Annotated in this window: 109 protein-coding genes and 6 pseudogenes; 30 read left to right on the forward strand and 85 right to left on the reverse strand. The window is 34.1% G+C overall.

The genetic code is table 11. The annotated features are described in order from the left end of the window. The first annotated feature begins 36 nt into the window (after positions 1 to 36). Positions 37 to 507: an OsmC family protein gene (locus J3D55_RS16675; RefSeq protein ID WP_259132620.1), complete on the forward strand. Its 471-nt coding sequence runs from the start codon at positions 37 to 39 to the stop codon at positions 505 to 507. Between the two features lie 85 nt (positions 508 to 592). Here J3D55_RS16675 and msrB read toward each other — a convergent pair whose 3' ends face one another. From msrB to J3D55_RS16765, 18 genes and pseudogenes are all read right to left on the reverse strand, one after another. Next, positions 593 to 1,039 (reverse strand): peptide-methionine (R)-S-oxide reductase MsrB, encoded by a 447-nt coding sequence (gene msrB, locus J3D55_RS16680; RefSeq protein WP_259132621.1) that lies wholly within the window; start codon positions 1,037 to 1,039, stop codon positions 593 to 595. Positions 1,040 to 1,078: 39 nt separating this feature from the next. Next, on the reverse strand, positions 1,079 to 2,125 hold the full coding sequence (locus tag J3D55_RS16685) for a bifunctional alpha/beta hydrolase/OsmC family protein (RefSeq protein WP_310467182.1): 1,047 nt from the start codon (positions 2,123 to 2,125) through the stop codon (positions 1,079 to 1,081). After that, entirely contained in the window at positions 2,085 to 2,300 is a 216-nt protein-coding gene (locus tag J3D55_RS22370; RefSeq protein ID WP_310467184.1) for an alpha/beta hydrolase family protein, read from the reverse strand. Before J3D55_RS22370 ends, J3D55_RS16685 begins: the two co-directional genes overlap by 41 nt. Next, positions 2,297 to 2,809, reverse strand: a complete 513-nt coding sequence (locus J3D55_RS16690; RefSeq protein WP_259132622.1) for a peptide-methionine (S)-S-oxide reductase — start codon at positions 2,807 to 2,809, stop codon at positions 2,297 to 2,299. Before J3D55_RS16690 ends, J3D55_RS22370 begins: the two co-directional genes overlap by 4 nt. Positions 2,810 to 3,048: 239 nt before the next feature. After that, positions 3,049 to 3,753 (reverse strand): YqjF family protein, encoded by a 705-nt coding sequence (locus tag J3D55_RS16695; protein WP_259132623.1) that lies wholly within the window; start codon positions 3,751 to 3,753, stop codon positions 3,049 to 3,051. Between the two features lie 133 nt (positions 3,754 to 3,886). Then, positions 3,887 to 4,348: an SRPBCC family protein gene (locus tag J3D55_RS16700; protein WP_259132624.1), complete on the reverse strand. Its 462-nt coding sequence runs from the start codon at positions 4,346 to 4,348 to the stop codon at positions 3,887 to 3,889. A gap of 76 nt (positions 4,349 to 4,424) precedes the next feature. Continuing rightward, the gene (locus J3D55_RS16705) at positions 4,425 to 5,207 is read right to left on the reverse strand and encodes a fatty acid desaturase (protein WP_259132625.1); all 783 of its coding nucleotides are present in this window, start codon (positions 5,205 to 5,207) and stop codon (positions 4,425 to 4,427) included. A 12-nt stretch (positions 5,208 to 5,219) separates the two neighbouring features. Next, complete coding sequence (locus J3D55_RS16710; RefSeq protein ID WP_259132626.1) at positions 5,220 to 6,032, reverse strand: DCC1-like thiol-disulfide oxidoreductase family protein; 813 nt, start codon at positions 6,030 to 6,032, stop codon at positions 5,220 to 5,222. Positions 6,033 to 6,038: 6 nt separating this feature from the next. Next, entirely contained in the window at positions 6,039 to 6,407 is a 369-nt protein-coding gene (locus tag J3D55_RS16715) for a hypothetical protein (RefSeq protein ID WP_259132627.1), read from the reverse strand. Between the two features lie 78 nt (positions 6,408 to 6,485). Further along, on the reverse strand, positions 6,486 to 6,887 hold the full coding sequence (locus J3D55_RS16720; protein ID WP_259132628.1) for a hypothetical protein: 402 nt from the start codon (positions 6,885 to 6,887) through the stop codon (positions 6,486 to 6,488). Between the two features lie 7 nt (positions 6,888 to 6,894). Next, a complete protein-coding gene (locus J3D55_RS16725; RefSeq protein WP_259132629.1) occupies positions 6,895 to 7,239 on the reverse strand; it encodes a hypothetical protein in 345 nt (114 codons plus the stop codon). Positions 7,240 to 7,309: 70 nt separating this feature from the next. Then, positions 7,310 to 7,813 (reverse strand): GbsR/MarR family transcriptional regulator, encoded by a 504-nt coding sequence (locus tag J3D55_RS16730; protein WP_072410050.1) that lies wholly within the window; start codon positions 7,811 to 7,813, stop codon positions 7,310 to 7,312. Between the two features lie 115 nt (positions 7,814 to 7,928). Beyond that, positions 7,929 to 9,990, reverse strand: a pseudogene (locus J3D55_RS22690) (YfbK domain-containing protein). A 114-nt stretch (positions 9,991 to 10,104) separates the two neighbouring features. Then, the gene (locus J3D55_RS16745) at positions 10,105 to 14,628 is read right to left on the reverse strand and encodes a TonB-dependent receptor plug domain-containing protein (RefSeq protein ID WP_259132630.1); all 4,524 of its coding nucleotides are present in this window, start codon (positions 14,626 to 14,628) and stop codon (positions 10,105 to 10,107) included. 3 nt (positions 14,629 to 14,631) lie between these two features. After that, positions 14,632 to 15,687 carry a hypothetical protein gene (locus J3D55_RS16750; protein ID WP_259132631.1) on the reverse strand — a complete coding sequence of 352 codons (1,056 nt, stop codon included), beginning with the start codon at positions 15,685 to 15,687 and terminating at the stop codon, positions 14,632 to 14,634. A gap of 34 nt (positions 15,688 to 15,721) precedes the next feature. Next, positions 15,722 to 17,401: a hypothetical protein gene (locus J3D55_RS16755; protein ID WP_259132632.1), complete on the reverse strand. Its 1,680-nt coding sequence runs from the start codon at positions 17,399 to 17,401 to the stop codon at positions 15,722 to 15,724. Between the two features lie 100 nt (positions 17,402 to 17,501). Continuing rightward, on the reverse strand, positions 17,502 to 18,617 hold the full coding sequence (locus J3D55_RS16760; RefSeq protein WP_259132633.1) for a TonB-dependent receptor: 1,116 nt from the start codon (positions 18,615 to 18,617) through the stop codon (positions 17,502 to 17,504). 12 nt (positions 18,618 to 18,629) lie between these two features. Next, the gene (locus tag J3D55_RS16765; RefSeq protein WP_259132634.1) at positions 18,630 to 19,148 is read right to left on the reverse strand and encodes an RNA polymerase sigma factor; all 519 of its coding nucleotides are present in this window, start codon (positions 19,146 to 19,148) and stop codon (positions 18,630 to 18,632) included. 327 nt (positions 19,149 to 19,475) lie between these two features. Between J3D55_RS16765 and J3D55_RS16770 the strand changes: the two genes are divergently transcribed. Next, positions 19,476 to 20,678: a C1 family peptidase gene (locus J3D55_RS16770; protein ID WP_259132635.1), complete on the forward strand. Its 1,203-nt coding sequence runs from the start codon at positions 19,476 to 19,478 to the stop codon at positions 20,676 to 20,678. Between the two features lie 443 nt (positions 20,679 to 21,121). Here J3D55_RS16770 and J3D55_RS16775 read toward each other — a convergent pair. Continuing rightward, positions 21,122 to 22,184: pseudogene (locus J3D55_RS16775) on the reverse strand (NADH:flavin oxidoreductase). Positions 22,185 to 22,305: 121 nt separating this feature from the next. On the opposite strand from J3D55_RS16775, the gene J3D55_RS16780 reads away from it, so the two are divergent. Then, a complete protein-coding gene (locus J3D55_RS16780; protein WP_259132637.1) occupies positions 22,306 to 22,698 on the forward strand; it encodes a winged helix-turn-helix transcriptional regulator in 393 nt (130 codons plus the stop codon). A 16-nt stretch (positions 22,699 to 22,714) separates the two neighbouring features. On the opposite strand, the gene J3D55_RS16785 is transcribed toward J3D55_RS16780, so the two are convergent. From J3D55_RS16785 to J3D55_RS16795, 3 genes are all read right to left on the reverse strand, one after another. After that, positions 22,715 to 23,419 (reverse strand): CBS domain-containing protein, encoded by a 705-nt coding sequence (locus tag J3D55_RS16785; RefSeq protein ID WP_259132638.1) that lies wholly within the window; start codon positions 23,417 to 23,419, stop codon positions 22,715 to 22,717. A gap of 123 nt (positions 23,420 to 23,542) precedes the next feature. After that, positions 23,543 to 24,277 carry a methyltransferase domain-containing protein gene (locus tag J3D55_RS16790; protein ID WP_259132639.1) on the reverse strand — a complete coding sequence of 245 codons (735 nt, stop codon included), beginning with the start codon at positions 24,275 to 24,277 and terminating at the stop codon, positions 23,543 to 23,545. Between the two features lie 109 nt (positions 24,278 to 24,386). Further along, on the reverse strand, positions 24,387 to 26,819 hold the full coding sequence (locus tag J3D55_RS16795; protein WP_259132640.1) for an alpha-ketoacid dehydrogenase subunit alpha/beta: 2,433 nt from the start codon (positions 26,817 to 26,819) through the stop codon (positions 24,387 to 24,389). Positions 26,820 to 26,957: 138 nt separating this feature from the next. Between J3D55_RS16795 and J3D55_RS16800 the strand changes: the two genes are divergently transcribed. Beyond that, positions 26,958 to 27,251, forward strand: coding sequence for a hypothetical protein (locus tag J3D55_RS16800; RefSeq protein WP_259132641.1), 294 nt, complete (start codon positions 26,958 to 26,960; stop codon positions 27,249 to 27,251). Between the two features lie 3 nt (positions 27,252 to 27,254). Here J3D55_RS16800 and J3D55_RS16805 read toward each other — a convergent pair. From J3D55_RS16805 to queA, 7 genes and pseudogenes are all read right to left on the reverse strand, one after another. Then, positions 27,255 to 28,233 (reverse strand): annotated as a pseudogene (locus J3D55_RS16805) (polyprenyl synthetase family protein). A gap of 70 nt (positions 28,234 to 28,303) precedes the next feature. After that, on the reverse strand, positions 28,304 to 29,182 hold the full coding sequence (locus tag J3D55_RS16810; RefSeq protein WP_259132642.1) for a YjiK family protein: 879 nt from the start codon (positions 29,180 to 29,182) through the stop codon (positions 28,304 to 28,306). Between the two features lie 210 nt (positions 29,183 to 29,392). Next, complete coding sequence (locus J3D55_RS22375) at positions 29,393 to 29,692, reverse strand: hypothetical protein (RefSeq protein ID WP_310467190.1); 300 nt, start codon at positions 29,690 to 29,692, stop codon at positions 29,393 to 29,395. Continuing rightward, the gene (locus J3D55_RS22380; RefSeq protein WP_310467509.1) at positions 29,629 to 30,057 is read right to left on the reverse strand and encodes a sterol desaturase family protein; all 429 of its coding nucleotides are present in this window, start codon (positions 30,055 to 30,057) and stop codon (positions 29,629 to 29,631) included. The genes J3D55_RS22375 and J3D55_RS22380 overlap by 64 nt, the downstream gene beginning before the upstream one ends. A 6-nt stretch (positions 30,058 to 30,063) precedes the next feature. Then, a complete protein-coding gene (locus J3D55_RS22385) occupies positions 30,064 to 30,324 on the reverse strand; it encodes a hypothetical protein (protein WP_310467193.1) in 261 nt (86 codons plus the stop codon). A 74-nt stretch (positions 30,325 to 30,398) separates the two neighbouring features. Beyond that, on the reverse strand, positions 30,399 to 31,433 hold the full coding sequence (gene rlmN / locus J3D55_RS16820; RefSeq protein WP_259135126.1) for a dual-specificity RNA methyltransferase RlmN: 1,035 nt from the start codon (positions 31,431 to 31,433) through the stop codon (positions 30,399 to 30,401). A gap of 78 nt (positions 31,434 to 31,511) precedes the next feature. Further along, a complete protein-coding gene (gene queA / locus J3D55_RS16825; RefSeq protein WP_259132643.1) occupies positions 31,512 to 32,561 on the reverse strand; it encodes a tRNA preQ1(34) S-adenosylmethionine ribosyltransferase-isomerase QueA in 1,050 nt (349 codons plus the stop codon). A 201-nt stretch (positions 32,562 to 32,762) separates the two neighbouring features. Between queA and J3D55_RS16830 the strand changes: the two genes are divergently transcribed. Next, a complete protein-coding gene (locus tag J3D55_RS16830; RefSeq protein WP_259132644.1) occupies positions 32,763 to 33,455 on the forward strand; it encodes an AIM24 family protein in 693 nt (230 codons plus the stop codon). Positions 33,456 to 33,482: 27 nt separating this feature from the next. Here the strand turns inward: J3D55_RS16830 and J3D55_RS16835 are convergent, their stop codons facing one another. From J3D55_RS16835 to J3D55_RS16845, 3 genes are all read right to left on the reverse strand, one after another. Beyond that, positions 33,483 to 34,157: a hypothetical protein gene (locus J3D55_RS16835; RefSeq protein ID WP_259132645.1), complete on the reverse strand. Its 675-nt coding sequence runs from the start codon at positions 34,155 to 34,157 to the stop codon at positions 33,483 to 33,485. Beyond that, a complete protein-coding gene (locus tag J3D55_RS16840) occupies positions 34,154 to 34,642 on the reverse strand; it encodes a DNA-deoxyinosine glycosylase (protein ID WP_259132646.1) in 489 nt (162 codons plus the stop codon). Before J3D55_RS16840 ends, J3D55_RS16835 begins: the two co-directional genes overlap by 4 nt. A gap of 111 nt (positions 34,643 to 34,753) precedes the next feature. Beyond that, a complete protein-coding gene (locus J3D55_RS16845; RefSeq protein ID WP_259132647.1) occupies positions 34,754 to 36,748 on the reverse strand; it encodes a S9 family peptidase in 1,995 nt (664 codons plus the stop codon). A 114-nt stretch (positions 36,749 to 36,862) separates the two neighbouring features. Between J3D55_RS16845 and J3D55_RS16850 the strand changes: the two genes are divergently transcribed. Then, the gene (locus J3D55_RS16850) at positions 36,863 to 37,726 is read left to right on the forward strand and encodes a T9SS type A sorting domain-containing protein (RefSeq protein WP_259132648.1); all 864 of its coding nucleotides are present in this window, start codon (positions 36,863 to 36,865) and stop codon (positions 37,724 to 37,726) included. Positions 37,727 to 37,792: 66 nt separating this feature from the next. On the opposite strand, the gene J3D55_RS16855 is transcribed toward J3D55_RS16850, so the two are convergent. Both J3D55_RS16855 and J3D55_RS16860 read right to left on the reverse strand, forming a co-directional pair. Continuing rightward, positions 37,793 to 38,137 carry a phage holin family protein gene (locus J3D55_RS16855; protein ID WP_259132649.1) on the reverse strand — a complete coding sequence of 115 codons (345 nt, stop codon included), beginning with the start codon at positions 38,135 to 38,137 and terminating at the stop codon, positions 37,793 to 37,795. A gap of 297 nt (positions 38,138 to 38,434) precedes the next feature. Further along, the gene (locus J3D55_RS16860; RefSeq protein ID WP_259132650.1) at positions 38,435 to 39,445 is read right to left on the reverse strand and encodes a LacI family DNA-binding transcriptional regulator; all 1,011 of its coding nucleotides are present in this window, start codon (positions 39,443 to 39,445) and stop codon (positions 38,435 to 38,437) included. 181 nt (positions 39,446 to 39,626) lie between these two features. Here J3D55_RS16860 and J3D55_RS16865 point away from each other — a divergent pair, with 181 nt between their 5' ends. The 4 genes from J3D55_RS16865 to J3D55_RS16880 all read left to right on the forward strand — a co-directional run bounded on the left by J3D55_RS16865 (position 39,627) and on the right by J3D55_RS16880 (position 43,244). After that, positions 39,627 to 41,060: a mannitol dehydrogenase family protein gene (locus tag J3D55_RS16865; protein ID WP_259132651.1), complete on the forward strand. Its 1,434-nt coding sequence runs from the start codon at positions 39,627 to 39,629 to the stop codon at positions 41,058 to 41,060. A gap of 9 nt (positions 41,061 to 41,069) precedes the next feature. Next, positions 41,070 to 41,678, forward strand: coding sequence for an MFS transporter (locus J3D55_RS16870; protein ID WP_259132652.1), 609 nt, complete (start codon positions 41,070 to 41,072; stop codon positions 41,676 to 41,678). After that, the gene (locus J3D55_RS16875; protein WP_259132653.1) at positions 41,647 to 42,417 is read left to right on the forward strand and encodes an MFS transporter; all 771 of its coding nucleotides are present in this window, start codon (positions 41,647 to 41,649) and stop codon (positions 42,415 to 42,417) included. Before J3D55_RS16870 ends, J3D55_RS16875 begins: the two co-directional genes overlap by 32 nt. A gap of 89 nt (positions 42,418 to 42,506) precedes the next feature. Then, a complete protein-coding gene (locus tag J3D55_RS16880; RefSeq protein ID WP_259132654.1) occupies positions 42,507 to 43,244 on the forward strand; it encodes a hypothetical protein in 738 nt (245 codons plus the stop codon). Positions 43,245 to 43,354: 110 nt separating this feature from the next. Here the strand turns inward: J3D55_RS16880 and J3D55_RS16885 are convergent, their stop codons facing one another. The 18 genes and pseudogenes from J3D55_RS16885 to J3D55_RS16970 all read right to left on the reverse strand — a co-directional run bounded on the left by J3D55_RS16885 (position 43,355) and on the right by J3D55_RS16970 (position 58,416). Further along, positions 43,355 to 43,777 carry a PaaI family thioesterase gene (locus tag J3D55_RS16885; protein ID WP_259132655.1) on the reverse strand — a complete coding sequence of 141 codons (423 nt, stop codon included), beginning with the start codon at positions 43,775 to 43,777 and terminating at the stop codon, positions 43,355 to 43,357. Positions 43,778 to 44,135: 358 nt separating this feature from the next. Continuing rightward, a pseudogene (locus J3D55_RS16890) lies at positions 44,136 to 46,260 on the reverse strand (type IA DNA topoisomerase). An 850-nt stretch (positions 46,261 to 47,110) separates the two neighbouring features. Next, positions 47,111 to 47,767 (reverse strand): hypothetical protein, encoded by a 657-nt coding sequence (locus J3D55_RS16895; RefSeq protein ID WP_259132656.1) that lies wholly within the window; start codon positions 47,765 to 47,767, stop codon positions 47,111 to 47,113. Positions 47,768 to 47,819: 52 nt separating this feature from the next. Next, positions 47,820 to 48,386 carry a DUF6705 family protein gene (locus J3D55_RS16900; protein ID WP_259132657.1) on the reverse strand — a complete coding sequence of 189 codons (567 nt, stop codon included), beginning with the start codon at positions 48,384 to 48,386 and terminating at the stop codon, positions 47,820 to 47,822. 2 nt (positions 48,387 to 48,388) lie between these two features. After that, a complete protein-coding gene (locus J3D55_RS16905; RefSeq protein WP_310467198.1) occupies positions 48,389 to 48,958 on the reverse strand; it encodes a DUF6705 family protein in 570 nt (189 codons plus the stop codon). A gap of 10 nt (positions 48,959 to 48,968) precedes the next feature. After that, positions 48,969 to 49,925 (reverse strand): hypothetical protein, encoded by a 957-nt coding sequence (locus J3D55_RS16910; protein WP_259132659.1) that lies wholly within the window; start codon positions 49,923 to 49,925, stop codon positions 48,969 to 48,971. Beyond that, positions 49,885 to 50,439, reverse strand: coding sequence for a hypothetical protein (locus J3D55_RS16915; protein ID WP_259132660.1), 555 nt, complete (start codon positions 50,437 to 50,439; stop codon positions 49,885 to 49,887). Before J3D55_RS16915 ends, J3D55_RS16910 begins: the two co-directional genes overlap by 41 nt. A 200-nt stretch (positions 50,440 to 50,639) precedes the next feature. Next, on the reverse strand, positions 50,640 to 51,347 hold the full coding sequence (locus J3D55_RS16920) for a pirin family protein (RefSeq protein WP_259132661.1): 708 nt from the start codon (positions 51,345 to 51,347) through the stop codon (positions 50,640 to 50,642). 22 nt (positions 51,348 to 51,369) lie between these two features. Further along, entirely contained in the window at positions 51,370 to 51,516 is a 147-nt protein-coding gene (locus J3D55_RS16925; RefSeq protein WP_259132662.1) for a hypothetical protein, read from the reverse strand. Positions 51,517 to 51,914: 398 nt separating this feature from the next. Continuing rightward, on the reverse strand, positions 51,915 to 52,499 hold the full coding sequence (locus J3D55_RS16930; RefSeq protein ID WP_259132663.1) for a Crp/Fnr family transcriptional regulator: 585 nt from the start codon (positions 52,497 to 52,499) through the stop codon (positions 51,915 to 51,917). A 10-nt stretch (positions 52,500 to 52,509) separates the two neighbouring features. Continuing rightward, the gene (locus J3D55_RS16935; RefSeq protein ID WP_259132664.1) at positions 52,510 to 52,821 is read right to left on the reverse strand and encodes a hypothetical protein; all 312 of its coding nucleotides are present in this window, start codon (positions 52,819 to 52,821) and stop codon (positions 52,510 to 52,512) included. 160 nt (positions 52,822 to 52,981) lie between these two features. Next, a complete protein-coding gene (locus J3D55_RS16940; RefSeq protein ID WP_259132665.1) occupies positions 52,982 to 54,592 on the reverse strand; it encodes a Na+/H+ antiporter in 1,611 nt (536 codons plus the stop codon). Positions 54,593 to 54,664: 72 nt separating this feature from the next. Next, complete coding sequence (locus tag J3D55_RS16945; protein WP_259132666.1) at positions 54,665 to 55,012, reverse strand: cupin domain-containing protein; 348 nt, start codon at positions 55,010 to 55,012, stop codon at positions 54,665 to 54,667. A gap of 128 nt (positions 55,013 to 55,140) precedes the next feature. Next, entirely contained in the window at positions 55,141 to 55,761 is a 621-nt protein-coding gene (locus J3D55_RS16950) for an alpha/beta hydrolase (protein WP_259132667.1), read from the reverse strand. A 4-nt stretch (positions 55,762 to 55,765) separates the two neighbouring features. Next, complete coding sequence (locus J3D55_RS16955; RefSeq protein WP_259132668.1) at positions 55,766 to 56,719, reverse strand: VOC family protein; 954 nt, start codon at positions 56,717 to 56,719, stop codon at positions 55,766 to 55,768. Positions 56,720 to 56,924: 205 nt separating this feature from the next. After that, entirely contained in the window at positions 56,925 to 57,224 is a 300-nt protein-coding gene (locus J3D55_RS16960) for a GNAT family N-acetyltransferase (RefSeq protein ID WP_259132669.1), read from the reverse strand. A gap of 62 nt (positions 57,225 to 57,286) precedes the next feature. Next, positions 57,287 to 58,219: a ring-cleaving dioxygenase gene (locus tag J3D55_RS16965; protein ID WP_259132670.1), complete on the reverse strand. Its 933-nt coding sequence runs from the start codon at positions 58,217 to 58,219 to the stop codon at positions 57,287 to 57,289. A 62-nt stretch (positions 58,220 to 58,281) separates the two neighbouring features. Then, positions 58,282 to 58,416: a hypothetical protein gene (locus tag J3D55_RS16970; RefSeq protein WP_259132671.1), complete on the reverse strand. Its 135-nt coding sequence runs from the start codon at positions 58,414 to 58,416 to the stop codon at positions 58,282 to 58,284. Positions 58,417 to 59,035: 619 nt separating this feature from the next. Between J3D55_RS16970 and J3D55_RS16975 the strand changes: the two genes are divergently transcribed. The 5 genes from J3D55_RS16975 (at position 59,036) to J3D55_RS16995 (ending at position 65,365) form a co-directional block, all read left to right on the forward strand. Then, positions 59,036 to 60,037: an EamA family transporter gene (locus tag J3D55_RS16975; protein WP_259132672.1), complete on the forward strand. Its 1,002-nt coding sequence runs from the start codon at positions 59,036 to 59,038 to the stop codon at positions 60,035 to 60,037. Between the two features lie 13 nt (positions 60,038 to 60,050). Continuing rightward, the gene (locus tag J3D55_RS16980) at positions 60,051 to 61,079 is read left to right on the forward strand and encodes a methionine ABC transporter ATP-binding protein (protein ID WP_259132673.1); all 1,029 of its coding nucleotides are present in this window, start codon (positions 60,051 to 60,053) and stop codon (positions 61,077 to 61,079) included. Then, complete coding sequence (gene metI, locus J3D55_RS16985; protein WP_259132674.1) at positions 61,072 to 61,728, forward strand: methionine ABC transporter permease MetI; 657 nt, start codon at positions 61,072 to 61,074, stop codon at positions 61,726 to 61,728. The genes J3D55_RS16980 and metI overlap by 8 nt, the downstream gene beginning before the upstream one ends. A gap of 225 nt (positions 61,729 to 61,953) precedes the next feature. Beyond that, positions 61,954 to 62,763, forward strand: a complete 810-nt coding sequence (gene metQ, locus J3D55_RS16990) for a methionine ABC transporter substrate-binding lipoprotein MetQ (protein ID WP_259132675.1) — start codon at positions 61,954 to 61,956, stop codon at positions 62,761 to 62,763. A 340-nt stretch (positions 62,764 to 63,103) separates the two neighbouring features. Beyond that, complete coding sequence (locus tag J3D55_RS16995; RefSeq protein ID WP_259132676.1) at positions 63,104 to 65,365, forward strand: glycoside hydrolase family 3 C-terminal domain-containing protein; 2,262 nt, start codon at positions 63,104 to 63,106, stop codon at positions 65,363 to 65,365. 61 nt (positions 65,366 to 65,426) lie between these two features. On the opposite strand, the pseudogene J3D55_RS17000 reads toward J3D55_RS16995, so the two are convergent. From J3D55_RS17000 to J3D55_RS17015, 4 genes and pseudogenes are all read right to left on the reverse strand, one after another. Then, a pseudogene (locus tag J3D55_RS17000) lies at positions 65,427 to 66,387 on the reverse strand (Fic family protein). Between the two features lie 101 nt (positions 66,388 to 66,488). Beyond that, a complete protein-coding gene (locus J3D55_RS17005; protein ID WP_259132677.1) occupies positions 66,489 to 67,049 on the reverse strand; it encodes a DUF2652 domain-containing protein in 561 nt (186 codons plus the stop codon). A 78-nt stretch (positions 67,050 to 67,127) separates the two neighbouring features. Continuing rightward, complete coding sequence (locus J3D55_RS17010; RefSeq protein WP_259132678.1) at positions 67,128 to 67,874, reverse strand: metallophosphoesterase; 747 nt, start codon at positions 67,872 to 67,874, stop codon at positions 67,128 to 67,130. Between the two features lie 419 nt (positions 67,875 to 68,293). Next, complete coding sequence (locus J3D55_RS17015; protein WP_259132679.1) at positions 68,294 to 69,676, reverse strand: MFS transporter; 1,383 nt, start codon at positions 69,674 to 69,676, stop codon at positions 68,294 to 68,296. Positions 69,677 to 69,819: 143 nt separating this feature from the next. Between J3D55_RS17015 and J3D55_RS17020 the strand changes: the two genes are divergently transcribed. Together J3D55_RS17020 and J3D55_RS17025 are read left to right on the forward strand one after the other, a co-directional pair. After that, positions 69,820 to 70,290, forward strand: a complete 471-nt coding sequence (locus J3D55_RS17020) for an Lrp/AsnC family transcriptional regulator (RefSeq protein ID WP_259132680.1) — start codon at positions 69,820 to 69,822, stop codon at positions 70,288 to 70,290. Between the two features lie 331 nt (positions 70,291 to 70,621). Then, on the forward strand, positions 70,622 to 71,389 hold the full coding sequence (locus J3D55_RS17025) for a methyltransferase domain-containing protein (protein ID WP_259132681.1): 768 nt from the start codon (positions 70,622 to 70,624) through the stop codon (positions 71,387 to 71,389). Between the two features lie 130 nt (positions 71,390 to 71,519). Here J3D55_RS17025 and J3D55_RS22585 read toward each other — a convergent pair whose 3' ends face one another. Together J3D55_RS22585 and J3D55_RS17030 are read right to left on the reverse strand one after the other, a co-directional pair. Beyond that, positions 71,520 to 72,413, reverse strand: a complete 894-nt coding sequence (locus J3D55_RS22585; RefSeq protein ID WP_374759506.1) for a lysylphosphatidylglycerol synthase transmembrane domain-containing protein — start codon at positions 72,411 to 72,413, stop codon at positions 71,520 to 71,522. After that, on the reverse strand, positions 72,331 to 73,299 hold the full coding sequence (locus tag J3D55_RS17030) for a glycosyltransferase family 2 protein (protein ID WP_259132682.1): 969 nt from the start codon (positions 73,297 to 73,299) through the stop codon (positions 72,331 to 72,333). The genes J3D55_RS22585 and J3D55_RS17030 overlap by 83 nt, the downstream gene beginning before the upstream one ends. A gap of 71 nt (positions 73,300 to 73,370) precedes the next feature. Between J3D55_RS17030 and J3D55_RS17035 the strand changes: the two genes are divergently transcribed. Continuing rightward, on the forward strand, positions 73,371 to 74,999 hold the full coding sequence (locus J3D55_RS17035; RefSeq protein ID WP_259132683.1) for an ArnT family glycosyltransferase: 1,629 nt from the start codon (positions 73,371 to 73,373) through the stop codon (positions 74,997 to 74,999). Between the two features lie 72 nt (positions 75,000 to 75,071). On the opposite strand, the gene J3D55_RS17040 is transcribed toward J3D55_RS17035, so the two are convergent. From J3D55_RS17040 to J3D55_RS17165, 26 genes and pseudogenes are all read right to left on the reverse strand, one after another. After that, positions 75,072 to 75,464 carry a hypothetical protein gene (locus tag J3D55_RS17040; protein ID WP_259132684.1) on the reverse strand — a complete coding sequence of 131 codons (393 nt, stop codon included), beginning with the start codon at positions 75,462 to 75,464 and terminating at the stop codon, positions 75,072 to 75,074. Positions 75,465 to 75,557: 93 nt separating this feature from the next. Then, positions 75,558 to 76,160: a hypothetical protein gene (locus J3D55_RS17045; RefSeq protein WP_259132685.1), complete on the reverse strand. Its 603-nt coding sequence runs from the start codon at positions 76,158 to 76,160 to the stop codon at positions 75,558 to 75,560. Next, on the reverse strand, positions 76,157 to 78,607 hold the full coding sequence (locus J3D55_RS17050; RefSeq protein ID WP_259132686.1) for a peptidoglycan DD-metalloendopeptidase family protein: 2,451 nt from the start codon (positions 78,605 to 78,607) through the stop codon (positions 76,157 to 76,159). The genes J3D55_RS17045 and J3D55_RS17050 overlap by 4 nt, the downstream gene beginning before the upstream one ends. 97 nt (positions 78,608 to 78,704) lie before the next feature. Next, positions 78,705 to 79,526, reverse strand: coding sequence for a DUF4280 and LysM peptidoglycan-binding domain-containing protein (locus J3D55_RS17055; RefSeq protein ID WP_259132687.1), 822 nt, complete (start codon positions 79,524 to 79,526; stop codon positions 78,705 to 78,707). A 50-nt stretch (positions 79,527 to 79,576) separates the two neighbouring features. After that, positions 79,577 to 80,614: a hypothetical protein gene (locus J3D55_RS17060; RefSeq protein WP_259132688.1), complete on the reverse strand. Its 1,038-nt coding sequence runs from the start codon at positions 80,612 to 80,614 to the stop codon at positions 79,577 to 79,579. 138 nt (positions 80,615 to 80,752) lie between these two features. Then, positions 80,753 to 81,301: a hypothetical protein gene (locus J3D55_RS17065; RefSeq protein WP_259132689.1), complete on the reverse strand. Its 549-nt coding sequence runs from the start codon at positions 81,299 to 81,301 to the stop codon at positions 80,753 to 80,755. Further along, a complete protein-coding gene (locus J3D55_RS17070; RefSeq protein WP_259132690.1) occupies positions 81,301 to 82,404 on the reverse strand; it encodes a hypothetical protein in 1,104 nt (367 codons plus the stop codon). The genes J3D55_RS17065 and J3D55_RS17070 overlap by 1 nt, the downstream gene beginning before the upstream one ends. Before the next feature lie 31 nt (positions 82,405 to 82,435). Next, on the reverse strand, positions 82,436 to 82,738 hold the full coding sequence (locus tag J3D55_RS17075) for a hypothetical protein (protein ID WP_259132691.1): 303 nt from the start codon (positions 82,736 to 82,738) through the stop codon (positions 82,436 to 82,438). 10 nt (positions 82,739 to 82,748) lie between these two features. Then, entirely contained in the window at positions 82,749 to 84,635 is a 1,887-nt protein-coding gene (locus tag J3D55_RS17080; protein WP_259132692.1) for a type VI secretion system Vgr family protein, read from the reverse strand. A 76-nt stretch (positions 84,636 to 84,711) separates the two neighbouring features. Continuing rightward, positions 84,712 to 85,101, reverse strand: a complete 390-nt coding sequence (gene tssD / locus J3D55_RS17085; RefSeq protein ID WP_259132693.1) for a type VI secretion system tube protein TssD — start codon at positions 85,099 to 85,101, stop codon at positions 84,712 to 84,714. Positions 85,102 to 85,213: 112 nt separating this feature from the next. Further along, entirely contained in the window at positions 85,214 to 85,600 is a 387-nt protein-coding gene (tssD, locus tag J3D55_RS17090; protein ID WP_259132694.1) for a type VI secretion system tube protein TssD, read from the reverse strand. Between the two features lie 195 nt (positions 85,601 to 85,795). After that, on the reverse strand, positions 85,796 to 86,182 hold the full coding sequence (gene tssD, locus J3D55_RS17095) for a type VI secretion system tube protein TssD (RefSeq protein ID WP_259132695.1): 387 nt from the start codon (positions 86,180 to 86,182) through the stop codon (positions 85,796 to 85,798). A 254-nt stretch (positions 86,183 to 86,436) separates the two neighbouring features. Then, entirely contained in the window at positions 86,437 to 87,822 is a 1,386-nt protein-coding gene (locus tag J3D55_RS17100) for a DUF5458 family protein (protein WP_259132696.1), read from the reverse strand. A gap of 20 nt (positions 87,823 to 87,842) precedes the next feature. After that, positions 87,843 to 88,293: pseudogene (locus J3D55_RS17105) on the reverse strand (hypothetical protein). Positions 88,294 to 88,458: 165 nt separating this feature from the next. Further along, positions 88,459 to 90,285, reverse strand: a complete 1,827-nt coding sequence (locus tag J3D55_RS17110) for a type VI secretion system baseplate subunit TssF (RefSeq protein ID WP_259132697.1) — start codon at positions 90,283 to 90,285, stop codon at positions 88,459 to 88,461. Positions 90,286 to 90,294: 9 nt separating this feature from the next. After that, on the reverse strand, positions 90,295 to 90,573 hold the full coding sequence (locus tag J3D55_RS17115) for a GPW/gp25 family protein (protein WP_259132698.1): 279 nt from the start codon (positions 90,571 to 90,573) through the stop codon (positions 90,295 to 90,297). Continuing rightward, complete coding sequence (locus J3D55_RS17120; protein WP_259132699.1) at positions 90,563 to 90,721, reverse strand: hypothetical protein; 159 nt, start codon at positions 90,719 to 90,721, stop codon at positions 90,563 to 90,565. The genes J3D55_RS17115 and J3D55_RS17120 overlap by 11 nt, the downstream gene beginning before the upstream one ends. Positions 90,722 to 90,771: 50 nt before the next feature. Then, entirely contained in the window at positions 90,772 to 91,470 is a 699-nt protein-coding gene (locus J3D55_RS17125; RefSeq protein WP_259132700.1) for a hypothetical protein, read from the reverse strand. A 36-nt stretch (positions 91,471 to 91,506) separates the two neighbouring features. Continuing rightward, positions 91,507 to 92,064, reverse strand: a complete 558-nt coding sequence (locus tag J3D55_RS17130; RefSeq protein WP_259132701.1) for a hypothetical protein — start codon at positions 92,062 to 92,064, stop codon at positions 91,507 to 91,509. A 26-nt stretch (positions 92,065 to 92,090) separates the two neighbouring features. Continuing rightward, the gene (gene tssO, locus J3D55_RS17135; protein ID WP_259132702.1) at positions 92,091 to 92,603 is read right to left on the reverse strand and encodes a type VI secretion system TssO; all 513 of its coding nucleotides are present in this window, start codon (positions 92,601 to 92,603) and stop codon (positions 92,091 to 92,093) included. Between the two features lie 60 nt (positions 92,604 to 92,663). Beyond that, positions 92,664 to 93,599: a hypothetical protein gene (locus tag J3D55_RS17140; protein ID WP_259132703.1), complete on the reverse strand. Its 936-nt coding sequence runs from the start codon at positions 93,597 to 93,599 to the stop codon at positions 92,664 to 92,666. After that, entirely contained in the window at positions 93,556 to 93,825 is a 270-nt protein-coding gene (locus tag J3D55_RS17145) for a hypothetical protein (RefSeq protein ID WP_259132704.1), read from the reverse strand. The genes J3D55_RS17140 and J3D55_RS17145 overlap by 44 nt, the downstream gene beginning before the upstream one ends. Before the next feature lie 12 nt (positions 93,826 to 93,837). Further along, positions 93,838 to 94,800 (reverse strand): TssN family type VI secretion system protein, encoded by a 963-nt coding sequence (locus tag J3D55_RS17150; protein ID WP_259132705.1) that lies wholly within the window; start codon positions 94,798 to 94,800, stop codon positions 93,838 to 93,840. Then, positions 94,797 to 95,735 (reverse strand): type VI secretion system baseplate subunit TssG, encoded by a 939-nt coding sequence (locus J3D55_RS17155; protein WP_259132706.1) that lies wholly within the window; start codon positions 95,733 to 95,735, stop codon positions 94,797 to 94,799. Before J3D55_RS17155 ends, J3D55_RS17150 begins: the two co-directional genes overlap by 4 nt. Positions 95,736 to 95,738: 3 nt before the next feature. Beyond that, a complete protein-coding gene (locus J3D55_RS17160) occupies positions 95,739 to 96,386 on the reverse strand; it encodes a C40 family peptidase (protein ID WP_259132707.1) in 648 nt (215 codons plus the stop codon). Between the two features lie 454 nt (positions 96,387 to 96,840). Further along, positions 96,841 to 97,905: a PKD domain-containing protein gene (locus J3D55_RS17165; RefSeq protein ID WP_259132708.1), complete on the reverse strand. Its 1,065-nt coding sequence runs from the start codon at positions 97,903 to 97,905 to the stop codon at positions 96,841 to 96,843. 437 nt (positions 97,906 to 98,342) lie between these two features. Here J3D55_RS17165 and J3D55_RS17170 point away from each other — a divergent pair, with 437 nt between their 5' ends. From J3D55_RS17170 to J3D55_RS17225, 12 genes are all read left to right on the forward strand, one after another. Then, positions 98,343 to 99,254, forward strand: a complete 912-nt coding sequence (locus J3D55_RS17170; RefSeq protein WP_259132709.1) for an aldo/keto reductase — start codon at positions 98,343 to 98,345, stop codon at positions 99,252 to 99,254. Between the two features lie 369 nt (positions 99,255 to 99,623). Beyond that, positions 99,624 to 100,166, forward strand: a complete 543-nt coding sequence (locus tag J3D55_RS17175; protein ID WP_259132710.1) for a peptidoglycan-binding protein LysM — start codon at positions 99,624 to 99,626, stop codon at positions 100,164 to 100,166. 201 nt (positions 100,167 to 100,367) lie between these two features. Next, positions 100,368 to 100,913, forward strand: a complete 546-nt coding sequence (locus tag J3D55_RS17180; protein ID WP_259132711.1) for a peptidoglycan-binding protein LysM — start codon at positions 100,368 to 100,370, stop codon at positions 100,911 to 100,913. Positions 100,914 to 101,050: 137 nt separating this feature from the next. Beyond that, the gene (locus J3D55_RS17185) at positions 101,051 to 101,359 is read left to right on the forward strand and encodes a hypothetical protein (protein ID WP_259132712.1); all 309 of its coding nucleotides are present in this window, start codon (positions 101,051 to 101,053) and stop codon (positions 101,357 to 101,359) included. Between the two features lie 203 nt (positions 101,360 to 101,562). Next, positions 101,563 to 102,108, forward strand: coding sequence for a peptidoglycan-binding protein LysM (locus tag J3D55_RS17190; protein WP_259132713.1), 546 nt, complete (start codon positions 101,563 to 101,565; stop codon positions 102,106 to 102,108). 82 nt (positions 102,109 to 102,190) lie between these two features. After that, on the forward strand, positions 102,191 to 102,991 hold the full coding sequence (locus J3D55_RS17195; protein WP_259132714.1) for a fimbrial biogenesis chaperone: 801 nt from the start codon (positions 102,191 to 102,193) through the stop codon (positions 102,989 to 102,991). A gap of 10 nt (positions 102,992 to 103,001) precedes the next feature. Beyond that, complete coding sequence (locus J3D55_RS17200) at positions 103,002 to 105,803, forward strand: collagen binding domain-containing protein (protein ID WP_259132715.1); 2,802 nt, start codon at positions 103,002 to 103,004, stop codon at positions 105,801 to 105,803. 10 nt (positions 105,804 to 105,813) lie between these two features. Continuing rightward, positions 105,814 to 106,902: a hypothetical protein gene (locus J3D55_RS17205; RefSeq protein ID WP_259132716.1), complete on the forward strand. Its 1,089-nt coding sequence runs from the start codon at positions 105,814 to 105,816 to the stop codon at positions 106,900 to 106,902. A gap of 34 nt (positions 106,903 to 106,936) precedes the next feature. After that, positions 106,937 to 107,251: a hypothetical protein gene (locus tag J3D55_RS17210; RefSeq protein WP_259132717.1), complete on the forward strand. Its 315-nt coding sequence runs from the start codon at positions 106,937 to 106,939 to the stop codon at positions 107,249 to 107,251. 27 nt (positions 107,252 to 107,278) lie between these two features. Next, complete coding sequence (locus tag J3D55_RS17215; RefSeq protein WP_259132718.1) at positions 107,279 to 109,327, forward strand: response regulator; 2,049 nt, start codon at positions 107,279 to 107,281, stop codon at positions 109,325 to 109,327. Positions 109,328 to 109,358: 31 nt separating this feature from the next. Continuing rightward, positions 109,359 to 110,087, forward strand: coding sequence for a sensor histidine kinase (locus J3D55_RS17220; RefSeq protein WP_259132719.1), 729 nt, complete (start codon positions 109,359 to 109,361; stop codon positions 110,085 to 110,087). 3 nt (positions 110,088 to 110,090) lie between these two features. Further along, complete coding sequence (locus J3D55_RS17225; protein ID WP_259132720.1) at positions 110,091 to 110,738, forward strand: response regulator; 648 nt, start codon at positions 110,091 to 110,093, stop codon at positions 110,736 to 110,738. 376 nt (positions 110,739 to 111,114) lie between these two features. On the opposite strand, the gene J3D55_RS17230 is transcribed toward J3D55_RS17225, so the two are convergent. After that, positions 111,115 to 114,897, reverse strand: a complete 3,783-nt coding sequence (locus J3D55_RS17230) for a response regulator (protein ID WP_259132721.1) — start codon at positions 114,895 to 114,897, stop codon at positions 111,115 to 111,117. Between the last annotated feature and the right edge of the window lie 446 nt (positions 114,898 to 115,343).

Consider the following 115,343-nt stretch of genomic DNA (forward strand, 5'->3'; position numbering starts at 1 on the left):
AATTACCCCCGAAGTTAAATTTTAAATATAATAAAAATGACATTTAAACATTTATTTAAAGCAGCGGCACAGTGGACTTCAATTCAAAATGAAGAAATACCAAAGTCTAAAATTTACAGCAAAAGTCATCAAGTTTTTATAGAAGGTAAACCTGTTTTAAATGTTTCGGCTGCAAAAAGTTTCAAAGGTGATCCAGCGTTATTTAATCCTGAAGATTTGCTTTTAAGTAGCTTAGTATCGTGTCATTTGATGTCGTATTTATATGTTTGTTCACAAAAAGGAATAGAAATTCTCTCTTATTCGGATCATGCTGAAGCCACTCTGGAGTTTCTTCAAGATGGAAGCGGTCGTTTTATTGAAGTTCAATTAAATCCTAGAGTAATAATTGCCAATGCTGATCAAATTAAAGAGGCAACGGACTTACATAAAAAAGCAAATCAATTGTGTTTTATTGCGAATTCGTGCAATTTCCCGGTTTTGCATCATGCAATTTGTGAAACTTTATAAGAAATTAATGCCTAAAATATCAACTATACATCGCCCAAAAAGTATATGCCAGAATTTTCAGGCAATGTATAATTGTTAGACTAAATTATTCTTTTATTTTAGAAAGAGAAACCGCGTTGATACAATAGCGCAACCCACTCGGTTCAGGTCCGTCTGGAAAGACATGCCCTAAATGGGAGTCACAAGTATTGCAAACTACTTCTACACGCACCATTCCGAATGTTTTATCTGCATGATAGGCGATTGCATTTTCTTTTAATGGCTGTGTAAAAGAAGGCCAACCAGTTCCTGATTCAAATTTTTCGCTGGCATCAAATAGCAAAGTACTGCAACATTTGCACTCATAAATTCCTGGTTCAAACAAACTGCATAACTCAGAACTAAACGATCTTTCGGTACCTTTCAGTCTCGTTACCTGATATTCTTCTGGGGTTAAGATTTGCTTCCATTCTTCTTCCGTTTTTTCAACTCTCTTGTCCGGAATTGGGTTTCCTTGGTTTGTAAACTGAATTACGTCTGCCCATTTAATCATAATATATAATTTTGAATTTTAAAAATAGTTTTGGGGATACTAATTAATTGTCGAAGTTTCTATAATAACATTTTCTTTTAAAGTTTTGTGTACAGGACACCTCGAAGCAATTTCCTCCAGACGTTTCTTTTGCTCATGCGTAAGGTTTCCTTTAAATTCTAATTTTTTAGAAATATGGCTAAGGAATTTCCCCTTTCCACTTTGATCCTGAATATCTTCCATATGTTTTTTAGAATGCGTGATATAAACATAAATTTCATCGAGCTCCCAGTTTTTTCGATCAGCATACAATTTTAAAGTCATTGTTGTACAAGCAGCAAGTGCTGCACTAAGATAATCATAAGGACTCGGACCCAAATCATCTCCGCCAATATCCTCCGGTTCATCAGAAATAAATGTATGCTTTTTAGTTTGAATATACGTTGAAAACTTATCCTCCTGCAAATTTAAATAAGCCACTAATTGTTCGTCATTGGTTTCCAGCATTTTGTTTTCTACAGGAGTAAAATAACGTTTTACCCAAGTTCCTATCATATCTCCTACATAATGTCCATCAGCTGAAGCTGATAATAAATGATCTGCCTGATCCAACGAAATAAAACTTTTGGGATGATGTGCATTCTCGTATAAGTCTTGTGCATTTTGAATTCCAACAATGGTATCGACCGGAGAATGCATAATCAATAAAGGTTTTCTTAATTTGTTTACAATATCAAGAAGATTTAATTTTTCAAAATCATCTAAAAAATCTTTATTAATTAAAAAAGGTCTTCCACCGATATTAACCTGAAGTTCGCTTTTATCTTTAATTAAAGATTCAGCTTCACTGAAATGTTTTTTTATATGATTTATATGCGAAGGAGCTCCAATCGTGGTTATGGCTTTTATATTGTCTAATTTGGAAGAAGCCACAAGAACTGCTGCACCTCCCAAAGAGTGTCCGACCATTAACGACGGTGCTTTATAATTTTCGGTGATATAATTATTAACATCAATTAAATCCTGAACGTTTCCTGAAAAATGACTTTCAGAAAATGACCCTTCACTAGAAACCAAGTCCTGTAAAATCAAAACGAACAACTCCAAAACCGTGGTTGGTGAGTGCTTTACTGATGTGTCGAACAGCATTAAAATTGCTATTGCAAGTGAAACAATGGGCAAAAATGGCAAAATAATAGGGTTTTTTATTGGGTGGCAAATCCAAAACGGCATTTAATGTGATTCCTTTCGAATTTTTAATAATCATTTTAGTCTGTTTCATTCGTTTATTTTTAAGTGTTGAAGTTTTTCTGTATCAACCTGATCAGAAAATTGTTTCAGAATATAGTTTAGTTTCGGATTGATAAAGGTTTCACAAAAAGGTTTTTCAGGATTTTTATAATAGTAGTTTAATTGGTCTTCAATATTTAATTTGAAAGCTTCAAAAGGCAAAACCTGTGTGATGATTTCTTCTTCAAAATCTGTTTGCAAAGCTTTTAAAATAGCTTTAGAATCTTGAAAATCTTCTTCATTAAAAATATAAACTGCCGAGCGATATTTTTCTCTCATACTATGTTTTTTTGTGCAACTGTGTGTATGAAGATGAATCTCGATTAAAGTTTTCAACTCAATTAAATTAGGATCAAAAGTTACAATAATTCCTTCAGAAAAAGTAGAATGTGACCCGTTGGAAGCCAGCCAACCCTGCTCGACTTTTTGAACTCCTTTTAGAGAATTAAAAATAGCTTCGGTACACCAATGACAGCCTCCTCCTAATCCTATTTTTCTCATATGATTTAATTTTTTTTATTGAACTCATGCATGTTTTTTTAATTGGTTACCCAATGGTTTTAATGATTCCAAATTTTAGCTTCAATCAAAAAAGTTCAAATAAATTATTTTAATAAATTAAGATATAGAGTGTTTAAAATCTGAAAAACCTAAATTTAAAAAATAATAATGGGTAAAACTCATAAAAAAATCATAAAAGAAACATTATAATATTTTTAAAGGTCGAATAAGAGCTTTTATTAGGCTAAATATTTTTTTGTTTTCACTTCAATTTCAGAACCTTCTGCAAGCATTACGGAGATTGGTTTTTGCCGATTTAGACATTCAAAAATTTTTCCGTAAATCGTTTTAAAATCAATTTCCAGTTGGTGATTTTTAACTAAATAATAATCCCATTTTGGATGGCATACTTTGTATTCTGAAGTTTTATTTTCTTTTTTAGTGAAACCATAATAATGCTCGGTGATAAATTCAAATTCGGAATTCACCTCCATTTTTAATGGTTCGTTTTCTGCTGTGATTTCGATAGAATGCCAATTTTTATCTTTCCAGGAATATTTTATTAATAATTCTTTATCTTTTTCACGAATACTATTTTTCATCGGCATTGTTGTATAATTTTCTTTATAAATTGAATTTGCCACAAAGCTCAACGCCGGTTTCGGAACAATTTCTTTAATGAAAACCACTCCCCGTTTCCAGTCGTTTCCTTCTTTTTTCTTTACATAAAATCTTAAATTAACTTCTTCAAAATTTCTATGAAAAGGAATCGGAAGTCCTAATAATCTGGTATTTAAAAACATAAATCCGACTAAGCTTACGTAACATTTTCCATTGTAAAAATCGAGTTCTGTACCTTCGGGAAGATATTTAATTAAGATTTGGGGATCTATTTCGTAATTGATGATGGCTAATTTTCGCCATTCTGCTTTTAGGAAGTTCATTGTGGTGTTTTTTGTTGTTGGTTTATAGTTGATGGTTGATGGTTTTGAACGTTGAGGTCCTTCGACTTCGCTCAGGATGACATCGCGAATACTATCTGTTTTGACGCTCGCTTCGCTCGCGCTTTATACCATTTTAATTTATTTTATTATTTTCCGCGGTGGTTTTGATTAATTTATTTCGTTCCAGTAGAAAATTGGTAAGATAATTTTTAAGGAAAAATCGGTTGAAAAGTTTTCCGATGATTCCTAATGGAGATTCGAATTCGAAAATATCGGTCATGATTGTGTTTTTACCTTCTTGTTTAAAAATATGTTGATGCCTTACAGATTTAAAGGTTCCTTTCAACATAATATCTGTGAATTGATGAGGTTTTTCCATGCTGACAATTTTTGAAGTGTGTGTTTGATAAACTCCCAAATGTTTTGCCCGCCAAGTAACCGTTTCGCCTTCTTCGATTAATCCTGAAGTTCGTCCTGCAATTGCCTTTTCTCCGGTTTTGAAAGTTGATTTTTGATGTAAACCGATGTCTCTTGCTAAATCAAAAACCGTTTGAACATTGGCTTTGATGATTGTTTTTAAATAGATTGTTGACATTTTTTATAATTTTTATCGTTGATAGGATTTTCATCCTATCCTGTTTTAAGTCGTCACTTTATGAATCCGAATTCTGTTAAAAAGTTTGTTTTTTATTCAATTCAGGTAAGACTTGATCTATTCTTTCTGCGAGTTTGGGTAATTTTATCGTTGGAACTGCGGGAAAAAGATGGTGTTCCATATGGTAAAACATACTGAATGTGAGTTTATTTTTCCAGAATCCGCGTTGAGTTCTTGCAATGTTTGGGTTTTCGTGCGTGTCGTGATGAACAGTCCAGACTGCGAAAAATGCCATTAAAAACTCGCCCAAAAACATGATTAAAATGTGATATATCAAAAAATTAATTTTAAAATAAAAAGCAGCAAATACGAAAACTGAAATCGATAGTAATTCAAATATCATATTCTTTTTATAATTTTTATTGGCTTTTTTAAATGTGATCCAATGAATTAAAAACATATGTTTTGGACCGTATAAAATCGCTTCGTACCATTTCATTGAGGCAGATTTTCCTTCATAATCTTCTTCTGAAAGACAGAATTTATGATGTCTGAGATGATTAAATTTTACTGCGTGAATGGATGTCATCATTAGCACACTATTGAGATACATTGAAAGCCAAGTGAGAAATTTTCCTGTTCCCAGTGAGTTATGAAATCCGTTGTGAACCTGTCTTAGCGCCGTCAAAAAATAGAATCCTGAAAACGGAAGAGCCATCCAATAATATTCTTTGTAAGCCAAAAACAAGGAAATAAAAAACCAAGGCAAACTGATGTTATTTTCGATCAACATTTCTTTGACAGAAAGCTTTTTGAGGTCTTTCCATTCTACTTTTTTTGTGAGTTCGAGGTGGTTCATTTTTTTAGTTTTTTAAAGATTTAACCAAACAATTATTGCCAAAGCTGTCATTCTGAAAAGCGTCCAGGAAATGGTCGGAAGATAATTCAATTTTAATATTTTACATCTTCTTACATGTTCCAGAAACATGATTAATACTATAATTCCGAAATAAATAAGTGAAAAAATTGAGCTTAGATTTAAAAATAAAGCAGGAATTAAAAGCAATGTTCCGATTAAAGAAACCGTCATCATATTTCCCAGATAATTCCAAAATTTTTCTTTTAAATAAACTTTTAAAAATATAGTCTGCCAAGCAATTTGCCCCAAACAAACGATGAACTCTCTTAAAAAATGATGTCCTGCATTTAACCCTAATTTTGCTGTAAACAAACTCAAAATATAAGATGAGAAAAATACGACGAACGTAATGTATGTGATTCTGTATTTTAAGTTAAAATCCGGAATACAAGATTGGTCTGTATCATCTTTTTTTGACGGAATAATTTGTTTTCGATTGTAAGAAACAAAAGAATACAGTTTTTTGAAAAACCAATACAAAGGCTGTATTCTCGCAATTTTTTCTAATAACGGAAAGGAATTTCCGATTATCAAGAGCAAACTGTCTAAACCATAAATAACTTTATTTTTAGTGTGATCGACCAAAGCGATTTCGTTTTTTGCACGGTTGAAATCTATCAGATTTTTATTTTTCAACGACAATTCTGTAAAAGCTTCTCTCCCGTTTTCATCAAGCATTCCTGCTTTCATAAAACCTTTTGAATAGATATTGCACATGGGACATTCGTTGTCATAGATGAGGGTGTGGTTTTGTAGGGTTTTCATTGTGTTTTATTTTTGAAATTTGTAAAGTTTATAACAGTCGTAAACATATACAATTGCTAAAACTGGACTATAAAAAACTGAAGCGATTAAAATGTATCCGATAAAATTAGTAACATCATTATTGTTATTGAAACCTAAAACAGCCAACCAAGAAACCCAAACAGGCATTATAAAAAAGCCATAAATAATATACGTTAATGATTTTTCTGTTTCTTGAAATGCTTTAATTAAAAAGCTTATTAACTGTGGTATTCCTACTACAAAATAAAATAGGAAAATTCCATAACCAAGTCCAATTCCTATAATTATCGAAACTAATCCCGCAATAAATACATAAAATTGAATATAAAAGTCATTTTTAGCAAAAGTTTTCATGGCTATGAATTTTAAAGGTTCAAAAAATCTCCTCTTGTTCGTTTGTTCTGTATTTTGAATGTGAAATACATCCAGATTTTAAATAGTAACGTCTTCATTTTCTACTAATTTTTCTTTGTTCGTGGCGTGTTTGCGACCTTTCAAGAAAAGTAATAAGTTGAGAAGCATCATTACGCCAAGATAAATTGAGAATCCTCCGATTTTCTGACTTAATGCGACGACTAATCTTTCTACGCTTTCGATTTGGAAAAACTCAATGATACAAAGGGCAAAACCGATATTTAAAAGATAAAAACCAATTTTAAACAGTGAATTTGTTGCCATTGCAATGTCTTCTTTCTGATGAAAAATATCAATCATAAAAGTCTTTGAATTTTTAAACAAAAACTGAGAAACCAACACTGTAAGCGTGATTACAATTGGTAAGTAGATCATGTACGCCTGGAAATTGTACGTTTGGGTAAGGATAGTTGCAGTCATGATAATTTTATTTTATTGTTAATTTTTTTCTTAAAATATAAAGGGTAAGAATATTCGTAAAATGTAAAAAGCAAAGAATCAGAATAATATATCCGATACGGGTAAAAACCGTTGTTAAAACTTCTTCCATGTTGGTTATCTTTCCCCAAGAACTCAAGCTGATCGCGATATAACCGAGGTTGACCAAATAATAACTCCCTAAAAGTATTCTGTTGACCGTTAAACAAAAATCTTTGTCTTTGATTAAATATTCCAAATACACTTTTCCGGAATTAAAACATCTTCTGCCCACATCGATCGTGATGTACGAACTGATGGAAAGAAAAAGCAGGTATGAAATTATATTGAACATTTTATAAATATTATAGTTTCAATAATTTTTGAAAGTTTATTTGAAATAAAAAAGGATATTGAAATCCTTTCTATTTTAATAAATTAGTGATCTTTCCGACCAGCCAATGATCGTCACTTTTTATCGCGAGATCCATAATATTGTTGATTTTTCCTGTCACAGAGCTGAAATCATCCATTAATTTGATAAATTCTTTTGCTCCTTCAGAATCTTTATCTTCAATATTTTTAAGCTCTTCTAAAAAGGAAATTACAGGTTCGATTTCTCTTTTTCTACGCTCTTTTGTAATCTGTTTGAATAAATACCAAACATCTTTTTCCGCTAAAAAATATTCCTTTCTTTCCCCTTTTACGAATTCTTTTTTTACAATTCCCCAATCCATCAAAGCTCGCAAATTCATATTGGCATTTCCTCTAGAAATTTCAAGCTGCTCCATCACTTCATCGGTAGAAAGTGCTTTACCACTCGCCAAAAGCAACGCATGAACCTGCGCCATCGTACGGTTGATTCCCCAATTGGTAGCGAATGTTCCCCAAGTTTGAATGTATTTTTCTTTAGCTTCTGAAAGTTGCATTTTGTTCTACTTTTAATTTCTGATACAAATGTAATAATAATTTTTGAACTTTCAATAATATTTGAAAGTTTATTTTAAAATAAAACAGACACCCTTTCGAATGCCTGTCTTACCGCTACTTTTTAATTGATTTATAACTTTCTACTAACCTTATAAATTCAGAACGATATCCTTCTTCATCTTTATTTTTACCTTCTTTTGCTAAATCTTCAATGGTGTTGAGGTCTTTTTCCTTAATTAATTTTGAGTCTCTTAAAACCAGCCCGAACCAAGCCACAGAAGAAACAAATTTGTAATCCGGACTTGAGTCAGCAAGTGATTCTTCAGAATTCTTCACCACTTTTGTGATCTCTGTACTTTTATCACCATCAGGTTTTTTGTAACGGAATTTTATAGTTGCCAATTCATCCCCAAAGTTTTGCGTATTCGTTATTGCAGAATATTTTAACTTGCTTTCTTTTGGTGCAAATTCAGAACTTACACCCGCAGGAATCACTTCATATAAAGCAGTTACGGTATGTCCGCTTCCTAATTCTCCGGCATCAATTTTATCGTTTGTAAAGTCTTCATTTCTCAATTTTCTGTTTTCGTAGCCAATTAATCGATAGGATTTTACAAATTTTGGATTAAATTCAATCTGAATTTTTACATCTTTAGCAATCGCATACATACTTCCCGCGAATTCTCTTCCCAAAAATTTATTCGCTTCCTGTAAATTATCGATATAAGCGTAATTTCCGTTTCCTTTATCGGCAAGAGTTTCCAGTCTGTTGTCTTTATAATTTCCCATTCCGTAACCAAGACAGGTAAGGAAAATCCCGGTTTTTCTTTTTTCTTCAATTAACGTTTCAAGATCTTTTTCAGAAGAAATCCCAACGTTGAAATCTCCGTCTGTAGCCAAAACAACACGATTATTCCCTCCTTTAATGAAATTCTCCTGAGCCAGTTTATAAGCCAGTTCAATTCCTGCTCCTCCTGCCGTACTTCCTCCCGCTTGAAGCTTATCCAAAGCTTTACTAATTGTTTCTTTTTCTGCGGCTGAAGTCGGTTCCAAAACTGTTCCTGCGTTTCCTGCATAGACTACAATTCCTACCTTATCCTGTGGTTTTAGTTGATCCAACAACACTTTCAACGAAGATTTTAACAGTGGAAGTTTATTACTTTGATCCATAGAAACCTGAAACATCGATCAGGAAAATAATATTGGAATTCGGAAGGTTTTCCATCGCTACATTTTTGCCCTGAAGTCCGATTTTCAACAATTTATGATGAGGATTCCAAGGAGAATCGCTGTATTCTGTATTGATTGAAAAAGGCTGCTTATTTTCCGGTTGAGGATAATCATATTTAAAATAATTCATCATTTCTTCCACTCTTACCGCATCTTTATCAACCACACTTCCGTAATTAATCATTCTTCGGATATTGGAATAAGAAGCATTATCCACATCAATCGAAAATGTAGAAACCGATTGATTTTTTGTCAGTTCAAAAGGGTTTTCAACCAAAGAATTGTATTCTTCGTCGGTATTATTAATTTGCTGAATTCCTTTCTTCCCTTTAGTTGTGGTTATTTTCTTTCCGTAAACTTTATTGTCTGTTACAGCTTTCGCTTGTTTCACAGGTTTTGATGGAACATTGCGCGTCTTCTTTGCCCTTGAGTTACCTGTCACAGCAACACTTTCTATTGAATACGAAACTTCCATTGCAGTCATTGTTTTCGGTTTCGGGCAGCCATTATATTCAGGCATTCCCGGAACTGTAGGACACGCATCGTCTTTATCCAAAACACCGTCGCCATCCGTATCCGACCATGGGCAACCATTATTTTCAGCCGGCCCTGCAACCGTTGGACACGCATCATCTTTATCAATAACACCGTCGCCATCTGTATCCGGCCACGGACAACCGTTATTTTCTACAACTCCGGATAACTCTTTGCAGGAATCATCTTTATCAGGAACGCCATCACTATCCATATCCGGCCATGGACAGCCTTTATTTTCAATCGGTCCTGCAATTTCCGGGCATTTATCCCGTCTGTTTTTTATTCCGTCCTGATCTTTGTCTTTTTCAATGCTTAAAGCTTTTGTTTCTTTCGAAGAATCTGAAGCGCTTTTGGTCTTACAGCTTCCCAACAAAGCCAACGCCAATATTGTTATCCCTATTTTTTTCATAATTAATTTTTTTATTAAAACATCGAAACCAATTTTGCAGTTACTGCTATTCTATAGATGCAGAAATTTAAAAAGGTGACAGTAATAATTTTATTTCTATCTAATTATTTTCGATCAAGGTTCAATTTTAGCGTTAATTCCTTCATTCCAAAATTTGGCTTCAGGGGTGTAATACAGGTAAATATTACTTGCTTTTCCTGTGTATTCTCCGGCAAATTCTACTTTTAAATCAAGATTAATTGTTTTCGTTTCATTAGCATCAAAATGTTCCCAGTACAACACCAGATAATTATCAAAAATCTCAAAATAAGACACCTTTTTTTTATCCAGCATGTCTTTTAATAAAGCATTTTGCAGCGTTAATCCCGCAGGAATTCCAATTTTTGCTGTAACCATCGGCAATTGTCCGTTGATTTTATTTTTAATCGTCACTGTCATTCTGTTCGTCTCTCCTACTTTTGAAGTTTGAGATTTCAATTTTGTTTCCATTGTTAAAGGAATATCAGAGCTTTTCGGAGCTTTTAAACTATAATATTGGCATTCAAGTTTGTAAGGCAAGCCTTTTTGAGACGTCGGATAATCAATTATAATCTCATTTTTTCCGACTTTATAAGCAGAAGCAACACTTAAGCTTGGTAAAATTGCGGCATTATTTATCTTAATTTGAGGTCTTTCTGTTCCGTACATTTTTTCATTTTTAGAAAAGAATTCAGACAATGTTTCCAAAGCGAGACTCGTTGCCTGTGTCGATCCGAAACCGTAATATCCGTTATAGCTCATTAAAACATCTGCAACATTTCTGATTTTCGTTTCATTCAATTTGGTGTATTTCTGCAAAGCCATCATGTAAAGTGATAACGTTTCCGCTTTCGCAGACATTCCTTTTGAGCCTGTAAATGTGATATTGGGATTTACATTTTTGTTTTCAAACTGTTCATTCAAAATGCCAACAATATTTTCGTAATCGCTGTTTTTATTAAGGTTAAAAGAAACATTTGCCATTAACGCCAACTGATAAGAATCCTTCATCGCCAAAGCCCTTTTCAGATTGATGGCATAAGAATCTTCAATCTCATTTTTAAAACCAAGTTTCGACAGCGCATACAACACATACATATTTCTCGACCATGCATATTCCGAATACGGACTGTTGATTTCATAACTTTTCCTCGCCTCAAAAATCCCGTTTTGGTTTTTCTTTGATAAAATGAACTTTTTAAGATCATCCATCATTTTCTGATCGATAGAAACATATTTTTTCAAATCGCTAAATTCCAGCAATGCAAATGCAGACAAGGAAACATCCGATTCCGCAGCATTAAAATATACGAAACCGCCGTCTTTATTTTTATAGCTCAACATTTTCTGGAAGCCTTTTTTCATGTTTTTAATGACTAAATTTTTCGTTTCATCATTGATTTTCCCAGCTGATTTTAAATAATCCAATATAAAAATATTAGGATAAACTGTTGACGAAAGCTGCTCAAAACAGCCGTAAGGTTCACGTTTCAGCCTTTCCAGATCTTCAAAAAGCTGCAACGCCGAATTGTCAAAAACATAATAAGATGAAAAGAAGCTTCGCCTAATATATTCCGGAATATCAATTTCTATTTTCTCAGATTTATTATTGATTATCGAAAATTGGTACGGAAAACCTTTCTCCTCAACATTAAACGGCAGAATCATTGTTTCCCTGAAATCGCCCGATCTCACCGTAAACTGAATATTGGAATTCACCACTTCATCCATCTGAATTTTCACGAACAATCTTCCGGATTCCAGCGGTTTTAAAGTGATTAAACTATCCGATTTCATCAGATTCACATGATTCGGAACAATCACATTCATCGTCATCGTCTTGGTTTCGGCAGAATTATTTTTAATAACAACCGGAATCATCATTTCGTCTGTTCTCGTCAAATATTGCGGGATTTTGGCATCAATAGAAATCATACTTTGCGCTGCATACGTCGTTTCATCTCTTCCTAAAAGTCCGGTTGCGGAAATTCCTTCCGTCAGAATTCTGAAAGTCGTGTTTGCATCAGAATTGTAAAATTCAATTGTTGCTTTCCCGTTTTTATCGGTTTCCACCACGGGATTCCAATAAATTATTTCTCTGTAATCGAATCTGTGCGAAGTATTGGTCGTTTCATAAGCGGGATAAGAAAACTCGCGCCCCATCGCGTAAAATGTAAGACTATCCCTCGGAATTACCTTCACCGCGTAATATGTTTTGGGAGTAATATCAAATTTAATATTTGAATTTCCGTACTTTGCAGAAGTAATTAAAATCACTCCATTTGCACCCTGACTTCCGTATAATGCGGCTCCTGCAGCATCTTTCAGAACGGTGACAGAATTTACATCGTTTGGATTAATATTTACATTAAAATTTTCTACAGGAACTCCATCCACGATGAATAAAGGACTTTTATTTGAAATAGCACGCGATCCTCTGATCAAAACATCTGCATTCATCCGATTGCTCGATGGCGAAATCTGAACTCCGGCAACTTTTCCTTCCAACATATAACCTATATTTGGATTTTGGATTTCTTCCCTATTGACAACTGTTACAGAATTTGTTAAAGCATCTTTTCTTTTTATACCTAAAGCTCCCGTTACAACGACTTCATTAATCTCCTGAGATTTTATCGTATCTGCGGCAACTCCTCTTCCTACAGGTTTATTTGCCGCTAACAATTTTTGATTTAGTTTTTTCATATCCACTCTTTCCAATACTTCTCCGACAATTTCATCGACATCGACATTGCTGATTTTTGATTTTACTAAAGGATTTACATCTAATTTATAGGCTAAAATCCTAACCTCGATTTTCTGTTTTGGCTGAAAAGATTTTGCTATAATTTTATAATTCGAGAAAGATTTAAGATCGCTGAAATAAAACTGTCCGTTTTCACTCGTAACCTGTCTTATAATTTTACCCTGTTTGTAATTTTCTTCTAAAAGAAAAACTTCCGCTTTTACAGGGTTTTTATTTTCATCTTCTACAATTCCATAGATTGGATTTCGTTTTTCAGGAAGATAATTGTATTTTTTTGACTTAATAATATCTGGATTCAGTTTAAAATATCTGTAGCCGCTTGTCAGCATCACAAGATCCAGACTTTTCTTTGCTTTGGCTTCTTTTTTATCAAAATAAAACTGTGGTTTTTCTATTTTTCCATGCAGTTCAGAATCCATCAAAAGCCATGAAATAATATGATTTTGCTTGTCATCTGCATACGTCCAAAGTTTGTCATCAACAACTCCCAAAGCCAGATTTGCAGGGATCGGTTTGCCGTTTTCATCGGTTGTTTCAATGTCAACAGTTACTTTTTCTCTCGGTAGATAATTTTGTTTTGAAGGCTTAATTTTCACGTTCATTTGTTGATCTTCATTAGCAAAAACAATACGTTCCGCCAACGGAATCTCATTTTCAAAAACCGTAAATCTGCAAATTCCTATCGGTACATCTTTTTTAGAAAGCTCAATAAAATTCTCCCCTTTCTGTAATACAATTTGCTTCGTATAAATCTCTTTTCCTCTGAAATTTCCTTTAATGACAACAGTTGTATCGTCTTTGGAAATCAATTTAAATCTAATCTGATGATTCTCTTTATTGACATTAAAAACAATTCCTTCATCTTTTGCAACTGGAAGCTCATAAATCTTTGAAATATTTTCCGGTTTAAGAACTTTCGCATAATACGTTTCGCCTTTTTTAGGAGTCAAAATAAAACTTCCCATTCCGAAATGGTAAGCTGAAATTTCTACTATTTTTTCTTGATTTTGGTTAAAAATTTCCAGTGTTGCATCAACAGGTTTTTCAAACTCATCCAAGATTTTAAAAGCAATATTCTGTTCAATTTCGTTAACGAAAGTTCCGCCTTCTGGCATGAATTTTACATCCAGATTATTCAAAACAATCGGAATATTTCTCGAAATAGATTCTGTAAAACCGTCGAAATTCACCTTGATATTTAATAAAGCATCGGAAGATTTTAAAACTTCAGGAAGCTTAAATTTCAATTGATTTTTTCCTTCTTTATCTGTAATTAATTTCCCTTCAGAAACCATTTCACCATTGTGCATCACTGTAAAACTCGCTTCATAAAAAGGAATCGGCAAGTTGCTGAGACTTCTCATCGAAAAATCTGCTAGTACTTCATCTCCTGCTCCATAGCCTTTTTTCGGAAAATCGAGCTTCATTAAAATTCTTGGAGAAACAATTTTTTGCAGCGTAATTTCTTTTTCAAAACCATTTTTCCCGTCTTCATTCTGCATCCAGTTGGTATACGCTTTTATCTTATAAATCCCGCCTTTCATATCATTTTCAAAATGAAAAAATCCTTCGGCATGACCGTTCTTCACTTCATATTTCACTTTTTTAATGATACTTCCGTTTGGATCGATCATCTCAAAATTGACAACCTTACTCAATTCTGTGGGAAGCTGAGTCTGCGCATTGATGATATAAATTTTAAAATCCATCGTTTCGCCGGGCTTATAAAAAACATGACTGGTCTGGACGTACGTTTTCTCTTTCTGAAAATCATCAAACTGATTTTGTGCTTTCAAAAAAGTAATTGAAAACAAAAAAATGAAACTTAAATATGCTGTAAATCTGAAATTCATACCTTAAAATTTAAATGAAACCATAAATCCGTAAGTTTTAAAAGAAGGAAGATTAAAAAAATCAAGTCCTCTTCCACTTTCCTGATCGTAGAAATTTTGATTGGGATCTGCTCCTTTATTCGCCTGCCAAAGAAGAATATTATTCACATAAAAAGTAAGAACCAATGAAGTTTTCGTCTGATCGATCGGAAAATTTTTCGATAAGGAAATACTGTTAATTCTCACGTAATCTGCTTTTTGCACATAATCTTCCGCGACTCCCAAATAACCATATCTCGTCCACCTGTTTTGCGAAACATTTTGATTCGGATCATAAAAATCTACGGGAATCTGATTGGTATTTCCGTTAAAATTTACACCTTCAAAAACATAGTTTTTATTATTCCTCTGATCTGCAGAATTTTGCGAACGTCCGTAATAATCAAGAACAGCCTGAGTTCCGTTCCATAATTGTCCGCCTTTTTTCCATTCCCAATTGAGGTCTAAAGTGAATCTTTTGAAAGTGAAATTATGATTGAACTTCATCACAAAATCCGGTGTCGGATCTGCAATAATTTTCAAGCCATCGGCTTTTTTGGGATAGCCAAAATCATCAATAATTAACTGTCCTTTCTCATTTCTTTCAAAATAACTTCCCATCACAACGCCCAAAACCTGACCTTGCATCAACGTTTTATAAATATCATTGAAACCGGAAACCGCCAAATTATTGTACCCATTTTCAACCCGATCTACAATATCTTTATATTTGAAAAATGAAATTTTATGGGTACTGGAAAAATTGTATCCGATTGTTAAATTATTAAAAGAAAAATTGAATTCATACCCTTTGTAAGAATGATCGGCAAGATTTTTTAGCCCAAGTTGATTATTTTCATAGATTGGGAAAATATCATTAAAAATTTTCCGATCGAAATATTCTCCTTCCAGACTAATTCTGTACCCTAAATCTAATTTGAATCCGGTTTTCCATTCTTTAACATTGATATTGGAAAGACCTTTAAAAGTTTCCACTTCATTCACCGGAAAATATTGATATGCATTTTCTGCATTCAGCAAAGTCGTTGCGTAAGAAGCATAAGATCTTGTAATTTCAGGCTCGGAAACTCAACTCTGTGTAAGCTCCCAACACTTTAAAATTAAAATGGTACCAATCAAAAATATCTTCAAAAGTTACATAAGCATTTGCTTTTGGCAGCCAATAATTATTTTTCTTCGAAGTATTGGAAACATAGAATGAATTCCCAAGATTAGCTCCAATTTCAAGATCATTTTCATGAATTTCAAGGCTATAATTAAAAAGATAATCCTGAGAAGTTTTCTGATAAATGTATTTACTTTTCGTTACACTATTAAAAACATCAGATTTTCTGTCATTCACAATAAAATTAAGCCCAAAAGTATTTTTAAAATCATAATCTCCCAATGAATAATTTCCGGAAATATTAGAGTTATACAAAGAATTATTCTGTGTTCTTTCATTCAGCAAACCATTGACAAATCCGTATGTTGAAGGTTTATATTGATCAAAATTCCGGAAACTGTCGCTTTCGTAAGATTGACTTAGATTCAGTTTAAATTTTCCAAAACTTTTCGCCGCATCAAAACTGAATTGTCTGCGATTGCTGCGATAATTATATTTATTTTCCTGATCAAAAAGAAACAACGGATTGTCTGTAAAACGGCTATAACTTCTTTGCGAACCGTCTGTCAGAAGCAGATTCTGTGAATTCGAAAAAGAAATTGGAGTCAACAAAGAGTTTTGATACACCCTGTTGAAAAGTCCGATTCTATTGGCATTTGTTGCTTTATTTTCTTCATAATTAAAAGCAGCATTTAAAATATATCCATTAAAACTTGCATTCAATTTTGTCTTTAAAGAATTAATCAGATTAAACTGATCGATGAGGTACATTTGGTCTTTCTGTTGACCGAGATCCAATGAAAACCGAACTATTTCACGATAACCTTGTTTTAAAAATGTATTAATTCTTAATTGATTATTGAATCCGAATGTTGTTTTAAAAAGATCATTATTGTAAGCTTTTGCGGGAGAAATTCCGTTTGAAAGATTGACTAATCTTCCATTTTGATCGTATTGATAAGGCTGATTATCAAATCCCAAAGTAGAAATATCCGGACCAAAACTGAACATTTCATCCGTTTCCGGACCTTTCCAAACCAAAGAACCGTTTTCTGATCTCCCTTGAACAAATCTATTTTGCGTCTGAGGAATCGAATTTCTGGATTTCACATCAAAAGAAGACGTAAAACTGCCGTTAATGAAAATATTTCTGTTATTTAACTCTTTTAACTGATACAAACTGTCATTTTTCAGAGCAATTTTTTTCACCTTTACAATGTAATCATCAGAACCTTTGATCGTTACTTTTTTAGCATTCTCAAAGCTGTACTGATCCATTTCTTTATTTGAAACAAGACTGTCGTAGGCTTTACTGTAAATATTTTCAACAGATTTTGATTCAATCTGACTTCTGAGAATGTCTTTTAATTCTCTCAAATGATAAGTCTGAGTAACCATCTGATTTTTCGAATTATTCCAAATCAAAGTATCAAAAGGTTTCGCAGCGATAATGGCAAATCCTTTTTCGTCGGTCATTTCGTAAATGCCACTGTTTTTATTGAAAATTTTCAAGAAAGTCTGAGGTTTTCCTTTACGATCAAGAAACTTTCCTGAATAATAAAGCTGGGAATTTTGGGCAAAGAAATAGTTAACCGCAAACAACGGAAATAGTAAATAAATTTTCTTCATATTCTTTGTTGTGATTAAAAAAAGGCGAAAAAAGAAGCCTCCGAAGAAATTTCTTTTTTCAGATTTATATAGAATGGTTATTAATTTTAAAGATTAGGAATTACTTTTTGGGTACATCATCTTTGAGAAGTTTTTTCAATTCTCTTTTCTCTTTTTTGGAAATATCTTTTGTTTCAATTAAAATAGCTCCGTTTAAAGCCTTGTTTCCAAAAAGGGCAACTGCTTTCTCACCTTTAAAAACTCTCATTGCCACTATTTTTTTAGGGTCTAAGTTTTTAAATGCTTCCGCGTTGCTGGAAATCCCGTTAATAATATATAACGGATTGGTATTCGGCATCAAAGAACCTTGACAACTGATCGAAATATCCACTTTTCCTGAACCCGGCGTTCCGGAAATCGAGTTGATATTTACACCGGAAATACCTCTTAGTATTGTATTGACCTCTGTTTTACTACCAATTCTGTTTCCGTATCCTGAATTCATGGCAACCGGTTGATTGGTTTTCAAATATCCTTTATTGTAAGCCAGAATCGAGGGTTCCTGCGTTTGTTCTTTAAGATCAAAAGGACTATTTGGATAGGCTACTTCCGCTGTATCTGCGACCGCGTTTAAGTCAGACATTTTCTTTCTGGTAGACGAAGCAAGAGCATTCACCATAGAAGATTTTTCCTTTTTGATGCCCATTGCAATCACTTCTTCTATATTTTTCATTCTTAAAGTATCTCCGATTTTATCCGACAATGCAGGTGCAGCATCTTCATGAGAAACTTCTTGTGGCGCTGAATAAACCGGAGAAGATAATGGAGGTGCTATATAAACAGACGAAGCCGATTGATAAGCAATTGCTGTAGGAGGTAATGGCAAAATATCATTTTGAATATTTGCTTTTATCATACTGTCAACCTTTTGAATATGTTCGGGAACAACAGTTGCTATATTTTTTTGAGGAATTACGGTGTTTTGAGCAAGTACCGGTTTTGTAATTTCAGCGTTTTCTTTTTTATTAGTAAAGTAAAAAATTCCTGAACCGATCAATAAACTTGCTGCAATTCCGTACGGAAGCCACATTGGGATAATTCTACTTTTTTTCTCTTCTTTTTTATCTAATCTTTCCTCAACATTCGCCCAAACTTTATCAAACCCAGGAAAAGTCGCAGGTTCTTCTAAAGTCTTAGAAGCCTCGTTGAAAGTTTTATCTATATTATTATTTTCCATTGTTGTAAAAGTTTAAATGTTTTGATGAATCAAAAGTTCCTGAAGTTTTTTTCTTGCAAAATTGAGTTGAGATTTTGATGTTCCTTCACTGATAGAAAGCATCGTCGCGATTTCTTTGTGAGGATAACCTTCAATCGCAAAAAGATTAAAAATAGCTCTGCAACCTTCGGGAAGAAAATTTAGCAGATTTAAAATATCTTTTTCAAACGAGGCATTTTCCATGGTAGAATCAGAATAAATGACATGATCTTCTTCTAAAGAAATATGCAGTTCTTTAGTTGATCTCAATTTCTGTAAACATTCATTCACAGCGATTTTTCTCGCCCATGCTTCAAAAATATCCGGATTCTGAAGCTGACTCATTTTTGTAAAAATTTTATAAAAACTGTCCGCCAAAACTTCCTCGATATCTTCGTCATTTTTCAGATAACGTTTGCAAACCGAGTACAGTTTTCCCGCCATCTTTTCGTAGACTTTCCGCTGCGCATTGCGGTCGTTCCGTTGACATTCTATTAGTAGCTCTCGTTCCATAATCAGGCTTTATACTAGTATAGATGCAAAAAACTTCAAACAGGTTGGAAACATTTTAAACTTTTTTTAAAAATTAATAAAAAATATTGAATACAACAAAGAAAGTTAAAATAATTAAGACTGTTTTGTATTGATTTTCAATAATTTAATTATATAAAAATATCTTTCAAGCAAATATTTAATTAATTCATTTTCTTTATTTAATATCTCAAATTTCTTAATGTCTTGCACCTTTTCATGAAAAAGATCAATATTAAATTTAACCTTTCCCTTTGTAACGAATCTGTAATATGAACGACTATTCATATAAATAATCTTTTTATAGTAATGAAAAATACCAAAATTGCGTCATTACTTTTTGTTTTGTCTGCAGGAAGTATGATGTTTGCTCAGGATGACTTAATCAACAAGTTAAAGAACAATCAGTCTCAAAATGCTAATTTTCAGTTCACAACGTTGAAAGATGTTGGTGCAACTTCTGTGAAAAACCAAGGTTCTTCGGGAACTTGCTGGAGTTATTCGGGGAATTCTTTCCTTGAATCTGAAATGCAGAGAATGGGTAAAAAGCCTGTTGATTTGGCAGAAATCTTTACTGCAAGAAATTCTTATCACGATAAAGCAAAATTATATGTTCTCAATAACGGAGCGATCAGTTGGGGAGACGGGGGTGAATTGCACGACGTTGTTAACATGTACAAAAAATACGGTGCCGTTCCTCAAGATGTTTATACAGGATTAAAATCCGGACAGACTTTGAATAATTTCTCTGAAATGCAGGGTAAATTGAAGCCGATTTTAGACAGCTTGGTTCAGGCTGCAACAAAAGGAAAACTGACTGACAACTGGATGTCTTCTGTTGATGCGATTTTAGATCAATATTTAGGAAAAGTTCCTGCCAACTTTACATACGAAGGGAAAAATTACACTCCTCAGACTTTTGCTAAGGAAGTTGTAGGCATCAATCCGGAAGATTATGTGGAAATTTCTTCTTACAAAGATTATCCTTATTATCAGAAATTCGTAGTTCCGATTCCTGATAACTGGACTCACGATTCTGACTGGAATGTACCGATGAAAGATTTAACAGCAATTATCGATAACGCTGTAAATAAAGGATATTCTGTAGGTTGGGCGACTGATGTTTCTGAGCCTTATTTCTCTTATAAAAACGGAGTTGCCTATGTTCCGGATGTAGATTTGGATCAGATCACTGCGGAAAACAAAGGAACTCTATTCACAGAGCCGAAAAAAGATAAAGCAATCAACGAAGATATGCGTCAAAAAGCTTTGAATAACCTTTCTACAACGGATGATCACGGAATGCACATCGTAGGATTGGCAAAAGATCAATCTGGAAAAGAATATTATATGGTGAAGAATTCTTGGGGTGTGACGAATGATTTCGAAGGTTATCTTTATGTGTCAAGACCTTATGTTGAATACAAATCGACTGCTATTTTAATTCACAAAAGTGCGCTACCAAAAAGCATTAAAAGACAATTGAAGCCAACGAAAAATATTGGTTTATAAAAATGCATCACTCTTGTCATTAGAATATGACAATTTTAGATATTTAAATCTGTTAAAAACCGTTTTCATTCTTTGGGAACGGTTTTGTTTTTTATAATGTTTAAATTTCACACAATAATCTACACAAACTCTGTTATTCCGTAGGAATCTAAACAGAGTATTAGAGAATAGCTTGGAAACATTCGCGCTTAGATACCCAGGATGACAAACTTGATGGAAACCTTAATGGTTAAAATTAATCATAATTAAAAAACCGCTTCAAGATAATATCCTGAAGCGGTTTCGTTTAAAATAATTGAATAGGTAAAATTTATAAAATAATGTGAACCGTTAACAATAAACTTGCTTTAGCAGTGAATAGTCAAGTGTCAATTTAGAAAAGTTGTAAAATACAAATTGACAGCAAAAACAAATTATCTATTAACAATTCACAATTTCTCTTTTTAATAAAGCACTCCCAAACTTTCCGCTGAAAAATCAAGAAGTTCTTCTGTTTTTCCTTCTTTAATCTTCGTTACCCATTCCGGATCCTGCAATAATGCACGACCGACAGCAACTAAATCGAAATCTCCTCTTTCCAGTCTTTTCGTTAGTTTCTGTTAAGTCTGCTTTTTCAGTTCCCTGTCCTGCAAATGCTCCCATAAAATCTCCTTCAAGACCTACAGAACCTACTGTGATTGTTGGTTGCCCTGTAATTTTTTTAGCCCAACCTGCAAAATTAAGATCAGAACCATCAAATTCTGCTTCCCAGAAACGTCTTTGCGAACAGTGGAAAATATCAACTCCCGCATCTTTTAATGGCATTAACCACTCTTCCATTTCTTCCGGTGTATTTGCTAATCTTGATTTATAATCCTGCTGTTTCCATTGAGAAAGACGGATAATAATTGTGAAATCTTCACCAACCGCAGCTCTGATTGCTTTTACAACATCAACCGCGAATTTACTTCTTTCTTTTATCGTTTTTCCGCCGTATTCATCGGTTCTTGTATTGGTAACTTCCCAGAAAAACTGGTCAATTAAATACCCATGAGCTCCATGAATTTCAACAACATCAAATCCTAAATCTTTCGCAGATTTTGCAGAAGCCGCAAACTGTGCAATCGTATCCTGAATATCTTCTAATGTCATTGTAGAAGCCTTTTCCATATCAACCAACGGATAATCTGCTGAACTTCTCGTATCTCCAACATGCCAGATTTGAGGCCCCATTTTTCCGCCATTTTCATGAACAGCGTCGATTACGTTTTTCCAGCCGTTCAATGCTTCTGTTCCGTAGAAATCAGGAATATTCTGCATATTCTTCGATCCCGGTCTGTTGATTACCGTTCCTTCAGAAAGAATTAATCCAACTTCAGAAGCGGCTCTTCTTGCATAATACTCTGTAATATTTTGTGTAGGAACTCCGTTGTCAGATTGTGCTCTGGTCATCGGTGCCATTACGATTCTATTTTTAAGCTCTAAATTTTTATATTTAAAAGGTTTAAATAATGATTCTGTACTCATCTTTAAAATTATATTTTACAATTGTTACACAAAGTAACTAATAATAGTTCGTATTTGTATCTTATGAAGAAAAAAAGTGGTAACTTTGTAGTAACTTACATTAGTAACTTAAAAGTAACATATGAAAAAAAGTGAATTAATGCAATACAGCTGTCCTTTAGGTAAAGCAATGTCTGCCTTGGGAAGCAAGTGGAAACCGATTATTGTATTGGTTATCAAAGACCGAAAATTACGTTTTGGAGAGCTTGCTGTACGTATTCATGTAATTTCCAGAAAAGTATTGACCGACCAATTGAGAGAAATGGAAGCGGATGGATTGGTGATCCGACAAGAATTTAAAGAACTTCCTCCAAGAGTTGAATATTCGTTGACAGAAAAAGGATTGGCCTTGTTGCCTATTTTATATCAGTTGGAAGAATGGGAAACGAAATATCATGTTTATGATCCTGAGAAAGAGAAGGATTGTAAAACTCTTTTGGAGGAGAAGAAAATAAAAAAGGCTGTCGTTGTTTGACAGTGTTTTATTAAAATTATTTTACGGCGTCACCTACATCAATTAAAAAACTAGAATTTAATCTTGATCTTTCAACAATACCAATAAATTCTTTTTTCTCATTTATCACTGGAAGATACTCAATTTTAAGTTTTTCCATCTTTTTAAGTGCTGTCAATTTATCAGTCTTAAGATTAATTGCATTATCTATTGTAACGAAATTTGGAATAAGTTGTTTGAAATCTTCATTGTCTTTTATCTTAACTCTTTCCATAAAAAATGTACTATTCATCTTACTATTCGAATTTAAAAAATTTTCTTTATAATCATCAACTGGTAAAATCCCCCAAAATCTAGGACTACTATTTCCATTTTTATCATCCTCGCAATTTTCTTGAATTAAAATAAATTTAAATGGGAGATAAGAAGGAAAAGTATTTTCATTTAGTATTTCATTTTCATGAGCGTAAGTACAATCAACACCTACAGCAATTAGATCTTCCCCTACGACTAGAGATGATACTTCTTTAGATATAGTTTTTTGATAAGCTTCTTTAATTTTAATTTTTAAATCACCTAAACCAAACTCAAGAACTTGCCCAGTTATTATAAGGTATAAGAAAATTGGAATTACAGCAATTGTTACATCTGATAATTTAACTTCATATTTACCATCATTTCTCGTTCTCAATAATACCACAGATGTAATAATTGCTATAAACGCTAATGTAATAATTATCATGTTATAATTTTTTATTTAAATCAAAACTACAAATATTATCTCTCTCGTAAAAAGTATTCAAAAGAATCTGACTAAAATCTATCTCAAGTTAAATTAAAATCCAGTAGGTTTATTTCACAAATCCTACTTTCTCACAACCAACATATTCGCAAACGGAGTAATTTTCTTATTCTCAACAATCTTCAAACCCGCACCAGCAATAGCTTTCTTCCATTGCTTTTGACTTAAAAAATGAAAAGCTCCGATATTAAAGAAAATAAAATTAGTCAAGTCTCTGAACTGTTCTGAAACAATGATTATACCTTCATTTTTCAAAATTCTTTTTGCTTCTTTGAAAAACAAAACTCTCTGTTCATGATCCAAAATTTCGTGGAGAGAAGTTACCGCAAGAATAACTTCCTGAGACTGATCTTCAAAAAGTAATTTGTTGGGTGAAATCTTTATTTCTTTGGGATTTGGCGGGAAGATTCTTTTCGAAGTTTCAATTCCTTTTTCTTGTTCGTGTCTGTTTTCGAAAATGTCACAAACTGTCAAATTTAAATTCGGATATTTTTGTTCCAATCGTTGTGATAGAGGATCAAAACTTGCATGAACGAGAATTGCATTTTTAGTTTTATCCCAATTTATTAATCCTTTTACATTATTTAATTCATATAAATCCGAGTTATCATAGAGAATATAAGATGCAACAAGTGAAGCGATTATATTTAAAACAATAAGACCGCTTACAATTCTTAATAGTAAAATGAGAGGATCTGAGCGCATCCAAAATGACAATCCAAAAAGAAGAACTGAAACGATGAGTCCGAGTACTATTTTTTGATAATTGAAGAGGATTACTAGTTTGGTGATTTTCATATTAAAGAGTTTTTTGAAATTATCATCAAAACTCAAATTTACAAATTCAGAAACAAAAAACCGCCCTCCAAAAAAGAAAGCGGTTTCAAAATTTATTTTAAAATCCCAATTAAAATATCGCCGGATATTTCTGAGGATTTGTTTCATTAAATAGAGCATAAATTCTTTCAACCATATCATCAGAAGATGGCTTACTGAAATAATCTCCATCACTTGCATAGGCAGGTCTGTGGTCGTTTGCAGCGATCGTCAATGGATCAGAATCTAAGAATCTAAAAGCCTTTTGCTTTTCTAAAATCTGCTGAAGAATAAACGCTGAAGTTCCACCTTCCACATCTTCGTCGATCACGACCAATCTGTTGGTTCTCTTCACACTTTCGGCAATTTCATTTGTTAAATCAAAAGGAATTAATGACTGAACATCAATAACTTCCGCAGAAATCCCTAATTTTTCAAGTTCTTCTGCTGCTTCCATTACAACTCTCCAAGTCGAACCGTAGGTTACTAACGTCACATCTTTTCCTTCTTTTGTAACTTCAATTTTTCCTACAGGAACAGTGAATTCACCTAAGTTATCAGGTTGTTTTTCCTTTAATCTGTATCCGTTAAGACATTCAACAATTACCGCAGGATCGTCACTTTTAAGCATCGTGTTGTAGAATCCGGCAGCTTTCGTTAAGTTTCTTGGAACTAATACCAAAATACCTTTTGAAAGGTTCAAAATTCCCGCCATTGGAGAACCTGAATGCCAAACTCCTTCTAGTCTGTGACCTCTTGTTCTGATGATTACAGGTGATTTCTGACCACCTTTTGTTCTGTACTGAACCGTCGCCAAATCATCGCTCATTCCTTGTAAACAGTACAAAATATAGTCTAAATACTGGATTTCAGCGATCGGTCTCAAACCTCTCATCGCCATACCAATACCTTGACCTAAAATCGTAGCTTCACGGATTCCTGTATCGGCAACACGAACGTCACCGTATTTTTCCTGCATTCCTTCAAGACCTTGGTTTACGTCACCGATATTTCCGGCATCTTCACCAAAGACCAAAGTTTCAGGATATTTTTCGAAAATTTTATCGAAATTATTTCTTACCACTACTCTTCCGTCAACATCTTCAGAATTGTCAGAATAGATTGGCTTGATTTCTTTTACGTTTTCAGCTTTCCACTGAGACTGAGAGTATAAATGAGAAGAATAATTGTCTTTTTCAACCTCAAAAATCTCATTGTATTTCTGCATCAACTGGTTTCTTTCTGCAGAATTTGTTCCTCTCGTCGCCAATAAAGATTTTCTTACCAAATGGAAAACATCTTTCTTCGCTTTTGAAACTAATTTATTGAATTGATTGATATAATTCTCAATTTCAGTATTTTGTCCTTTCAAATTTTCAACAAAAGGCAACACTGAACCGATTAAATCTGTAATTGTTTTTTGGTAGCTTTCCCAAGCATATTTCTGCCCCGCTTTTACATGCTTTTTAGCTTCTTCATCGATTGAATCTAATTCTTCTGTACTTGCGATAATTTCTTCCTTACCTTCAATTTCGATTGAATAATTCAAAATCCATTCTCTGAATTTTACCAATCCGTCAAACTGAGATTCCCAAGCCAAACGGTCTTCATTTTTATATCTCTCGTGAGAACCCGAAGTCGAGTGACCTTGAGGCTGCGTCACTTCAATCACATGAACTACCACAGGCACGCTTTCCATTCTTGCAAACTGCTCTGCTCTTGCGTAAGCATCCAACAATGAAGGATAATCCCAAGCTTTCACCTGAATGATCTCACAACCTTGATTTTCACCTTCTTTTCTTTGGAAACCGCTTAACATTTCAGCAATGTCAGCTTTTGCTCTCTGATTTTTTGTAGGAACTGAAATTCCGTAACCGTCATCCCAAATCGAAACAATCATCGGAACCTGAAGCGCACAAGCAGCATTCAGCGTTTCCCAGAAATGACCTTCTGCTGTAGAAGCGTCGCCAATTGTTCCAAAAGCAACTTCGTTCCCTTCTTTTGAGAATTTTTCGGAACCGTCGAATTTTACGGTTTTATATATTTTTGAAGCCTGCGCCAATCCTAGCAATCTTGGCATTTGCCCTGCTGTAGGAGAAATATCAGAAGAAATATTTTTTTGAGCTGTTAAGTCTTTCCAACTTCCGTCTTCATTCAAACTTCTTGTAGCGAAGTGACCGTTCATCTGTCTTCCTGCCGATGCAGGCTCTCTTTCAACACTTGTATCTGCATACAACTGAGCAAAGAAACTTTCAACAGATAGCGCATCTACTGCCAATGCAAAAGTCTGATCTCTGTAATATCCTGAACGGAAGTCTCCATTTTTGAAAACTTTCGCCATTGCAAGCTGAGGAAGCTCTTTACCATCCCCAAAAATACCAAATTTAGCTTTTCCCGTCAGAACTTCTCTTCTGCCCAAATAAGACATTTCACGAGAGATTCTTCCTAATTTATAATCTTCAAGTATCTGATTTTTAAAATCTTGAAAGGAAATCTGCTGAGTTTCAATATAGGTTGTTTGCATAGCCAATATAAAAAATTTTTAGTTTTCGAAGTATTTTGCTAATATACACTTTTTAAATTAATTTTAATTTTTAATAATCTTTTTTAAAAATTTGATAATAAAAGAAATAGTGTTTATCTTAGAATAAATTTGTAACTGATGGAAAAAAAATCAACCCATATTCTTAATGCTTCAAGTAATTTACTTGGGTTTTCTTTGGTGATTATCACTTCATTAAAGATCTCTAAGATGAGTCAGAGTACACATTTAGACGAGTTTGCAGGAATTGCATGTCTGTTTTTCACATTCAGTTGTTTCTTTTCGTTTTTGGCGATAAGATCGAAGAATGAAAAGCGTTCGGATAAGTTTGAGAATATTGCGGATTATTTATTTTTAATCGCTTTATTTTGCATTGTTTTAGCTGTTATTATTGTAACAATGAAAGTTATTTAATTTTTAGAATTTTCTTTCAATCACGTAATCCAGCATAATTAATAAAGATTTTTTAGGCTCAGAATCAGGAAATTCATTCAGAATATCTTTTGCTTTTTGTTGGAAATCTTTCATCATTGTAATGGCATATTCCAAGCCTCCTGAACTTTTAACAAAATTAATTAGCTCTTTTACACGTTTCTGATCATTATTATAACGCTTGATCGTGTTAAAATAATATTTCTTATCCTTTTCGTTGGCAATTTTTAAGGTATGAATTAATGGCAGCGTCATTTTCTGCTCTTTAATATCAATTCCGACAGGTTTTCCGATCACGTTTGAAGTTAAATAATCAAAAAGATCATCTTTAATCTGAAAAGCCATTCCGGTGTAAGTTTCCAAACTCCATCATTTTTTTAGCTAAAGCTTCATCTGCATCGTTAGACAAAGCTCCTATTTCGCAACAGGCAGCAATTAATGTGGCTGTTTTCTGGCGGATAATTTCATAATAAACATCTTCTGTAATATCCAGCTTTCTGGCTTTTTCCAACTGAAGAAGCTCTCCCTCAGACATTTCTCTGATGGTTCTTGAAATAACTGCAAGTAAATCGTAATCTTTATGGTCTGTAGATAATAATACAGCTTTCGACAACAAGAAATCGCCTACCAAAACTGCAATTTTATTTTTCCACAATGCGTTGATTGAAAAGAAATTACGACGCTTAAAACTTTCATCCACCACATCATCATGAACCAAGGTCGCCGTGTGAATCAATTCGATCATGGAAGCTCCGCGATAGGTTTTTTCGTTGACATCCCCGATTAATTTCGCACAAAGAAACACAAACATAGGACGCATCTGCTTCCCTTTTGTCGTAACGATAAAACGAGTAACCTTGTCTAATAAAGGCACTTTGCTCTGCATCGATTCGTAAAACTTTTGTTCGAAAAGTTTCATTTCCTCATTGATGGGTCGCTTGATTTCTTCTACAGTGTTTGCCACAATCTACGAATGATGGTAAATATTATTAATTATCACAAAGATAATTTTTTTCAGTCAATTTTAAGAGAAATTAATCTTTGAGTTTATCTTTTGGGATAAAATAAAAACTCTGTTTTGCACCACCCAACGGAGAATGAAATTTTTCTCCGGAAATATAAATTCCTGTTTCATCGACGGCGATACCTTCAATTTGTCCTATGGATAAAGCACTTCCGAGATAATAATGTTTAGGTTTTTCTTTAAAAAAGATTCCGGATTCGGTTTCATTAAAGACATCCAAATAGACTTCAGTTTTCTTTGTATAGCCTATTAAATATAGCTTTTTGTTGAAATAAGAAGCATCTGTGACCACATAATTTGTTTTAAAAGATTCTACTTTTCCGGCTTTTTGTTTTTCCGAAATTTCCGGATCAATAGTATAATGTGTTGTGGATTTTGACGACCATTCTTTCGTAAAAAGATGAATTTTTCCATGTAAATAAATCATCGCTTCCGCATCAAAATCGGTTGATAAATATTTTGGAATAAATTCCGTTTGTTCTGGATATTCAAAGGAAATTAATCTAACAGAATCGTTTTTTAATGAATGAGTTTCAAAAGGAACTTTATAAATCTCTAAGTCTCTCCTCGTTCCTCCATTATTTCCAAAATCTCCAATGTAGAAATTGTTTCCGTCATTGGTTAAGGCTTCCCAATCTTTATTTTTCCCATTAACTTTTACAATATTGATAATTTCTCCTGTCGTTTTATCCAATTCAAAAAGTTCGGGTGAATTTCCGCTGTCGTTGAAAGTGTATAGTTTTCCGTTCAAAAAACTCAACCCGGAAGTTTCTTTTATTTTTTCGTCTAAATAAGTGATTCTGTACTTTCTAATCTTGAGAAAATCTGTCTTTTGCGAAAATGAAAAGGTGGAAATAAGGATTGTTATTGTCAGGAAAAACTTTTTCATAAGGCAAAATTAAGGTTTTTATTTAAACACAAATAGCACTAATCTTTACACTAATTTTCATGAATAAATATGTTAATTTAAATTTTGGCTAAAGCCAATTGACAACATTACATAAAAAAAGCGGACTAAAGTCCGCTCCTATTGATAATTAATATCGGGTTATATAAAATTTTTAATAAAATTATTCTGCCGTTTATATTTAGAAAAAAATCAAGCTGATTGCTTCTGTTTCTGCTTTCTAGTCTGTCTTTCCAAATGTTCTTTTTGATATTGCTTCACTGTTTTCCCGAATCCATCGTGTCGCCATCCCGGAGAATTGAAAATATAATTGATTCTGTCTGAGAATTTTAAATTGGGCTGTTTAACATCTTTCCAGATTTTCCGCCATTCGTAGAAAAGAACCGTATCCGGTTTATTGTCGGGCATTTTAGGGTAAATACCATATTTTACAGGGGTGTTTGGATCTTCTTTTTCAAAAGTTCCGAAAATTTTATCCCAATAATCAAGCACATTCCCATATTTCTGTCGAGATATTTTATATTACAACCATGATGAACACGGTGATGAGAAGGCGTCACCAAAATATATTCTAAAATCCCAAGCGTTTTCACAGTCTGTGTATGAACCCAAGTTCCGTACACCTGACCGATCGCATAAACCACCATAATATGCCAAGGATCAAAACCTAAAAAAGCCAACGGAGAAAAGTATAGATATCGGTAAAGCGGCTGTAAAACCGGACTTCTGAAACCCGTCGTTACATTGAAATATTCTGAATTATGATGCGTAATATGAACCGCCCAAAACGCTCTTGAATGATGATCGACATAGTGTAAAACGTAATACGCAAAATCGGTAATAACAAAACAGATCAGCCAATATCAAACCGTAAAATCCCAAGAAAAAAGACGGTGATTGTAGAAGAAAAACATCACGCCCATTGCAAAAACCTTCATGACAAGATCCAGTCCGAAGTTCATTAAGGCAAGATAAATACTTGTCGCAACGTCTTTTCCGTTATACAATTTAGCCTCTGAAATATGACTGTAAATCATTTCGGCTAAAATAACTGTGGCATGTACAGGAATAGACCAAGCGTAGACATTTTCCAGCCCGTCTTCACCCATAAAATAATCCATCATTGTACACTAGTTTAGTACAAATGTAGGATTTTAAGAAACCGTTAAGAATAAATTTTGATTTTTTTAAGGAAATTTTAATCCACTGTTTTATTGGCTAACTGACCGCAAGCTGCATCAATATCTCCACCTCTACTTTTACGGATCATCACGGTAATTCCTGCATTTTCAAGCTGACGAACATAATTTTCTTCCGCCTGTTTGTTGCACTGGTCGTATTTTCCGTCTCCAATCGGGTTGTATTGAATTAAATTAACTTTAGAAGGAATCTGCTTACAATATTTAATTAAAGCCTTAATATCTTCATCGCCGTCGTTGATACCTTTCCAGACACAGTATTCAAAAGTGATGACAGAACCTGTTTTTTTGTACCAGTATTGCAGCGCTTCCATAATATCCGTTAACGGAAATTTATCGGAAAAAGGCATGATTTCGTTACGCTTAGATTCAATTGCGGAGTGAAGTGACAGTGCCAATTTCACACGCAGCTCATCATCTGCCAACATTTTAATCATCTTTGGAATTCCTGATGTAGAAACAGTAATTCTTCTTGGTGACATCCCTAAACCTTCCGGCTGGGTGATTTTTCTGATGGCTTCCACCACGTTTTTATAATTCATCATCGGCTCTCCCATTCCCATAAAAACGATATTGGTAAGCGGTCTGTTGAAGTACATTTTACTTTGGCTGTCAATTAAAGCAACCTGATCCACGATCTCGGCAACCTCAAGATTTCTCATTCTTTTGAGTCTTGCTGTAGCGCAGAATTCGCAGTTTAATGAACATCCAACCTGTGAAGAAACACAAGCGGTGGTTCTTGTTTCTGTAGGAATTAATACAGATTCTACCAATAAACCGTCGTGAAGTTTCACTCCGTTTTTGATGGTTCCGTCTGTACTTCTCTGAAGCTGATCGACAGAAACAGGATTAATGGTATATTCTTCGGATATTTTTTCGCGAAGATCTTTCGAAAGATTTGTCATTTCATCAATCGAATGGAGATTTTTACTCCACAGCCAGTCGTAAACCTGTTTCGCACGAAACGGCTTCTCCCCTAAAGTCAAAAAATAGTCTTTAAGCTGGTCTAATGATAAAGTACGAATATCTTTCATATGGTTCATCGTTAAATGTTGACGGTTGTCAGAAAACAGTGCAAAACTATCAGCTGACAACCAACAACAATCAACTTATTATAAAATTAGCATTGCGTCACCGTAAGAATAGAATTTATACTTTTCTTTTACGGCTTCTTCATAGGCATGCATTAAAAAGTCTTTTCCTGCAAACGCCGCAATCATCATCATTAGAGTAGATTTTGGTGTGTGGAAGTTTGTAATCATTGTATTAGCAACTCCGAAATCGTGAGGCGGATAAATAAATTTGTTTGTCCATCCGTGGAATTCTGAGATTTTTTTGTTTGAAGAAACAGAAGTTTCCAACGCTCTCATTGTCGTTGTTCCGACAGCACAAACTCTTCTGTGTTCGTCTACAGCTTTGTTGATGATATCAGCATTTTTTACGTCAATAGCTACTTCTTCAGACTCCATTTTGTGCTTAGAAAGATCTTCAACTTCAATCGGGTTGAAAGTTCCTAAACCAACGTGAAGGGTAATTTCAGCGAAGTTGATCCCTTTGATCTCCAATCTTTTCATTAAATGTCTAGAGAAGTGAAGACCTGCAGTAGGTGCAGCAACCGCTCCTTCCACTTTAGCATAGATCGTCTGATATCTTTCGGCATCTTCCGGTTCTACAGCTCTTTTGATATATTTTGGAAGAGGAGTTTCTCCCAATTCTTTTAATTTGGATCTGAATTCTTCATAAGGACCGTCGAATAAAAATCTCAACGTTCTTCCTCTTGAAGTCGTGTTGTCGATAACTTCTGCAACCAAAGATTCATCTTCAGTAAAGAATAACTTGTTACCGATTCTTATTTTTCTTGCAGGATCTACCAATACATCCCACACTCTCGTTTCTTTATCTAGTTCTCTTAAAAGGAAAACTTCAATTTTAGCACCGGTTTTCTCTTTGTTTCCATACAGACGCGCAGGAAAAACTTTAGTGTTATTAAAGATAAACAAATCCTCCTCGTCAAAATAATCAACAACATCTTTGAACAATTTGTGCTCGATGGTTTGTGTTTTTCTGTCCAAAACCATTAATCTCGCTTCGTCTCTATGTTCCGATGGGTGTTCTGCTAATAATTCCTCAGGAAGATCAAAATTAAAATCTGATGTTTTCATTTTTTAAATTACGGTTTAAAAATTATTGAAATTACAAGATGTAATTTTCGGAGTGCAAATATACGACATCGGAGACCCCTTTGTCAAGTATTATTTACATTCATATTAAATTAATTTTAAATTAAACAAAAAAACCGTGATATTACGGTAATTTTCGCAAGCAAAAAATTGTATTTTGCCGCATTAAAAAAAACCTAAACTATGAGTAAATTTTCGATCGAAGCTTTTGTAAATGAAACAAAAGAAAACCCGCAAGAAAGAGATTATTTCGAACTTGAGAAACCCCAGCTTTTAGAAATCAACCTTAATAACCAATCTGTATGGACGAAAATCGGAAGTATGGTGGGTTATATTGGAAGTATAAAATTCGAAAAGCAGGGCATGCTTTCCGGTGGATTAGGAAATCTTTTGAAAAAAGCAATCAGTGGTGAAGGCGCAAGATTAATGAAGGCCGAAGGAACAGGAAAACTCTACGTTGCCGATTCGGGGAAAAAAGTGCGTATTCTTCACTTAAACAACGAATCTGTCTGTGTAAACGGAAATGATGTTTTAGCTCACGAACAAAGCATTAAAAATGACATCACTATGCTAAAAAGCGTTGCCGGAATGATGTCCGGCGGATTGTTTCAGGTGAAATTATCAGGAACCGGTCACATTGCTATCACGACTCACGGAGATCCTTTGACGTTATTGGTAACTCCGGAAAATCCGGTTTTCACAGATCCGAATGCAACCGTAGCTTGGTCGGGAAATCTAAGCCCAGAACTGAAAACCAACGTTTCCTTCAAAAGCTTAATCGGAAGAGGAAGCGGTGAAGAATTTCAGATGAAGTTTTCCGGAAGCGGATGGGTTTTGATTCAGCCGTATGAGGAAGTTTATAGAGTTGAAAAATAAATAATAAATATTTTTTTGGGGAATGGATCAGTCTTGAAATTCCCCAATAAAATCAAATTCTTTTATTATTAATTTTTCCGGAAGTTTTAAAGAAAAATCAACATTTTTAATTTTTAATGAGCTATCATAAGAATACCCTGTTGAATAATCTACTTGCATTCTTTTTAAGATATAATTCGAATTTAAATCCAAAAATTTTCTAATTTTTTGCTCCATTTCGTCACTTTGTGCATGATCAACACCTATTTCAAGATAATTCAATTTTGATTTTTCTAAAGTCACTAATGCTGTGAATCTTTTTTTATTCCTTTTTTCATTTTTAAATGCAACAATCTGATATTGAAGAGAATCTATTTCCTTAACCTCTAAAACATCGTCTTTAGCAATATCTTTATGCTTATGTTTACTAAAATCATTTGTATGAGTATATTCAAAAGTTACAAAACCTTTAGATTCAGTTACTTTAAAAGAGTGTCTTAAATTTTTATCTTTATCATAAATTACGGCTCTCATTTTGTCATTATACTTATCTATATGTAAATGAATTTTATTTTTAGAATCATAAAATGATGTAGATATACTTTTTTCTTTATCCGGCTTGGTTTTAGTGGTTTGGCTTTCTATTGAATAATCAAAATGATATTCCTGAGAAAAAACATTAATAAAAGTAAAGACTAAAAATAATAAGAATATTTTCTTCATATATGTATTTTTATCACCTTCCATTCCTCCAATTTCTTTTCAAAAGAAACCGTGTGAAGTGGACTTGTTGAAGGCAATAAAAATACAGGAATTTTATAATTTTTTCCTAATATCTTTTGTAGATTTTTATAAGATTTTCCGCCATTGCAAAAAATGGCCTTTATATTAGAATATTGCTCCAATAGTTCTTCAATCTGATTGGCTTCTTCATTTTTTATTTCAGAATCGAGACTTCCTTTTCTTTCACAGGAATCGATAACGTCCCAAAGTGCAATGTGATGTTTCTTTAAAATATTGATTCTCTCAGCATAATCTTCGGTAAATTCTTCATTAAACAATTCAAAAATAATCTTCCAGAATTTATTTTGAGGATGCCCGTAATATTGTTGTTTTTCTAAAGATTTCACTCCGGGAATTGAGCCCAGAATGATGATTTTAGAATTATTATCAATGATTGGCGGAAAGGAAGAAATTCTGTTTTGCATGATTCAAATATATAAATTTTGGTTAAAGCCTTTCCTATTACAAAAACAAAAAGCGGGCTAAAGCCCGCTCCCATTGATATTTTAAAAAAATTAAATTATTTTAATCCTTAATTATAAAGTTTCCTTCAACCAATCAAAGAATTCTCTCTGCCAAACTAAACCGTTTTGAGGATGTAGAACCCAGTGATTTTCGTTCGGGAAATAGACTAATTTAGATTTCAAACCTCTTAATTTTGCAGCCTGAAAAGCTTCCTGACCTTGCTCGTAAGGAACACGGAAATCAATTCCGCCCTGAACGATCATGATGGGTTTATTCCATTTATCGACAAAATTACTTGGGTTGAATTCTGTATATGCTTTTGGCTGTGGTTTTTCCCATGGAGAACCCAAATCCCAATTCGCAAACCAAAGTTCTTCCGTCGTTAGATACCAAGATTTCATATCAAATAATCCGTCGTGAGCGATGAAAGTTTTGAATCTGTTTTCGTGAATTCCAGCCAACATATATACGCTGTAACCTCCGTAACTTGCTCCTACAGCCGCAACTCTATCTCCATCAACATACGGTAAAGTTTTCGCAAAATCTGTCGCTGCCAAATAATCTCTCATCGGCTGTCCTCCCCAATCTTTAGATATTTCTTCGTTCCATTTTGTTCCCCAACCCGGCATTCCGCGACGGTTTGGCGCAACTACGATGTATCCGTTGGCTGCCATTAAAGCAAAGTTCCATCGTACGCTGAAAAATTGTGTCAATGCAGATTGTGGACCTCCCTGACAATATACTAAAGTCGGATATTTTTTGTTCGGATCGAAGTTTGGCGGATAATGAAACCATACTCCCATTTCTTTTCCGTCCGAAGTTTTTACCATTTTTAGTTCAGATTTTCCTTGTGCCAATTTAGAATACATGTCTTTGTTAGCTTCGGTAACCTGCTTCATTTCTCCGTTTTTAAGACTTACAGAGAAAATATCGGTTGCGTGATTAATGTCTGTTCTTCCAACCAAAAGAGAGCTTTTATTGTCGGTAAAAATTTCATTAACATCAAAATCACCTTTTGTAATTTGCTGAACTTTAGCATTTTTAGGATCTAAAGAAAATAATTGCTTTGTTCCTCTGAAAGCTGCCGTGAAATAGATTGATTTAGAATCTCCACCCCAGAAAACATCTCCTGAAACGCTTTCATCCCAACTGCTTGTAAGATTCGTTGTTTTTCCTGACTTCCAATCTAAGATTTTGATATCATTTTTATCTGCTTCATAGCCATCTCTCGCCATACTTTGCCATGACAAAGACTTTCCATCCGGACTGAATTTCGGGTTTACGTCGTACCCTTTATTTGATTCAGTTAAATTTTTTGTCGTTCCTGAAGCTAGATCGTAAGCAAAAATATCGGTATTGGTACTTGTAGAATATGCTGCACCGCTTTTAGGTTTTGTAACATATAAAAGCTGCGCAGAATCGGGACTCCAGATGAAATCTTCCGCTCCACCGAAAGGTCTTTGCGGAGAATCCCACATTTTTCCTTCCAATAAATCTTTAGCAGATTCTACTTTATCAGAAGTATTAACTACAAAAACATGATTGTATTTTCCTTCATTAAAGTAATCCCAGTGTCTGTGATTCAAATCGGTATAAACTTGTGCCGTCGTTTTCGGAGTATCGGAAAATTTGTCTTTTCCCATCACTTTTTCCACCAAAACCTGTTTGCTGAAAGCTATTTTTTTACCATCTGGAGAAATGACAACATTGTCTGCTTCACCGATTGTATAAAATTCTGTCCACGTTTTTCCGTTATCTTTTGAAAGGAAAATCTTGTCTCCTTCCTGAGCATAAATTCCGTTTTTATCCCACTGAATAAGGGCTTTTTTACCCAAATCAATTTTAGCAGACTGATTATTAAGAACATTTAAAAAATAGTTCTCGTTTTTTGTCTTTTCTGTTTTAAGATCGGTCTGTCCCACTTTATAAATAAGCGAAGACTGATCCGGAGAAACTGCCTGTACTCCAACTTTTTTCAAAGTCCAAAGGATTTCAGGTGTCATTAATTGTTGTGCATTCATTAAGAGCGGCGCTGCTAAAGCCAGCAGACTGTACTTAAGTTTCATAAATTCATATTTAATTCAAAGATTGCCAAAGTTATGTAAATGAGTTTACATTCAATTAATGAAACCTTTATAATTTTTTATTAATTTCGTCTCTTAGTACTAAACTACATTTCCATGAAAAAATTTTTACTTACTGCATTCATTTTCAGTTCCCTTTTATATTCTTCACAAATTAATATGAGTCCCGGTGCGACGCATTACAACGATCCTTATCAGGTAACTGTTTCAGGAAGCGGAACAATCTATTATACTACAGATGGGAGTACACCGACATTAAGTTCCAGCTCAGCAACGAACAGTGTACAAATATTAATTAACAGCAATAAAGAAATCAAAGCTTTTGTGGTGAATTCGGGAACAACTTCATCTGTTTTCAGCAAAAAATATTACACAGGAACGATTCCAACGGCAACCATGTATTTTAAAATGCCTTCAAACTGGACGACAGGAAGCTGTGCAATCGCAGATATGGTAAATCCAAATGCAATAAACGGATCTGTTATCGACCCATTATGGCCCGGATTTCCAATGACCAATACAGGATGCGAAAACTGGTATAAAGTAACCCGAAATTTTGAAAATGGAAACGTAAGTTTTAACAACTGCTCTCCTGTTCCGAATATCCCGCAAAGTATCAGTACGAATACAGTTCCTGTAAATGGGGTAATCTATTATGACTTTACAAACGGACCAATCAGTAATCCGCCTTCATGTTTATTTTTAGGAACAAATGAGACTAAAAATAATCCGATCACTTTAGTTAAAATTTATCCGAATCCTGTTTCTGAGATTTTGAAAGTTGATTCTGAGATTGATTTTAAAGAATATGAAATTGTAGATCTTAACGGAAAAATAATTAATGTAAATAAGACTTTCTCAAAGGAAATTTTTATCAATCATCTTCCAAACGGAAATTATTTTATAAAGTTAAAAGACAAAAACGGGAACATTACCCTTTTGAAATTTATCAAGAAATAAAAAACAAAAACCGTCAACTAATCATTGACGGTTTTTTTATAAATTGGTATAGATTTTAGTTTAAATTTAATCTTTGTCGGAGAACATAGAATTCGCAAGAGAAGTAATGATAGAAAGCAAAATACTGAAAATAAGAGCCCAAAGAAAGCCATCGACTTTCATGCTGTCTATAAAATAATCTGCAATAAGAATAATGATCGCATTAATTACCAAGGCAAATAAGCCCAACGTAATGATCGTTAAAGGCAATCCGAAAAGACTCAGAATAGGTTTTACAATTAAATTCAGGATTCCCAGAACAATTGCGAAAATGATCGCCCCTGCAAATCCTGTAAAATGTACTCCCGGTAAAATCATCGTTAAAAGATAAGCAACAATTGCTGTCACAAGAAGTCGGATAATTAAGTTCATAGTATTGATTTTTTTAATGTTTATAGGCTTTCGTGTGCAAAACTTATTCCAATTAAATAAAACAAGGTGATAACAATTATTTCAGTTTAAGAAAAATTAAAATCAGATTGATCTATTTCTGAATATTAAAAGCTTAGAGCCTGTTTAAATTTTATCATCTAAATTTTCTTAATCTAAAATAAACGAAGTTTATTCTTTATTTAAACATTAAGAATTTAAGAATTCTGAAGCATAAATCCTTAAAATATTAACTTCTTAATGTTAAAAAATCTTTGTAAGAAAATTTTAAACACGCTCTCAATTAAGAGTTGAAGCTCTGTACACCAATTCCGTATCCATTATAATGGTTTGGTTTGGTGCAGAAATATCTTTTATTTTTTCTAAAATTAATTTTGCTGCCGTTTCGCCCATTTTTACCAAGGGTTGTTGCACACTTGTTAATTTCGGATGTACAATAGTGGCTAATTCGGTTCCTGAAAAACTTGCAAAAGCGACTTGTTCCGGGATTTTAATTCCTTGCTCAAGAAGATAATTCATAGCTCCGATCGCCAACGTATCACTGAAAGCAAAAATACTGTCGAATTCTATTTTCTTTTCTAATAGCTGTTTTGCAGCGTTTTCTCCGGCTTCGAACATCATACCGTCGGTTTTTATAATTAATTCAGGATCAAAAATATAATGCTTTGTCAAGATCCGTTTGTAGCCCATTTCTCTTTCTACCGCATTGCGAATTGTGGAAGGTCCCATAATGTGGGCAATTCTTTTTCTGCCCGTGTTGATTAAATGTTCAACCACCAATGACGCTTTGATATTATCATCCACCACGACTTTTGAAACATCTAATGTTTTACTCGGGATTCTGTCGAAAAAAACAAAAGGAATTCCTCTGTCCATAATCTCTTTGTACAGCTCTTCATTATAGGTTTCGTGGCAGAGATTAATGATAATTCCGTCCACATTAAATTCTTCTAAAAGCTGTAGGTTTTTCCTTTCAATTAAAGGATTTTCGTCCGACTGAGTAATAATCACACGATATCCGAGCGGATACAAAATATTCTGGATTCCCTGAAGAACTTTTGATGAAAAAGGGGTGATCATCTCAGGAACCACCAATCCGATATTCTTTGTCTGACCGTATTTTAAGCTTAAAGCTGTCGGGTTTGGTTTATACCCTAATTTTTCGGCTGCTTCAAGAACTTTTTTCTGAGTTTCGGCATTAATATTTTTATCATTTAGCAGTGCCCTTGAGATCGTAGAAGTAGACAAGGATAAGAATTTGGATAAATCTTTAATGGTAATTCTTTTCATCAGGTGCTTTTTTGAGGTCGATTTTCATCAAAAGTACATAAAAAATATGCAAATGGGAACGTTCCCAACATTTTGGGAACGTTCCCACAAAGAATTTTCAAATAAAAAACATTTCCAATAATTAAATTACTATAAGTTTGAGAAATCGACTCCTATTTAAAATAAATATAAAATTTTTCACATGGATATACAAGCTTATCAATACGATTCTAAAACCATAAAATCCGGTATTCTGCACGTTGGTGTGGGTAATTTTCACAGAGCGCATCAACAATTCTATACCGATCAATTATTAAAAAATGAAGATCAGCAACATTGGGGAATCTGTGGGGTTTGTCTGCTTCCGTCTGATGAAAAAATTGTCAATAATTTAAGATCTCAAAACCTTGATTATACTTTAACCATTTGCGGAAGAGACGGAAAAGATGAAATTCATAAAATCGGTTCATTAACAGAATTGATTTGGGGTATTGAAGACCCGAAAGCGGTGGTTGATAAAATTGCAGACCGCGCTATTAAAATCATTACTTTAACCATTACAGAAGGTGGATATAATTTGGATAAAGAAACAAATGAATTTAATTTAAATGATGAAAAAATTAAACATGATCTTGAAAACCCTGAAAATCCAACAACTGTTTTTGGTTTTATAGCAGAAGGGCTTCGTAAAAGAAAAGCAGAGGGAAACGGAAGCATTACCATTTTATCTTGTGACAACCTTCAACACAATGGAAATACGGCAAAAAGAGCATTCACTACGTTTATTGAAACCCAAGATAAAGACTTAGCTGAATGGGTAAAAACCAACGTTACTTTCCCGAACAGTATGGTCGACAGAATTACACCCGCAACTTCTCCCGAAGATGTTGTAAGGCTGAATAAAAAAAGCGGAATTGATGATAAAGCTCCCGTTTATTGTGAAGATTTTACGCAATGGGTAATTGAGGACAATTTTATTGCAGGAAGACCTGCTTGGGAAAAAGTTGGCGTAGAATTTACTCAGGATGTGACGGCTTTTGAAAACATGAAATTAAGCCTGTTAAACGCTTCTCACATGCTGCTTTCTTATCCTTCATTTTTAAAAGGCTACAGAAAAGTGGATGAAGCGATGGAAGATAAAAGTATTGTAAAATTTATCCGTGATTTTATGGATATAGACATCACCCCTTACGTTCCGGCTCCCGAAAATACCGATCTGGAAAAATACAAACAGACTTTGATCGAAAGATTCTCGAATAAAAGCGTGAGCGACCAAGTAAGCAGATTATGTTTTGACGGAATTTCAAAACTGCCGGTTTATATGATGCCGAATCTTGCGAAAATGATCAATGATGACAAAGATTTGACTCGTGTTGCCTTTCTATTCGCTTCTTACAGACATTATTTAAAATATAAAATCGATGATAAAGGACATTCTTACGAGGTTGCCGAACCGTGGATAAATGAAAATGATGAGAACCTCATTTCAAGTGATGATCCGATTGATTTCTTAGGTTTATCTGCTTTTAAAAGTATTGATTTAAAAAAATCAAACCAATTTGTTCAGCTCTATGAAAAATTTGTAAGCGAAATTAAAAATCTGGGAACGGGTAAGGCATTAGAACTAATAATATAAAAAACACTTATGATAGCTAATTCAGATATTAAAAAGCTTGATACCAAGACGAATACCAGTATATTTCCGTTCGCGATTATTACGTTTATTTATTTTATTGTTGGTTTTTTAACCACCGTAAATGAACAGTTGCAAGCTCCTTTGAAGTTCACCTTTCTTTCTCATGCAGGAAGTTTGAAAAATACATTTACCACTCTTATTTCCTTCTTTTTCTTCTTAGGATATTTATTAAACGGAACTTTAGGAAGTAAATGGGTGAATGCTTTCGGATATAAAAATACCATTCTGAGAGGTTTGTTATTTATGATTTCAGGATTGTTTATGTATCTTTTCTCATCATGGTTTGGTTCACAATATCCTACTGTGGAATTTGGTATTGGTGATGCTATTATTCCTTTCGGATTTATTATTTTCGTGACGGGATCTTATTTAATGGGAACTTCGGCAGCAATTATTCAGGTTGTTGTGAATCCTTATGCGGCTTCTTATCAGCTAAAAGGAACGCAACCTGTGCAAAGATTGAATATTTTAACAGCCATTAATTCTATCGGAAACTACTTCTGCCCCATTCTTCGTTACTGTTGTGATGTTCAGTGGTATTTCGATCGAAAGTATTGAAATAAAACAATTATTACTCCCACTTTCTATATTAATTGCCTGTATTTTAATCGTTATTTTAATTACAAAAAAGCTTCACCTTCCCGATATCGAAAATACAAGAGCCGTTGCGGGAGAAAAATTAGAAAGAAGCATTTGGTCGTTCAGACATTTTGCATTGGGCGTTTTGGCGATTTTCTTTTATGTCGGGACAGAAGTTGCGATTGGTGCCAATATCAACCTTCATGCATTTGAACTAACGGAATCCGGTCATCCAATTACTTTCTTTGGAAAAACCGACATCATGATCGGCGGAATGGATCTGGGAATTCATGCTTTACTTTCCACATTATATTGGGGTGGATTTTTAGTAGGAAGATCAATTTCAAGTTTTCTGAGCCATATTTCTGCAAAAACTCAATTAGCTGTTACCACTATTTTAGCTACCATCTTAGCTATTATCGCCATGATCACTCAAAATCTTTGGTTTCTGGTTGCGATCGGACTTTTACATTCATCCATGTGGAGCTGCATCTATTCTCTTTCGATAAAAGGTTTGAATAAATATACTTCAAAAGCTTCGGGAGTTTTCATTTCAGCAGTATTTGGTGGAGCGGTCTTTACGCTGGTTCAGGGAGGATTGGCAGATGCTTTCGGATCTTGGAGATGGACTTGGATATTGACCGTAATCTGTGAATTATTAATGCTTTCTTACGCTTTATTCGGATCAAAAATCAGAGAAAAAGATTTAATTAATTAACATTCATATTCGATTTTTTACATTTCTATTATCTGGTATTTTGTATCGGATATAGGAATGTTTTAGCTAAAAATTAAAACACAAATGTCATGATCAGAACTAAATTATTGTTGATTTTGTCAATCATCATAGGAACTTCATTGCTTTACAGCCAGAAAATACATTCAGCTTTGCAACTCAGAAACAGTCATTTATGGCGCGGACAGGAAGTTTCTTCGGGTTTCATTTATACAGGAGATGTACATTTGGACGGGAAGAATTTCTATGGCGGATTCTGGACCGGTGGAAATGTTGATGGTTCCTACAAAGAATTCAACAATTATGCAGGATATAAAAATAAACATCTTACCGTAGAACTTTGGGATATTTATAATTTTTCACCTGCTGCAACGTACAATAACAAAGAGTTTTTCAATTATAATGCAAACGAAACCGGACGTTTTTGGGATTTAAGATCATATTATCTCATCAGTGATAAAATTCCTTTAACATTAAGTGCAAATACGGTCGTTTTCGGTCGCGACAGGAATAAAGAAAATACGGAAAACAAATATTCGTCCTTCGTTTCCGCGGAATATCCTGTTTATAAAAAGGAAGATGAAAATCTGGAAGTCCGCACAAGAGTCGGTTACGGTTTTGCATTGAATCATGCCGGAGAAAAAAGTAATTTTTTCGCTAAAAAAGACGGCATTACTGAAGTAAGTTTAATTGTTTCTAAAACTTTCATGATTGCAGGGTACAAAATTCCCATCGGAATTTGGGGAATGTGGAATCCCGTTGGAAATAATGCTTTTCTGCAGTTTTCTGTTCAGGCGTTTTCGTTCTGATCCGAGTTTGAGAGTTGGAGGGTCTTAGAGTTTGAGGGTAAGAAGATTTGAGTTTTTTAATTTAGATTGAGTTTGAAATGATATGTTATAAAATTATTATACCTTATTTTTTATCTTATCTTCATCATCGTAACCAAAGAAGTCGCGACATGACTTTCTGATTTTCCGTTTTCATCAACCGTATAAATCTCTGTTCTGATGACACTTATTTTTGCACCACCTTTCACAACATATGATTTTGAAACCAAAGCGTCACCGATTGCCGGTCTTAAATAATTGACCTTCAACTCTACTGTCACCACGTAACAATCTTCCGCATAATGGCTTACCGCGGCATAACCTGAAGAAACATCTACCAAAGACGCGATCATTGCTCCGTTGAACATTCCCGCTTTTCTGGTCATGAGTTCCATTTTTGGAATTTTCATGGAGATAAAATCGGTATCAACTTCCAGCAATTCTGCTTTATAGAATTGTAATGTTTCGGAACGGTTGAAACTGTCTGTGATGAGTTGCCTTTTTTCTGGGGTCATTTTTCTATTTTAAATGCAAATGTAGTTTAAACACAAATTTCCACAAATCTTTTTCTCAAATAGCACAAAACTATTATACAAATTGCATTACCACATAGTTTGTCATTCTGATTTTTAAGTTTTGGCTAAAGCCATTTGAAGGTTGGATAAAATGAAAACGGGCTAAAGCCCGTTCTTATTGATATTATTATGGCTATAAAATCGTGTTATTCGTGAAAAATATTTGTGGAAATTTGTGTTTAGAAAAAAAATGCTTCAATAGCCTCATCATGACATCGCTACAAATACGCTGTTAAAATAAAGCAGTTAGTATTAGAAATGTCATGCTGAGCTCCGTCGAAGCATCCCTATTATTAAATTAGTTCAGTAGAATCTGAAAATTTTCATCCAAAGATAAAACACCTTCCGACAAACTTTCGGGATGTGTTGTAAACCCTTTCAGTTTTGAAGTTTTTCCTTTCAGAACCAAGTCCATTAATTGTTTATCTGATAATTTTTTACCGAAAATATCGAAAGAAATTTTAAAGCCACAATTCTTAAAATCAGAACAGCCGACTGCGGTTTTTCCTTTCATCAGATTATGTTCTTTACATTTCGGACATTTGGTTTCTTCCCACGACTGAAGCTCTTTTTTTACAGCAGGTTCACGTTTTTTCTTTTCCGTTACCACTTCTTTTTCTTCATGTAAGGTGAAGACTTTTGCTTTCCCGTACACCACTTTTTTAGTCAGTTTCCGTTACCATCTGAATCAATTCTTCTTTAAACTGATTGGCTTCATATTCACCGCTTTCAATTTTACGAAGTTTTAATTCCCATTCTCCTGTTAATTCCGGGCTTTTCAGCAATTCGTCTTCAATTGTATCGATTAACTGAATTCCGGTTTGCGTGGCGATGAGGTTTTTCCTTTTCTTCTCGATATATTTTCTTTTGAAAAGCGTTTCAATGATGTTTGCTCGAGTCGAAGGTCTTCCGATTCCGTTATTTTTCAACATTTCTCGAAGCTCTTCATCATCCACCTGTTTTCCGGCAGTTTCCATTGCTCTCAAAAGCGTTGCTTCCGTGTAAGGCTTTGGCGGAGTCGTTTTTCCCTGATGAATCATCGGATCGTGCGGTCCGGTTTCTCCAACAATAAATTCAGGAATCGTCTGTTCTTCTTCCTTCTCTTTTTCTTTATCCGTCGGTTCTTCTTTGGCATCTTTCGCATAAACAGCTCTCCAACCTGGCTCAAGAACCTGTCTTCCGCTTGTTTTAAAAGGAATTGTTCCTACCTGTCCTTCTACCAAAGTATTTGAAATTTTACATTCGGGATAAAAAACGGCAATAAAACGTTTCGCAATCAAATCATACACCAACTTTTCTTCCCTTGTCAGATTCTGAGAAGGCGGAATTTCGGTCGGAATAATCGCATGGTGATCGGTTACTTTTGCATCATCAAAAACAGTTTTTGATTTCGGAATCGGAGCTTCCAATAAAGGCGCAACGAGTTCCTGATAAAAATGCATTTTGCGAAGGATTCCGTCTATTTTAGGGTAAAGACTTTCGGATAGATAGGTCGTATCAACACGCGGATACGTCACATGTTTTTTCTCGTAAAGACTTTGAATATATTTCAACGTGCTGTCTGCAGAATAGCCATATTTTTTGTTGGCTTCCACTTGAAGTCCCGTCAAATCGAAGAGTCTCGGATTTTTTTCTTTTCCTTCTTTAATTTCGAAAGAAACGATCTCAAAAGGATTTAGCTTTAAATATTCCAAGCCTTTTTCGGCGCGGTCTAAGGTTTTTAAACGGTCGATCGCAGCGTTGAAAATAACGTCACGGTATTTGGTTTTAAGTTCCCAATATTCTTCAGTCGTAAAAGCATCGATCTCTTTCTGACGCTGAACGAGCATCGCCAACGTCGGAGTCTGCACTCTTCCGATAGACAAAACAGCCTTATTTCCGCCAAACTTTTTCGTGAAAAGTCGCGTTGCATTGATTCCCAACAACCAGTCTCCGATCGCTCTTGCATTTCCTGCGAGATAGAGATTTTTGTAATCTTCGGCAGGTTTTAATTTTTGAAAACCTTCTTTAATCGCTTCTTCGGTAAGAGACGAAATCCACAAACGCTGAACAGGTTTGTTGCATTTTGCTTTCTGTAGCACCCATCTCTGAATCAGCTCTCCCTCTTGTCCCGCATCCCCGCAATTGATGACCTCATCACATTCTCCGACCAATCTTTCAATCACTTTAAACTGATTTTCAACGCCTTTGTTCGGAATTAATTTGATCCCAAAATTCGCAGGAATAATCGGCAGTAAAAACAGATTCCACGATTTGTATTGCGGACCGTAATCGTGAGGTTCTTTGAGGGTGCAAAGATGTCCGAAAGTCCATGTCACACAATAGCCGTTTCCTTCCATATACCCTTGTTTGGGCATGGTTGCGCCCAATACTTTGGCGATATCTCTGGCAACACTGGGTTTTTCGGCAATACAAAGTTTCATGAATATTCGGGATTATTGAAAGGGTTGCAAAAATCGGGAATTTTTTTGGATTTTGGGTAAGGTTGTTTGGTATTAGTTAATCATAATTTTTAGTTGTTATTGATTGTAAATCGTTATTTTTTTGTCGAGAATGCTTTCCGATATAGTTTTTCTTATTTTAAGAGCCTGTTTAAAATTTACATTACAAATTTTTGTAATCCCGTTGAAATATAGTTTTTATGTTTTCTTGAGAATAAAAGTTTTGTATCGAAAGACTTAGATTTCTTTCAAATGGAATTCACTATTATTTTTTAACGCAAAGATTATATTTATATTCCGTATTATTTTAGGAAGCAAAGACAAATAAAATTTGCTTCGCAAAGCGTGAAAACAGCGCTTCCTCAAATCAACTTGTTGATTCATCTTTGCTCACTTCAATTAAATTACTATTGAATTAAATCTTTGCGTTAAAAAATTAGTACTGCTTTTTAAAATGTTTGAATTAAATTTAAACAGACTCTAAAAGTTTATCACTTTCTTATTAAAGTTACAAAAAGCATAGCCAAAGTTCTTAAAAGTCAAATCACAGTAAAAACAATCATATCTCAAGTAATAAAAAGTATACTTAGAATTACAAAAAGTATCGACAAAGTTGCAAGAATCTATTTTAAAGTCGTTAAAAGTATAAATGATGATGCAAGAATATTAATTGGGAATGTTAATATTATATTTGGAGTTACAAGAATATACTTTAGAGTTGGAAGAATTACAATCGCAGTAAGAAAAACTATACTTTAAGTGGTAAGTTTTATAAATGATGTAACAAGAATATTTAATTCAAACTATGGAAATACATTAATATGCATACATATTATGTCTTTATTTTAAAGAAAAATATTTTACTTTTTTTATTAGAAAGATAAGAAGATGTATCAATAATATTTTTTTTCATTCTTCTTGGTATTATATTAAAATCGACTTCTTTAATAGTCGTAATTTTTAATGTGGTATAAATAGGATGTATTATTTTTACTCCAAGCCCGTTAGACCAAATTTCATTTTTTTTAATATTATTTTCTTTCGTTGAATAAATACTTTCAAGTAATGTATATTTTCTATTTAAATATTTAGTAAAATGTTTTAGTTGATCGTTACCTAAATTTTCAACAAATGAAATTATATAGCTGTTTTTACCTATTGTTTTTATTTTAAATATGTATTCTGATCTTTTTAATAGACTGTCATGAAATTCTACGGGAACGTAAGTCTTTTGTACATTCCTATAATTATCATAAAAGGAATAGGCAGGCTTGTTTAGCTGCTTATTCCTTTTAATCATAATTTTTTTGTCAAGATCGAAAATAAATAAATCTACTTTTACCGAATCTTTTATTCCAACCTTTGCACTAGAATTATTTTCTATTAGTGAGTAAGAAATATTTTCATTAAGTTTTTTCCATTTAATACTCTGCCCATAAAGATTAAAAATTGGGACAATTAAAAGAAATAAAATTTTAATTCTATCCATTATTATTTTAGTATATGATTAGAAAAACTTGTCAAAAGAAATATTTAATATTTTACTGCTTTGTTAAAGTAATATTTGTAGGGATTCCCCAACCCGCACCCGGAGTAGGAGAACTCCCGTTGATACTAATATTTTCCCTTGGGGTCATCTTCCATTCCATTGTTGTAGGATTAATAATTTGTAAATCCATATACACAGGTTTACGAACTATCCTATCATTACCAACCAATGTAATCATATTCTGATTATTAGATAAATTGCTACCTTGCATTAATGGGCAATTAGGATCCGTATATCCATTAAATGTAAAATTTAATCTATCAATTAAAAGATTTCCATTCTTTATGTATTTATAACCACCATAAAGTGTGTCCTGATAATAGTCATTAAGTCCAAAAGCATCATCATGTTCCTTTTTGATTATTTTCACGGTAAACTCATCACTTCCATTGGAATATTTCCAAGTTCCGACAAACTTATCTAAAATACCCGTAGTATCTTTAATATAATTACCGCTATGTAATACATTGGTGTCATAATTAGTGAGTGGATAAGTGGTTTGGCCATTCATCAGTGTAAAAGATACAAGTAGACTTAAAAATAAAAATGTATTTTTCATATTTACTGCTTTATCAGAGTAACACTCGTCGGAATTCCCCAACCCGCACCCGGAGTAGGAGAACTCCCGTTGATACTAATATTTTCTCTAGGAGTCATTTTCCATTCCATTGTTGTAGGATTAACTATCTTTAGCTCAATATAAACAGGCTTATGAACTATAACGTCATCACCTAAAAGACTAATGTCATTATAATTATTTGAAAGATTTCCACTACCCAAAATAATAGGAAAGTTTGGATCATAAAGTCCATTAAACGTAAAATTTACTCGATCCACCACTATGCTACCATTCTTTATGTATTTATATCCTCCATATAAGAAATCTTTATAATAATCGCGCATTCCAAAAATGTTGTCATGTTCTTTTTTGATAATTTTTACGGTAAATTCGTCGTTTCCATTGATGTATTTCCAAGTTCCCACAAATTTATCTAAGACTCCTGTTGTATCTTGAATGTAATTACCACTATGAAGTACATCTGTACTATAATTGGTTAATGGGTATGTAGTTTGGCAATTCATAAGCGTTAACGAAAATACTAAACTTGATAATAAAAATATATTTTTCATAATGTTTTTTTTAGTTTGGACAATTGGTTTTGGTTGTTTTATTGGTTAGCGGGTTATAAATTAACTGCTGCCATGTAGAAAAATCAGGTGAAGATTTAAATAATTGTATTCCTGCAAATTTTGTGTCAAAAAATCTAGCAAGTCCATTCTCGTTTTGATCTATATTATTTTTTTTATTAATCAATTCTTCATATTCATCTTCTTTCAATTTCTTAATATTATCAAACTCCCAACCCGCAAAATAAAGATTAGTCCAAGCATTAAAAGAATTAAGATCTGTTATGGTCATAGCATATTGTGTACCGTTATCGGTGACAAGATAGAAAACGGTATTCTCGTTGAAGTTTCCGTTATCGATTCCATCCTTAATCGCAAAAATATCTGCTAAAGAAAATATGGTAAGACCACTTGCTTTATGAGTGTGCATAAATACAGGGTATACATCGAATCCTAATTCGGCTTCAATATTATGAGCAATATCTAATTCTTCAAAGAATCGCGGTTCTAACTCATTACTGGCATTTTGATACATACCATAGGCAATCTCTCCAGGAATTTGCGGATTCACAGAAGGTAAATTTTCTTTCAGAATCTGAAGCATTCCCTTAGTAGTTTTTAGTGGTGTAGTACCAATGATATTCTTTGAGAGAGAGTTTTTCAATTTATTACAAGGATTATTGGTGATTGTATTACCAAAACCTCCTCCCGGGTTATTACCATCATAAGGTCCTGTAACAACAGATCCGTTACCGGGCGACGCACCCCCGCCATCACATGTAATAATAATTTCATACGATATACCAGTATAAGAATAAGAATCGGTAGGTGCTTTCCCCGGTGTATTCTTATAGTCACAATCACCTATATGTGCATAATCGTGCTTATTTTCATAACACATTGTGCCAGAAACAAATATATTAACAAAATTAGGCCATGATCTGGCAAGGGTTTGCCAAATATTTTCCAAAAATGTCAGCCCCTTTTCTTTTACCAATAGGCTCAATCGTAACGTGATCTTTTAAATCTTCAAGGGTAAATTTACCTAGGTTTTCAAGTGCAGTTTTATCATAAGAAGAAATATAGGCTTCAAATTCAGAATTTCCTGTATTGCTTAATACCAGATTCTCTAAAACATCCGAACTGTTTTCTCTCTTTTCTATTTTGAAAGTATAAGTTTTATGTCCTTTTTCATCTTCAACATAAAAAGACATGTCAGTATTCACTGAAAACTCTTCTTCCGAATCTGTATAAGTTTTGGAGTTTGTATTCTTAAGACCGGATAAAGCTTTGAAAGCAGCAATTTTATTTGCTATAGTAGGAGACTGCTGTTTAAGCTGTTCATAGCTTAGCTGTTTAGCAGTATAAAATTGTTTTGTTTCGCCTGTTCGTCCTTCATAATCTACAAATTCGTTTCGGCAGGAATGTAATGTTGTTAACAAGACTATCAGCATCGATAGCCTGAGAATAATTTTTCTCCTCATAATCATTTGTTTTTTTTGTTTGTTAAATATATAATTTTTTAATTACTCCACAAATATGTGAAAAACAATTTAAGAACATACAGTCAAAAACTATCGATTTCCGCATTATTTTTCAATAAAATTACCATACAAAAAAGCTCCCTTAAAAAAGAGAGCCAACCAACAATAATCATGAAACTAACTTCATTACTATAACTTTATTACATCGTCATAGGAACATCCATTAAAAGGATTTCCGTGTTTTCTGATGTTGCCTTAATTTTTACATCTGAAATATCCCAAACTCCGAAACCGTCTCTTTCTTCCAATTTTTGGTCTCCGATTTCTGCGCTTCCTTTAATGATAAAAGCATAGACGCCGTTTCCTTTTTTTCTGATCTGATAATTGGTTTCGATATTATTTTCAAAATTCCCTAAATGAAACCACGCATCCTGATGAATCCAAACTCCGTCGTCATCAGCATTTGGAGATAATATTTGCTGGAATTTGTTCTTGCTTTTTGTTTTATCTAAAGTAACCTGATCGTATCTTGGAGCCACATTTCTTTTGTTCGGATATACCCAGATTTGCAAGAATTTTACCGGTTGATCGCTGTTTTTATTGAATTCACTGTGCATAATTCCTGTTCCTGCACTCATCACCTGAATATCTCCGCTTTTGATAATGGCAGAATTTTCCATGCTGTCTTTATGTTCTAGATCTCCTTCCAACGGAATACTGATGATTTCCATATTATCGTGAGGATGTGTTCCGAAACCTCTTCCTCCATCTACTTTATCGTCATTCAAGACTCTCAACACCCCAAAATGCATTCTTTCAGGATTGTGATAATTGGCAAAACTGAAGGTATGATTGCTCACCAACCAGCCGTGATCTGCCTTTCCTCTTGAATCTGCTTTATGAATCACAGAATTGTCTTTAATTTTTGATTCAGGATTGGGTAAATGGTTGTAACCGATCGGTTTCTAACGGTTCGATTTCGTCGATCTCATTTTTCATCGTATTTCCCAATGAAGCGGATGCCACAAACATTCCTGTTCCCAATAATCCTTTCTTTAAAAAATCTTTTCTGTCCATATCTGTTAGTTATTTATTCGTTTTTGATAAGACAAATTTAGGGTGATGAAAATTGCTGTGCATTTAACTAGTTTAATAAATTCAGTTTTTTGAAGAAAATAATTAATTCTTTTGTATTGAAACAAAAGCACCAAAAATTCTCTTTTAACGCAAAGGGTCGCAAGGTTTTTATTTTAAATTGTTCTGCATATTTTCGTTCGCAAAGGCGTTCTACTCAGCAAAGATGATCCATAAAGTTTGTTATCCCGTAGGGATCTAGGCTCGAATCATTTTAGATTAATTTTTAAAAACTTTGCTTAGATCCCTACGGGATGACAATATTGTGAATATTTTTCAGATTAAAGGAGAAAAATGCTTCTTGAGGCGGAATAATTTATGTTTTGATTTAATTGGAGAAATTATTTTTCTTTGGAAGCGAGGCGTTTTCGGATAGTGCTTACGAATTCTTTGGAAACGCCGAGATAAGACGCGATATAGTATTGCGCGACTCTTTGAGGAATGGACGGATACACTTTTACGAATTCTAAATATCGGTCTGATGCCGCTTTTGAAATCGTATTGACCAATCGGTTTTGCAAGGTAGAAAGATTTCTCTGCACCAACATTCTGAATACTCTTTCGAATTTTGGAATTTCAGTCAGGAGCTTTTCTTTTGTAGTGGGATTCAGCATGTAAATTTCTGAATCTTCCAAGGTTTCGATGTATAATCGAGAAGGTTTTTGATCCTGAAATGAGGCAATATCACTAATCCACCAGTCTTCGATGGCGAATAAAATGGTTACTTCAAAGCCGTTATCATCGAGATAATATACCCTTACACACCCTTTTTGGATGTAGCCTTCAAACTGGCAAATCTCACCTTCCCTCAGCAAAACCGTTTTCTTGGGAAATGTCTGAAACGTTAATGAATCGGTAAAAAATTTTTCTTCTTTTTCGCTAAGATTGATGAATCGTGTTACATTTTCGATGATATTTTCAGACATAGATTGCAGTTTACGACTGCAAATTAGGAAAAAGTGCGTAAACTTCGTTCTTTAATAATCCGCTTCCTCCCCCATAATGGTCGATCACCTTAACTTCTTTGTCTAAATTTTCACAAAAAACTTTAATATCTCTTTCAAATTGTTCTTCTAATCCTGAACTCAAAAGAACGATATCAACTTGATTTTCTTTAATATATTCGTAACAGAAATTTTCATCGCTTTGAATTTCGGCTTTCCAGCCTTCATTATTTTCGATAATTCTTTTTAAGGTCTCGATAATCTCTTGATTTTTTCCAATGACCAGAAAGTTTAATATTTTCATTTTGGATTTATTTTTTTTAACGCAAAAAGCGCTTTGATTTTTAATTAATACTTTTAAGTGAAACGTAATGAAGATCTTTTTTTATTTTTTAGATTCTTCCTTCATTCAGAAGGACAAGTGAGATTTAGAATCAACAAAAAACGATCAACTATCAACAAAATTATAAATGTTTATTACCTGTAATTTTTAATTCATTTAAATCTAATTGCGATTCAGCTTTGCGGATTTCGTCATCGGTGAACAGTTTTTCACGTTTCATTTTATATAATTCTTTTCGCTGTAAGGCAAAAATATCAAGCATAATTTCATGATATTCTTTCAGATCATGTTGTCTGTTGGTACACATTTCCAACGAACTTAAATGACCTTTCTGAACAGAGATATCATTCTCAATCGTATTTTTAAAATTTTCAACCAAGCTGTTATTTTTTAAACTCGATTCATATTTTTCATCTAATCTGCTCACCGCCAAATTATCCAGTCTGATCTGAATTCCAGCTTGCTGTTCGTGCGACGGTAAAATATGATCTATTTCTCCGATTTTGGTTAATTTAATAATCAAAGGAAGCGTTAAACCCTGAAAAACCAACGTCACAAAAATAACGACGAAAGTGATAAAAATGATTAAATTTCTCATCGGAAATTCCGTTTGACTGTTCATCATCACGGGAATCGACAAAGCTGTTGCCAGAGAAACTACGCCTCGCATTCCTGCCCAACCGATGATTAAAGGGTTTTTCCATCCCGGACTCGGATCTTTCCGAACTTTCTTGCTCAGCCATCTCGGAATATGAGCAACCGGATAAATCCAGAAAAGACGGACGATAATTACAATTACACTGATGATTAAGCCATATTTAATCCCATCCATCAAAGAAGTTTCACCCAAACCATTGATGATATCGGGAAGCTGAAGTCCGATTAACACGAAAACTAATGCATTCATCACAAAAATCAACGTATTCCAGACTCCCATCATATTGATTCTCGTCGTTCCTGTTTTAAAAATCTCATGCGAACGGAAAGACATGAATAATCCACCACTTACGACCGCCATTACTCCCGAAAAGTGAAAATGTTCGGCAACTAAGAATAAAATATAAGGCGTCATCACCGTTAAAGCCGCATCTATCGCTGGAGTTGTGGGTAAAAACCGGTGAATTGCATAAAAAACATGGGCTCCTGCGATTCCCACTACTACTCCCATTCCTGCTACCAGAAAAAACTGACCGGTCGCTTCCTGCATCGAAAACATTCCTGTCATCACCGCCGCCAAAGCAAATCGGAAGACAATTAATGAGGAAGCATCGTTAATCAAACTTTCACCTTCTAACATGGCAACGGTACGTTTTGGAACTTTTAATCCTTTTAAAACTGTCGTTGCAGCAACTGCATCCGGTGGAGAAACAATTCCGCCCAACAAAAATCCCAATGCCAAAGTGAATCCCGGAATTAAAGCCTGTGACGCAAAAGCCACGACCAGAGACGTCAGAAATACCAATCCGAAAGCCAATAATCCGATGGTTCTTTTCCATTTCCAGAAGTCATTCCATGAAGTGTACCACGCTGCTTCATACAAAAGTGGCGGCAGGAAAATTAAAAATATAACTTCGGGATCAAGCTTTAACACCGGAACTCCAGGAAATAAACTGATTCCCAATCCCGCCAATACCAAAAATATCGGATACGCAATTTTGATACGCTGCGCCAACATGACGAGCAGCATTACGATGAGTAAAAGTCCCAGTATAAGAAGTAGTTGTTCGTGCATAGTTTCTATTTAGAAGTTAGATATAAGATGTTAGAAGTTAGACTTACAACTCGATGATTAGTCATTTTCTAATTAAAGATGTATAAACAGTGAAGTTCTCTCTTTCTTTTCCAAATTTTTTGTTTTGTGTCCTTTTCCTGAAATGTCTTCTACCAAAAGAATTTCTCCTGTTTTGAATTGTCTGATTTCGCCAAGAGAAGTTTCTATTTCAACACCGCCATTTAGCAAGATAATATATTGTCGCTGTGGAGCACAATGAAAATCGTAATCGTACTCTGCAGAAACTGTCCTGAACTGTAGTTTTTTAACATCAATATTTTCTGACAAAAAACCTATTTCACCTTGATCAATTAAAGGAATTTCTACCTCCTCGAAATGAGTTTCTTCTTTTTCGTCGCTGAAGATTTTTGTGATTTTCATATTTTTTTATGTTTTGGCTAAAGCCAATTGATTTTATAATTTATTAAACGGGCTTCCTTCGACAACCTCAGGATGACATGCCCGTTCCTATTGAATACAATATTGTACTTATTTGTATTTAAATCATTCTATTTAAAAATCAATGAATTCGCCAGTTCCATTTCCTCCTGATTGATCGAATGTCCGAAATTATCGTATACTTTTTCTGTGACATCGGCATTCATTTCTCTTAAAATATTTGCCGTTGCATACACTCTTTCAACCGGAACATGAAAATCGGGATTGCTTGTTCCTATAAAAATCGGAGTCTGTGCAAAATCACCTTTGTAGTTTTCACGATTGATTTTATCTCCGATTAATCCACCAATAATTGCTGTAGCTCCCCCGAATTTCTGAGCATTTCTCGCCAAGAACTCTAAGGTAAGACAAGCGCCTTGCGAGAATCCGAAAAAGTAAATGTTTTCAGCTTTAATTCCAGCATCTATGGCAGTTTTAACCGTTTTTTCAATCGTTTCAATTGCTGATGATAACCAAGGTTCATTTTGTTCAACAGGAGCGATGAAAGAGAAAGGATACCAAGTTCCGTTGGTCGCTTGAGGAGCTAATAAAGCGTAATCTTCCACATTCAAATGCTGTGATAAGCTCAAAATATCCTGCGCACTTCCACCGCGTCCGTGAATCATTATTAAAGCTTTTTCCGCTTCATTAATCTGTTTTCCTGATGTTTTTATATCTAAAGTATGACTCATTATTTTATCTGTATTTTTCTGTTGGATAATTAATTTTTGGGAGAGCTTCATCCAAATGTTCTCTTTTTTCTTCGAATTGTTTTGGCAGACTTAAATGTTCGCCCAAAGAAGCAAATTCCTCGTCTGCATCAAATCCAGGACCTGAAGTCGCAATTTCAAACAAAACACCTCCCGGTTCTTTAAAATATACGGAGGTGAAATATTTACGATCCTTCACTTCGGTATGTTCTAAGCCGAATTTATTTAATTTTTCAACCATTTCAAGTTGAGTTTCTGCATTTGGGGTCGCAAAAGCAACGTGGTGAACGGTTCCTCTTCCCGCCAAACCTTTCAAAGCATTGGGCGTACAAACCAAATCAACATATTTTCCCGGAGCATCTTCTGCCGCAAACCTGAATCTGTCTGAGCTTTCGGCAATCAATTGATGATCCATCTGAGTCGTTAAAAGCGCTGCCGTTCTTTCATAAGCATCTAACCAAATTTCAACATGGTGGATTCCTTTGATGGCATAATCTTTTGGAATAAAGCCATTGTAATAGCCTTTTCGATTGTCTTTATCACTGAAAACCAATTCTAATCCCAACCCGTCAAAATCTTCCAGATAAATAAAAGCTTCACCCGAAAATCTTTGCTGAGCCTGTTTAAAAGGAATATTAAACTGATTCAAACGATTCAACCAATAATCCAATGCATCGATTGATACAGAAAAAGCGGTCGTATTCAACATTCCTTTGCCATGTCTTCCGTTGACTAAGCCTTTTCCATAAGGGAAAGTGGTCATAATCGTTCCCGGAGTTCCGAATTCGTCCCCGAAATAAAAGTGATACACATCGGAATAGTCAAAATTTACCGTCTTTTTTACCAAACGAAGTCCTAAAACTCCGGTGTAAAAGTCTATATTTTCCTGTGCATCGCCTGTGATGGCTGTTACGTGGTGAAGTCCTGTGATGAGTGACATTTTTTTTAGTTTTTAGTGGTTGGTTGATTGTTGTTGGTTTTTAATGCTATGACGTTAAATTGGTCTGCTTATTTTTGTTCGCAGATGCAAAAGTATATCCATCAAGTTTATCTCTCAGCACGAATTGTCTATGCTATTTTCTAACACTTAGCTTAGATCCCTACGGGATGACAAACTTGATGGTATTTTACTATTTTTCTTTATCTTATTCTCCCTCCTCTTTCAACCAGACATCATTATATTCTTCCGGATTGCGTTTGAATTGGGCATGAACATATGGACACAACGCCAGAATTTTCATATCGTTTTCTCTTGCGTAGGAAACCAGTTTTTCCAGTAATAATTTTGCGAAACCTTTTCCAGCGTACTCTTCATCAACTTCTGTGTGGTAAACGGTTAATTTTTTTCCGATTACCGAAATATCCATTTTTCCTGCTTTTTTATCGTCTGAGAAAAGCTGAATTTCTCCTCTCACGTTTCCTAAAACTACTTTAGTTGTTTCCATTGTTTTTAATTTTTTTATTTGATAATTTAAAGGTAAGACCTTTCTAAAAATTGAGTAATACCCTATGATAATTTCGGTAAAACTTCTTCTATTTTTTCACGTAATCCTTCGTGTTGTTTTGGAAGTTTTAGGTTTGTTCCCAATTCGTTCAAAGGTTCATCCACAGTGAATCCCGGATTGTCGGTTGCTATTTCGAATAAAACGCCACCCGGTTCACGGAAATATAGTGAGTAGAAATAATCTCTGTCGATTTTCGGAGTGATATTCAATCCTGCAGACATTACTTTTTCACGGAATTCCATTAAAACATTGTCATCTTTTACTCTGAATGCAACGTGGTGGTTGGTTCCTGCGGCATTTCTTCCTGCGATAATTTTATCGTTTTCGATGATGTCAACAAGATTCGCTGTTTCGATCGCATCGGTTGCAAAACGGTATCTTTCACCTTCCTGTTTTTGCAAATCATAACCAAAAATATCGGTTAACACTTTGATTGTAGGATCTGCTTTTTTCAATGTCAAGGTGATGTTGTGGAAACCTTTCAATGCATTTTCGTCTTTAATATCATCGGTTGTCCAGACTTTTCTGTCATCCGGAGTAGAAGATTCAATGAACTGTAATTGTAAACCATCCGGATCTTGGAATGAAATTAATTTTTCACCAAAAATTTCACCTTCTTCAACATTTACATTGAATTGCTGCAATCTGTTTTTCCAGAATTCCAAGCTTCCTTTGGGAACTGAATAACCTATATGAGTTGCTAAACCTGTTCCGTTTGTACCTTTCCCGATTCCTTCCCACGGAAAAAATGTTAAGATTGTTCCCGGAGTTCCTTCTTCGTTTCCGAAATAAAAATGGTACGTTCCCGGATCATCAAAGTTCACCGTTTTCTTTACCAATCTTACTCCTAAAACCTTTGTATAAAAATCTAAATTTCTTTTTGCGTTGTCTGCAATCGCTGTGATATGGTGCAGTCCTAAAATTCTATTTTCCATTTTGTTATTTGTTTAATTTTGATAGGACAAATTTAGGGTGAATAGAAATCCTGCACATTTAACTAGTTTAATAAATGATGTTTTCTGTAAAAAGTGTAAAATGTTCTGTTTGTCATTCTGAACGAAGCGGCATGGAGTGAAGAATCTGTTCTCCTTTCTGCATAATAGTTTCCATACAGTTTGTCTTCCCTAAGCATTTTTTTTAATCTGTCTGAAAAGATTCTTGCCAAGATCCCTACTGGATGACAAACTTTGGGCTATTTCGAAATCTGAAAAAAATGACTACAATCTAGCCCCGATTGGAACATTTGTTTGAGCTCATTTTCTGAGTTTCGGCGGCGGAAAAGCCGCCGCCGAAACTCAGAAAATAGCGAGTGCGGAAAGCGGGAAATAGCTTCGAAAAAATTATTAATTATTAATGATGAATTATAAATGACTTGGGTTTTTCTTTTTTTAGACTGATAACCAACCTTACAATTGCTAAATTAACCGTGTATAAATAAATTTAAACAACTAAAAATCAAATAATTAAAAACAATATTAAAATTATTTTTCAAAAAGTCTACTTTTTTAGTGGACTAATAAAAAATTATGTTTTATATTTGCAAACGTAATCAGGATATAAAAAATAAAATGAAAGCAGAATCTAAAAATAGCACAGTAAGAAGACACACCATGAATTTTATGATGATGTATTGCTGCATGCCTATGCTTCATTCCTGTTGTGGTTAACCTTACTTTTATATGACATATTTTTAAAGGCTTTACCACGTTGTAGAGCCTTTTTTATTTACAAAAACAACATTAAAAAATATCATGAATACTCATAAAAACAAATGGCTTATTCCCATAGCCTTCACCAATATATATGTAATATGGGGAATTACTTTTCTTGCGATTTCCTTCGGATTAAACGGGTTTCCGCCTTTTATTCTTTCCGGTTTCAGATTTTTGGGTGCAGGAATATTGATGATGGGATATTTACTCGTAAAAGGTGAAAAAGCAAATTCTGTAGTCAACTGGAGAAAAAATTCGATCACAGGAATCCTCATTCTTACCGGAGGAACGGGACTTGTAGCGTGGGGAGAACAATATGTAACAGCATCTGAAGCAGCCATCGCTATTGCAACCGGACCATTTTGGTTCATCGCGATCGATAAGAAAAACTGGAGTTATTATTTCTCGGATAAATTCATTCCTTTAGGGTTAATTATCGGTTTTGTGGGGCTTATTTTATTTCTGAACGGAAGTGTAAGTTCATCCAATTCACATACAGGAACAGCAAATGCTTCAATAAGAATAACTGCATTTATCGTTTTGGCATTAAGTTCTGTTGCTTGGGTTTTGGGATCATTATATTCTAAAAAAAATCCGGCAGGTCATTCAACTTTTATGAATATTGCGCAACAGCTTATTGTAGCAGGTATTGCCTCTTTTCTTATTGCTTTTTTAAGAAATGAATGGATTGGATTTTCGATTGTAAAAGTACCATTAACAGCTTGGTTTGGCTTATTCTTCCTTATTTTCTTCGGATCAATTATCGCCTACATGTCTTACATCTGGCTTTTGTCTGTAAAACCTGCAGCTTTAGTAAGTACCCACACTTACATCAACCCTATTGTAACAGTAATTGCAGGCTGGATTATCGCCAATCAAACCATTAATACCACTCAATTTTATGGATTAATCGTTATACTTTCCGGAGTGCTTTTAACCAATGTGACGAAATATTTCAAGCTTTCAAAACGATCAAAAGTGAAAATAAGAAGAGCGATAAGACATGTCAACAGAAATAGCAGACCTTATCAACCTATATAAATTTTAAGTAAAAATGATAGAGATAAAGAATATTTCAAAAACTTTTCATCAGAAAAAGCAGTCTTTTAAAGCTCTGGATGATGTAAGCCTAAACATTGAACAAAGCGATATTGTAGGAATCATCGGATTTTCAGGAGCAGGAAAAAGTACCTTAATCCGAACGGTGAATCTTCTTGAAAAACCTGATAACGGCGAAATTATCATCAACGGAAAAGATTTCACAAAATTAAATTCCAGACAATTAGCCAGCGAAAGAAAAAAAATCGGAATGATCTTCCAGCATTTTAATCTGCTTTCTTCAAGAACAGTTTTTGAAAATATTGCGCTTCCATTGGAATTGGATAATGTCAGCACAACTGAAATCAATAAAAAAGGTAATGAACTTTTGAAAATTGTAGGCTTAGAAGACAAAGCCAATGATTATCCTAAAAGTCTTTCGGGCGGACAAAAACAAAGGGTTGCAATTGCAAGAGCGTTGGCAAACGATCCTTATCTCCTGCTTTGTGATGAAGCGACAAGTGCGCTCGATCCGGCAACGACTCAATCTATTTTACAATTATTGAGGGATATTAATCAAAGATTGGGAATTACCATTTTGTTGATTACTCACGAAATGGAAGTCATTAAAACTGTCTGCAACCACGTTGCCGTGATCGACAAAGGAAAACTATTAATTAAAGGAACTTTAAGCGAGATTGTCTCCAATAAAGAAAATCCTATTATCAAACAATTTTTAAAATCTGGTGTTATGACTATACCACAAGAACTGAATAAAAAACTACAAAAAGACCCACAAGATGGATTATTTCCATTGGTTGAGGTTGAGTTAAACGAACAAATATCTGTTGAAGAATTGCTTTCAATAGTATATGATAAATATAAAATTCCTTACAAATTGTTGAAGGCAGATGTAGAATATTTGGGAGATTCTAATTTCGGAAAACTGTTGCTACAGCTTCAGGGTGAAGAAGAGGAAAACCAGCAGGCCATCTATTATTTCAATCAAAATAAAATTCAAAATACAGTAAGAGGATATGCTTAGTGATACGGTGATTTCTCTTTTGTCGAAGGGAGTTTGGGAGACGGTTTATATGACATTCGTGTCTGGATTTTTTGGATTTGTGTTGGGTTTACCCGTTGGAATTCTGTTGTTTTTTACAAGAAAAGGACAGCTTTTGGAAAATGTAATTTATAATAGAGTTTTATCTGTTTTGGTTAATATTTTTCGTTCTATTCCTTTTATTATTTTGATTGTTTGGATGATTCCTTTTACCAGAAGTATAGTCGGAACATCAATTGGAATGAACGCTGCTTTAGTTCCTTTAAGCATCGGTGCAGCACCTTTTATTGCAAGATTAGTGGAAAACAGTTTGCTGGAAGTTCCTTATGGATTGATTGAAACCGCAAGAGCTTTGGGAGCGAGTCCGTTTCAGATTATCCGAAAGGTTTTGTTGCCGGAAGCACTTCCCTCTTTAATTAATAATGCAACGATTACGCTCATCACTTTGGTCGGTTATTCTGCGATGGGTGGCGCTGTCGGAGCCGGTGGATTGGGACAAATCGGGTATCAATACGGCTATATCGGTTACGATGCGGTGATTATGAATCTGGTGTTGGGATTATTGGTTACGATAGTTTTTATCATCCAGTTTTCGGGTGACAGATTGGCGAAGAGATTCGATCATCGCTGAGTTTGAGTGTTGGAGAGTTTTAGTGTTTGAGTATGAGAGATTTTTGAGTGTTTGAGTGCTTTTAAAATATATAATGTGAATGTGAAGTAGTGTGATGGTTTTGAAAATTCAGCCATCGATCGGCGAAAAAATTAGCAAAAAGGAGTAAAGCCATATTTTATTTATTAAAGAATTTTAAAAATTTAACCTTTTTGCTTTTTCGCCTTTAAAAAAAAAAAATTTACAATGAAAAAAATAAAGATTTTAGGTTTATTAACGGCAGGTTTGTTGGTATTCACCGCTTGTAATTCGTCGAAAAAAGATAATCCGAATTACATTAAAGTCGGGATCACTTCCGGTCCGGAACAGGAAATTGCAGAAACGGCGAAAAAAGTAGCGAAAGAAAAATACAATCTTGATGTAGAGCTGGTTTCCTTCAACGATTATGTCGTTCCAAACGAAGCTTTGAATAATGGAGATATCGATGCGAATGCTTTTCAGCATGTTCCTTATTTGAATGAGCAATCAAAACAGAGAGGCTATAAATTAGCGGTTGTCGGAAATACTTTTGTCTACCCGATTGTAGCGTATTCAAAAAAGATTAAAAGCATTAATGAGCTTCAAAACGGAAGCACGATTGTAATTCCCAACGACCCGACAAACGGCGGTCGTTCCCTACTTCTTCTACAGAAAAACGGTTTATTGCAATTAAAAGAAGGCATCGGATTATTACCGAAAGTGACTGACATTGTCGGGAATCCTAAACAGTTAAAAATCCTTGAAATCGAAGCGCCTCAATTGCCAAGAGTCTTGGATGATAAAGAAGTTGTGATCGCGATTATCAATAATAATTTTGCTGCACAAGCCGGATTAGATGCCGACAAACAGGGAATTTTTAAAGAAGATAAAAATTCGCCTTATGTAAATGTCGTGGTTTCAAGACAGGACAATAAAGATGATGAAAAAGTAAAAAACTTTGTGAAAGCCTATGAATCTGATGAGGTTTTGAAAAAAGCAGAAGAGATTTTCAAAGGCGGAGCGGTGAAAGGATGGTAGCTAATTGTTAATGCTTGATTGTTAATTGTTAATTGTTAATTGTTAATTGTTAATAAAAATGCCACATAATTCTCTTTCTTTGAAAGAGTGAGTTTTGTGAAGGTAAAAAAACGTTAGTCAAAAATTCTATTATTATATATTTAGACATTGTTTCAGGAGTATTTGAAATGGTGTCTTTTTTTGTTTATACTTTAATCCATTACAATCGTTTTTCTTAAACTCACAGTTTTCCAAATAACATCTTGGTTATTAATGACCATTTATTTAAAATAATCATTTTCTCAATTTGAGATAATAATTTTTTTTGCTATTTTTGTTACCAATCAATAAAAAGGCTTTTATGTTAAAGAAAACTGCCATTGTAAGCTTATTTACTCTTATCTCTGTTTCTTATATGGCTCAAAATACTACTCTACCTGTTTATTTAGACGAATCAAAACCCGTCGAGCAGCGAGTTCAGGATGCGCTTTCCAGAATGACGCTGGAAGAAAAAGTGGCGATGCTTCATGCACAGTCGAAATTCAGCTCTTCCGGAGTTCCAAGATTGGGAATTCCTGAATTCTGGACAACAGACGGACCTCACGGAGTTCGCCCTGAAGTCATGTGGGACGAATGGAATCAGGCAGGTTGGACGAACGACTCCATCATCGCTTATCCCGCATTGACGGCACTTTCCGCAACCTGGAACAAAAAAATGTCATGGAATTACGGTAAAGCACTTGGAGAAGAAGCCCGTTACAGAAAAAAAGATATTCTTTTGGGACCCGGAGTCAACATTTACAGAACTCCACTGAACGGAAGAAACTTCGAATACATGGGTGAAGATCCTTATTTGACATCAAAAATGGTTGTTCCTTACATCAAAGGTGTACAATCGAATGGTGTGGCAACTTCTGTGAAGCATTTTGCTTTAAATAATCAGGAAATGTTCCGTAACACAAGCAATGTAAAAGTGGACGACAGAACATTGTACGAGATTTATCTTCCTGCCTTCAAAGCGGCGGTGACAGAAGGAGATTCTTGGACGATCATGGGAGCTTATGACATGTACAAAGGTCAATATTCCAGTCAGAATCAGTATCTTTTAAATGATATTTTAAAAGGTGAATGGAAATACAAAGGGGTTGTCGTTTCCGATTGGGGCGCTGTCAACAATACCGAACAAGCCATCCACAACGGATTGGATCTTGAATTTGGAAGCTGGACAAACGGACTTTCGGCAGGAACAAAAAATGCATATGACAATTATTATTTAGCAAAACCTTATTTAGATTTAATTAAATCAGGAAAAGTGGGGACAAAAGAGCTTGACGATAAAGTTTCAAGACTTCTAAATCTTGCTTATAAAACAACGATGAACAGAAACAAACCTTTCGGAAACATCGCTTCTGAAGAGCATAAAGCTGTCGCAAAAGAAATCGGTGAAGAAGGAATTGTTTTGTTGAAAAATCAGGGAAATGTACTTCCAATTGATAGTAAGAAAGCTAAAAAAATTGCCGTTATCGGTGAAAATGCCATCAAAATCATGACGGTCGGCGGAGGTTCTTCTTCATTAAAAGTGAAATATGAAACGCTTCCTTTAGATGGAATTAAAGCAAGATTCGGGAAACAGTCGGATGTACAATATGCGAGAGGTTATGTGGGAGATATTGGCGGAGAATATAACGGCGTAAAGTCTGGTCAAAACTTAAAAGATGATCGTTCTGAAGCTGAATTATTAAATGAAGCTGTAGAATTAGCAAAAAAATCTGATTACGTAATTTTCGTCGGAGGTTTAAATAAAGCTGATTTCCAAGATAGTGAAGGAAATGACAGAAAAAGCTACGGATTGCCTTACAATCAGGACAATGTGATTTCTGCATTGGCAAAAGCGAATAAAAATCTTGCCGTTGTTCTGGTATCAGGAAATGCGGTTGCAATGCCTTGGATTAAGGACGTTCCGACGGTTTTACAATCTTGGTATTTGGGTTCTGAAGCTGGAAATTCTCTTGCTTCTGTTTTGGCAGGCGACGCCAATCCATCAGGAAAATTGCCATTCTCTTTCCCTGTGAAGCTGGAAGATAATTCTGCACACACATTAGGAGAATATCCCGGACAAAAAGATGAGCTGGCTGCAGGAAAAGGAAAAGACCAGAAAAACCCGATCAACATTACGTATAACGAAGGAATTTTCGTAGGTTATCGTTGGTATGACACGAAAAAAATTAAAACATTATTCAGTTTCGGACATGGTTTGAGTTATACAACTTTTGAATTCGGAAAGGCGAAAGCTGATAAAACAACGATTTCTCAGGACGACACCATTACGTTTACGGTTTCTGTTAAAAATACCGGAAAAAAAGCCGGAGCTGAAGTTGCTCAATTATACATTTCCGATTTGAAATCATCGGTTGAAAGACCAACCAAAGAATTGAAAGGTTTTGAAAAAGTATTTTTAAATCCTGGAGAAGAAAAAGAAGTTACATTTACGATCGACAAGACTGCTTTAAGTTTCTTCGACGCTCAAAAACACGACTGGGTCGCTGAACCAGGAGATTTTGAAGCACAAATCGGAAATTCTTCGGATGCTATTAAAACTAAGGTGAAGTTTACTTTAAAGTAATTTTACTTATTTATATTTCTAAAACGGAATGCCTGAATTTATTCGGGCATTTTTTATTTTACTATTCTCTAAACTCGTATTCCGTCAATCTTTGTTCACCAGACCTTATCAAAATATTTTCTTGAACAGCCCATTTCAAGTCTCTACTCGCTGTTGGTGCTGAAATATTTTTAAAATTTTGCAAATAATCTTTTCTGCTGAATTTTTTATCGCCTATTTTTTCTTTAAATAAAAATATTCTGTCTTTTGCATTTAGATTAGTATTTTGAGATTGTAAAACCCGTTTCAAAGACTCTAATAATATCGCAAGCATAAATTCAATAAAAGGAGTCGATTGCCCTATTTTATCAGATTCGGAAAGTTTGTTGTAGTATTCTTTTTGATTTTCTTTAATGAGACTTTCTACCGGCAAATATTCAAAAACAGGATATTGCTGCATTAAAATTAAGGTCTGCCACAACCTTCCCATTCTTCCATTTCCATCTACGAAAGGATGTATAAACTCAAACTCATAGTGAAAGACACAGCTTTTAATTAAAATTAAATCCTTATCATTTTTTAAATAGTTAAAAAGGTCATTCATTAATCCTTTTACCATGATTCCACCTGGAGCAAGATGTTCAATCTTCGAACCTTTAACAATTCCTACATTAGTCGTTCTGAATTTACCCGATTTTTCAATTAAATCTTTCATTAAAATGGAATGAGCCAATTCCAGATCTTTAATTTTATTAGGATTAAAACGTTTCAAATCACTATAAATCTCAATTGCATTCTGCACTTCAAGAATATCTTTTGCAGGAGCAATAATTCTTTTATTTTCCAGCAAGGCGGTTATTTGTTCTTCGGTAAGTGTATTTCCTTCAATCTCTAATGAAGACTGAATGGTTTTAATACGATTTTTCTTCCGCAGTTTCTGTGGTAGGTTTATAAAGATGATTCGCATTAATTTCCCCTATCTTTTCGGAAATAGAAGCAACCAATTCTAAAACTTTATCTGTAATTATATAAGGTGGTTTCAAAATATGATACTATCAAATGATACTATCAAAGATACAGATTTATTTAAAAGCACTTTTATTAAGGTGATGAAAATATTTTATCTTTCTTCAAACAAAAAAAATCAAACACGCTCTTTCAATTTCTCAAAATACTGAATAACACCTACATCAGGAAGATACGACTGACCATTCAAACTATTTTCAAAATCATTGGTGTTTTCAAGAAAAGAATTGCTGAATAAAGCATAAGAAGGCTGTTCGGCAAAATCATTTTTAAGCAATTGATGGGCTTCCACAACCGTCGTTCCGTACAATTTTCTGAAATTGCCGATTTTATACTGCGAAAACTTACCATAAGTGACAATAAATTTTAGAGATAAATCGATGGAAGTATTTAACATCTCACTCAGTTCTTTTACTTTTTCATTAAAAGCATTTTGCATATTCCGAAGAAGCTTGGAAATTCTCTGATACGAAGGATTCGCGTCATAACGGTAAAATAAAATGGCGTCGCCTTCAATTTCGGAGATTTCAAAATATTCGCGATTTGTTTCGATAAGTGTAGAAAGTAGTTGTGTTACAATATATTGTCCTGTATAAAGTTTAGTATTAAATACAAATTCTGTAAATCCGTTAAAATCCGGAATGAGTATGATACCATTGTGTATATTTATATTTTTCATAATGATATTAGATTATAACTTGTTGTAAAATAAAAGACGCAGCAAGTTTCATTTTACTTTATTATCATCCATAAAAATTTATACTTCCACAATCAGCTCTTTTTCATAGCCATTATATTTTTCATCAATATATCCATGAGGATTACAAATCACCTCCGTCTCTCCTATTTTATATCTTGAAGGGGTATGAATATGCCCATGAATCCAATACAAAGGTTGATATTCCAAGATAAAATCTTCAAGATTGGAAGCATAAGCGGAAGTGACAGGATCGTTTTTATATTTTTCCGGAACAGATTGAATACTTGGTGCGTGATGTGTCACCACAATATTTTTCAAGCCTTGAGAATTCTCCAAACTTTTCTGCAGCCATGCTTTTGAGAACTGATGAATTTTAAAGGTATCAATTGTCCGCATTTTAGAATAAGAAGGATCTCTTCTGATGTATTTATAATCATTCATCAAAGACTGACAGGTCATTCCGTAATATCTCGGATCTCCGAAAATGGAAAAATCCGTCCATAATGTTGCTCCGTGAAAACGAATTCCATCAATATCCACAAAAGAATCTTCCAGCACAAAAACATTGGAATTTTGTGCGGCTTCTTTTATTTTGTTTAAAGTTTTCGGATAAGAACCTTTATAATATTCATGGTTTCCAAGAACGTAAATTACAGGTTTATCGGAAATTTTAGTCTTGATCCATTCAATTCCCTTTGTTCTCAAATTCACGTCTCCTGCCAAAATAACGAGATCTGCATTATCAAAAGATAAATCGGTAAGTCCAAATTCCTGATGCAGATCGCTGATGATTTGTATTTTCATTGTCATTAAAATCACCGCAAATTAAATTAAAAAAAATTAAATGAAACCTCAATGACAAAAATTAAAGGCTATTTTTAATCTATTTAAAGTTTATTTATAAATCTGTTTAGAATTTTCATTTGAAGCTTTTTGACTTCGTCGAATTGTACTTTTATTTTTTTTAAGGAGCAATTTCCTGCTTTCCGTTGCAATCTTTTTTTGCAAAAAAAGGATTTTCACTGCAATCAGGGCTAGGATTTTTGTCGTTTCTTCAAGACATCGCAATCAGTTCAACATACTAAATAATCTAAGCATAAAGTTAGAAAATAGTTTGACAAATATTGTGGATGTAAACCTTCAAGGTTTTAAAAACCTTGAAGGTTTAATTTTTAACAGTCGCAAATTCCCATTCATATAGTTTTATGTAAAAAAAAATCAATTTACGAAACAGCTACTTCTGTCTGCCTTACTTTTAAACTTTTTAAGATGAAATAAAATAATATTCCTAAAGCAAAAACAGCATATCCTATCAGAATAATCAGGCTTAAATTTCCAACCGCCAGTTCTGAAGGGAAAATCTGACTCATTAACGTCATAAAAGACAATCCGATTCCTGCTCCTAAAAAATAGCTTGTAGAACCTAAACTTGAAGCCACTCCATAGCTTGAAGGCTGCACATCCTGAATTCCCAACACCGATAAAGCCGTAAAACAAAACGTCATTCCTACTCCTGAAATACAGGCTGAACCGATTAAAACCAATGTCAAAGGATGGCCAAAATATACGGAAATCAATAAAAATAAAGCGCCCGTTAACATAAAACTCCATCCGAAAACTCCCATTTGGGCAGAATTTAATCTTTTTGAAATATGTGGTAAAACAAACTTCGCTACCAACGCAGATAGTACGCTGAACGGAACCAACATTAATCCCGCGGAAGCCGCACTGTGATTCATATCTTTTTGAAGCATTAAAGAAATCAAGAATAAAAATCCGATAAAAAATGCTCCCAATGCAACGAATGCAAGATTGGAAATCATCAAAGATTTATGTTTAAATAACGTTAGATTAATCAACGGTTGTGAAGCTGTTTTTAAGCGATAAAATACCAAAGCCAACAATAAAACAGCCAAAATAAGAGCGCTTACAATCACAAAAGTATGTTCTTTAATATGGATCAATTCATGAGTTCCGTAGGTTAAACTTAATAACCCCAGAACCAGTAAAATTCCTGATGTAATATCTGTTTTCTGAAATTTTTCTTTCCCGTCTTTCGGAAGATATTGATAGGCAAAAATTAATGTAACAAAAAGAATCGGAACATTAATCAGAAAAACCCAATGCCAACTCAGATAGGTACTGATAATTCCACCCAACGAAAGTCCGCTTCCTGAACCGATTGCCGCAAACGAACTGAAAATTCCAATTGCACGATTTCTTTCCTGATCTCCTTTGAAAGTGTTGGTGACAATCGACATCGCAGAAGGCATGATAAAAGCCGCTCCAAGTCCCTGTAAAGCACGGAAAATTGCCAACGTTTCAAAGCTTGTGGACAAACCTGCACCTAAAGAAGTTAACATAAAAATCAATGATCCCAAAAGGAAAATTTTCTTACTTCCGATTTGATCAGAAAGTTTTCCGCCAATGATCAGAAATCCGCCGAAAAATAATACATACAAAGTCTGCAGCCACTGAACAGTTTCCGCACCGATACCAAATTGCTCCTGAATAGAAGGAATTGTAAGATTAATAATGGCAATATCCAAAGCTTCCACAAATGTTCCTACCGATGCTAAAATTAATATCAAATTCTTTCTGTCCATATCGTTCAATTATGCTGCAAAATTAAAATTAATAGAACGTATGTAAAAATTATGATCTAAATTTGGAACATATTTAAATATAAGTTAATATAAAAAGAACAAATATTCTTTTATTTAAAATTTAACCTCAAAAAACAGAACAAATGGCAACGGAAAATTATATCCCCGACGAAAAAGATCTTTCCATTCTACGGATTTTACAAAAAGATGCAAAATTGAGTGTTCGAGACATCGCGACAAGAATTAATCTGAGCCCTACTCCCACTCATGAACGCATCAAAAGAATGGAAAAACTAGGAATCATCAAAGAATATACGACCGTTGTTGACCGCAAAAAAGTGAATAAAGGAATGATGGTGATCTGTATGATCGCGCTGAATGTTCATAATAAAAAAATGGCAGGACAGTTCATTGAAGAAGTCGGAAAATTGAAAGAGGTTGTTGAGTTTTATAACATCAGCGGAGATTTTGATTTTATGCTAAAAATTCTCGCCCCGAATATGGATGAATTTCATGAGTTTTTTGTGAATAAATTATCTGAAATCGAAGGAATCGGACAAACAAAAAGTATTTTTGTGATGAATAGCATTAAAGAAAGTTCGCAAATTCTTTGATTTTTTTGAATTAATTTGAATTGAATTTTAACGCTAAAGTCGCGAAGTTTTTTGTTTAAATGATTGTGGCTATTTTCGTTCGCAAGGGCGTTTCACTCAGCAAACGATATTGTACTATTAGTATGTTTGTCATTCCGGAGGAATCTAAGCAAATTTTTTAGAAATTTATCTGAAAAGATTCGCGCCTAGATCCCTACGGGATGACAAACTTTGTGGTTAGTTGTAAATTTTATTAATTGAAGAGTACAACATTTTAAGTCTTTTTTAATACTCTAATTTATTTTTTGAGATTGAAATTTTGTAAATTGAATCACCATTAAATTTACAAATCATGCCTTGGAATCCTGAAGTTTACAATCAATTTAAAAATATTCGTTTTAAGCCTTTTTTTGATCTTGCAGATCTGATTGCTGATGAAAAAGAAATGAAAGCGATCGACTTAGGTTGCGGAACGGGCGAACAAACCGCGATTCTTACAGAAAAATTTCCTCAAGCGACATTTATCGGCATCGATTCTTCTCCCGAAATGCTTGAAAAATCGAAAAGTCTTGAAAATGAACGTCTTCATTTCAGGCAATCGACAACGGAAGAAATTTTAGCGAGTGATGAAAACTGGGATCTTATTTTCAGCAATGCAGCTTTGCAATGGTCTGACAATCATAAAGATTTATTCCCGAAATTGATTTCGAAATTGAAAACCAACGGACAACTGGCAATACAAATGCCTTATCAACCCGGAAATATTCTCAATCAGATTTTGTCTGAAGTGGCAAATGAAGACCCTTTCAAAACCCAGTTAAATAACTGGAACCGCCCTTCTGCAGTGCTTACAATTGATGAATACGCACAGGTTTTATTTGACAACGGTATTGAAGATCTGAATTTGTCACAGAAAGTGTATCCTATTATCGCGGAAGATCATGAGACTTTATTTAATTTTATTTCAGGATCGGCTCTGATTCCGTATCTGGAAAGGTTGGATGATGAGCAACAGAAAACTTTTAGTACAGAATTTAAACATCGAATTGTAAAGAATTTCCCCAAACTTCCAGCAATTTATTCGTTTAAGAGAATTTTGATGTACGGAAGGAAAAAATAAACTGCATTTTTTTACTACAAAAGAGGCAAAAGATTACTATATTAATTATTTAAGTTCATTATTAAGCTGTAAATAAGACCACAATAGCTTTTAACAATCTTTGATTTTCTATTACTAATTAAGTCACTCTTTAATTGAATTTTTTAAACATTGAAACCAATCCTAAAAGGGAAAAAAAAGCCGTGACAACCGTAAAAAGTAAGGAAGCGGAAATACAAATTGAGGTATTAAAATCGAAATATTTTGAAGCCTGAAGAAACAAAAATTCCCTGACTCCGATTCCTGCGAATGAGATTAAACTTAACACTGAACTTCCTAGAAAAGTAATACTATAGATTGTAAAATTTTCATTTACGCCTAAACTTTTTAACAAAAACACAAAACAGATGATTTGTAATATCTGTATTAAAATCGAAATAAAAAATGTTTTTATAAAAATTGATTGATATGCAGGAAACCATTTTTTAGTTATAAGAAAAGTCAAAAAAAAGCCTGCAATACTCATTAAAACAGTCAAAAAAATCCATTTTAAAGGTAATAGAAAAATTGAAAAGGTTAGAATTAAAATGCAAATTGCCAACAATCCACTCAATCTGTCATTAAAAATAGCGGAAGTAATTTTTTTTGCATTCCAGCCGAAATTTTTATTTAAAACATAGATTTTATACGCATCGCCGCCGATTCCCCCCGGAATAAAAAAATTGTAAAACATTCCTAAAAAATACAGTTCGAGATTGTTTTTAAAACTCAAATTAAAATCATTGGCTTTTAAATAAAATTCCAGTCTTTTTGTCGATAAAATCTGTGATGCCAAAAATAAAAAAGCACCTAAAATTACATACGAAACATTTACTTTAGACCAAACTTTCGTAACCTCCCGAAACGGTATTTTCCTAAAAACAAAATACAACAAAGCAATGCTTATCGATATTTTCAAAAGATTAATAAATACTTTTCGCGTATTCTTTCTGTCCAAAACTCGTAATTTTTCTGATATTGAAAGGGCGCTTGCTTTGAGATTCATAATAGGTTTTCATTAGCATATCGATAATGATTCCTGTTGTAAAAAACTGAATTCCGATAAAGATCAAAGGAATTCCTAAAATCAATAAAGGTCTTCCTCCAATGTCGTGTCCCAACAACTTTTCTATTAAAAGATAAATGTTGATAAACATTCCAATCGTGAAAGTTACCAAACCAATATTTCCAAAAAGATAAATTGGTTTCGACAGATATTTTTGATTAAACAAGATCAAAAGCAAATCATTAATTACCTTAAAAGTCCTGTTAATCTTATACTTGGAAACCCCAAATTGTCTGGCGTGATGTTTCACAGGAATTTCAGCAATTCTTGCCCCATTAAGATGCGCCATCAAACTTATAAAACGGTGATTTTCTCCATATAGATTCAAGTCTTTTGCGGTTTCATTTCTAAAAACTTTCAACGCACAACCCTGATCGGAAATGTCGAGTTTTGTCGAATTTCTAATAATAATATTCGCGATTTTCGAAGGAATTGTTTTGAAAGAAGAATCCTGCCTGTTTTGCCTTTTTCCGACGACTAAATCATAATCCCCTTCTTCCAAAAGATCGATCATTGCCGGAATATCAGTAGGATCATTCTGCAAATCGCCATCTAAAGTGATGATATAATCTCCTGAAGCATAGTCGAATCCCGCCATCATGGCAGAACTTTGACCGTAGTTTCTTTTTAGCTGAATCAAAACGACATTCGGGTTGTTTTTAGCAATAATTTCTTTTACCGTTTTGTCTTTCGAATTGTCGTCAATGAGGATCAGCTCGTAATAATAGCCGTTCATTGTTTCCTGAATCCGGTCGATGATAAGTCCGGCATTGCCTTCCTCATTATACATGGGAATCACTAAAGAATAAAATTTGTTATAATCCATTTATTTAAGGATTTTTTTTAAATTTGCTTTGCGAGCGTTTAGTAAAATTATTAAAAACCTTATTCTTTACTATGAACAAAACGTTACTATTATCGCCGCGCCAATTACTTTTTCTTTACATTGGTTTTTCCTTAGTGTACCTCTCCGGATTGTTTGTTCCGCTTATGGAAAATGATTCTGCGCAACATGCTTCAATGGCAATGAGAATGGCCTTAACCAATGATTTTTTCAATATTTATAAAGGAGAAAATCCTTATCTCGATAAACCTCATCTTCATTTTTGGCTTGCTGCTATCGCCATGAAAATCTTCGGAATCAATCATATTGCATATAGAATTCCTTCGTTGATGGCTCTAATTTTAGGAGCTTTTTCGACAAAAAAACTGGCTAATCTACTTTACGAAAATGAAAATACCGGTTATGTAGCTTCTTTGATCTTTCTTTCGGCACAAACCATTATTCTTTCAGCTCACGATGTGAGAACTGATGCGGTTTTGACTGGTTTTATCATCTTTTCAATCTGGCAATTTGTGAAGTTTTTTAAAACTCAAACTAACCTGAGTGCAATATTAGCCGGATTAGGCACTGCAATGGCTTTTTCGTCTAAAGGTTTGATGGCAGTTGTCATTATTGGATTTTGTGTTTTTTCTTATCTTTTATATTCAAGAGAGTGGAAGAAATTTTTTAACTTAAAAATCATTTTTACATTAATAATTTTCGTTATTGGAATTTCTCCTGTTTTATACGCTTATCATCATCAATTTGGAGAAGAGGGAATACAATTTATTTTATTTAATCAAAGTATGAATCGCCTTACAGCAAATGGTTTTAAAGAAACCAGTCCAGATTATTTTTTCTTTTTCCATACGTTATTGTGGGCTTTTTTACCCTTTTCATTGGCGTTTTACTTTGGCGTTTTTGAGAAAACAGCTTTTTTTATTAAAAATAAATTCAGAAAAATTGAAGGAGTTGAATTTCTGACATTAGGTGGATTTTGGTTGGTGATGTTGATTTTTTCAATCTCAAAGTTCAAGCTTCCTCATTATCTGAACGGATTGATTGCAATTCTTGCTATCTTGACTTCCATTTACTTATTTGATATTTATAAAAAGAATTCTATCAAGAAAGTAAGAATTTTATATATCGTTCAGTTGGTGGTAATTTTTGCAACAATTCCGGGTTTGGGTTTACTTACTTATTATTTTACCGGAATTCACAATATTGTTTTATTTGTTTTATTTGTCTGTATTTTCATCTATTTGTTGATTAATATTTTCAGGAAAGAGAATATTTTCAAGAAGTTTGTTTTTATTTCTTTGGTATTTTCAATCGCTGTTAATATTTATCTGAACACTCAATTTTATCCTGTTCTAACACAATATCAGGGAAGTTTGAAAATAGCAGAATTCGTCAATAAAAACAAAATTGAAAAAGATAAAATCTTTATGTTGAAAGGTTACGAACCTTGGGCTTTCGACTTTTACACGAAAAGAAACACACCCCGAGTTGATGAGAATTCACTAAAAAAAGGAGATTATCTTGTTATTTATGATGAACATTTATCAACCTTAAAAAAGACTTACAAACTAATCGATAAAGAAAATCATTATCGAATTACACGATTATCATTGAAATTTTTAAATCCGAAAACGCGAAATGGGCAATATGAGAAGATTTCTTTGGTGGAGGTTTTGGAGTAGATTAGTACACGATAAAACGAGCAAACTCCAAAAAAATTTATATACTGTAATCTTCCCATCTTTAGGTATACTCTATTCATTTACTTTTTCGAGTTTTAGCCACTTGTCGCTTTCAAATCGTCCAGATTTGATATAATAAAATGTATTAATTTTTTTAATATAAATTGTATTAATCATACTATCATTCGAACACAAACCTTCACCTTTATAACTCATAACAAATACCTTATTTACACCTTTTTTAATAGAATATTCTCCTTCACAATATGCTTCTAAAGAGTTATTTGTATCAATTCTTAAAAATGCTTTGTTATTTTTAAAATGAAGATTAAACTTAATGTTAATAATATTTTCGGTTTCTATTTCTTCAACTTTTGTTGTTATCATGTAATTTCCAGAGAGATATTTTTGTGCATAACTATTGGAAAACAATATCAAAAGAAAAACGTAAGTAATTTTTTTCATTTTATTTTAAAGTAGAATTAAAGTTGTCATTTATCACCCCAAAGATCAATTCTTTTATCAAATATTACTTTTATAATGGCTCAGATAGTTTAATCATTTCTGTTTTAAATATTCAGAAATTAATTTTATATATAATGAAAAAGCATTTTCAGGTATGTCTTTCTCTTTTATTTCTTTTATTAGCGTCCATTTATTATTTTCATATAAATAAATAGACTCTACCGCTTCTTTATTAATATCAAACTCTTGTGTTTCATTATCATATTTTTCGATATACTTTTTATCTAATAGGCTTACTAAAATGTAATATCTTTCTTTTTGTAATTGAAGTCTTTTTCTAATTTTAGGGGAATCATTTGCAATATCTATAGGGTTACCAGCCTTTGAAAAATAACCTTTGGGATTATTTATATTCCAATAATATTGTTCTCCTTTATCTTTACCAATAAAATTCACAGAAAAAGCACCAATATTTTTATCTAAATAAGAATAAGACGGGTATAGATCTCCTGTCAATTCGTCTGAAATTGAGAATCCATTTTTTTGATATTTCTCATCTAAAAAATTAATTTTAGTGTAATTATTACTTCTATTTGTAATTATAGGTTTCTTATCTAGAGACTCTATCTTCTCTTGTGTTTGACCATTACAACTGTTTAGTATAAATAAAATTGTAAGTATAAATAGTTGTTTCATAATTTAATTGGATTGCCTTTAGTTGTTTCATCAAATTTTGTTTTCATAAATTGTTCTGCATCAATTCTTTTTGTACTGCCATAAAATTTATTTTCTCTTGACGCTTCAATATGAACATGCCAGTATTTAATTTCTATTCCTCTTGAACCATTAGGTTTTAAACCTGCATTTCCAGTACATCCTGATATTCCTATTATTTGACCATGTTTAATTTTTTGCCCTTTTTTAACTTTTACACTGTCCAAATGACAATAAATAATCCAAACATCTTTTCCTTCTTTATCTTTTGACTTTATAGTAATCGTATTTCCCATAGAGTTCAATCTATATTCTTGAGACTTGAAAGATGTTACAGTATCTACTACTTCACCACATAAGAGGGAATGAATTTCAACAAATTTACCATTACTAAGTATATCTACTCCAGTATGATAATAACCTTTCGGATGAGTTGAATTATATCTTTTCTTTCTATTAAATCTATTTTTATTTACATTATCACTCTGATTATTTATTTTAGGATTTGGAATTACGTCTGCATATTCAAAACATTGAGAACAGTCATCAGAACAATTTCCATCTGATTTTAAATTTTCTTTTGTAATACCACAAGAAAAATTAGCTTCTTTTACAGATAATCCTTCTGTATATATTTCCTGTGCTACCATTGCAACTTCCCAAACATAAGTATTACCGTTTGGATCAGTTGGAACCTTTTTTTTAATTTTTTTCCCTTTTTTATTGATTTTAGTTACATATTCCCATTCTCCTTTTTCTTTATAAAACAAAGGATTATTTCGATATGCTGCACCATGTAAAACTACATACTCTCTTTCCGAACCATGTCCACATGCTTTTGGATATAAAACGGCTAAATATAAATCTACCAATGTTTTGTATTTAGCTTTTTTCGGTGTTAAGTGTTTTTCAACATAATTCATTTGTTCTATAAAAGTCATTTTAATCAACTTTTCTTGTGTTGTTCCTATTGTTTCAGCAGCATCTTCTCCAAATTGTATAAGACCAACATAACCAATTCCATTGTCAATGGAAGGACTAAATGTTTCTGCGGTTTCCAAAGCCATTACAGTCATTAACCAATTTGGATCGACTCCAAGATTCTTCGCAACTTCAATAACTTTTTTTCTTTCATTACATCCAAGCTTATCTCCCCAAACCAAATCATACTGTTTACAAATACAAGTCCCTGTTTGTTTCTCTTGTTTCGATTCCTTCACCACCGCCGCACTTTTCACCTTCTCCACTTCCATCAATCCATCCGAATCAACTCCAAATCTCTTAGAATAAGCCGACACATCCAACGGCAAAACTTCAATAAAATAGTTTTGAGAATCTTTATCAGGATCACCCCAAACATCAATCCCATTCTCAAACATTTCTTTTGTAATGGTAATTTCAGGCATATCTGCTAAATCATAACTTAGTTTTATCTTATTGCTTCTGTAGATCTCATCATGAGAAGCTGCATCATATTCCCAAATTACATATTGAATATGTTTATCTTTCATATTACTGGATGCAATCCGTACTCTTATCTTATCTCCAACCGTAATTTTCGAAAGTTTTTGTCCATTATTATTCACAAAATACGCATCAGTAATTCTCCCTTGCGCATCTGTCTGCTTTGGTGCGGAAGAACTTTTTGTCGCCGGAAATTTGGGTGTATTTTCTTTAGGCTGAGATTTCTGTGAAGTCGTTTTCTTTGGCTCTTGTTGTTTGGAAGTAGAAGGAGATTGCTTTTTTGGAGGAATTGGCGACTTTGGTGAATCTTTTTTATAATCAGGATTCGCTATATCTACATTCACCTGACTTGCTCCTTTTATTTTGCCGTGATAACTTGCTGTTATATAATATTCATGGTTTTTTCCTTCGCTTTTCTCTCCTTTCATCAGATATTTATTGGCAACCTGTTTTAGGATTCTTTCATCGGAACTTAATGGTATTTTTGTCTCCGCAATTCCCTTTTCATTAACTTTTGCTTTATATGTTCTGAGATTTCGGTTGTTTTTATTCACCACAGCATTATGCCCTCCTCCTGAAGCATCGTCTTCCCATAGCTGAAATTCTATTTCCTCATCAAACATGGCAATACAATGCGCTTGTGCAATCAAAGTATCTCGATAATTAGCTTTGTTAACATCTTTTGAACCTCTGTTAAGCAAAATAACTTTATCTATTTGAGGTGTTTTGCTACTGGCTGGAACAATATCTAATGCTCCTGCTAAAGTTTTAGAAGATGCCGCACTGGGAAGTAGCCCAGGTTTTACTTCATATACTTTCAGACGAAATTCTACACCAATACCTATTTCGCCAAAATTGTATAAAACTTTTATACCTTTTTTGGGAGTTTGGGTAATATCTTTCCAGGTGTTATTTTTTCCCTTTTTGTAAATATACCATTCGTAAGTTGTGTTGGAAACTTCCAAAACCACCCATTAATATGGATGCGAAAGTATTGATCTCGTACTCATATTTAATCCCTACAACAGGATTCTGATTGCCTATTATTTTTCCTGCCATAGCTTAACTGTAATATAATTGGTCTGTATCATTCACCTCCTCTTTAAACTCATTATAATCCATTATCGGATTATATATTTGCTGTTCCTGTGTATTGGCGTTATTCGCATGACTTTTACCTGCTTCACTCTCTTGACCATGCTTGAAAACCTTTATTTTTCCGCCTGTACTGCACATGAGTTCCGAAGCTTCTGTGAGGCAGCTTTTACCCATTACTTTTACTTTTTCATAAGGCTTTTTCCATTTTCCTGCAGCGGCATAAGCACATGGAAGATAACCTCCCGATGAAGGTTTTAGTTTGCATTGTCCGAATGGTTGCGCCGGAGGATCAAACTGCAGATCATCTTCTGTTACTGCCAGAAAATCGGCTTGTCCATCTGCATCATTCCAGTAATGTTTTTGGTGACTTGTAACTTTAAATTTTGGAAATTTAAATCCTTGATTACATTGTGCCATTCCTTTCTGAACGACGAAATATTTACCGTCATGTTCACTGGATTTACTTTCATTTTGTTTTTTTTCTTCTTGCTTTTCTTCTTCTTCTTTTTTCTCATCTTTTTTTTCGGATTGCTGATCTTCTTCGTCTGCTTCATCATCATAACCATTCATGGAGTTTACTTCTTCTAATTCTGGGGGTTCTTCTTTTAGGTATTTTTGATCTTCGGGAATGATGATTTCTTTTCCGGGAATCGGATCGTACCCAATTAAATCTTCTAGCGGACAATAAATGTTATGAAAAGAACGAAGTACAGCTGCGTCTTTTACATTAAACTGAGAGGCAATAGAAGAAAGAGTATCTCCTTTTTGTACAGTATATTTTTTCATCTTTTTTGTGTTTATTCTTCAATTAAAGTATTAAATTTCTTTCGTGAAATTTAATTTTTCACTTCCTTTACTGTCAATATCTGTCTGCTGTAGATCTCTTCTTCATGCCAGATTGTGACGGATGCTTCTGCCTGTGAAAATCTTCTTGTTACTTTATGTGTTTTGTACCGAAGTTCTATTTCTACAGAAGCGGGATTATCTTCATTTTCTTTGAATTTCATGCCTCGAAGCAATTCCTGTACGCTGTAAATGTCCTGCATATTTCCATGAATTATAGTTTCTATAAATTCATTATCTTCATGATTATATTCTGCATCAAAACGAAATTTTACAGGGAAAGAATTTTGAACGATATACCATTCTTCTTCCCAGGATTTTTTTTTATGAAACCAGTCCATTTTTGGAAAAACAATCTGATAAAGCAGGGTTGCAGAAAACTGTTTAAGTAAAAAATTTTCGTCCCCGATATTTTCTTGAAATTTATTAATATATTTCTTTGAGATTTCGCCAACAAAAAAGTCCTCAAGATCCTGTTTTTTACTTAAAAACTTTTGAATAATATCTTTATGATTATACAATCCTTTAATTTTTCCCTGAGCCAAAACGGTGAATGCAATCGGTGAAATACTGTTCATACAGGCAATAGAAAGCGAGCTTATTTTATCATCCACCGATTCGTTATGTTTCTTAAATCCGGAACAGTATGTTTCTGCAATAAATCCTTCAGTTGCGGTTTCCCTAAGTGCAATATGAAACAGATAATCCACTTCAAGATCTTCTGTCAAAGATTTTTCAAATCTTTCTTTTACTTGATATTCTTTAGCATAAAAATTTTTTGAAAGATAATATGCCGGAAGTTCACCATCTTTTATCTGAATATGTTTTTTTTCTTTTAACTCAGCCATTATATTTGAAGGCGGAATTAAAATTTCATGAAATCCCTTAAGATCATATCCAATAAGATTTTTTATATCGCAATACGTGTTGTGATATTTTCTTAATTCATCCACAGCAACGCCCAATTCCTCAGCAACGGAAGCTAAAGTATCTCCTTGTTTTATGTGATATGTTGGAATACTGATGTTCATTTCATTAAAAACGATGTATAAGTTAAGTGCAACAGATTAAAGCAAAATATAATATTGATATTTCTAAATGATCAGGTATATTACAGAGTTATTCCCATGGATACTAAAAGAATTATTTTAAAATTTTTAACTAAAAACTCAATCATTTATTAGATAAGGTTCAACAGCTTTTATGTATCTCCATCCATTTTTTTCGAATTTCACATTATAGCGACCATAACCCTCTTCAATCTTTAATTTATATTTTGGGTCATAGAGTAAGTACCCAATTTTGTAACCTTCAAAACGTGGTTTTTGATAAATAATAAATTGAATTGTAGAATCCTTATTAATGTGTAGAGAATTGGAAACTGAATATTTATCATTAGCATCTGACACTAAATTTTTATTATATAAAATATTAATTGGATTAAAAAACGTTTTACTTCCTTCTTTTCTTTTTAGTAAATCAAAATAATATTCGTTCGTTCCGAAATCATCTCTTTGCTTAGTAAAAACTATTTTATCGGAAGAATTTACAGACTGCCTTATATGATGTGTCATAAAATATTCATGATTTTTGATTATACTATCCTTCGCACTTTCAAAGTAGGCAATATCTTTCTCATTAATATTAGGAGTATAAAAGTAATAACCAATACTTACTACTAATACAATTAAAATAAATATTAAAAACTTATTTTTCATTATTGAGGCTTAAATTCTGTTAATTTATTATCCAATCCTTTTGGTGTATCTCCACCTTTAACACCATTTATTGCTCCTGTTGAATTCCAGACTGCATGATCCCCATCTTGCCATATTTTATATCCCAAAAATCCACCTTTTTCAACATTCTTATCATTTATTTCTATCTTTTTAAAATTTCCGTGCCACGTTGGTTGATAGTCTGACCTTGTTTTAAATGCAAAAACAGAGATTCCAAGATAATTTGCTAATTTTTGAGCTAAACTTTGTTCTGAATGAATATCTGAAGGAAAAATTGATGGTTCATATAAATAAACATTTGAAAATCCTCTTTTAAGCTCAGTATACCTTCTCTGAGCGGATTCTTTAGTTAAATGTTTTTCTGTAAAATCAGCTTTTCCTGCAAAATACTGAAGAGTATAATATGATGTGAAATCATCTTGCATAACATCTTTTTGGTCATTTCCTGTTCTGCATGCATAAGAATGAACCTGAGCGTCCTTAGAAAATATTTTTTTATTTATCTTATTTATTTCTGGAAAAGTAAAAGTTTCTGGACCATCGATGTTCTTTCCTATGTGTCCTAAACCAAAAGTAATTTTACTAGGCATCCCATGTGAATAAAAATGTAAAAATTTAATATTTTGATAACCGTTAATTTTATTTATCATTTCTGAAACATTGCTAATTTGTACATAGTCAATTTCTAAATTTGTATATTTTGAAATTAAAGATTTTTTCACCTCATTGATTTCTGCTTGATTATATGAAGTTTCATCTAGGGATTTAATATAATTAAAATAAATTAAGCAAACTTTTTTCCATTTATTCTTATTCAAAAGTAATGTTCTGACTGCCTGTGCAAAAAATCTCATTTTATTTCCATACGTTGGCTCATGCAATTCTGAACCCACTACCATAATTGCATCACACAACACTATAATATCAACTTTTACACTAGCATTTTCATTAGGAGCTTTGAAGAATGCATACATTCTAAGTTTTGAAGAATCATTACTTCCTAATACTTTATGGGTAATTTCTTTATATCCTTTACAAGATACATCCTTAAGATTTTTCAAAGTTCCATCATCATATTTCACCCCCCATCTTAAATTTTGTAATTCTCCTTTTTTAGGTTTCTCGATTAAATTGAGTCACTTTATAGGTATACCATTTGTCTTTTTCTACTACATCAACTTTTTTATCTTTTTCATCAAACGGACCTTCTACTTTTAAAACTCTTAACTCTAAAGGAGGTTTTCTGTCTCTTTTTTTATTATGACTAACTCCTCCTTTTTTACCATCCTGATAAAATTTCCCAGTAACAGTATTTCTTGTTTTTTTACTTTCCTCAAGAATCTGTCCGTTTGCCTTGCCTTTTATATTTTTAGCAATTATGGTGATTTGTCCTTTATTTTGATCTTTTTCAGACATGGCTCAGATTTTATGCATTATGACCTTTTTCTCCAGATAAATTATGTATCGTTTCTTCACTATTTTGAATATAATCTTTTCCGGCTGCGACATCTATATTCTCCATAGCATTTTTGTGAATATCATTGGCTTCATAGCTATAGCTCTCGCTTGCAATTTTGGTAATATTAGTTGCATTCAGAGAATAATCCATAGTCGCATTCTGAAAAATATTCATCCCAGCTACTTCTGTAATATTCATGCCTGCAGAATTACTTTTATTCATACCCACACTCGTCGTCATATTCTGTCCAACATTAATATTCATATTTTTCCCAGCCGTCAAAGTCATATCATTCGGCGCATTCACATTAATATTCCCCGCACCATCCATCAGATAAGTATTTCCACTCGGATCTTCTATAAAAACAGAACCTTCCGCATCATTTAAAATAATCTTAGTTCCGCTTCTAGTGTGAATAACCTTCTTGTCATTTCCACTTGTATGATAAGAGCTGATTTCGCTTCCGTTATAATGCGTTCCCATTACAAAAGGTTTTTCTGCATTCCCTGATTCAAAACCCACTAAAACTTCTTCTCCAATTTCTGGAATAAAATGAAAACCTTTGCCACTTCCTGAGTGAGGTTGTATTAATCTAATCCAAGGTGTGGTCTCATTTTTCTCTTCCTGCCACGGAAACTGAACCTTTATTCTACCCATTCCCATCGGATCATTATTGTCGATTACTTTTGCCGGTTGTTCTTCACCTTTTGGTAACGCTTCATTATCGATGTACGGAGCAGCATTGAATAAATCCGGAATTCCCACAAACTCATTGTAATAATCTTCACCATTATAGCAATGTTTAATTTCTATAATACGGTAGGTTTCCATTGCTTTTGAGTTGATATCCGAAATTTCAGCTCTTCCGCCTATTTTAAGATCAGGGTCTTTACTTTTTCCTCTTACCTGCATAAGATTTTCCCTGCTTTCTTTTTCTCTTCGCACCGCTTCTTCCAGTTCTTTATCCGAACTATCACTGATACCGGTATGATTGAAATGCATTTTCGGTTTTTTCTTGAAAACATTTCGTGAAGCGTTCACAGAAATACTTTGAAAAGGATTTTCCTTAAATTCTGATTTTATACTGCTACTGTCTTTTTCAATCTTTGAACCGCTTTGTGCATCGTAAGAAATATAGCTGAAATCCTGAGGCTGCACTCTCATTTCGAATTCAATATCAATTAAATCAATATTTTCTGCAAGCTTCACCATCGGCTGTACTGCCGTTCCGAAAATAAGATTCTGACCATTGTAATAGAAAAATTCTCCATAACGGATTGCTAATCTTCTGATAAACTGATAGTCAGACTCTTTGTATTGAACAGTATAAGGAAGTGTATATTTTGTATTGGGCAATTCAACTTTTATTTTTGCTTCCTGTGGATAACCTTCCGTTACTTTTTCAAAAATATCTCCCAGTGTTTTATCTTCAAAACTTTGACAGTCTCTTCCGTTTTCCAGCAAGATACTTGGAGCATAACCTGTAATATAAAGGTTTCCATAGCCTCCTCCTTCATCTTTTTTGTTGCGTATACCTCCGATAATTCCGGCAAAAGTCTGTCTTGGTTTTCCAAAACGCCAATACGTAATGACCAGTTCTTTGCCAAGAAGGTTTTTAGAACTTTCCATCACATAACCTTCAAAACTGTCTAAGGCATCATCAGGAACGGTGATGTTGAATGTATCATGATCTGCCGTTTTCTGAGTAAGCTCCACGGTATAGCTGTCTTTTGCTAAAAAATCTTTCCCGTCCAGCGTCAGAAGACAATAAACCAACGGATTAGTCGGATCATGAAGCCATTCTTTAAACGAACGTGACGTACCGAATATAGTTGAGAAGTCTTGGTTTTCCATACTGTTTTAATGATTGTTGGTTGTCAGTTGATAATTTTTATCGTTTTGCAAGTTTTTTCTTACCCTACATTTCTATTTATTCTCTCCATTGTTTTTCGTGTACCGCTCCGTTCACATTGAATTTTTTAGCAACCAAATGCATTTCAATCTGTAATGGCTGACTGTCAATCGCATTGAAATATTCCGTAAAATTTACACAGAAAGCTTTCTCAAAAATTAATTCCTGCAGTTTGCTCATGGCATCTCTGCGGTAAAAGATGATCTTCCCGTTTTTTACCTGACTATGATCCAACATCCAGTTTAAGAGTTCGGGATTTCCGGTACTTTCGATCTTAATCATGATTTCTCCGCCTTTGGGCATTCCTTTTGGTTTTCCCGTCCCGTCTACCGGCTGCACGAAGTTGTATTTACACTCTAGTATATTGTAGATGTTGCCGTCTAATTCTAATTTGGATAAAAAGGACATACTTTTTTAATTTGAAAGTTTAATATTTCGTAGTGCGGTAATGTGAAAGTCACACTTTCCGGAAAGCAAAAAAATGGGTAATAATTCACTAATACCCATTTCTTATTCTGGGTTATACCCATTCATTTTTATATTCTCCGTCTCCCAGAGAGATACTTCTGGCAGAAATTGTAAACTGCTCTGTAAGCGGATTATCACCCGTAGAATCAAACTTTTCTTTGTGTTTTACCAAATACGCTTCCGTGAATTTCAATTCTTTTAATGTAGCTTCACTGTCTCTTTTGAAGAACACCACACTTCCGTCTTTTCTTTCAAACGAATTGGTCATCCATTCAAAAAGATCGGTTGCCCCTGTTCCTTCTACAACAACATCTATTTTACCTCCTCTTGTAATTGTTGAAGGTCTTCCCGTTGCATCGGTTTCCTGAAATAAACCATAACTTACATTAAGAACATTATATACTTTTCCCGCTACTTTTAGCTGTGCTTTAAATGACATAATTAATTGATTTTAATTGTTAATTGAATTTGTATTAAACACAAAAGCTTCCCTTAAAAACCCATATTTCGGATTTTTATAATGTTATTGAATTTGAAAATTGGAGAAGTTTGTGTTTTTAAATTGTGTTTTTTCGGTCTCTCTGTAAATCAGACAGAATTTTATAGATAAATACAGCCTATTGATAAACCATTATTATACCCACTCATTGCGGTGCGACGCATTACCCAATTCGATTTCTCTTGCAGAAAGTACAAAAGATTCCGTTAATGGATTTTCGCCTGTAGAATTGAAATCTTCTTTATACTTAACGATATAAGCTTCTTTAAACTTCAGTTCTTTCAGAGTAGCATCACTATCCCTTTTTAAGAAAACAATACTTCCATCTTTTCTTTCGAATGAATTGGTCATCCATTCGAAAAGATCTGTTGCACCTGTCCCTTCTACGGTTAAATGAATTTTACCCCCTCTCGTTACAGAAGATGGTCTTCCTGTAGGATCGGTTTCCTGTAGCATTCCGAATTCTACATCTAAGATGTTGCGCTCTATCCCGGCAACTTTAAATTTTGCTTTAAACGACATAATTAATATATTTTAAGGTTAAAAAATTTAATAATACCAATAATGGAAATATACCCTTCGTCTTTGAAATATATTATTTTAAAATGACCAACTAGGGAATATATTACTTATCAAAAATAGAATTTATTTTCAATCAAACAAGCTTTTTTTATGTCTTTTTTATTATGTTAAACCACTGAAAATAAAATACTTAAATTAAAGTACGGAAAGCAAATTTTTCCGTACTTTATTAAGATTTGTGTAAAAATAAACTGTTATTTTTGTTGTTCATATTCTGTATCCCATTCGTTTCCGTCGTCGCCTTTGTGACCATCCATTTTGATAAGGAAATTCTTTGCCGGGAAATAAGGTTTCATGTGAATATCCAAATGAATTCTGTCTTTTTGTACAGGATCCTGCTCAAATTTTCTGATTTCAAAATTTTCAATCAGCTTTCCTGGTCCAGTAATACTGTCTAAGAAACGGACTATCTGATTCATAATTTCTTTTCTCGTAACTGCTGTGAAGTTCTCAAATGCTCTTCTGTTCAAGAAATCCATCAAAACTTTAGTCACATAATCGAATACTCTTACTACGGAATACGTCTGTAATCCTAAATTATCGCCATTAAATAATGTTTTCCCTGAGAAAGCCATTACTTTTCCATATTCATTAACCATCGGAATGAGTCCTAAATTCTCAAGATTGGCAATTTCGCTTTTCTTAAGATCGAATTTCACTCCTTCCGTCTCATTGATTCCACCGAATTTTTTTCCTGCCGTAACCTGAGACATTAGCGTTTTATAGACTTTACCCGCCAAAGCTCCTGAAGGTGGAATGAATAAATCATCAATTTCATCAATCTCTTCGAATCTTCCTCTCCCAACTAACCAGTTGCAAGTCATCAATACATTAGATCTGTAGATTTCTCCACCTGTGAGATACGCCTGATCAAACATTTCCATGACATCATCCGGTTCATCCAAATGCTCAAAATCTGTCACAAGCATTACTTTATTTTCATGTGCAATTTTTGCCCATTTTTCAACCACGGCATTAGAACCCAAATATCCCGGAATCACCAATAATCCGTAATTATTTTTCAAATCCAATCTATCATAATTATCAGAAAGCTCCGAATGAATCGTATCAATAAAACGTGTATTATCAAGATCTTTCAACTGTTCCAGATCGGCATTTACCACCGTCACATTTTTTACTTTGTCAGATTCTGTATTTTTGTAGAACATCGCCACTGTCCGGTAATTGCCTTCCAATTCTCTGGTAGCTTCCACTGCTTTTGAAAGATTTTTAGATAAAAGCACTTCCGCAGATTTTCTCTGCTCTTCACAATGAGCCACCATGTCCGATAAAGAATCACTTTTACTGATCACACTTGCCCAAAGTTCAAGCGTCTTTTTCAACGTTTCTCTTTCTTTTTCTTTCCCTTTTTCGGTGAGGAAAATTTTTCTTCTCGCCTTTCTATCAGGATTAATATTCTGAACATTCTCTATCGAAGTTTCCAAAAGATCAAAACTTCCGTAACGCGCCAGTTTTTCAATAGATTTATCTAAACCGGCTTGTCCCTGCACTTTTCTCTGTTCCAAAACAGGAGCTTCTGCAGCCTGTTGTACTTCTGGTTGTTTATTATTGTTTGACATAAATATTTGTGTTTTTTTGGTTATTTATTCTCTTCAAGTTCTTTTATTAACGACTGCAAAGTATCGTACAGCGCTTTTTTTGCTTCCGGATCTTCCAACGCAGCCTTCAAGATTTTATTCGTTCTCAACTGTTTTACGATTTTTTGATATTGGTCTTTTTCGGTTTCCATTCCCGTAAGAAAACTGCTTTGTCCGGTAATTCCTTTAGTTCCGAAATCGCCAAGATTTTTAAACCTAAGATTCTCCAATTTAATTGAACCGTTCGCATCCTCAAAATCAACTTTAACTTCCGGTTTGTAATGCTGAAATACTTTTTCTATTGTCGTAAGTCCTTCTACCAGTTTCAGGTCTTACAGGATCTTCAGCGGTAAGTTTTTGTGCGATAATTGTTCTGTTTTGAGGGATTTCAAAAATAGCCTCATTTGCATCCAATGGTATTTCATTACCACCGATTCCTTTGTTTGATAGCATAGTAATATGTTTTTAAATTAATTTGATAATTCTTAATTGGTTTTCAAAGATGATTTCGTATTTCTCCAAAGGTCTACCTGATCACATAAAGCTCGTTTTACGGGGAATTGCAGCGATTTCATCAATGTGTTTTATTTTTATTTATATTAAATGGTTATATCATTTTTATTTTTCAAATAATCTGTAAGGATAAATATTGGCCGAAGCATTTTTTAGTTTTAATAAAAAGCTTTCACATAAATATTCCCATTCAGAAGAGTTGATATTTTCCATCTGTTCTTTGTTCTTTATCAAGGAGATATCAATCGTTCGGCTGAAACCTCCTTTTAATGAAACTTCCTTTTTTGTTCCTTTCTGCACTTCTATTCCGAGAACCAGACTCTTGAAATGATTCATTCCGAATGCTTTGATATCAGCAACTGTTACGATTCTTCCTCTCGTTAAAAGTGCATTTCTGTATTCCAAAATTTTGTCCTGAGAAGAGAGCTTTTTCCGTCCTCCCACAGAAGGCTGAATCATGACTGCCGTACTATTTAAGACCCCCTCTCCGCTATTATGTAAAGTCAATACGGTAGCCGGTTTTAAGCCATTTGCTTCTTCTGCTGTAGTCGACCAATAGGAAATCGTATTCTGAATATCGGTGTCCGGATTTCCGGAAGAAATAATTAAATACGGATTATTGGTTTGCGTAAAATTCTTTTCCTTCGCAATCTGATGAAGCGACGCCACATTCTGATTAATCTGCTTCAATACTTCCGTAGCCGAATTTCCACCCATTCCTGAAAAAGCTGCCGTTTCATCTTTAATGAGTTCTAGAAGATATTGCAGAAGTTCAGACGCATTTCTACGATCAAATCGGGAAACTCCACCTTTTCTCAATAATGCGGTCATTCCTTCGTTTTCGGCTTCATAATTTTTAATATCAAGCCTTTTTCCTCTTTCATCAGAAACATAATCCAGATCTAAAAAATGATCTTCCTCATCAATAGGAATAATGTTCAATCTTCCTTTTATTCTTCGGCTGATGCTATTATTTTTGATATTAAGAACAGGAATACAGTTCAAAGCAAAACGGATATTTTGAAGAATATCCGGAACAATAGCCTCGGAAAATTTAAACTTTAACCAAATAATATTGTCGTCATCGCTAATCTTATGATCCGGAAAATATTGAGTAAATAATTTCTCCTCTTGCGGCTTATCCGCAAATTCGATTTTTCCTTTTAATGTAAAAAAATGAGACTTATAATATTGATTCACTTCACTATACACCTGCTCCAGATCAGAATAATTTTTGGTGATAATATTTTCCAGATTCAGACCGTCATCTTCAACGTTGTAGCCTTCCTGCAGCATATATTCTTTATCTCCAAAATAAACTTTCACCTGTTTCAGATAATAAAAGAACAATTCTTTCTGATACTTATTATTAATATCAATAAAAAACATCAGGTCTTCCAAATCTTCTTTATTCGGAGCATGAATTCCCAACCAAAGTTCTCCCGAAGGAAGATTTTTTTCTGCTTTTCCGATGACATCATCAAAGAAAAAACTCTCGATATGATGCAAGGTTTCGTTGTAAGCGAAATATTTTACTTTCGCCGAAGCCAACTTTGCTTTTATGGAAGGACTAAAATATATTTCTTTAACAATACTTTCCGTAGGATTGTAAATATTATGTTTCCGTATCGATGTTTTAAAACTATTGTACAAAGACACCTTCGCATTGTTTTCCAACGGATTAACCTGTAAAAGTGCTCTTGCGGGAATCACTCCCGAAACCTCTTCCGGAAACATCACTTCCAATACCCTTTCGATAATTCTTGAACGCGAACTCTCCAGCTCGAAACCCAATTTTTCGAGTTCGGCAGCACAAGCGGAAAGCAACAGACCAACAATAGGATCAAATGACGTTTCTGCTTCCAGCTCATTATATCCCCACATTCTTGCAGCTCGCCTTAATATCCTGTCTTTTATACGTTCTTGATTCATATGCTGTTATTAATAAGAAAGTGGTCCCACAAAAAATGAATTATTAAATGTAAAAGCCCGATTGGTTTCCAAAATCAACCCTTTAATAGCAATCGATACCCTCTTTTTCATTCTTTTTTTCCCTAATGTTCCTAAATTATGATCGTTAACAAAAACCTCAACATCTTCTACGACAAGTCTTTTTTCATGCATAGAAATAGATTTTTTTAATGTTCCTGCGATAAGTTCTTTCAGCTTGTTATCGGTTTTCATTAAGTCAAAATCCATTTCCCAGATTTCAGTTTCCATACGTTTCATCGAATTTGCATTCTCCCAAAGCGGTCGTAGCCAAAAGAAACAAATGCTGACTGACAGAAGTATCTAAAGATATTTTGTCTGCATCATTTTTCGCGGTAAGACTTTCAAAATCAAATGGTATTTTGTAATAAGCTTTCATTTCGGATGGTCATTTTTTCTTGTCTAATCGTTTTTAGTTTGTATTAATTTTTACAGATAAATCAACTTTTTAATGTTCCCTCTATCGTCATATTCAAAGTTTTTAGGAACTTTTTTTCTTTTAATTATCTGCAATTCTACTTTTGGAGTAAGTTTCAGGAATTTCTCGCGATAAAGAATATCTCCGATAAAACTGCTTCCATTATTTTGATCTACTACAATAAAATATTGCTCTATATTTTCAGGTTTTTGAAATCCGTTAATATCGCCTGCATACAACAAAATCTTGCTCCCATTTCCTTGCAGTTCATAGGTAAGAATATCTTGTGAAAGCTTTCTGTGTCTGGAAATATCGAACTTTTCCATACTTTCCAAATTGGGTTCAAAAGCAATATTTTCATATAAAAAAGAAGTTTTATCAAAACGTTTAAACCCGAAAAAAGAAAGAAAGCTTTTCTTGGTTTTAGTCTTCATAAAATTCAGTGTATCGCGTGTCACCTGATAAGATTTTGTCTCTTCTGTTTTATCATCTGTTACAGTCAGTTTATATGTGGGTATTTTGACTTCGTTTTCCCCTATTTTCAAATGTATATTTCCAGCTTCCTGATCGGAAATCAATAAGGTAATCGTATAATTTCTCAACCCGGAATCTGTGCGTACCACCACTCCTTCTGCGTCTCCTGCATAAAACGGTGAACCCGGATTATCGGTGATTCCTAAATTGAGATTAAGTTCCGGCAATGGACTCATGTGTTATAAATATTGAATTTTCATGGTTATTAGTTTTTAATCTTTCTTCTTTTTAATTTTAACCTCATCAGATTTTTTCACCTTATATCCTGATAAACAATCTATATAATTGATAATATCATGATTTTGTGCCTCACTTACATACATCTCGTAATTCTTTTTATAAGTGTAAATTTTAATCATCGTGATCTCGTTCTCTCTTAATTTTTGCAGTTCTTTTTTCTTCAATTGTCTGGCGAAAAAGGCTTCACAATTCAATGGATACTCATTTTTCAACGTAATGACTTCGCCCGATTTAAAATAAACATCTACATTTTTATCTTTTTTAATACAAACATTATCCGCTAGGATTTTTAAATACAGATACATTGTATTCTTTCTTTTCCCCAACTGAAAAGTGGTATAAATAAATTCCTCATTATTCACCCTCAGTTTAATCGACGGCGTACTGGCAAAAAAACGGTTGTCCAGTTTTTGTTTGGTTTGAATAATGCCACAATCAAAATGAGCATATTCCGAAGAATCTGACGGTATATTTTGGGCATTCATCAAAACTGTTAACCATAACAGACTGAATAAGAGAAGTTTTTTCATGAGTTTCATAATTCCACGCTGACTAACTATTGCGCCTGATACAATTGTCTGCAAACGGCAAGATCGGTCTTCATTTTGTCGTATTCTGCTTTCAGACTTACATTAATCGTACTTAAACTATCCATTAACACCTGATTTCCTGAAAGTTGCTTAATCTGCTTTTTAGCATCAATTAAATCTTTATACGTCATAATGGTATTATTATACATATTCTTATTCTTCAGAGTGTCTTTCGGAAGCTGTTTGTACATATCGGCAAGGATCGATAAAGCTAATTTTTCATTAAAAAAATCGTTCTGTTTAGGAGCTCCGATAGAATCTACCGCCAGTTTTACTTTTTCCAACTGAAACGAAAATTTGTCCTGAGTTTCCATTTCCTTTCTCATCTTGGCGTTTTCATTTTTCAACAGACTATTTTCTTTAAAAGGGAAGTAAGCATTAAAGAAAACAGCCGTGACAAGCACTGAAACCGTAAGAAGAAAAAACAGAACGAAAAACCAATAAGCACTTCTCCTCTGATTTTTATTTAAAACTTCCATATTTGCATTTTGAATTATAAATTTTTAAATCTCAAATTATTTTTCATCCGCAGATTTTAATTAATCTGCCAAAAAAGTCCTGCTTCTTTTCGCATGAATTACAGCATCTCTTTCATCCGTATTTTCTGAAACGAAAATGCTTCCGTCCCGTTTTTTACCGATATAATCAAGTCTGCTTAACACAGAATACAAATCTTCAAGCGTTTTCATAAACCTTTTGATTTTCACTATGGTTTTATCCATTTGATTATGATTGTAATCGCTATTGATCGTTTCCGAAAATATCACTTCAAAATCTCCCTGACTCACATTGCACCATTCAGCAAAATAATTAAGCAGCTCTTCTTTACCCGCGCCGGAGCGCGAATCGATAAAATTCTTTAAAAGCCTTGCCAAAGCCACTACAGAAACCAACATTTCTGCAGGCGGTGTATGCGGAGACATCCAACGGAATTTATTAATCTCGATTCCTAAATAATTCAGGGTTTTATCGGACATCATTTCCATCATTAATGCTAATTCGTTGCTTTGTTTTTTGGCATGAATTTTTTGAGCAATCTGTACGGCGTACAATTCTATCTGTCCATAAAAATGATCTATTTCCACAAACAATTCCTGAAGTTTTTTGTGACTCGAAACACTTACAGAAGGAGGAATATAATTTTCATCAATTCTGGATTCTCCGGAACTGACCAATATTTTCCCTATCGTAAGAAAATGAGTTCCGAATCCTACGGTATTTTTCAACTCATCTTCAGGAATGAGATTAAGCGTATATTCGGGAAAACTGTAAGGATATCTTGGCGGATTTTCTTCAGGATCAGGCTCTCCATAAGGCGTTCTTTTAAAAGGATTAACAGAAATACAGGCTAATAACACTGCATTTTCATCATCTTTTAATTCCCTTGCCGTTTCCGGATAAGGAATGGAAAGACTCAAACTTTCAGACAAACTACCTCCTATTTCTATTCTGGAAACCATTGGGAGTGATGGCATGACATTCTTCCACTTTTATCCTTAATAATTTATGATTATCAATGATCAGACTTATTTTAATAGGATCTTGTACAGGCAATAATCCATAACTTATCATTGAGGTATGAACTCCGACAGCATCTCTCACAGAGTCACTTACAAAATTCTGTACATCTGTAAAGTGGGTTTTATTAATCTTCATCCCATCGATCCAGTTGACGGGAAAATGGTTTAATTTCTCTATCATTGTTATTAGTTTTTAAGCATGTAATTCACGTTGTTCATTATCTTTTTCACGGTTGAATTCAAAATCAGTTTTCATTGTTTTGTTTTCTCCCAACATCTGGTCTGCTCTCATACAGAAAATGACACTATTTTCTTCAATTCCATTCATGTAAAGAGTGAGTTTTGGATCTATATATTTGGTAGATTCATACCATTTTGGCTGAAGAAAAAATACCCAACTGAAAAGACCGTTTTCATCTTCAACCTGAATTTCTTCTCCCAAATGTCTTTGATTATAATCCACTATAAAATTGTAAAACAATCTTCCGAAATCTATTCTTGTTGGTCCTTTAGCACGATAAATACTATATTTAACAGCATCTTTGTCCCTATCCATAATATAAGTAAAGACCACCATATCCCGCCATTCTTCATCACTGAGACCAATTGTTTCTCTATAGTTTTCAGGGAATTGCCAAGTCACATATACTTTTGGAGGAATGTTCATCGTACGATTAAAAGTATCATTCAGGAAAGTCGGAATAAAAAACACGATGAAATGTCCCAACATCAGATACACAAGGTCTACTCCATTTAAGAATGTATATATCAACATAAATGGAACGGCAGCATAACAAGCCGACAAAAAGGCAAAAAGATATTCGTTACCGATTTTTTTCGAACCGAACTTCTCAAAATATCCTCTGTAACCATAACAATGAAGAATTCCTATGATAAGCGAACAGATCTGATAAAAGATAAACTCATACAGATTATTGTTCTGAAAAAGTTTGTTGTAGCCCAGTAACGCAATCAGAGCGTAAACAAAAGCCATCGAAAAAATATAAATATAAAATTTGGATCTATACTTTTGCTTGAATTCCGTTGTCTTCTGCGAAAAAATCATGGTAAGGATGATGCAGATAGCAATCACGACCAAAACAATGATCAGCAACTGAGGATCGAATAAATTGGAAAAATATTTTTTAATTTTCATATGCTCGTGTTATATCCTAAAACAGGGGCTTCTATATCATTATTAAATTCAAATTTCTGTTGATCTTCCGGAAGCAGTATGATGGTATTGATCTCTACTTCCAATGGAAAAAAATGTTCATAAAACATGTCTACAAATTTTTTCTTTCCTCCTTCATGAATAAAATCCGTGAATAAAGATTTTTTTAAAGGTCCAATCTTAATATCTAAATGTCTCGAATAATCATCATAACGTGTTCCCGTAATAGAATCCAATCCTAACCTAGTCTCACCCAATGATATTCCTTGGCTTTCGTCGCTGTATTCCTGATATTCGCGGTCGTTTACTTTTACATCTTCCTCAAGCAGCACAGAAAGTATGTGACAAGCCTGCTGAATATTGCCCACAATTTTATAGGAAAAAGGAAGCAGTCTTATAAATTTAGACACCAAAATCAAAGGAAAGCTTCTGTCGATATCCCAAAAATCATACAACATATCAGGAGCTTCACTGCCATTCAACTCAAATAAAAACTGGCTTTCAAAACGCTCTGTTTCCACGCCATAATGGAATATCTCGTTTTCAAAAGGCTGAAAAAATACTCTTGCCGCTTTCTGCTGTTTTTTCTGCTCATAATATTCCTTAATCATCGAATCAACACCTTTTCCCGGAGATTCATTTTTTGAGGCATGAGAAACTCCTTCCGGCAAAATGTCGTAGACACTGTCTCTGGAAAGATTCAGCTTAAGCAGTTGTGTACTGTCATAATCGTAATCGATCATTTGAGCATCCATCACATCAAAACGATACGCCCTGGAAAACTGCCCTTCTTTATAAATTACATATTCTCCTTCTTTAATATCATTATGCTCCAAAAGATCATTGATAATGACTTCTGCCCTAATATCATGTTTTAAGGTTCTCACAAGTCGGGCAATATTTTCCAAATGCTCCATCCCCTATTTTTTTTCTTTTAATCTTCCGGCTGCAACATAACGCAACTGAAAATATTCATCATTAAAATTATAAATATTCAATCCCCTAGCTGAGCACGCCAAAATACGGTCATTATGAAGATAAATCCCGACATCAGAAATAGGATTAAACTTGTCATATCTAAAGAAAATAATATCTCCTTCCTGCAAAAATGTTCTTCCTGTAAATAATTGAAGTGCCTTGGAACGGAAAATCCCGTCCGGAGTTTTAGAAAATGTCTCATTATACACATCACTGTAAAGTGCCTGTACAAAATAAGAAGCATCTACGCCTATCTGTTTTTCTAAAGATTGTTTTTTATAAGGTGTTCCCAGCCAGCCATCAATATAAGAGTACAATTTATAATCCTGTATTTCTTTGGGCATGACTTCCATGATAATAGAATATTTTTCTTTAATCTTTAAAGTATCATCATTAAGCCCTTGCGCATTATCGTCCACAACAGAAAATTGAGAATCATTCTCCTGTTTGTTTTCCTGAGTCTTTTTAGAAAATTCTTCCGAAGTATAATTATATGGAATCTCTTTTATATATCTTTTACTACCACATGTTGAAACAATAATACAAGATAATAAACCGAGAACAATATAAAAGAATTTACGTTGCTTCATCAAAATGCGTTTTAACAAATATATATATATTATTTGAAAATAAACAAGCCTAAATATAAAAATAACAAATTTTAAGGAAATAACTCTAACAAAATAATCAAATAATTAAATATTACTCATTTTAAATATTAGTTATAATCAATTATAAATAATATCAAATTAGCATTAAAGAAATTACATGATAATTTTAATAATAATAACCGGTATATTTTCTCAAATCTTCAAAACATCAATTTATTGTAAATTATTCCGAAAAAATTCACTTTCTGTTAAAAAAAATATCCTTACCTCCTTTTTTCAAGTTCATTAAAGCTATTTTCATTGCTAAAAAGTGTTCTTATTTTTCCTTTAAGCGAACTTTTAAAAGTTTTTGTTTTACAGTATGATCAGTCGAACCATAAGAAATTAAGGTTTTTATAAAATGAATCTTTTAAAGATAAATTTAAAATCAAAGTTATTCTTTGATCCACATCATCCATTTTTTAACTTTATACTGAATGTTGATGTTTTGGACGCAGTTTTTAGAATTTTTATTTAATCTCAAAGCAGAGATCTTGATTTTTTTCCCTGCAATATTTTGACAGAACTGATCAAAAGGAACCAGTTTTTCATCATTTACGACTACCGGAATATCGAATTTTCCGCAAAGATATTCTTTAAAATCATCCTTTGTTTTTGCCTGTAACGCGACCTGAGTTAGAAGAATCTGAAACTGTTCATTAGAAATTTCAGGCACTTTTTTCTCTGCAATTAAAGAGTCTTTTTTCGATTTTGTTTTCGGAGAAACCGGAATATACTGCAGCATATCCACCAGCGGATCTTTTTGCGCATCACCTTGAGGCAATGAAAAAGCAACATGTGGTTTTTCGAATTCGTAAGATTTAATATCTATTTTTTGTTTGGCTTTAATCGTTTTCGGAGCTATATAAATTGTCTTTACAGCGGTGTGTTCCACATCTCCGTTTACAATAAGAGTAATTTTTTTATCACCCACTTTCTTAAACTTATAAACAGGCGATTTGGCTAAAGCATCTGTCGACGCATTTTCTCCAAAACTCCATTCCCATGATTCACCGCCTTCTTTTTCGGCACTGAACTGAACGGGATCGCCAACAAAAGCTACATCAGGAGCCATAATTACGGGAAGATAACCCGTTTGCTGACTCATACTTGTAATCGTCACCAGTTTTTCGTGGGTACAATTTCCGTTGATCGTTAATTTTACAAGATATTCTCCAGGCTTTTTATAAGAATGAAGCGTTCTTTGTCTTTTATCAACCGTGGTACTGTCTCCAAAGTCCCATTTCCAGGATTTTGCACCATCCGTATTATCATTGAATTCAACCACCCGATTTACCACATATTCATCCGCATGAATGTAGTAATTGGCATTCTCACAATCGACGTGACGAAAATATTGATAGGATAAAAACAGGAAACTGAGTAGTAAAACGATGCCAAAAATCACATATATCTTAGGATCGATATTGGGCAGAAAATTGAATTTCTTTTTTTTCATGGAAGTGTTTGTGTTTTTACAAATATATTCAGCATTTTAATTTCAACCAAATCTTTTTTGAGATAAAATGATATATTATCCATTTTTAATTAAATCTATAAATATAATCATCATTTGAATAACCTGGGAATGGACTTTTGCATTCTAAAAATTCACAATTATTTTTTTTAGAATTTTGATTTTAAATGTTTTAGATAAAAAAATGGAAATTTAAAAAGATTTCAATCATAATCATCTTATGCAAAATTTTATTCCATATTTAGGCTATTTCGACTAACATTATAGCATTTTCAGCCATCTAAATTCCATGTTTTAATTGGAAATTTGTAATAGAAAAATCTTAAATATTTTTTAATGATAAGACTTGAAACCAACAATTATTATCTCTCAAATCTTATCAGACAAAGTTTTTAATAAATAATTAAACATTACATAAAATGGATCAAACAAATACTTTAAAAATGCCAATGCTCGGATTTGGCACCCTAATTCCAGATGCAGCCACTACAATAACCGCTACCAAATATGCACTAGAAGCTGGATTCCGACATTTCGACGGTGCTGAACGATATAGAAACGAAAGTGAAGTGGGTGAAGCCTTAAAAGCAGGACTTCTCACTAACGGAATTACCCGTGAAGAGATTTTTGTCACCACAAAACTATGGAATACCAATCACCGACCAGAACGAGTGGAACCCGCATTTGAAGCAAGCCTTAAAAGATTACAGCTAGATTATCTGGATCTTTATCTTATTCATACTCCGTTTGCGTTTCAACCCGGAGAAGAGCAGGATCCGCGGGATGAAAATGGGAATGTAATTTATGATAATGAAGTGACTTTGTATGACACATGGAAAGCAATGGAACGTTTAGTAGATTTAGGAAAATGCCGCGCAATCGGACTTTCTGATGTTAATTTACAGCAGTTAACCGAGATCTATGAATCGGCAAGAATTAAACCCGCTGTAGTCCAGGTGGAATCTCATCCGTACCTTCCGGAAACAGAATTATTAGAATTTTGTAAGGAAAAAGGGATTATATTTCTGGCTTTTGCTCCATTAGGTCATGGAATAAGACCAGGATTACTGGAAAATCCGGTGATTACTGCTATTGCTTCCAGATTACAGAAAACTCCCGCTCAAATCCTTTTGTCATGGGCAATACAACGCGGAACAGCTTTATTGACCACACCAAAAACAGAAGAACGCGCAAGAGAAAATTTTAACATCTTACACCTTCCAGAAGATGCGATGGAGGAAATTAATAGTATTGAAACAAGACAACGCTATAATCAGGTGGTAAAAACAGGTTCTCCGGGATTTATTCCACAAGGTTTTTTTAATGCTTAAATGCTGTGCGAATCTCCTGCTTAAGAATACTTAATCGAGCTTATTAAAAGGAAAACTTCCCTGAAAATCTATTTTTTGAACTCGGGTGATGTTATTAGCTCATCTTTTTCATTAATAGTATCTATCTATTCTATGATTTCTTCGAAAAATCTGCATTCATTTCCCATTTGAATGAAATATCATAGTAAGAATTAACTCGATTAGGAAGAAAAAAATCTATAACTCTCATACTGGCAATTAGTTGAACCTAACAATAAATGCTTTGGTCATGTCAAATAATGTTATTAAATTTAATTTTAATGATATTTGTTAGTATAATTATTTTGAATAACAATATTTTATTACAACTCCTTTAAATTTATCCAAATCATGAAAAAACAAATCTTTATCGCTGCGCTGTCTCTGGGAGCAGTCACTTTAGGAACCAACCAGGTTTTGGCACAAAATTCTGAGAAGGTTAGTACATCAGTAAATATTATTTTATCAGACGTTATTGCAATGGATATAGGCACTGTTGCTTCAGAAGGTTCTGTAGATTTTAATTATGGGAGTACAAAAGATTATAATTCATCAAAAAAAGTTATCGTTCCCAACAGTTTAGTCATCATTTCTTCCAAAAATTTTGATGTAAAAGTAAAATCTGAAGGCGCACACTTTGTAAGTGGCGCAAACGTAATTCCAGTAGATATATTACAGGTAAAAGCAATACCGGGCGGAAGTGTAGTGGGAACCCTGAATGAGGTCACCTTATCTACAACTGATCAGGTGCTGGTAAGTAATGCAAGTTTAGGCGCCAAACAATCTTTAAATATTGCCTACTCTATTTCGGCGGAAAAAGCATCGAAAGTACTTCTGGGGAAACCAGAGGGTACTTACACGCAACAAATAACTTATACTGCCACTGCTTTATAATAAAAAACACAGCAACGTTATATAAGCCCTCAACACTTTGAAAGTGTTGAGGGCTTTTCTATTTAAACCAAATAATTAAACCGTGTAGTTATTTTACTACATGAACTTCCATTTTCAACTACAAAGAAAACTTTATCACCGCTGTAGATTTGTAGTGTTCAAAAGAGAACAAGTAAACAAAAAAAATTAAATCTTACTATCATGACAAAACAAATTGCAATCGCAGCCTTAACTATTGGAGCAATCATATTAGGAACTAATAATGTTCAAGCTCAAAATACAACCGCAACAACAACCGTAAACATTACCCTGAACGATGTGATCTCCATCGATGCCGGAAGTACTGCAATTGGTAATACGGTTGACTTTAACTATGTTACTGCAGCAGATTATAACTCTGATCAAACGATTACTAAAGCCAACTCTTTGAAAGTTACTTCAACGAAGAACTTTAACGTTAAAGTAAAAGCAGGGGGTGCTAATTTCATGAATGGAACCAACTTAATCCCTGTAAATGTTTTAACTATCAAAGCAGCAACAGCTGCCGGAACAATGGGCGGAACAAAAAGCACTGTTGTTTTATCTGCAACGGATCAAACTCTGGTAACAAACGCTCCACTTGGAAGTGCATTAACACTGAATTTGGACTACACCATTCCTGCAGCGAAATCATCATCATCTGATATTTTAGGTAAACCGGCCGGAACTTATACGCAAACAGTAACTTATACTGCCACTGCTTTATAATAAAACATTAGTTATATCATTAAAAAAATTAATTTTTAATGATATAACTCTGAAATATCTTATAAATTAATATTAAAATGGTCTATTTTAATATGATAAATAAAATTCAGGTAATAATTAAATAATTACAAGATAATATGCCGAATCTAATAAAAAAGCTATTGTTTTTACTTGAAATTGGTAATCATCAATTTGATAGTATCCTTTGGAAAACCTGTCCAAAAAAAAGAAAAACTCTTGTTAATGATATTTTCAAATTTAAAATTCCTATTGGGAAAAGCCAAAATGAAATACGTGAACTTTTTGGACCTGAGCCACGTATTTATACTTCCATGACATGGTCTTATCCTGTAGAATCAGATAAATTTGGAAACACCCTTACATCATTATCACTATACTTTAAAGATGAAATTGTAACAAGTATAAGGTTGAAAATAAGGGAGTAATATATAAAAAAACAGCAATTTTATATACGCTCTCAATACTTTCAAAGTGTTGAGGGCTTTTCTATTTAAACCAAATAATTAAACCGTGTAGTTATTTTACTACATGAACTTCCATTTTCAACTACAAAGAAAACTTTATCACCGCTGTAGATTTGTAGTGTTCAAAAGAGAACAAGTAAACAAAAAAAATAAATCTTACTATCATGACAAAACAATTCGCAATCGCAGCCTTAACTATTGGAGCAATCATATTAGGAACTAACAATGTTCAAGCTCAAAATACAACCGCAACAACAACCGTAAATATTACCCTGAACGATGTGATCTCCATCGATGCGGGAAGTACTGCAATTGGTAATACGGTTGACTTTAACTATGTTACTGCAGCAGACTATAACTCTGATCAAACGATTACTAAAGCCAACTCTTTGAAAGTTACTTCAACAAAGAACTTTAACGTCAAAGTAAAAGCAGGGGGTGCTAATTTCATGAATGGAACCAACTTAATCCCTGTAAATGTGTTGACAATCAAAGCAGCTACAGCTGCCGGAACAATGGGCGGAACAAAAAGCACTGTTGTTTTATCTGCAACGGATCAAACTCTGGTAACAAACGCTCCACTTGGAAGTGCATTAACACTGAATTTGGACTACACCATTCCAGCGGCAAAATCATCATCATCTGATATTTTAGGTAAACCGGCCGGAACTTATACGCAAACAGTAACTTATACTGCCACTGCTTTATAATAAAATTTTTTAGTTTGTAAAGATTCCTTTTGTTACGTTTTCAGTAGTTTTGGGAATCTTTTATTTTTAAACAATTTACACCATGCGCAAGTTTATTCACCTTTTTATTTTCTTTATCCTTACAGGGTCTTCTTCAATTCTGGCACAAAGTATCTCTATGTCGCCTACCCGTTTGTTTTTTACCGGTAATCCAGGAGAAAAAGTGACACAGACAGTCACGCTTCAAAACAGCTCGGATAAGGATTATATTTTTAATCTCAACTATAAAGATTGGGTTAGAGAAGAAGACGGAAATAAGGTTTATCTTGATGCAGGCAGTTCAAAAATTTCCAATGCCTCTTGGATGTCCACCTTAGAAAACGCTGTAACAGTTCCTGCGAAAAGTACAAAGGAAATTGTAGTAACCATGCAGATTCCGGCAAACGCATCAAAGTCTGCCGTTACGAACAGCATGTTGTTTTTCACGCAACTTCCTCAGCAGGCAGATAAGGCACGTATTCAGAATGGTATTGGTATTATCACCTTATTTGAGGTGGGACTTCACATCTTTTATACTCCACTGGGAAACCATGTAAAAAGTTTGGATATTACCAATATTTCAGAGGTGAGTAATGAGAATGGAGCAAAAAGAAAAGCTGCAGTAAGCATCCATAATGATGGAAACACCATCAATGATGCCACCGTTGAGTTTGAACTAACCGACACAGACAGTGGTAAGGAAATAAAATTACCCGCAATTTCCATCTCCATGCTTCCCGATACCAATCAGATCGTTCAATTTTCTTTACCAGAGAACATTTCAGGGAATTTCCTTGGCGTGGCGATTATCAAAATGGCAGGATCCAATGATTTACGCGTAGGCGAAAAAAACTTTAAATTTTAAAAATTAAGTCTTGAAACCACAGAATGGAATATCTATATCAATCCTAAGAAGAACAATCTTATCTTTTGTATTTGTTCTTCTGCACTTTTCGTTGGCCTTTGCACAGGAAAAGAAGGATATCCAAATCCATTTTGAAAATAACAGTGTAGCTGTTGAGAAAGGTTCTACTTTTACTAATTTCCTGGTCATTGAGAATAAAAGTTCTGAAGCGATTACCATTCAGAATATCATACCTGAGGAAAAATATCCGGGATTGCTTTTCTATCCCAAGAATGACTTTACCTTAGGTGCGGGTCTGTCTAAAAATCTTCCTGTGAAACTGATCGCCAATGTGGATTTTATGAAACTGAGATCCAATGAGATCAAATTCCAGGTTTCGTACACCACCCCGACGGTCACCAAAACTGAAAGCGCTTCGTTCTTTGTTGACAAAGACGAGAACAAAAACATCGCAATTTATACGTCCACGTACGAAAATTTCATCAACCCTGCAGTGCCCGAATCCTCAATTCTACTGATTGTAGAAAACCAGGGCTATAGTAAACGGACTGTTAAGATTGATTTGCAATCAATTCCTGATGGTTTGGAAATGATACCAAAACAACAAACCTTATCTTTGGAAGGTTTAGAAAAACAGACGGTTGAGATCAAAATTGTGGTCAGAAAACAGAATACGCTTTATCCAGAATTTAATATTAATGCAACCGTCACAGACCTGCTTGATAATAAAATCGTGGGAAGCAACACGCTCTACTTGGTTATTTTATCGCACAACAGACAAATTGCCCGTGGAAACGAAGCGGTGAGCGGAAGTAATTTTGCGGAAATTAGCTATAACGGAAACAGTTCAGGTTTCAATTATCTTCAATTGAGGGGAAACACAGCGTTTCGGGTGACTGAGAATTTGACATCGCGCTTCAATATGGGTGCAGATTACTATCTTGACGGCCGTTATAACCTGTATGACACCTGGCTGGAACTGGAGAGAAAAAATACAGTATTACGGGTGGGAAATGTTAATAGTAACGATTACGATTACCCGGTTTTCGGAAGAGGTGGGAAAGTTTCTACCAAATTTGGTAAAAATAATCAGATTGAAATTCTTGCGCTGGAAAATAACTATAATTTGTACGGTACTTATTTCAAACAAACAGAAGGATCTACCATGGTGGGAGCAAAATATGGTTTTGGAAATACTAAATCTTTCAATGGGAAAGTGTCTTATATTTTCGACCATGATCCGCGCTTCAATATAGATACGCAGGTGGCGAACACGGTAACCTCATTTTTAATTAACGATAGAAATACCATCAGAACGGAGGTGGGTCTGAGCCACGAACAAGGCCTTTCGAACAAAGATGAAAACGCAGGAGCTTTAATGGGAGCCAATTACGAGGGGAAAATAGGGAAATGGGATATACAATCTGTTAATTCGTTTGCCACCAAAAGTTATGCAGGGATCAAAAGAGGATCTTTTATCTCAAATCAGCGGATCGGTCGCCAATTCTCTGGTTCTCAGCGTGCTTTTATACAATATCAGAATTCGCAGGTAGACCCCGAGTTCCTGAGTTTCCAGAGTGCGCCAATCCAACCTGGGAATACCGCTAATCTGCGTTATTATTTCAACAGTACAGAAGTTTTGGGATCAGGTTACCAGTTTTCTTTAAAGAAGTGGAATTTTCTACTGTCTCCAAAGGTTGAAAGGCAAAAAACAGCCAATTTTTATACATCACAGGAGCTTTTTTCTTACCGGCTGGAGACCAACATAAGCGCTACATTTGGTGCTCACGGATTGAACTGGACGGCGGAATATTCTTATTCAAAAGAGAACAATAGCGCCGATTGGTTCAACAGTCTGAAAACAACTTTGTCTTACAGGTATAAATCCTTCTCCCTCAACGGAACAGCTCAATGGAACGCAACTAATGTCTTTGATTTAACTTCTTATTACGATGTAGATCGTAATTTCGCCAACTACAATTTATACGCCTCGTATAATTTCCAGATAATGAATAATAATCTGACTGGATCTTTTTCAGCCGGAACTTCCTATTCGGAACTTTATAAAAACTTAAATAGCAATGTAAGCGGTAACCTGGAATATAAGATTTCGCCTTCCTGGTCCACCACAGGTTATTTTAATTTTTCCGGTTATAAATCTACGGCTGCTTATGCAAGCAGTGGCAATTATTACCAGTTCAGAGTGGGGATTAAAAAATATTTTACTACAGCTACGGCTCTTGGAAATCATAAAGTGACGTTCCAGTTATTTGAAGATAAAAATTTCAATGGAATGCTGGAGGCCGGTGAATCGGTACTTGCAAATGAAATAGTGAAACTTGACAATTTTGTTGCATTGACAGATAAGAACGGAAAAGTAGTTTTTCAGAATGTGCCTGAAGGTATTTACACCCTGAAGGTGAATGAAAGTGCAGGTGCCCGATTGATGATGGATCCTGTAATTATGGTAAATAACAATATCAACCGCAAAGTAGGCTTGGTAAAAAATATCAGGGTAAGTGGGAAATTAACTGAGATCAAACAAGCCTACGATGTTTTGGAAACGGATGTAACCGGAATAGTGGTGTATGCAAAAAGTGAAGATGGTGTGATCTATACCGCCGTGGTTAACCAAAAAAATGAGTTTGAGTTTTTCCTAAAAGATGGAAAATACGACCTCTATATTGAAAATGACAAATACAGCTATACACAACCCACTCAAACTATTCAGGTGACAAAAGAAGGGTATTCAGAAACCGTGGTTTTTGAATATAAGAAGAAAGACACCACCATTAAGGTGAAAAAGTTTTAAATTTAAAAGTATGAAAACGATGAGGGCTTTTTTAATAGGAATTTTTATTGTGTTCTGCGGATCCACAGTCACGAGAGCTCAGGATGTGTACCTGTCGATTCCTGAAAATAATATTTTTAACCGGAGTGAATTTACCTCATTACCTACAAGAGTAATGATGAACACCAACAGAACAAACTGGGATTATGCCTTTTTGGGATTAATCCCAACAGCACCTACATTTACTTCTGTGTCCGGATCAACTTTTACTCAATCTTCTTCCTCATTTACTTTACCCAGTTCTACTCTTCTGTGGCAGTTAGAAAGTATGGGCGGGCAGCTGCCATCTACTGGACTTTCCGGTTATTTACCCGGTTTTCAGGCGTTCAGTACAGGCGCTATAAAATGGTTTGAACCGCCCGCGTCCCTTATTTTTGGAGGAGGATTCAACCGAGGAAATATCAATTTTACTTTTAAAATTCCTGCCGCACAGTTTGCTGCCAATTCCTACCGAGCCGGGAATTACTCCATGGATATCAGTCAAAATTACAATGATTTCACGCCACATAATTTTAAAACAATTTTAGTCATTCCTTCATCCATCAGATGGCTCACATCATCTTTAACAAAATACATTGAAATATCTTCTTTGAATGACTACCGAATTACAGGCACACGGGTGTTCAATTTGGATAATGCTGAAATCGCGCATACAGTTGATTTTAATTTATGGGCGAAAGCTGCTGCCACAAATATTCAGTTCACATCTTCTAAAGGTGTTCCGGGAACCAGAAATATTGCAAGCATTAAATTGGGTAGTAATGGATCTACACTTACGACCAAAGCCTTATCTGCCGATTTTCAGAATTTTTCCGCTTCTAATTTCAGTGTTGTAGCGGGAAACAGAAACAACTTCAGTCCAGAGCTTTATATGTCTGCGGAAGATTTTAAAAACCTTTTTTTTGAAGCCGGAACTTATACGTTTGAATTGAACTTCAATGCCAAAAGTACAGATAACTCAATTAACAGTTTGCAAAATACGGCTGTTCAGTTAAAGGTGCTTCCTCTGTCGGAGATCACCATCCCCAGTTTCCGGACGAAATGTAAACTTCAATTTTAATACCGCAGCCCAGTACAACAATGGTCAGTCACAAATGATCCCAAACCAAATCATATTATCCAATAATGAAAGTTTTGAGCTCTATGTAAAATCGGACGAAAATTATTTCAAGAAAGGCGGCCTGCAGACCAACATCAATTCCAACATATTACAAATTGGGTTGGATGGAAGTTCTGTAAATGCTTCCTTATCCAAAACTCCCCAAAAAATACTTTTTAACGGAACACCGGTTTTGGATCGGCAACTGAACGTAAGATACACCATACCACCTGCAGGTGCCCAAAGTTTGGTAGGAAAGGAAAATACCACCTACTCTATCAATGTTTATTATAGCTTTACGGCAATTTAACAATACTTATTAAAAAAACTCTTCCTTATGGACCACTTTAATAGCAGTAATCAATCGCCGGATCAGCAGTATATTGATAAATTAAATGCATTCGAAAAAAAATATTCCAATGTTTTTGATTTCTTAGTGTTCGCGGCGGCTAAGATGGTCAACATGGAGCTTTGTACCATGAGTATTACCTCGGAAGGGCACGTTTATGTTCTCGCTTCCAGTGATGTGTCTCTCAATCAGGTTTATCCTCAGAATCCTCACTTTCTTTTGGATGATCAGACTTCGGTTTATGAGTTTAAGAATTCGGAATTTAAATTTCATAGAAGTTATGCCATCCCGGATCTTGAAGACAATCTTATCGCTCATTTAAATTTATTTGACAAGGAAGAAAAAAATTTAGATAAAGCAGAGGAAGATCTCGTCAATAGGATCGTGACCCAAGCTTCAAAATGGTATTGGGTAAATGAAGTTGACATCACCGAAAGAAAAAAGATGGAGAATAAGATCTTGCAAGCAAAAGAGCTGGCAGAAAAAGCCTATGTTTTAAAATCGGAGTTTGTGGCCAATATGAGTCATGAGATTAAAACCCCATTAAATGGTATAATCGGCTTTACAGAGCTTCTTTTAGATACCAATCTGGACGAAACACAGAGACAGTATTTAGAAATTATCAATCAATCCGGTGTTTCCTTACACAGCATCATCAACGATATTTTGGACTTCTCAAAATTAGAAAAGCAAAAACTTAAACTAAACATCGATAAAGTAGAACTCGAAGAACTGGTTTCAGAAGCCTTCAATATTGTTGCGTACAGTAATACTAAAAAGCAGATAGAAATGCTCATCGATATTGACGATGCCATACCTAGATATATATGGACTGATGAGATGCGCATAAAACAGGTTTTCGTCAATCTTTTGAGCAATGCTTTAAAATTTACCGAAGAAGGCGAGATTACTTTATATGTTAAAGTTTTAGATGATTTAGGAGAAGGAAAAAAACAACTCCGATTTGGAGTTCGCGATACAGGTATTGGAATTAACAGCGAAAAACAGGCGGAAATTTTCAACGCGTTTTCACAGGAAGATGGCAGTATTACTAAAAGATATGGGGGTACTGGTCTGGGACTCACCATTTCGAACCAAATCTTGGCACTTGCAGGCAGTGTTTTACAAGTCGAAAGCGATCAGGGAAAGGGCAGCGATTTTTTCTTTGATATTCAGTTTGATACGGAGGAAGAGGAAGATGATGTAAGCTTAACTGATATTAAGAGCGTTTTGATTGTGGACGATAATGAAAACAATCGAAAAATCCTGAAAAGGATGCTGGAACGAAAAAATATCGAAGTAATAGAATGCGATAGCGGGTTGAAGGCTTTGCTTTTGATCATGGACAAGTCCGAATTCGATGTGATCATTATGGATTATCATATGCCCGTTATGGATGGCATTGAAACCATTAGAAAAATGAAAAATATTATTCCGGGCGGCACCCATCTAGCGTCGTATGTTCTTTTGTACAGCTCTTCCGATGACACTAATTTTCAGGATGCATGTGACGAATTAGAAATAGAAAATCTGCTCGTAAAACCGATTCGTATGAAACAGATGTACCAGGTTTTATCCACCTTAAAGAGTTCTGAAAAGAAAAAACTGGAGCAAATAAAAGATGTCGCAAGTGAAGTGAGGAAGCACGAAATAAAAATTTTAATTGCTGAGGATAACGCTGTTAATTTACTTCTTACCAAAACTTATTTAAAGGATATTATTCCTCAAGCTTTGATCATCGAAGCAAAAGATGGTACTGAAGCGGTTGAAAAATACCAAAAAGAGAATCCTGATCTTATTTTAATGGATATTCAGATGCCCCATCTCAATGGCATTGAAGCAACCCAGAAAATAAGAGCCTTGGAAAAAAATATCGAAATACCTATTATTGCGATCACCGCAGGGAGTCTTCCGGGAGAAAAAGAAAAATGTCTTCAAGCCGGAATGTCTGACTTTTTAACCAAACCTTTATTGAGACAAACCCTTTCTGATATGATCAAAAAATGGTTTGACATAGAAATCGAAAAAAATAAATAATTAGATACCTTTGTACATTGATAAGGAATTTATGAATGATCTAATTAACGAACTGCAATTAAAAATAGATAGACTTGAACATGAAATCAATTTTAAGAATGGATTGATCTCGATATTGTCTCATGATTCAAAAGAAATATTCGGAAATTTTCTATTGCTTATAGAAGCGTTGGAACAAAAAACAATAAGTGAGGAAGATTTTTTCTCTTTGTTGCCTCAGGTAAAAAGCGATGCCCAGAAGAATCTGCAAACCGTTCAGGACAGCACCACCTGGTTAAAAACACAATACGGGGAATTTAAGATTAAACCAGTAAAAATCATGATGATGGATCTTTTTCACCATTTAGAAGAAAAATACGCGGCTAAATTAAAAGAAAAAAACATTAAATTTTATTTTAAAGGAGATCCCAATGCATTTCTTACAACCGATCGCTTGTTGCTCGAATATGTTTTAGACAAAATTCTTAATAATGCAGTTAAATATTCTTTGTCGGGGCAAGATATTTACCTCCAATACTTTACAGAAAATAGCGAGAATATAATCTCTGTGGTCGACTTCGGTACGGGAATTGGTGAAAAGTATTTATCCGCAATATTTAATTATGACAATCCAGTATTCACGGGTACTGCTGGTGAGAAAGGAGCCGGATTGAGTTTGAAAATTGTTAAAAATTTCATATCCTTGATGCATGGAAACATAAAAATTATTTCGTCTGAAAATAAAGGTACTGCAGTTTCCATTTTTTTACCAAAAATTTAGAGAATGAACAATAAAAAAAATAACGAGCGAATTATTGTAGCAGATGATCATGGAATAGTCCGAATGGGTTTAATACAAACTATCAAAAGGTTCAGACCCGATGCCATAGTTTCTGAAGTAGAAGATTTTAAATCATTGTATAAAGTAATTTTGAAAGAAGAATTGGACTTGGCAATCATGGACGTCAATATGCCAAATGGTTCTATTCAGGAAGCAATAGATTACATCAAAATTCACAAACCCCAATTAAAAATTCTCATATTTTCTTCTCAAGATGAGGAGTTGTACGCAATGCGTTATCTAAAGATGGGTGTCGGTGGCTATCTAAGCAAACAAAGCTCCACTGCAGTAATTGAAACTGCTTTGACGGCGATGCTTAGGACTGGCCGATATGCAAGTGACGACCTAAAAGAAGCGATGTTTTTAGAATCATTAAATGGCGCGACAAAAAACTCACCCTTTGAATCACTATCAGACCGCGAATTGCAAATTGCCAATAAACTTGCAGAAGGTCTTCCCCTCAAAGAAATTTCTAATCAACTTAATCTCCATTCATCGACGATCAGCACTTACAAAAACAGGCTGTTTGAGAAGCTGAAAATAAGATCAGTACCCGAACTGGTAGAAATTCTTAGGCTATATAATCAGTAAACATTCTATTATTTCTCGCTACTTTTTGAAGACAACGACTGATCTACTAAGGACACATTGCCTCACTGTTCACTTTAAAGATACCGCCTGAATTTTAAATGGACTTCATTAAATTTTCCATTTCTAAACTGTAATTTTTTCTGATCTTTTTTATACTCTTAAAGTTAAAGAGTATAAGAGTTGTCTTCTAACAAAGTTAGCAATTCCAAAGTTCGACGTCTTCAGCCATTAGAATTACAGGAGCCTTATTATTTATACTAAATCTTTTATCAATTGCAATCCTACTGTCATTTCATGTACTATTTCTTGCTCCATAGCAGTATAATTCATGTTTTCTTCAATACGTTTCTCCCAATTGGAAGTTTGTTCTGCCAATTTAATCAAGCCAGTAGTTCCGGCAGTTTCCTCTGAGCTTATGAAGAATTTTCTTTAGCTCTTCGGTATCTTTTTCTTTCACCGCTGATTTTACATTTTCTTTAGCTTGATTAAGCTCCTGAATCACTAAGTTTAAAAATATAACTTTAAAATCATCATCATCACCCATCTGCTCGCTCAGAAGATTCATATCCAAATATACCTCAGGATGTTGTAAAATTTCTGACAATTCCTGAGAGTCAGCGCCCATATGTTTTTTCAGCATTTCTAAAAGATCGTTTTGTCTAAGAGGTTTTGACAGGAAATCATTCATCCCCGAACTCAGACATTTTTCTTTTTCACCTAAAACGTTTCCTGCGGTAACACCAATAATCGGAACGGCAGAATATTCCGGCAGCAGACGAATCTGTTTCGTAGCTTCAATCCCGTCCATTACTGGCATCTGTACATCCATTAAAACGATATCAAAAAACTGATCACGGCATTGTTCTATAGCCTGCAAACCATCGGTTGCTTCTGTTAGTTTTGCATCCGGAATCAGTGATTTCATCATTCTGTTATTCAGAACCATATTCACCGGATTATCATCGACAAGCAAAACGTTGGGAGAAGCCATTAGTGGGAAATGCTCTTCGTTTTGCACTGGTTTAGAGGCGGCCAATTCTTTTTCTGAGCTTTTAACTGCACGTCGCAATGTTTTGTATAATTCTTCAGATTTAATAGGTTTTAGCAGAAAATAGGAGCTTTCTTCCTTTCTGAATGAATTGATAACGTCATGCTCTTCAGAGGATGTATGAAGAATAACGAGAGGCGATGCCTCATTTTGTTCATTGAATAGCTGCTTTATTTTTTCAATTGTTTCTAAACCTGATATAATGGGCATATGGTAATCTACCAGAATAATATCAAAACGCTCACCGGCTAAAAGCATCTGAAGAGCCTCCATTCCGTTGGCAGCAAGCTTAGAATCTATATTCTTGTAAGCAAGCATGTGCTGAAGAATAACCCTGTTTGCTTCGTTATCGTCAACAATTAGAACCTTGTTGATTTTTAGTATTTCATCCTCGCTTTGATCAGAAATTTCAAAAGGAATCTCAATATCAAAATAGAAAACAGAACCTTTCCCAAGTTCACTTACCAAAGTAAGATTACTTCCCATATATTTCAAAATATTATTTGAAATGGTAAGTCCGAGTCCTGTTCCACCATAACGTTTGCTGATAGAACTGTTTTCCTGAGTAAAAGCATTAAAGATATGCTGCTGTTTTTCTACAGGAATACCAATTCCTGTATCTCTTACTGAGAATCGCAATTTTATATTTTTGTCGTCTAGATTCAGTTTTTCAACTTTAAGCTCAATCTCACCTTGTTCTGTAAATTTTACAGCATTCCCAAGAAGATTGATCAAAATCTGCTTCAATCGTGTTTCATCAAGCCAGATTGTTTTAGGTAATCCCGGTTCAATATTTAAAAGAAGTTCGATATTTTTTTTCTGAGACTGATAAAGAACTGCATTAATGACCTGGCTCACCATATCATAAACATTGGCTTTTTCTATCAAAAGTTCCATTTTTCCTGATTCAATTTTAGAGAAATCAAGGATGTCATTAATTATATTCAGCAGATTTTCACCCGATTCATTAATGTAATTGAGGTACTGTGTTTGTATCTCATTTAATGGTGTTTGAAGCAAGAGATCCGAAAACCCGATGACGCCGTTGAGCGGAGTTCTTATCTCATGGCTCATATTGGCTAAAAATTCAGATTTGGTTTTGTTGGCAATATCTGCCATTTGTTTTGCATTTTTTAGCTCTTCATTAGTTTTTACAGACTCCGTAATATTTTGTGCAGAAACAATAACTCCGCCCATTACCTTATCTGATAAATACCAAGGGCTTACCCCAATATTATAATGCTGTATCCCTTCTTTATGAGGAACTTCCAAAGCCATGTCTTTATTTATGTAAGCTTTACCTCCGAGTGCATCTCTATATATTTTTTTTCTTTCATCCGGTACATTGGGCGAAACGGTAAACATATTTTTTCCGATAAGGTCTGTATCATGCATCTGAAATTCATTTTTCCAACTGCTGCTTACTGCAAGATAATTGAGGTCTTTATCGAACATTGCCACCGCAGTAGGAACGTATGTTATAAATGACTGTAGCATGGCTTCTTTTGTAGCCAATTCGATATATATGTTTTTGAAGGTATCAATATCCTGAATAATCCCAAATACTCTTTTACAAACTCCATCTTCAAATTCAGGTATTCCCTTCACTCTTACCCATATCATCACTCCATCGTGGCGTATGAGCTGTAATTCTTCATCATATGGTATCCCTTTTTTTACCGCTCTTTCAAATAATGATTCTACTTTTTTTCTGCTTTCTGTACTGTAAAACCCTAATGCATTTTCAAAATCAGGCTGAAATGCCTTGTCTATTTTATGTATTTCTTTAGTAGATTGCGACCAAAAAACAGTATTGGTCTTAAGATTGACTTCCCAACCTCCTACTTGAGCTACGGCACTCGTCTGTTCTAACATCTTCTTAGTGTACAGCAAATCTTTTTCGAGAGACATCCTTTCTGTAACATTCAAAGCTGTACTTACCACATATGGCACTCCTTCTTTATCAGTTTCTACAAGATTATGATACATCCAGATCATTTCTTCTCCTTCCTTAGATTTCAGGATCATGGTTCCCAGATCTTCCTGATTAGTGTTGATTCTTTCGAGATATTCTGCAAGTAAAAGCCAGTTTTTTTCAGGAACGAGATCTTTTAAATTCAATTTTTTAACTTCTTCTGCCGAATATTGAAGTATTTTTCTTCCTTTTTCATTAACTGAAAGTATATTTCCCTGCATATCATGCATACTCATTAATCCGATTGCGTTTTCAAAAAAACTTCTGAAGCGACGTTCGGAACTTTCAAGTTTTTGCTTTTCTTCGATCTGTTGGGTAATATTTATTCCGAAGCAGAAAATCTCAGAATTGTTCTGGTTCTGTTTTAAAGACCACTCTACTATAATATTTGTGCCATTGCTAATTTTTGTGGAAGTAGAAAATGTAAATTCCTCCTGAATATCCGGAAGTTTTTTTATGAGCCGCTGCAATTCACTATTATCTTCGCCCAATAACCTAAAAAAATTCTGATCAGTGGCATTTATTTTATTAAACTTAAAAATTTTCGTGAAAGCGGGATTAGCATCCTTAAGCATAAAGTCATTATCCAGGACACAAATTAAGTTATTGGAAATATTGAAAGTCTGCTGAAAATATTCAGCTCGAATATTGTTCCTTTTTCCTATCAAGAGAGTGGTAACAGCTGTTCCTATTTTTTTTAGAGCAGTTATCTGATTGTCTGTGAGTATTTTCGATTTATAGTCGATAACACATAAAGTTCCCAATGCAAATCCTTCATCATCTATAAGCGGGATTCCTACATAAAAGCGAATGCCACCGGTTAGTATCAGTGGATTTTCAAATGACCTTTCGTCTGATAATGTATCATTGATTATTACAACCTCTCCACTTGCAATTGTATATTGGCATAAAGTACTTTTTCTGTCTACAGAATCAAAATCAAGTCCTATGCAACTTTGGATTACCTGTGCTTCACTTTCCATCATAGCGATAAGTGCAGCCGGACAATCCGCAATAAGTGCAGCTGTTTCTGCAAAAATATCTAACTGCGGATCTTTTGGCATCTGCAAAAGGTCAAAAAACTTAAGCTTATTAATTCGTCCATCTTCATTATCAGGAACAGGGTATTTATCCATATAACAGCGTCTTCTTTTAGAAATAATATTAGTTTTCTTAAGGCTTAAAAATTTAATTATTTTAACTAATAATTGATTATGTAAACAAAATTACAAATTATTTTACACTTAACCGTAACTCTTTATTTCTAGTAGTCACTACATGTTTTGATTGTTCATAATAGTCGTCCTTCGAAGACGATAGTAATGATTGAATTTCACAATACAACAATTATTTCATGTTCCTTTTCTGATCTTCAAATTTCAAATTTTGTGGTGTGGTTATTTTGTAGAAGGATAGATGCCGATAATTTTTTCCCGTTTTTGCTCTGCACATTTTTCAGAATGGATGTTCGCCCTTTTCCCGATCAGTAGACTGATGTCATCATGGCTGTGTTCAATACCCCTTATATTGCTAAAAAGAATCCATTAACAGATGTCAGGATATTTGATCATCTTTTGATTGA

Origin of the sequence: Chryseobacterium ginsenosidimutans, assembly GCF_024807225.1 — a bacterium.
Classification (GTDB): domain Bacteria; phylum Bacteroidota; class Bacteroidia; order Flavobacteriales; family Weeksellaceae; genus Chryseobacterium; species Chryseobacterium ginsenosidimutans.

Coding starts and splice junctions, on each gene's coding strand:
- J3D55_RS16675 (WP_259132620.1), top strand. CDS start 37: ATGACATTTAAACATTTATTTAAAGCAGCGGCACAGTGGACTTCAATT.
- msrB (WP_259132621.1), bottom strand. CDS start 1,039: ATGATTAAATGGGCAGACGTAATTCAGTTTACAAACCAAGGAAACCCA.
- J3D55_RS22370 (WP_310467184.1), bottom strand. CDS start 2,300: ATGAAACAGACTAAAATGATTATTAAAAATTCGAAAGGAATCACATTA.
- J3D55_RS16690 (WP_259132622.1), bottom strand. CDS start 2,809: ATGAGAAAAATAGGATTAGGAGGAGGCTGTCATTGGTGTACCGAAGCT.
- J3D55_RS16695 (WP_259132623.1), bottom strand. CDS start 3,753: ATGAACTTCCTAAAAGCAGAATGGCGAAAATTAGCCATCATCAATTAC.
- J3D55_RS16700 (WP_259132624.1), bottom strand. CDS start 4,348: ATGTCAACAATCTATTTAAAAACAATCATCAAAGCCAATGTTCAAACG.
- J3D55_RS16705 (WP_259132625.1), bottom strand. CDS start 5,207: ATGAACCACCTCGAACTCACAAAAAAAGTAGAATGGAAAGACCTCAAA.
- J3D55_RS16710 (WP_259132626.1), bottom strand. CDS start 6,032: ATGAAAACCCTACAAAACCACACCCTCATCTATGACAACGAATGTCCC.
- J3D55_RS16715 (WP_259132627.1), bottom strand. CDS start 6,407: ATGAAAACTTTTGCTAAAAATGACTTTTATATTCAATTTTATGTATTT.
- J3D55_RS16720 (WP_259132628.1), bottom strand. CDS start 6,887: ATGACTGCAACTATCCTTACCCAAACGTACAATTTCCAGGCGTACATG.
- J3D55_RS16725 (WP_259132629.1), bottom strand. CDS start 7,239: ATGTTCAATATAATTTCATACCTGCTTTTTCTTTCCATCAGTTCGTAC.
- J3D55_RS16730 (WP_072410050.1), bottom strand. CDS start 7,813: ATGCAACTTTCAGAAGCTAAAGAAAAATACATTCAAACTTGGGGAACA.
- J3D55_RS16745 (WP_259132630.1), bottom strand. CDS start 14,628: ATGAATTTCAGATTTACAGCATATTTAAGTTTCATTTTTTTGTTTTCA.
- J3D55_RS16755 (WP_259132632.1), bottom strand. CDS start 17,401: ATGAAGAAAATTTATTTACTATTTCCGTTGTTTGCGGTTAACTATTTC.
- J3D55_RS16760 (WP_259132633.1), bottom strand. CDS start 18,617: ATGGAAAATAATAATATAGATAAAACTTTCAACGAGGCTTCTAAGACT.
- J3D55_RS16765 (WP_259132634.1), bottom strand. CDS start 19,148: ATGGAACGAGAGCTACTAATAGAATGTCAACGGAACGACCGCAATGCG.
- J3D55_RS16770 (WP_259132635.1), top strand. CDS start 19,476: ATGAAAAATACCAAAATTGCGTCATTACTTTTTGTTTTGTCTGCAGGA.
- J3D55_RS16780 (WP_259132637.1), top strand. CDS start 22,306: ATGAAAAAAAGTGAATTAATGCAATACAGCTGTCCTTTAGGTAAAGCA.
- J3D55_RS16785 (WP_259132638.1), bottom strand. CDS start 23,419: ATGATAATTATTACATTAGCGTTTATAGCAATTATTACATCTGTGGTA.
- J3D55_RS16790 (WP_259132639.1), bottom strand. CDS start 24,277: ATGAAAATCACCAAACTAGTAATCCTCTTCAATTATCAAAAAATAGTA.
- J3D55_RS16795 (WP_259132640.1), bottom strand. CDS start 26,819: ATGCAAACAACCTATATTGAAACTCAGCAGATTTCCTTTCAAGATTTT.
- J3D55_RS16800 (WP_259132641.1), top strand. CDS start 26,958: ATGGAAAAAAAATCAACCCATATTCTTAATGCTTCAAGTAATTTACTT.
- J3D55_RS16810 (WP_259132642.1), bottom strand. CDS start 29,182: ATGAAAAAGTTTTTCCTGACAATAACAATCCTTATTTCCACCTTTTCA.
- J3D55_RS22385 (WP_310467193.1), bottom strand. CDS start 30,324: ATGATGGATTATTTTATGGGTGAAGACGGGCTGGAAAATGTCTACGCT.
- rlmN (WP_259135126.1), bottom strand. CDS start 31,433: ATGAAAGATATTCGTACTTTATCATTAGACCAGCTTAAAGACTATTTT.
- queA (WP_259132643.1), bottom strand. CDS start 32,561: ATGAAAACATCAGATTTTAATTTTGATCTTCCTGAGGAATTATTAGCA.
- J3D55_RS16830 (WP_259132644.1), top strand. CDS start 32,763: ATGAGTAAATTTTCGATCGAAGCTTTTGTAAATGAAACAAAAGAAAAC.
- J3D55_RS16835 (WP_259132645.1), bottom strand. CDS start 34,157: ATGAAGAAAATATTCTTATTATTTTTAGTCTTTACTTTTATTAATGTT.
- J3D55_RS16840 (WP_259132646.1), bottom strand. CDS start 34,642: ATGCAAAACAGAATTTCTTCCTTTCCGCCAATCATTGATAATAATTCT.
- J3D55_RS16845 (WP_259132647.1), bottom strand. CDS start 36,748: ATGAAACTTAAGTACAGTCTGCTGGCTTTAGCAGCGCCGCTCTTAATG.
- J3D55_RS16850 (WP_259132648.1), top strand. CDS start 36,863: ATGAAAAAATTTTTACTTACTGCATTCATTTTCAGTTCCCTTTTATAT.
- J3D55_RS16855 (WP_259132649.1), bottom strand. CDS start 38,137: ATGAACTTAATTATCCGACTTCTTGTGACAGCAATTGTTGCTTATCTT.
- J3D55_RS16860 (WP_259132650.1), bottom strand. CDS start 39,445: ATGAAAAGAATTACCATTAAAGATTTATCCAAATTCTTATCCTTGTCT.
- J3D55_RS16865 (WP_259132651.1), top strand. CDS start 39,627: ATGGATATACAAGCTTATCAATACGATTCTAAAACCATAAAATCCGGT.
- J3D55_RS16870 (WP_259132652.1), top strand. CDS start 41,070: ATGATAGCTAATTCAGATATTAAAAAGCTTGATACCAAGACGAATACC.
- J3D55_RS16875 (WP_259132653.1), top strand. CDS start 41,647: ATGTTCAGTGGTATTTCGATCGAAAGTATTGAAATAAAACAATTATTA.
- J3D55_RS16880 (WP_259132654.1), top strand. CDS start 42,507: ATGATCAGAACTAAATTATTGTTGATTTTGTCAATCATCATAGGAACT.
- J3D55_RS16885 (WP_259132655.1), bottom strand. CDS start 43,777: ATGACCCCAGAAAAAAGGCAACTCATCACAGACAGTTTCAACCGTTCC.
- J3D55_RS16895 (WP_259132656.1), bottom strand. CDS start 47,767: ATGGATAGAATTAAAATTTTATTTCTTTTAATTGTCCCAATTTTTAAT.
- J3D55_RS16900 (WP_259132657.1), bottom strand. CDS start 48,386: ATGAAAAATACATTTTTATTTTTAAGTCTACTTGTATCTTTTACACTG.
- J3D55_RS16905 (WP_310467198.1), bottom strand. CDS start 48,958: ATGAAAAATATATTTTTATTATCAAGTTTAGTATTTTCGTTAACGCTT.
- J3D55_RS16915 (WP_259132660.1), bottom strand. CDS start 50,439: ATGAGGAGAAAAATTATTCTCAGGCTATCGATGCTGATAGTCTTGTTA.
- J3D55_RS16925 (WP_259132662.1), bottom strand. CDS start 51,516: ATGGACAGAAAAGATTTTTTAAAGAAAGGATTATTGGGAACAGGAATG.
- J3D55_RS16930 (WP_259132663.1), bottom strand. CDS start 52,499: ATGTCTGAAAATATCATCGAAAATGTAACACGATTCATCAATCTTAGC.
- J3D55_RS16935 (WP_259132664.1), bottom strand. CDS start 52,821: ATGAAAATATTAAACTTTCTGGTCATTGGAAAAAATCAAGAGATTATC.
- J3D55_RS16940 (WP_259132665.1), bottom strand. CDS start 54,592: ATGCACGAACAACTACTTCTTATACTGGGACTTTTACTCATCGTAATG.
- J3D55_RS16945 (WP_259132666.1), bottom strand. CDS start 55,012: ATGAAAATCACAAAAATCTTCAGCGACGAAAAAGAAGAAACTCATTTC.
- J3D55_RS16950 (WP_259132667.1), bottom strand. CDS start 55,761: ATGAGTCATACTTTAGATATAAAAACATCAGGAAAACAGATTAATGAA.
- J3D55_RS16955 (WP_259132668.1), bottom strand. CDS start 56,719: ATGTCACTCATCACAGGACTTCACCACGTAACAGCCATCACAGGCGAT.
- J3D55_RS16960 (WP_259132669.1), bottom strand. CDS start 57,224: ATGGAAACAACTAAAGTAGTTTTAGGAAACGTGAGAGGAGAAATTCAG.
- J3D55_RS16965 (WP_259132670.1), bottom strand. CDS start 58,219: ATGGAAAATAGAATTTTAGGACTGCACCATATCACAGCGATTGCAGAC.
- J3D55_RS16970 (WP_259132671.1), bottom strand. CDS start 58,416: ATGCTTAGGGAAGACAAACTGTATGGAAACTATTATGCAGAAAGGAGA.
- J3D55_RS16975 (WP_259132672.1), top strand. CDS start 59,036: ATGAATACTCATAAAAACAAATGGCTTATTCCCATAGCCTTCACCAAT.
- J3D55_RS16980 (WP_259132673.1), top strand. CDS start 60,051: ATGATAGAGATAAAGAATATTTCAAAAACTTTTCATCAGAAAAAGCAG.
- metI (WP_259132674.1), top strand. CDS start 61,072: ATGCTTAGTGATACGGTGATTTCTCTTTTGTCGAAGGGAGTTTGGGAG.
- metQ (WP_259132675.1), top strand. CDS start 61,954: ATGAAAAAAATAAAGATTTTAGGTTTATTAACGGCAGGTTTGTTGGTA.
- J3D55_RS16995 (WP_259132676.1), top strand. CDS start 63,104: ATGTTAAAGAAAACTGCCATTGTAAGCTTATTTACTCTTATCTCTGTT.
- J3D55_RS17005 (WP_259132677.1), bottom strand. CDS start 67,049: ATGAAAAATATAAATATACACAATGGTATCATACTCATTCCGGATTTT.
- J3D55_RS17010 (WP_259132678.1), bottom strand. CDS start 67,874: ATGAAAATACAAATCATCAGCGATCTGCATCAGGAATTTGGACTTACC.
- J3D55_RS17015 (WP_259132679.1), bottom strand. CDS start 69,676: ATGGACAGAAAGAATTTGATATTAATTTTAGCATCGGTAGGAACATTT.
- J3D55_RS17020 (WP_259132680.1), top strand. CDS start 69,820: ATGGCAACGGAAAATTATATCCCCGACGAAAAAGATCTTTCCATTCTA.
- J3D55_RS17025 (WP_259132681.1), top strand. CDS start 70,622: ATGCCTTGGAATCCTGAAGTTTACAATCAATTTAAAAATATTCGTTTT.
- J3D55_RS22585 (WP_374759506.1), bottom strand. CDS start 72,413: ATGAATCTCAAAGCAAGCGCCCTTTCAATATCAGAAAAATTACGAGTT.
- J3D55_RS17030 (WP_259132682.1), bottom strand. CDS start 73,299: ATGGATTATAACAAATTTTATTCTTTAGTGATTCCCATGTATAATGAG.
- J3D55_RS17035 (WP_259132683.1), top strand. CDS start 73,371: ATGAACAAAACGTTACTATTATCGCCGCGCCAATTACTTTTTCTTTAC.
- J3D55_RS17040 (WP_259132684.1), bottom strand. CDS start 75,464: ATGAAAAAAATTACTTACGTTTTTCTTTTGATATTGTTTTCCAATAGT.
- J3D55_RS17045 (WP_259132685.1), bottom strand. CDS start 76,160: ATGAAACAACTATTTATACTTACAATTTTATTTATACTAAACAGTTGT.
- J3D55_RS17055 (WP_259132687.1), bottom strand. CDS start 79,526: ATGAAAAAATATACTGTACAAAAAGGAGATACTCTTTCTTCTATTGCC.
- J3D55_RS17060 (WP_259132688.1), bottom strand. CDS start 80,614: ATGAACATCAGTATTCCAACATATCACATAAAACAAGGAGATACTTTA.
- J3D55_RS17065 (WP_259132689.1), bottom strand. CDS start 81,301: ATGAAAAATAAGTTTTTAATATTTATTTTAATTGTATTAGTAGTAAGT.
- J3D55_RS17075 (WP_259132691.1), bottom strand. CDS start 82,738: ATGTCTGAAAAAGATCAAAATAAAGGACAAATCACCATAATTGCTAAA.
- J3D55_RS17080 (WP_259132692.1), bottom strand. CDS start 84,635: ATGGAAAACCAAGACTTCTCAACTATATTCGGTACGTCACGTTCGTTT.
- tssD (WP_259132693.1), bottom strand. CDS start 85,101: ATGTCCTTTTTATCCAAATTAGAATTAGACGGCAACATCTACAATATA.
- tssD (WP_259132694.1), bottom strand. CDS start 85,600: ATGTCATTTAAAGCACAGCTAAAAGTAGCGGGAAAAGTATATAATGTT.
- tssD (WP_259132695.1), bottom strand. CDS start 86,182: ATGTCGTTTAAAGCAAAATTTAAAGTTGCCGGGATAGAGCGCAACATC.
- J3D55_RS17100 (WP_259132696.1), bottom strand. CDS start 87,822: ATGTCAAACAATAATAAACAACCAGAAGTACAACAGGCTGCAGAAGCT.
- J3D55_RS17110 (WP_259132697.1), bottom strand. CDS start 90,285: ATGAATCAAGAACGTATAAAAGACAGGATATTAAGGCGAGCTGCAAGA.
- J3D55_RS17115 (WP_259132698.1), bottom strand. CDS start 90,573: ATGGAAACTGAAATCTGGGAAATGGATTTTGACTTAATGAAAACCGAT.
- J3D55_RS17120 (WP_259132699.1), bottom strand. CDS start 90,721: ATGAAAGCTTATTACAAAATACCATTTGATTTTGAAAGTCTTACCGCG.
- J3D55_RS17125 (WP_259132700.1), bottom strand. CDS start 91,470: ATGAGTCCATTGCCGGAACTTAATCTCAATTTAGGAATCACCGATAAT.
- J3D55_RS17130 (WP_259132701.1), bottom strand. CDS start 92,064: ATGAAAAAACTTCTCTTATTCAGTCTGTTATGGTTAACAGTTTTGATG.
- tssO (WP_259132702.1), bottom strand. CDS start 92,603: ATGGAAGTTTTAAATAAAAATCAGAGGAGAAGTGCTTATTGGTTTTTC.
- J3D55_RS17140 (WP_259132703.1), bottom strand. CDS start 93,599: ATGCCATCACTCCCAATGGTTTCCAGAATAGAAATAGGAGGTAGTTTG.
- J3D55_RS17145 (WP_259132704.1), bottom strand. CDS start 93,825: ATGATAGAGAAATTAAACCATTTTCCCGTCAACTGGATCGATGGGATG.
- J3D55_RS17150 (WP_259132705.1), bottom strand. CDS start 94,800: ATGAAAATTAAAAAATATTTTTCCAATTTATTCGATCCTCAGTTGCTG.
- J3D55_RS17155 (WP_259132706.1), bottom strand. CDS start 95,735: ATGGAGCATTTGGAAAATATTGCCCGACTTGTGAGAACCTTAAAACAT.
- J3D55_RS17160 (WP_259132707.1), bottom strand. CDS start 96,386: ATGAAGCAACGTAAATTCTTTTATATTGTTCTCGGTTTATTATCTTGT.
- J3D55_RS17165 (WP_259132708.1), bottom strand. CDS start 97,905: ATGAAAAAAAAGAAATTCAATTTTCTGCCCAATATCGATCCTAAGATA.
- J3D55_RS17170 (WP_259132709.1), top strand. CDS start 98,343: ATGGATCAAACAAATACTTTAAAAATGCCAATGCTCGGATTTGGCACC.
- J3D55_RS17175 (WP_259132710.1), top strand. CDS start 99,624: ATGAAAAAACAAATCTTTATCGCTGCGCTGTCTCTGGGAGCAGTCACT.
- J3D55_RS17180 (WP_259132711.1), top strand. CDS start 100,368: ATGACAAAACAAATTGCAATCGCAGCCTTAACTATTGGAGCAATCATA.
- J3D55_RS17185 (WP_259132712.1), top strand. CDS start 101,051: ATGCCGAATCTAATAAAAAAGCTATTGTTTTTACTTGAAATTGGTAAT.
- J3D55_RS17190 (WP_259132713.1), top strand. CDS start 101,563: ATGACAAAACAATTCGCAATCGCAGCCTTAACTATTGGAGCAATCATA.
- J3D55_RS17195 (WP_259132714.1), top strand. CDS start 102,191: ATGCGCAAGTTTATTCACCTTTTTATTTTCTTTATCCTTACAGGGTCT.
- J3D55_RS17205 (WP_259132716.1), top strand. CDS start 105,814: ATGAAAACGATGAGGGCTTTTTTAATAGGAATTTTTATTGTGTTCTGC.
- J3D55_RS17210 (WP_259132717.1), top strand. CDS start 106,937: ATGATCCCAAACCAAATCATATTATCCAATAATGAAAGTTTTGAGCTC.
- J3D55_RS17215 (WP_259132718.1), top strand. CDS start 107,279: ATGGACCACTTTAATAGCAGTAATCAATCGCCGGATCAGCAGTATATT.
- J3D55_RS17220 (WP_259132719.1), top strand. CDS start 109,359: ATGAATGATCTAATTAACGAACTGCAATTAAAAATAGATAGACTTGAA.
- J3D55_RS17225 (WP_259132720.1), top strand. CDS start 110,091: ATGAACAATAAAAAAAATAACGAGCGAATTATTGTAGCAGATGATCAT.
- J3D55_RS17230 (WP_259132721.1), bottom strand. CDS start 114,897: ATGGATAAATACCCTGTTCCTGATAATGAAGATGGACGAATTAATAAG.